Source organism: Seohaeicola sp. 4SK31, from assembly GCF_028802875.1.
Lineage (GTDB): Bacteria > Pseudomonadota > Alphaproteobacteria > Rhodobacterales > Rhodobacteraceae > Seohaeicola.
In genome coordinates, this window is sequence record NZ_JARAMP010000009.1 from 1 (window position 1) to 112964 (window position 112964).

At 64.7% G+C, this 112964-nt stretch carries 106 protein-coding genes, 4 tRNA genes and 1 pseudogene (1 of these 111 running past the window's edge); 67 read left to right on the plus strand and 44 right to left on the minus strand.

What is annotated here, in order from left to right:
* Positions 1 to 309: pseudogene (locus tag PVW27_RS09060) on the plus strand (fused MFS/spermidine synthase); the annotation flags it as partial.
* A 23-nt stretch (positions 310 to 332) separates the two neighbouring features.
* On the opposite strand, the gene PVW27_RS09065 reads toward PVW27_RS09060, so the two are convergent.
* On the minus strand, positions 333 to 1016 hold the full coding sequence (locus PVW27_RS09065; protein WP_274557035.1) for a FadR/GntR family transcriptional regulator: 684 nt from the start codon (positions 1014 to 1016) through the stop codon (positions 333 to 335).
* 79 nt (positions 1017 to 1095) lie between these two features.
* On the opposite strand from PVW27_RS09065, the gene PVW27_RS09070 reads away from it, so the two are divergent.
* A complete protein-coding gene (locus PVW27_RS09070) occupies positions 1096 to 1848 on the plus strand; it encodes a sulfite exporter TauE/SafE family protein (RefSeq protein ID WP_338019948.1) in 753 nt (250 codons plus the stop codon).
* 256 nt (positions 1849 to 2104) lie between these two features.
* Here PVW27_RS09070 and PVW27_RS09080 read toward each other — a convergent pair.
* From PVW27_RS09080 to PVW27_RS09095, 4 genes are all read right to left on the minus strand, one after another.
* Positions 2105 to 2179, minus strand: a tRNA-Glu gene (locus PVW27_RS09080).
* Between the two features lie 143 nt (positions 2180 to 2322).
* Complete coding sequence (gene recJ, locus PVW27_RS09085) at positions 2323 to 4068, minus strand: single-stranded-DNA-specific exonuclease RecJ (protein WP_274557285.1); 1746 nt, start codon at positions 4066 to 4068, stop codon at positions 2323 to 2325.
* Between the two features lie 103 nt (positions 4069 to 4171).
* Positions 4172 to 5458: a homoserine dehydrogenase gene (locus PVW27_RS09090; protein WP_274557036.1), complete on the minus strand. Its 1287-nt coding sequence runs from the start codon at positions 5456 to 5458 to the stop codon at positions 4172 to 4174.
* Between the two features lie 103 nt (positions 5459 to 5561).
* Positions 5562 to 5918 (minus strand): hypothetical protein, encoded by a 357-nt coding sequence (locus tag PVW27_RS09095; RefSeq protein WP_274557037.1) that lies wholly within the window; start codon positions 5916 to 5918, stop codon positions 5562 to 5564.
* Between the two features lie 126 nt (positions 5919 to 6044).
* Here PVW27_RS09095 and PVW27_RS09100 point away from each other — a divergent pair, with 126 nt between their 5' ends.
* The gene (locus PVW27_RS09100; protein WP_274557038.1) at positions 6045 to 6632 is read left to right on the plus strand and encodes a TetR/AcrR family transcriptional regulator; all 588 of its coding nucleotides are present in this window, start codon (positions 6045 to 6047) and stop codon (positions 6630 to 6632) included.
* A 92-nt stretch (positions 6633 to 6724) separates the two neighbouring features.
* The gene (locus PVW27_RS09105; protein ID WP_274557039.1) at positions 6725 to 7222 is read left to right on the plus strand and encodes a hypothetical protein; all 498 of its coding nucleotides are present in this window, start codon (positions 6725 to 6727) and stop codon (positions 7220 to 7222) included.
* Positions 7223 to 7246: 24 nt separating this feature from the next.
* On the opposite strand, the gene PVW27_RS09110 is transcribed toward PVW27_RS09105, so the two are convergent.
* From PVW27_RS09110 to PVW27_RS09120, 3 genes are read right to left on the minus strand one after another with little or no spacing between them, the layout of a single operon-like run.
* Positions 7247 to 7807, minus strand: a complete 561-nt coding sequence (locus PVW27_RS09110; RefSeq protein ID WP_274557040.1) for a TadE/TadG family type IV pilus assembly protein — start codon at positions 7805 to 7807, stop codon at positions 7247 to 7249.
* Complete coding sequence (locus PVW27_RS09115; protein ID WP_274557041.1) at positions 7804 to 8373, minus strand: TadE/TadG family type IV pilus assembly protein; 570 nt, start codon at positions 8371 to 8373, stop codon at positions 7804 to 7806. The genes PVW27_RS09110 and PVW27_RS09115 overlap by 4 nt, the downstream gene beginning before the upstream one ends.
* Complete coding sequence (locus PVW27_RS09120) at positions 8370 to 10022, minus strand: TadE/TadG family type IV pilus assembly protein (protein ID WP_274557042.1); 1653 nt, start codon at positions 10020 to 10022, stop codon at positions 8370 to 8372. The genes PVW27_RS09115 and PVW27_RS09120 overlap by 4 nt, the downstream gene beginning before the upstream one ends.
* Positions 10023 to 10484: 462 nt before the next feature.
* On the opposite strand from PVW27_RS09120, the gene PVW27_RS09125 reads away from it, so the two are divergent.
* The 12 genes from PVW27_RS09125 to ribD all read left to right on the plus strand — a co-directional run bounded on the left by PVW27_RS09125 (position 10485) and on the right by ribD (position 24556).
* Complete coding sequence (locus tag PVW27_RS09125) at positions 10485 to 11915, plus strand: Glu/Leu/Phe/Val family dehydrogenase (RefSeq protein ID WP_274557043.1); 1431 nt, start codon at positions 10485 to 10487, stop codon at positions 11913 to 11915.
* Positions 11916 to 12086: 171 nt separating this feature from the next.
* A complete protein-coding gene (locus tag PVW27_RS09130) occupies positions 12087 to 13340 on the plus strand; it encodes a sarcosine oxidase subunit beta family protein (RefSeq protein ID WP_274557044.1) in 1254 nt (417 codons plus the stop codon).
* Positions 13341 to 13398: 58 nt separating this feature from the next.
* The gene (locus tag PVW27_RS09135; protein ID WP_274557045.1) at positions 13399 to 13671 is read left to right on the plus strand and encodes a sarcosine oxidase subunit delta; all 273 of its coding nucleotides are present in this window, start codon (positions 13399 to 13401) and stop codon (positions 13669 to 13671) included.
* Positions 13668 to 16598 carry a sarcosine oxidase subunit alpha family protein gene (locus PVW27_RS09140; RefSeq protein WP_274557047.1) on the plus strand — a complete coding sequence of 977 codons (2931 nt, stop codon included), beginning with the start codon at positions 13668 to 13670 and terminating at the stop codon, positions 16596 to 16598. The genes PVW27_RS09135 and PVW27_RS09140 overlap by 4 nt, the downstream gene beginning before the upstream one ends.
* Before the next feature lie 40 nt (positions 16599 to 16638).
* Positions 16639 to 17142 (plus strand): sarcosine oxidase subunit gamma, encoded by a 504-nt coding sequence (locus PVW27_RS09145; RefSeq protein ID WP_432762070.1) that lies wholly within the window; start codon positions 16639 to 16641, stop codon positions 17140 to 17142.
* A gap of 39 nt (positions 17143 to 17181) precedes the next feature.
* Entirely contained in the window at positions 17182 to 17517 is a 336-nt protein-coding gene (locus PVW27_RS09150; protein ID WP_274557050.1) for a hypothetical protein, read from the plus strand.
* 88 nt (positions 17518 to 17605) lie between these two features.
* Positions 17606 to 19585, plus strand: coding sequence for a DNA primase (dnaG, locus tag PVW27_RS09155; RefSeq protein WP_274557052.1), 1980 nt, complete (start codon positions 17606 to 17608; stop codon positions 19583 to 19585).
* 158 nt (positions 19586 to 19743) lie between these two features.
* On the plus strand, positions 19744 to 21735 hold the full coding sequence (gene rpoD / locus PVW27_RS09160; RefSeq protein ID WP_274557053.1) for an RNA polymerase sigma factor RpoD: 1992 nt from the start codon (positions 19744 to 19746) through the stop codon (positions 21733 to 21735).
* A gap of 145 nt (positions 21736 to 21880) precedes the next feature.
* Complete coding sequence (locus tag PVW27_RS09165; RefSeq protein ID WP_274557054.1) at positions 21881 to 22303, plus strand: hypothetical protein; 423 nt, start codon at positions 21881 to 21883, stop codon at positions 22301 to 22303.
* A gap of 43 nt (positions 22304 to 22346) precedes the next feature.
* Positions 22347 to 22781, plus strand: a complete 435-nt coding sequence (locus PVW27_RS09170; RefSeq protein WP_274557055.1) for a hypothetical protein — start codon at positions 22347 to 22349, stop codon at positions 22779 to 22781.
* 201 nt (positions 22782 to 22982) lie between these two features.
* Positions 22983 to 23450 carry a transcriptional regulator NrdR gene (gene nrdR, locus PVW27_RS09175; protein WP_068286940.1) on the plus strand — a complete coding sequence of 156 codons (468 nt, stop codon included), beginning with the start codon at positions 22983 to 22985 and terminating at the stop codon, positions 23448 to 23450.
* Between the two features lie 8 nt (positions 23451 to 23458).
* The gene (gene ribD, locus PVW27_RS09180; RefSeq protein WP_338019949.1) at positions 23459 to 24556 is read left to right on the plus strand and encodes a bifunctional diaminohydroxyphosphoribosylaminopyrimidine deaminase/5-amino-6-(5-phosphoribosylamino)uracil reductase RibD; all 1098 of its coding nucleotides are present in this window, start codon (positions 23459 to 23461) and stop codon (positions 24554 to 24556) included.
* Between the two features lie 47 nt (positions 24557 to 24603).
* Here the strand turns inward: ribD and PVW27_RS09185 are convergent, their stop codons facing one another.
* The 3 genes from PVW27_RS09185 to PVW27_RS09195 all read right to left on the minus strand — a co-directional run bounded on the left by PVW27_RS09185 (position 24604) and on the right by PVW27_RS09195 (position 29267).
* Positions 24604 to 26655 carry a capsular polysaccharide biosynthesis protein gene (locus tag PVW27_RS09185; RefSeq protein ID WP_274557060.1) on the minus strand — a complete coding sequence of 684 codons (2052 nt, stop codon included), beginning with the start codon at positions 26653 to 26655 and terminating at the stop codon, positions 24604 to 24606.
* A 6-nt stretch (positions 26656 to 26661) separates the two neighbouring features.
* The gene (locus PVW27_RS09190; protein WP_274557062.1) at positions 26662 to 27798 is read right to left on the minus strand and encodes a polysaccharide biosynthesis/export family protein; all 1137 of its coding nucleotides are present in this window, start codon (positions 27796 to 27798) and stop codon (positions 26662 to 26664) included.
* A gap of 143 nt (positions 27799 to 27941) precedes the next feature.
* Complete coding sequence (locus PVW27_RS09195; RefSeq protein WP_274557063.1) at positions 27942 to 29267, minus strand: capsule biosynthesis protein; 1326 nt, start codon at positions 29265 to 29267, stop codon at positions 27942 to 27944.
* 200 nt (positions 29268 to 29467) lie between these two features.
* On the opposite strand from PVW27_RS09195, the gene PVW27_RS09200 reads away from it, so the two are divergent.
* The 6 genes from PVW27_RS09200 (at position 29468) to PVW27_RS09225 (ending at position 34656) form a co-directional block, all read left to right on the plus strand.
* Positions 29468 to 30067: a riboflavin synthase gene (locus PVW27_RS09200; protein WP_274557066.1), complete on the plus strand. Its 600-nt coding sequence runs from the start codon at positions 29468 to 29470 to the stop codon at positions 30065 to 30067.
* A 138-nt stretch (positions 30068 to 30205) separates the two neighbouring features.
* On the plus strand, positions 30206 to 31192 hold the full coding sequence (locus tag PVW27_RS09205) for an MBL fold metallo-hydrolase (RefSeq protein ID WP_274557068.1): 987 nt from the start codon (positions 30206 to 30208) through the stop codon (positions 31190 to 31192).
* 140 nt (positions 31193 to 31332) lie between these two features.
* Positions 31333 to 32469 (plus strand): 3,4-dihydroxy-2-butanone-4-phosphate synthase, encoded by a 1137-nt coding sequence (ribB, locus tag PVW27_RS09210; protein ID WP_274557070.1) that lies wholly within the window; start codon positions 31333 to 31335, stop codon positions 32467 to 32469.
* Between the two features lies 1 nt (position 32470).
* Complete coding sequence (locus PVW27_RS09215; RefSeq protein ID WP_274557072.1) at positions 32471 to 33022, plus strand: 6,7-dimethyl-8-ribityllumazine synthase; 552 nt, start codon at positions 32471 to 32473, stop codon at positions 33020 to 33022.
* Positions 33019 to 33510, plus strand: a complete 492-nt coding sequence (gene nusB / locus PVW27_RS09220) for a transcription antitermination factor NusB (RefSeq protein WP_274557073.1) — start codon at positions 33019 to 33021, stop codon at positions 33508 to 33510. The genes PVW27_RS09215 and nusB overlap by 4 nt, the downstream gene beginning before the upstream one ends.
* A gap of 78 nt (positions 33511 to 33588) precedes the next feature.
* The gene (locus PVW27_RS09225) at positions 33589 to 34656 is read left to right on the plus strand and encodes an NAD(P)H-dependent flavin oxidoreductase (RefSeq protein WP_274557075.1); all 1068 of its coding nucleotides are present in this window, start codon (positions 33589 to 33591) and stop codon (positions 34654 to 34656) included.
* Between the two features lie 10 nt (positions 34657 to 34666).
* Here PVW27_RS09225 and PVW27_RS09230 read toward each other — a convergent pair whose 3' ends face one another.
* The 3 genes from PVW27_RS09230 to PVW27_RS09240 form a co-directional block, all read right to left on the minus strand.
* Positions 34667 to 35062 carry a RidA family protein gene (locus PVW27_RS09230; protein ID WP_274557076.1) on the minus strand — a complete coding sequence of 132 codons (396 nt, stop codon included), beginning with the start codon at positions 35060 to 35062 and terminating at the stop codon, positions 34667 to 34669.
* Between the two features lie 122 nt (positions 35063 to 35184).
* A complete protein-coding gene (locus PVW27_RS09235; RefSeq protein WP_274557077.1) occupies positions 35185 to 35883 on the minus strand; it encodes an anti-sigma factor in 699 nt (232 codons plus the stop codon).
* Positions 35880 to 36422 carry a sigma-70 family RNA polymerase sigma factor gene (locus tag PVW27_RS09240; protein WP_274557078.1) on the minus strand — a complete coding sequence of 181 codons (543 nt, stop codon included), beginning with the start codon at positions 36420 to 36422 and terminating at the stop codon, positions 35880 to 35882. The genes PVW27_RS09235 and PVW27_RS09240 overlap by 4 nt, the downstream gene beginning before the upstream one ends.
* A gap of 234 nt (positions 36423 to 36656) precedes the next feature.
* On the opposite strand from PVW27_RS09240, the gene PVW27_RS09245 reads away from it, so the two are divergent.
* Both PVW27_RS09245 and PVW27_RS09250 read left to right on the plus strand, forming a co-directional pair.
* The gene (locus PVW27_RS09245) at positions 36657 to 36986 is read left to right on the plus strand and encodes a hypothetical protein (RefSeq protein WP_274557080.1); all 330 of its coding nucleotides are present in this window, start codon (positions 36657 to 36659) and stop codon (positions 36984 to 36986) included.
* A 337-nt stretch (positions 36987 to 37323) separates the two neighbouring features.
* Positions 37324 to 37779, plus strand: a complete 456-nt coding sequence (locus tag PVW27_RS09250) for an MmcB family DNA repair protein (protein WP_274557081.1) — start codon at positions 37324 to 37326, stop codon at positions 37777 to 37779.
* A gap of 12 nt (positions 37780 to 37791) precedes the next feature.
* On the opposite strand, the gene PVW27_RS09255 is transcribed toward PVW27_RS09250, so the two are convergent.
* Complete coding sequence (locus PVW27_RS09255) at positions 37792 to 37980, minus strand: DUF6324 family protein (protein ID WP_274557083.1); 189 nt, start codon at positions 37978 to 37980, stop codon at positions 37792 to 37794.
* A gap of 79 nt (positions 37981 to 38059) precedes the next feature.
* Here PVW27_RS09255 and PVW27_RS09260 point away from each other — a divergent pair, with 79 nt between their 5' ends.
* Positions 38060 to 38542 carry a GNAT family N-acetyltransferase gene (locus tag PVW27_RS09260; protein ID WP_274557085.1) on the plus strand — a complete coding sequence of 161 codons (483 nt, stop codon included), beginning with the start codon at positions 38060 to 38062 and terminating at the stop codon, positions 38540 to 38542.
* A gap of 43 nt (positions 38543 to 38585) precedes the next feature.
* Positions 38586 to 38662 (plus strand) — tRNA-His (locus PVW27_RS09265).
* A 23-nt stretch (positions 38663 to 38685) separates the two neighbouring features.
* Here PVW27_RS09265 and PVW27_RS09270 read toward each other — a convergent pair.
* Positions 38686 to 38985 carry a DUF6476 family protein gene (locus PVW27_RS09270; protein ID WP_274557087.1) on the minus strand — a complete coding sequence of 100 codons (300 nt, stop codon included), beginning with the start codon at positions 38983 to 38985 and terminating at the stop codon, positions 38686 to 38688.
* Here PVW27_RS09270 and PVW27_RS09275 point away from each other — a divergent pair.
* From PVW27_RS09275 to PVW27_RS09285, 3 genes are all read left to right on the plus strand, one after another.
* Positions 38984 to 40009 carry an RluA family pseudouridine synthase gene (locus PVW27_RS09275; protein WP_274557089.1) on the plus strand — a complete coding sequence of 342 codons (1026 nt, stop codon included), beginning with the start codon at positions 38984 to 38986 and terminating at the stop codon, positions 40007 to 40009. The genes PVW27_RS09270 and PVW27_RS09275 overlap by 2 nt on opposite strands.
* A 240-nt stretch (positions 40010 to 40249) precedes the next feature.
* Positions 40250 to 41146, plus strand: coding sequence for an RNA polymerase sigma factor RpoH (gene rpoH, locus PVW27_RS09280; RefSeq protein WP_274557091.1), 897 nt, complete (start codon positions 40250 to 40252; stop codon positions 41144 to 41146).
* Positions 41147 to 41224: 78 nt separating this feature from the next.
* Complete coding sequence (locus tag PVW27_RS09285) at positions 41225 to 41494, plus strand: DksA/TraR family C4-type zinc finger protein (protein WP_274557093.1); 270 nt, start codon at positions 41225 to 41227, stop codon at positions 41492 to 41494.
* Between the two features lie 44 nt (positions 41495 to 41538).
* Here PVW27_RS09285 and PVW27_RS09290 read toward each other — a convergent pair whose 3' ends face one another.
* The 4 genes from PVW27_RS09290 to PVW27_RS09305 form a co-directional block, all read right to left on the minus strand.
* Positions 41539 to 42015, minus strand: a complete 477-nt coding sequence (locus PVW27_RS09290) for a GNAT family N-acetyltransferase (protein WP_274557094.1) — start codon at positions 42013 to 42015, stop codon at positions 41539 to 41541.
* Entirely contained in the window at positions 42012 to 43832 is a 1821-nt protein-coding gene (locus tag PVW27_RS09295) for a M3 family oligoendopeptidase (protein ID WP_274557096.1), read from the minus strand. Before PVW27_RS09295 ends, PVW27_RS09290 begins: the two co-directional genes overlap by 4 nt.
* A 64-nt stretch (positions 43833 to 43896) precedes the next feature.
* Positions 43897 to 45486 carry an ATP-dependent DNA ligase gene (locus PVW27_RS09300; RefSeq protein ID WP_274557098.1) on the minus strand — a complete coding sequence of 530 codons (1590 nt, stop codon included), beginning with the start codon at positions 45484 to 45486 and terminating at the stop codon, positions 43897 to 43899.
* Positions 45483 to 46505, minus strand: a complete 1023-nt coding sequence (locus PVW27_RS09305) for a ligase-associated DNA damage response exonuclease (RefSeq protein WP_274557100.1) — start codon at positions 46503 to 46505, stop codon at positions 45483 to 45485. Before PVW27_RS09305 ends, PVW27_RS09300 begins: the two co-directional genes overlap by 4 nt.
* 123 nt (positions 46506 to 46628) lie before the next feature.
* On the opposite strand from PVW27_RS09305, the gene PVW27_RS09310 reads away from it, so the two are divergent.
* Positions 46629 to 47459, plus strand: a complete 831-nt coding sequence (locus PVW27_RS09310; protein WP_274557102.1) for a fumarylacetoacetate hydrolase family protein — start codon at positions 46629 to 46631, stop codon at positions 47457 to 47459.
* A 33-nt stretch (positions 47460 to 47492) separates the two neighbouring features.
* On the opposite strand, the gene PVW27_RS09315 is transcribed toward PVW27_RS09310, so the two are convergent.
* Entirely contained in the window at positions 47493 to 48464 is a 972-nt protein-coding gene (locus tag PVW27_RS09315) for an alpha/beta fold hydrolase (protein ID WP_274557104.1), read from the minus strand.
* A gap of 3 nt (positions 48465 to 48467) precedes the next feature.
* A complete protein-coding gene (locus PVW27_RS09320) occupies positions 48468 to 48758 on the minus strand; it encodes an SCP2 sterol-binding domain-containing protein (RefSeq protein ID WP_274557106.1) in 291 nt (96 codons plus the stop codon).
* A 125-nt stretch (positions 48759 to 48883) separates the two neighbouring features.
* Between PVW27_RS09320 and PVW27_RS09325 the strand changes: the two genes are divergently transcribed.
* From PVW27_RS09325 to PVW27_RS09345, 5 genes are all read left to right on the plus strand, one after another.
* The gene (locus PVW27_RS09325) at positions 48884 to 49402 is read left to right on the plus strand and encodes a tetratricopeptide repeat protein (protein WP_274557107.1); all 519 of its coding nucleotides are present in this window, start codon (positions 48884 to 48886) and stop codon (positions 49400 to 49402) included.
* Between the two features lie 15 nt (positions 49403 to 49417).
* The gene (locus PVW27_RS09330; RefSeq protein WP_274557109.1) at positions 49418 to 52351 is read left to right on the plus strand and encodes a helicase-related protein; all 2934 of its coding nucleotides are present in this window, start codon (positions 49418 to 49420) and stop codon (positions 52349 to 52351) included.
* Positions 52352 to 52363: 12 nt separating this feature from the next.
* Positions 52364 to 52747, plus strand: a complete 384-nt coding sequence (locus PVW27_RS09335; protein WP_274557111.1) for an RNA-binding S4 domain-containing protein — start codon at positions 52364 to 52366, stop codon at positions 52745 to 52747.
* Between the two features lie 65 nt (positions 52748 to 52812).
* Positions 52813 to 53151, plus strand: a complete 339-nt coding sequence (fdxA, locus tag PVW27_RS09340) for a ferredoxin FdxA (RefSeq protein WP_274557113.1) — start codon at positions 52813 to 52815, stop codon at positions 53149 to 53151.
* A 317-nt stretch (positions 53152 to 53468) separates the two neighbouring features.
* Positions 53469 to 53978, plus strand: coding sequence for a CarD family transcriptional regulator (locus tag PVW27_RS09345; RefSeq protein ID WP_274557115.1), 510 nt, complete (start codon positions 53469 to 53471; stop codon positions 53976 to 53978).
* Positions 53979 to 54181: 203 nt separating this feature from the next.
* Here the strand turns inward: PVW27_RS09345 and cobS are convergent, their stop codons facing one another.
* Positions 54182 to 54952, minus strand: a complete 771-nt coding sequence (gene cobS / locus PVW27_RS09350) for an adenosylcobinamide-GDP ribazoletransferase (protein WP_274557117.1) — start codon at positions 54950 to 54952, stop codon at positions 54182 to 54184.
* Between the two features lie 79 nt (positions 54953 to 55031).
* Between cobS and cobT the strand changes: the two genes are divergently transcribed.
* Positions 55032 to 56048, plus strand: coding sequence for a nicotinate-nucleotide--dimethylbenzimidazole phosphoribosyltransferase (cobT, locus tag PVW27_RS09355; RefSeq protein WP_274557119.1), 1017 nt, complete (start codon positions 55032 to 55034; stop codon positions 56046 to 56048).
* Positions 56049 to 56055: 7 nt separating this feature from the next.
* Here the strand turns inward: cobT and PVW27_RS09360 are convergent, their stop codons facing one another.
* Entirely contained in the window at positions 56056 to 57933 is a 1878-nt protein-coding gene (locus tag PVW27_RS09360) for a monovalent cation:proton antiporter-2 (CPA2) family protein (protein ID WP_274557121.1), read from the minus strand.
* Positions 57934 to 57966: 33 nt separating this feature from the next.
* Positions 57967 to 58422 carry an Lrp/AsnC family transcriptional regulator gene (locus PVW27_RS09365; protein ID WP_274557123.1) on the minus strand — a complete coding sequence of 152 codons (456 nt, stop codon included), beginning with the start codon at positions 58420 to 58422 and terminating at the stop codon, positions 57967 to 57969.
* Between the two features lie 145 nt (positions 58423 to 58567).
* Here PVW27_RS09365 and hppD point away from each other — a divergent pair, with 145 nt between their 5' ends.
* A complete protein-coding gene (gene hppD, locus PVW27_RS09370; RefSeq protein ID WP_274557125.1) occupies positions 58568 to 59662 on the plus strand; it encodes a 4-hydroxyphenylpyruvate dioxygenase in 1095 nt (364 codons plus the stop codon).
* A 294-nt stretch (positions 59663 to 59956) separates the two neighbouring features.
* On the opposite strand, the gene PVW27_RS09375 is transcribed toward hppD, so the two are convergent.
* On the minus strand, positions 59957 to 61342 hold the full coding sequence (locus PVW27_RS09375; protein ID WP_274557126.1) for an IS1182 family transposase: 1386 nt from the start codon (positions 61340 to 61342) through the stop codon (positions 59957 to 59959).
* 247 nt (positions 61343 to 61589) lie between these two features.
* Here PVW27_RS09375 and PVW27_RS09380 point away from each other — a divergent pair, with 247 nt between their 5' ends.
* On the plus strand, positions 61590 to 62213 hold the full coding sequence (locus PVW27_RS09380) for a YdeI/OmpD-associated family protein (protein ID WP_274557128.1): 624 nt from the start codon (positions 61590 to 61592) through the stop codon (positions 62211 to 62213).
* 175 nt (positions 62214 to 62388) lie between these two features.
* Positions 62389 to 62763: a hypothetical protein gene (locus PVW27_RS09385; protein ID WP_274557130.1), complete on the plus strand. Its 375-nt coding sequence runs from the start codon at positions 62389 to 62391 to the stop codon at positions 62761 to 62763.
* Between the two features lie 292 nt (positions 62764 to 63055).
* Here PVW27_RS09385 and PVW27_RS09390 read toward each other — a convergent pair whose 3' ends face one another.
* The gene (locus tag PVW27_RS09390) at positions 63056 to 65914 is read right to left on the minus strand and encodes a hypothetical protein (protein WP_274557132.1); all 2859 of its coding nucleotides are present in this window, start codon (positions 65912 to 65914) and stop codon (positions 63056 to 63058) included.
* 194 nt (positions 65915 to 66108) lie between these two features.
* Between PVW27_RS09390 and PVW27_RS09395 the strand changes: the two genes are divergently transcribed.
* The gene (locus tag PVW27_RS09395; RefSeq protein ID WP_274557134.1) at positions 66109 to 66861 is read left to right on the plus strand and encodes an SIMPL domain-containing protein; all 753 of its coding nucleotides are present in this window, start codon (positions 66109 to 66111) and stop codon (positions 66859 to 66861) included.
* A 102-nt stretch (positions 66862 to 66963) separates the two neighbouring features.
* On the opposite strand, the gene PVW27_RS09400 is transcribed toward PVW27_RS09395, so the two are convergent.
* Both PVW27_RS09400 and PVW27_RS09405 read right to left on the minus strand, forming a co-directional pair.
* A complete protein-coding gene (locus PVW27_RS09400; RefSeq protein WP_274557136.1) occupies positions 66964 to 67626 on the minus strand; it encodes an NYN domain-containing protein in 663 nt (220 codons plus the stop codon).
* Between the two features lie 219 nt (positions 67627 to 67845).
* A complete protein-coding gene (locus PVW27_RS09405; RefSeq protein WP_274557137.1) occupies positions 67846 to 69138 on the minus strand; it encodes an O-acetylhomoserine aminocarboxypropyltransferase/cysteine synthase family protein in 1293 nt (430 codons plus the stop codon).
* A gap of 112 nt (positions 69139 to 69250) precedes the next feature.
* Between PVW27_RS09405 and PVW27_RS09410 the strand changes: the two genes are divergently transcribed.
* Positions 69251 to 69664 carry a VOC family protein gene (locus PVW27_RS09410; protein ID WP_274557139.1) on the plus strand — a complete coding sequence of 138 codons (414 nt, stop codon included), beginning with the start codon at positions 69251 to 69253 and terminating at the stop codon, positions 69662 to 69664.
* 42 nt (positions 69665 to 69706) lie between these two features.
* On the opposite strand, the gene PVW27_RS09415 is transcribed toward PVW27_RS09410, so the two are convergent.
* Complete coding sequence (locus PVW27_RS09415) at positions 69707 to 70711, minus strand: hypothetical protein (RefSeq protein WP_274557141.1); 1005 nt, start codon at positions 70709 to 70711, stop codon at positions 69707 to 69709.
* Between the two features lie 280 nt (positions 70712 to 70991).
* Between PVW27_RS09415 and PVW27_RS09420 the strand changes: the two genes are divergently transcribed.
* On the plus strand, positions 70992 to 72791 hold the full coding sequence (locus PVW27_RS09420; RefSeq protein WP_274557143.1) for an ABC transporter ATP-binding protein: 1800 nt from the start codon (positions 70992 to 70994) through the stop codon (positions 72789 to 72791).
* A gap of 75 nt (positions 72792 to 72866) precedes the next feature.
* Here the strand turns inward: PVW27_RS09420 and PVW27_RS09425 are convergent.
* Positions 72867 to 72950 (minus strand) — tRNA-Tyr (locus tag PVW27_RS09425).
* A 144-nt stretch (positions 72951 to 73094) separates the two neighbouring features.
* Here PVW27_RS09425 and rlmB point away from each other — a divergent pair.
* From rlmB to PVW27_RS09440, 3 genes are all read left to right on the plus strand, one after another.
* Positions 73095 to 73874 carry a 23S rRNA (guanosine(2251)-2'-O)-methyltransferase RlmB gene (gene rlmB / locus PVW27_RS09430; protein WP_274557144.1) on the plus strand — a complete coding sequence of 260 codons (780 nt, stop codon included), beginning with the start codon at positions 73095 to 73097 and terminating at the stop codon, positions 73872 to 73874.
* Positions 73875 to 73884: 10 nt separating this feature from the next.
* Positions 73885 to 74187 (plus strand): hypothetical protein, encoded by a 303-nt coding sequence (locus PVW27_RS09435; RefSeq protein WP_274557146.1) that lies wholly within the window; start codon positions 73885 to 73887, stop codon positions 74185 to 74187.
* A 243-nt stretch (positions 74188 to 74430) separates the two neighbouring features.
* Complete coding sequence (locus PVW27_RS09440) at positions 74431 to 74904, plus strand: CoA-binding protein (RefSeq protein ID WP_274557147.1); 474 nt, start codon at positions 74431 to 74433, stop codon at positions 74902 to 74904.
* A gap of 57 nt (positions 74905 to 74961) precedes the next feature.
* On the opposite strand, the gene PVW27_RS09445 is transcribed toward PVW27_RS09440, so the two are convergent.
* From PVW27_RS09445 to hisA, 3 genes are read right to left on the minus strand one after another with little or no spacing between them, the layout of a single operon-like run.
* Entirely contained in the window at positions 74962 to 75273 is a 312-nt protein-coding gene (locus PVW27_RS09445; protein ID WP_274557149.1) for a phosphoribosyl-ATP diphosphatase, read from the minus strand.
* A complete protein-coding gene (gene hisF / locus PVW27_RS09450; RefSeq protein ID WP_274557151.1) occupies positions 75270 to 76034 on the minus strand; it encodes an imidazole glycerol phosphate synthase subunit HisF in 765 nt (254 codons plus the stop codon). Before hisF ends, PVW27_RS09445 begins: the two co-directional genes overlap by 4 nt.
* 39 nt (positions 76035 to 76073) lie before the next feature.
* Complete coding sequence (gene hisA / locus PVW27_RS09455; RefSeq protein ID WP_274557153.1) at positions 76074 to 76796, minus strand: 1-(5-phosphoribosyl)-5-[(5-phosphoribosylamino)methylideneamino]imidazole-4-carboxamide isomerase; 723 nt, start codon at positions 76794 to 76796, stop codon at positions 76074 to 76076.
* 161 nt (positions 76797 to 76957) lie between these two features.
* On the opposite strand from hisA, the gene PVW27_RS09460 reads away from it, so the two are divergent.
* Positions 76958 to 77347 (plus strand): DUF2147 domain-containing protein, encoded by a 390-nt coding sequence (locus PVW27_RS09460; RefSeq protein ID WP_274557155.1) that lies wholly within the window; start codon positions 76958 to 76960, stop codon positions 77345 to 77347.
* A 21-nt stretch (positions 77348 to 77368) separates the two neighbouring features.
* Here PVW27_RS09460 and hisH read toward each other — a convergent pair whose 3' ends face one another.
* The gene (gene hisH / locus PVW27_RS09465) at positions 77369 to 78007 is read right to left on the minus strand and encodes an imidazole glycerol phosphate synthase subunit HisH (protein WP_274557157.1); all 639 of its coding nucleotides are present in this window, start codon (positions 78005 to 78007) and stop codon (positions 77369 to 77371) included.
* Positions 78008 to 78012: 5 nt separating this feature from the next.
* Positions 78013 to 78600 carry an imidazoleglycerol-phosphate dehydratase HisB gene (gene hisB / locus PVW27_RS09470; RefSeq protein WP_274557159.1) on the minus strand — a complete coding sequence of 196 codons (588 nt, stop codon included), beginning with the start codon at positions 78598 to 78600 and terminating at the stop codon, positions 78013 to 78015.
* A 134-nt stretch (positions 78601 to 78734) separates the two neighbouring features.
* On the opposite strand from hisB, the gene PVW27_RS09475 reads away from it, so the two are divergent.
* On the plus strand, positions 78735 to 78974 hold the full coding sequence (locus tag PVW27_RS09475; protein ID WP_274557160.1) for an Lrp/AsnC ligand binding domain-containing protein: 240 nt from the start codon (positions 78735 to 78737) through the stop codon (positions 78972 to 78974).
* A gap of 168 nt (positions 78975 to 79142) precedes the next feature.
* Here the strand turns inward: PVW27_RS09475 and PVW27_RS09480 are convergent.
* The 4 genes from PVW27_RS09480 to PVW27_RS09495 all read right to left on the minus strand — a co-directional run bounded on the left by PVW27_RS09480 (position 79143) and on the right by PVW27_RS09495 (position 84464).
* Positions 79143 to 79217, minus strand: a tRNA-Gly gene (locus PVW27_RS09480).
* A gap of 113 nt (positions 79218 to 79330) precedes the next feature.
* Entirely contained in the window at positions 79331 to 79720 is a 390-nt protein-coding gene (locus PVW27_RS09485) for an MAPEG family protein (protein WP_274557161.1), read from the minus strand.
* Entirely contained in the window at positions 79717 to 83163 is a 3447-nt protein-coding gene (locus PVW27_RS09490; protein WP_274557162.1) for a pyruvate carboxylase, read from the minus strand. Before PVW27_RS09490 ends, PVW27_RS09485 begins: the two co-directional genes overlap by 4 nt.
* A 164-nt stretch (positions 83164 to 83327) precedes the next feature.
* The gene (locus tag PVW27_RS09495) at positions 83328 to 84464 is read right to left on the minus strand and encodes an alpha-hydroxy acid oxidase (protein WP_274557164.1); all 1137 of its coding nucleotides are present in this window, start codon (positions 84462 to 84464) and stop codon (positions 83328 to 83330) included.
* 135 nt (positions 84465 to 84599) lie between these two features.
* On the opposite strand from PVW27_RS09495, the gene PVW27_RS09500 reads away from it, so the two are divergent.
* Positions 84600 to 86969, plus strand: a complete 2370-nt coding sequence (locus PVW27_RS09500) for an ATP-dependent helicase (RefSeq protein WP_274557167.1) — start codon at positions 84600 to 84602, stop codon at positions 86967 to 86969.
* Positions 86970 to 87443: 474 nt separating this feature from the next.
* Here PVW27_RS09500 and PVW27_RS09505 read toward each other — a convergent pair whose 3' ends face one another.
* Complete coding sequence (locus PVW27_RS09505) at positions 87444 to 87680, minus strand: DUF1127 domain-containing protein (protein WP_274557168.1); 237 nt, start codon at positions 87678 to 87680, stop codon at positions 87444 to 87446.
* A gap of 239 nt (positions 87681 to 87919) precedes the next feature.
* Between PVW27_RS09505 and PVW27_RS09510 the strand changes: the two genes are divergently transcribed.
* The gene (locus PVW27_RS09510) at positions 87920 to 88990 is read left to right on the plus strand and encodes an Mrp/NBP35 family ATP-binding protein (RefSeq protein WP_274557170.1); all 1071 of its coding nucleotides are present in this window, start codon (positions 87920 to 87922) and stop codon (positions 88988 to 88990) included.
* A 74-nt stretch (positions 88991 to 89064) separates the two neighbouring features.
* Here PVW27_RS09510 and PVW27_RS09515 read toward each other — a convergent pair whose 3' ends face one another.
* Positions 89065 to 91455: a DEAD/DEAH box helicase gene (locus PVW27_RS09515; RefSeq protein WP_274557171.1), complete on the minus strand. Its 2391-nt coding sequence runs from the start codon at positions 91453 to 91455 to the stop codon at positions 89065 to 89067.
* Positions 91456 to 92354: 899 nt separating this feature from the next.
* On the opposite strand from PVW27_RS09515, the gene mraZ reads away from it, so the two are divergent.
* Genes mraZ through PVW27_RS09555 form a run of 8 tightly spaced genes read left to right on the plus strand, consistent with a single transcriptional unit; the run spans position 92355 to position 100457 of the window.
* Positions 92355 to 92858, plus strand: a complete 504-nt coding sequence (gene mraZ / locus PVW27_RS09520) for a division/cell wall cluster transcriptional repressor MraZ (protein WP_274557173.1) — start codon at positions 92355 to 92357, stop codon at positions 92856 to 92858.
* Between the two features lie 3 nt (positions 92859 to 92861).
* The gene (rsmH, locus tag PVW27_RS09525; protein ID WP_274557175.1) at positions 92862 to 93854 is read left to right on the plus strand and encodes a 16S rRNA (cytosine(1402)-N(4))-methyltransferase RsmH; all 993 of its coding nucleotides are present in this window, start codon (positions 92862 to 92864) and stop codon (positions 93852 to 93854) included.
* Between the two features lies 1 nt (position 93855).
* The gene (gene ftsL, locus PVW27_RS09530; protein ID WP_274557176.1) at positions 93856 to 94206 is read left to right on the plus strand and encodes a cell division protein FtsL; all 351 of its coding nucleotides are present in this window, start codon (positions 93856 to 93858) and stop codon (positions 94204 to 94206) included.
* On the plus strand, positions 94203 to 95987 hold the full coding sequence (locus PVW27_RS09535) for a peptidoglycan D,D-transpeptidase FtsI family protein (protein ID WP_274557178.1): 1785 nt from the start codon (positions 94203 to 94205) through the stop codon (positions 95985 to 95987). Before ftsL ends, PVW27_RS09535 begins: the two co-directional genes overlap by 4 nt.
* A gap of 23 nt (positions 95988 to 96010) precedes the next feature.
* Complete coding sequence (locus tag PVW27_RS09540) at positions 96011 to 97507, plus strand: UDP-N-acetylmuramoyl-L-alanyl-D-glutamate--2,6-diaminopimelate ligase (RefSeq protein ID WP_274557180.1); 1497 nt, start codon at positions 96011 to 96013, stop codon at positions 97505 to 97507.
* Positions 97504 to 98952: a UDP-N-acetylmuramoyl-tripeptide--D-alanyl-D-alanine ligase gene (locus PVW27_RS09545; protein WP_274557182.1), complete on the plus strand. Its 1449-nt coding sequence runs from the start codon at positions 97504 to 97506 to the stop codon at positions 98950 to 98952. Before PVW27_RS09540 ends, PVW27_RS09545 begins: the two co-directional genes overlap by 4 nt.
* Entirely contained in the window at positions 98953 to 100035 is a 1083-nt protein-coding gene (gene mraY / locus PVW27_RS09550) for a phospho-N-acetylmuramoyl-pentapeptide-transferase (protein WP_274557184.1), read from the plus strand. It begins immediately after the preceding gene.
* Positions 100035 to 100457 carry an ACT domain-containing protein gene (locus PVW27_RS09555; RefSeq protein ID WP_274557185.1) on the plus strand — a complete coding sequence of 141 codons (423 nt, stop codon included), beginning with the start codon at positions 100035 to 100037 and terminating at the stop codon, positions 100455 to 100457. The genes mraY and PVW27_RS09555 overlap by 1 nt, the downstream gene beginning before the upstream one ends.
* A 42-nt stretch (positions 100458 to 100499) precedes the next feature.
* Here the strand turns inward: PVW27_RS09555 and PVW27_RS09560 are convergent, their stop codons facing one another.
* The gene (locus tag PVW27_RS09560) at positions 100500 to 100886 is read right to left on the minus strand and encodes a hypothetical protein (RefSeq protein ID WP_274557187.1); all 387 of its coding nucleotides are present in this window, start codon (positions 100884 to 100886) and stop codon (positions 100500 to 100502) included.
* A gap of 138 nt (positions 100887 to 101024) precedes the next feature.
* Here PVW27_RS09560 and murD point away from each other — a divergent pair, with 138 nt between their 5' ends.
* Complete coding sequence (gene murD, locus PVW27_RS09565; protein WP_274557190.1) at positions 101025 to 102428, plus strand: UDP-N-acetylmuramoyl-L-alanine--D-glutamate ligase; 1404 nt, start codon at positions 101025 to 101027, stop codon at positions 102426 to 102428.
* A gap of 18 nt (positions 102429 to 102446) precedes the next feature.
* On the opposite strand, the gene PVW27_RS09570 is transcribed toward murD, so the two are convergent.
* Positions 102447 to 103628 (minus strand): NAD(P)/FAD-dependent oxidoreductase, encoded by a 1182-nt coding sequence (locus tag PVW27_RS09570; RefSeq protein WP_274557191.1) that lies wholly within the window; start codon positions 103626 to 103628, stop codon positions 102447 to 102449.
* Positions 103629 to 103759: 131 nt separating this feature from the next.
* On the opposite strand from PVW27_RS09570, the gene ftsW reads away from it, so the two are divergent.
* The 9 genes from ftsW to ftsA all read left to right on the plus strand — a co-directional run.
* On the plus strand, positions 103760 to 104926 hold the full coding sequence (ftsW, locus tag PVW27_RS09575; RefSeq protein WP_274557193.1) for a putative lipid II flippase FtsW: 1167 nt from the start codon (positions 103760 to 103762) through the stop codon (positions 104924 to 104926).
* Complete coding sequence (locus tag PVW27_RS09580) at positions 104923 to 106041, plus strand: UDP-N-acetylglucosamine--N-acetylmuramyl-(pentapeptide) pyrophosphoryl-undecaprenol N-acetylglucosamine transferase (protein ID WP_274557195.1); 1119 nt, start codon at positions 104923 to 104925, stop codon at positions 106039 to 106041. The genes ftsW and PVW27_RS09580 overlap by 4 nt, the downstream gene beginning before the upstream one ends.
* The gene (gene murC / locus PVW27_RS09585; RefSeq protein WP_274557197.1) at positions 106038 to 107435 is read left to right on the plus strand and encodes a UDP-N-acetylmuramate--L-alanine ligase; all 1398 of its coding nucleotides are present in this window, start codon (positions 106038 to 106040) and stop codon (positions 107433 to 107435) included. The genes PVW27_RS09580 and murC overlap by 4 nt, the downstream gene beginning before the upstream one ends.
* 101 nt (positions 107436 to 107536) lie before the next feature.
* Positions 107537 to 108727 carry an APC family permease gene (locus PVW27_RS09590; RefSeq protein ID WP_274557199.1) on the plus strand — a complete coding sequence of 397 codons (1191 nt, stop codon included), beginning with the start codon at positions 107537 to 107539 and terminating at the stop codon, positions 108725 to 108727.
* Positions 108724 to 108972: a DUF2484 family protein gene (locus tag PVW27_RS09595; RefSeq protein WP_274557201.1), complete on the plus strand. Its 249-nt coding sequence runs from the start codon at positions 108724 to 108726 to the stop codon at positions 108970 to 108972. The genes PVW27_RS09590 and PVW27_RS09595 overlap by 4 nt, the downstream gene beginning before the upstream one ends.
* Position 108973: 1 nt before the next feature.
* Entirely contained in the window at positions 108974 to 109915 is a 942-nt protein-coding gene (murB, locus tag PVW27_RS09600; protein WP_274557203.1) for a UDP-N-acetylmuramate dehydrogenase, read from the plus strand.
* A gap of 58 nt (positions 109916 to 109973) precedes the next feature.
* Entirely contained in the window at positions 109974 to 110885 is a 912-nt protein-coding gene (locus tag PVW27_RS09605; RefSeq protein ID WP_274557205.1) for a D-alanine--D-alanine ligase, read from the plus strand.
* A complete protein-coding gene (locus PVW27_RS09610; RefSeq protein ID WP_274557207.1) occupies positions 110873 to 111748 on the plus strand; it encodes a cell division protein FtsQ/DivIB in 876 nt (291 codons plus the stop codon). Before PVW27_RS09605 ends, PVW27_RS09610 begins: the two co-directional genes overlap by 13 nt.
* Positions 111745 to 112964 carry the 5' portion of a cell division protein FtsA gene (ftsA, locus tag PVW27_RS09615; protein WP_274557209.1) on the plus strand. 115 nt of this gene lie beyond the right edge of the window, so the window shows 1220 of its 1335 coding nt (coding positions 1-1220); its start codon is at positions 111745 to 111747; the stop codon falls past the right edge of the window. Before PVW27_RS09610 ends, ftsA begins: the two co-directional genes overlap by 4 nt.

Consider the following 112964-nt stretch of genomic DNA (forward strand, 5'->3'; position numbering starts at 1 on the left):
GCCCATCTGGCGACACGCGAAACCTATGCCCGGCTTGCCGCGATTGTGGATGGTCCGGTCTATGTCAACCTGATCGACCTGCCGGACGGTCGCCTTGTGCGCGGGGTCCATGCCATCTTGCGCGAGATCTATCCGCATGTAGAGGCTGTACAGGGCCCGGTCGAAGACGCAGGGCGCACCAATGTCGTGCTGGCCGCCTCCATGACACCGCTGGACAGGCTGGACCGTCTGCCCGACGACTACAAACCCGTCCGGATCGCGCAGGGCCGCGCCTTCACGGATGATCACGGCTGGGTCGGACATCGGTAGAAGGTGCAGGGAACAGTCCGTCCCTATGCCTCCGGGTCGGACATGTCGTTCCTGATTGTCTCAAGATGCTCTGTCATGCAGGCAGAAGCAGCCTCGGGATCACCGCGTGCGATCGCATCCACAATGCGTTGATGTTGATCACTGTGCAGCGTCTGAAACGCCAGAGTTCCGATGCGGCGATAGGTTCTTTCCCATTCCCGTTGCCATGCAGCTCGGCGGCGAACCCCCGAAAGATAGTTCAGAAACCCTGACAGTATTGGATTGCGCGAGATATGCGCCAACGCCCGGTGAAATGCGTCGTCAGCCTGTTCGCAGGCGGCGCGGTCGCGTGCCCTTCGACCGGCAGCAACTTTCTCACGCAGAAGAGCAACATCCTGGTCACAGGCCAGACGAGCGGCTTCGGCGGCGACCATTGGCTCCAGCAACATCCGCGCCTGCATGATGTCCGGCGGTGTTGCACCTTCGATGAGTAGTGTTTCACGGACAGGGAGATGGCGGGGCCGCACGCCTCGGAACGTACCTTGGCCGACATGCCGCCAAATCTTTCCATCCTTCTCCAGCGCGGCAAGACATGTCCTGAGGCCTTGCCGTGAACAACCCAGCCGCCCGGCAAGGATCCGTTCAGCTGGCAACCGCGCGCCGGGTGTCAGTTCGTCGAGTATCTCAACCAACTCGAGATAGATGTCTGCTGTGGATCGTCTTGGCATCACACCACCCTCAACAGACCAATTTGCAGACCAATCTATCAAAGTGCAAGGGGGGCGTAGACTGAAAGGATGATGGACCATGCTGACCGATCTGATTCTGCTCTGCCTTGCCGGCGCTGCGGCAGGGTTGCTCAACTCGGTTGCGGGCGGGGGCACGTTCCTCAGCCTGCCCGCCCTGATTTACGTGGGCGTGCCGCCGGTCGCTGCAAATGCGACGGCAACGCTCAGTGCGCTTCCCGGATACATGAGCAGCGCCTGGGGCTTCCGCGGCGACATGCGCGCAGAGGGTGCGCTGGGGTTCCGCATGATCTTTGGCCTTGCTGTCCTCGGCAGTATCATAGGAGCCCTTCTTCTGATCGTGACTCCGGGCGATACCTTCCTCTGGGTCGTGCCATGGCTTTTGATGTTTGCAACCGCACTCTTCGCGTTCGGCCCCGCCTTGCTCAGGATCCTGCGCGAACGCGGGATAGGTGTGGCTGGTCCGGTCACCTCTGGTGCTGCCATCCTCGCCGTGTCGGTCTATGGCGGCTATTTCAACGGCGGGCTTGGCATCATGCTGCTGGCAACCTTCGGCCTCTTGGGCCATCTCGACTTGCACGGCATGAACGGGCTCAAATGCGTGCTCTCGGCAGTTCTTTCGTTCATCTCCGCCGCTGCCTTTAGCTGGGCAGGATTGATCGCCTGGGAACAGGCGCTCGTCATGGCCGCAAGCGCAACCGCCGGCGGCTATGTCGGAGCACGCCTGACCCGAAGGATCGTACGCACCGACCTCTTGCGCGGTTTCATCACCCTGGTCGGAGCCGCGATGACGGTTGCCTTCTTTGTGATGTGACGCGTGGACCCAAAAATGTGCCACGTGGATCGGATCGCCACCCTTGCGGGAGGGGCGCGTCAGGCGGTTGTAACCCTGGTAGCCGTCGAGTTGCAGGATGCCGTCGAAGCCGCGCAGGATCCGCAAGCGTCACGAACCAATGAAGTGTCCCGCGCCACGGAAAGAAGGTAGTATAGACCCGATGTGGACCACGGCCCAGAAATCGTGGTCCAGATTATCGGGCAACACGATTTAAATAGTGGTTTTTTGGGAAAGTTGGCAGCCCGTAGGGGAGTCGAACCCCTCTTTTCAGGTTGAAAACCTGACGTCCTAACCGATAGACGAACGGGCCAAGCCTTGGCGTGAGGCGGCTTTTAGGCAAAGCGACTGGCGGGTGCAAGTAGAAATTTCCGCCACTTGTCAGATTCTTTGCAATCCCGTGATGGCGGTCTTTAAACCCGTGCCGGCCTTACGACGCGCGGGCGGTTCCGAGGGTCAGGGCCGGGCGGGCGCTGCATCCTCAAGGCGCAGTTGCACGCTTTGGCGTCCACCCCAGCGGTTGATCTCCAACCGCCCTGCCAAATGAAAGCGCGCGCCGCCATGCGCCTCCAGCGCGGGGCCGAGGGGGGTGTCATAGGCGCCGAACATGATCGCCTCCAGCCGGGCACCCAGACCGTCGCCAAAGCTCAGCTTCAGATGGCTCTCGCCCAGCCGCTTGGCGAAATGGATCACCACATCGGCAAAGGCAAAGCGCGGGGCAGGGGCACCGGCCCCGAAAGGTCCCGCCGCCTCGATCCGCTCGATCAACTCGACAGTGGCCGCACCCGGCATCAGCATGCCGTCCAGCCGCAGATCTGACGGCCCGCCTGACCCCGCCCCTTGCTTTGCCAACAACTCACCCAGCCGCGCCATCGCGGGTTCCAGCTGGTCACGCGCCACCGTCAGGCCTGCGGCCATCTTGTGCCCGCCGCCCTTGATCAGCAGACCCTCGGCCGCGACGCGCTGGATGGCCGCGCCCAGATCCACGCCCGACACCGATCGCCCCGATCCCTTGCCCTCGGCCCCGTCCAGTCCGATCACCACGGCGGGGCGACCCGTCGCCTCCTTCAGGCGCGCCGCCACGATGCCCACGACGCCGGGATGCCAGCCCTCACCCGCCGCCCAGACCAAAGGGCCGTCCAGCCCCCGTCCCTCGGCCTGTGCAAGGGCAGAGGCGCGCACCGCGGCCTCGATCTCGCGGCGCTCGGTGTTCAGTTGGTCCAGCTCGGCCGCCATCCGCTGCGCCTCGGCGGGGTTGTCACAGGCCAGCAATCGCGCCCCCAGATCGGCCTTGCCGATCCGCCCGCCGGCATTGACGCGCGGGCCCAGCAGGAACCCAAGGTGATAGGTCGAGGGTGGGCCATCCATCCGCGCCACATCGGCCAGCGCAACCAGACCGGGCCGCTCACGCCGCGCCATGACGCGCAGGCCCTGCCGCACCAGCGCGCGGTTCACGCCCACCAGCGGGGCCACATCCGCCACCGTGGCCAGTGCAACCAGATCCAGCAGCGCCATCAGGTCCGGCCCCTGCCGTCCGGCCACGCGCAGCTGCCGGTTCGCCTCGACCAGCATCAGGAACACCACTGCCGCCGCGCAAAGATGCGCGAGGTCCCCGCTCTCATCCTGCCGGTTCGGGTTCACCACAGCCAATGCGGGGGGAAGCGTCTCGCCGCCAAGGTGATGATCCAGCACCACCACATCCGCGCCCTGCGCCGCCGCGATGGGTCCATGAGACAGCGTGCCGCAATCGACGCAGAGGATCAGGTCATGATCACGGGCCAGCGCCGCCATGGCGGGCTCGTTCGGCCCATATCCCTCGTCGATGCGGTCAGGCACATAGAGCGTGGCGGGCAACCCCATCTGTCGTAGCCACAGGATCAGAAGTGCTGCCGAACTGCCGCCATCCACATCGTAATCGGCGAAAACCGCGATCCGCTGGCGCGCAGACACCGCTGCCACGAATCGCGCAGCCGCTTTTTCCATGTCGCGCAAGCTGCGTGGATCGGGCAGCAGGTCGCGCAACTGCGGCTCCAGAAACCCTGCCGCCTCGGCCGCCGTCACGCCGCGCCGCGCCAGCACCAGACAAAGCGCATCGGGCAGCCCTGTCTCCTGCGCGAGGGCCTCGGCCTGTCGCGCCACCTCGGTATCCGGCCCCACCCAGCGCCGCCCGGCCAGCGAATGATCCACGCCCAGAAAATGCATCACGGCGCGCCCATTTCATCTTGCCCGAAATACTCTCGGGGGAATCGTCGAACGCAGTTCGACGATGGGGGCGGACAGCCCCCCCTGATCAGGGCTTCAACCCTCACACCGTCTCGATCCTGAGGGCGACGGGCGCCTCGGTGACGACATCCGTCGTCGCGATCGCGGCCAAAGCCTCGTCCAGCGCGGTGCGGGTGGTCTTGTGCGTCACGATCAGCACGGGGGCCTTGTCGTCCACATGGTCATACTGGCGCATCCGGTGGATCGACACGCCCGCATTGCCAAGAATCGCCGCCACCTTGGCCAGAGCACCGGGTTTGTCGCGCAGGGTCATGCGCAGGTAATAAGGCGCAGGCAGAACCGATTGCGCGCGGGTGGCGCGGGTCAGGCTGGTGGCGGGCTGCCCAAAGACGGCCAAACGGAAGCCGCGCGCGATATCGCAGACATCCCCCATCACGGCGCTGGCCGTCGGGCCTTCACCCGCACCGGCACCCCGCAGCACGATCTGGCCCACGGCATCGCCCTCGATCACCACCATGTTGGTGCCGCCATCCAACTGCCCCAGCGGGCTGGCCGCAGGCACGAGGCAGGGCGACATGCGCTGTTCCAGTCCGCGCCCGGTCATCTGCGCCACACCCAGCAGCTTGATCTTGTAGCCCATGTCGGCGGCTTGCCGGATATCGTCCAGACTGACGCGCTGGATCCCTTCCAGCTCGATCCCGTCGAAATCCACCTGCGTGCCGAATGCGATCGAGGACAGGAGCGCCAGTTTGTGACCTGCGTCGATGCCGCCCACGTCCAGATTGGGATCGGCCTCAAGATAGCCCAGCTTGTGCGCCTCTTCGAACAGGGTGTTATAGCCTTGTCCGGTCGCCTCCATCCGGGTCAGGATATAGTTGCAGGTGCCGTTCATCACCCCCATCACGCGGGTGATGCGGTTGGCGGCCAGCCCCTCGGTCAGGGTCTTGATGACAGGGATGCCGCCTGCGACCGCCGCCTCGTAACGGATCACGCTGCCCGCGGCCTCTGCGGCCTCGGCCAGCGCCTGCCCGTGGATCGCCAGCATCGCCTTGTTGGCCGTAACCACGTCCTTGCCCGCCGCAATCGCCGCCTCTGTCGCGGCCTTGGCCGGGCCGTCCGATCCGCCCATCAACTCGACAAAAACATCCACATCACTGCGCGTCGCCAAGGCCACGGGATCGTCCTCCCAGGCGAAACCCTTGAGCGAGACGCCGCGATCCTTGTCGCGCGTCCGCGCCGAGATGGCCGAGATCTCGATCTTGCGCCCGGTCCGCGCGGCCAGAAGGTCGGCCTGCTGCTTGACGATCTTCACGACACCGATGCCGACGGTGCCCAGTCCGGCAATACCTAGGCGCAGGGGTTGGGTCATCGGGGCCTCCGTGGGTGGAATGAACTGCTGTGATCAGCCGCGATGTATCGGGTTCGGATCATCCTTGCAACGGCAGGGCGCGGCTTTTGCGACGCAGGCGCGTTCAGGGCTGCTCTGCGGTCACGCCGGTTTCCATCCGGTCGCGCGTCTCGGCATCGAACGTGGTGGCGCGCAGCGCCGTGGCCCGGCGCTCCAGCGCGGCCACCCGGTCCTCGAGGCTGGTCTGCGTGTCCGGCGCGATCACCTGTTCCTGCGTGCCGGCCAGCAGTTCCTCGGCCGGGACAAGCGCGGGATAGCCCTGTCCGGTATCCGCATCGGTCAGCCGGCCGGTCATGTCCGGAAAATCCGTGCAGCCCGCGAGTATCAGCATGCCCGCCAGTGCGACGCGCAGCAGCCCGCCCCCTTGGGCAAGGCGGGGTCCGCGCCGATGTGGCGGGCAGGGGATGGCGGGTGCAGACATGCGGGCAGGCCCTTCCAAAGGCTGTCCTGTCATGCAACAGCGCCGCAGGTTTCGCAAGGTGGGCGTTGCCGGGCGAGGCCGCACGGCAGGCTTTGATCTGAACGGATGTTCAGTTATGGGTATGTCATGGCACGCACCGCAGGGTCCCATTCCGACATCACCGGTCCGCGCGTCGCTCAGGCGGCGCTGCAACTTTTCGCACGGCATGGCTATGCGGCCGTGTCCATGCGCCAGATAGCGGCCGAGGTGGGCGTGCAGGCGGGCGCGCTTTACAACTACACGCCCGACAAACAAAGCCTTCTGTTCGATCTGATGCGCGGCCATATGGACGAACTGCTGGCGGCGCGCGCGGCCCTCCTGCAGCCGGATGGGCCATTGGCGCGGCTTGAGGATTTCACCCGCTTCCACATCCGTTTCCATCTGGAACGGCCCGACGCCGTCTTTGTGTCCTACATGGAGCTGCGCAATCTGACGCCCGCGAATTTCGCGGTGATCGAAGGGTTGCGCCGCCGCTATGAGGACGATCTGGAGGCCATCCTGCGTGCCGGGGTGGGGGCAGGTCTTTTCGATGTGACCGATACCAAGATCGCAACGCTGGCCGTGATCGCCATGCTGACGGGCGTCACCACATGGTATCGCGCCGAGGGACGGCTGAGCGTGGCACAGGTCGAGACGATCTATTGGGACATGGTGCGCAAGGCGGTCGCGGCCTGACTCTGGCCTGCCAAATGGCATTCCCCTCTCGCATCAGGGGCCGAACCGCGCTAGAGGATCGGCAGTCGGGCACCATCGGGATAGCAGCACAGATGCCACAGCAGAGCGAACCGGAAATTCTGGCCACAGTCTCGGCCTCGGCCCCACGGCGCATGATGGGAATCATCGTTCTGGCGGCCTTGGGCGGCCTGCTGATCTATGCCGGTCTTGCCCAGCCGCCCGCCTCTCTGGGCTGGCAGCTTTTTCTGCTGGCGGCAGGCGGGATCACCCTGTTTCTGACAGAACGGATGCGCCGGGCCAGCGTCATGACGCTGGAGCTGACGCGCGAGGGATTGCGCGACACCGAAGGCCGCGTGCTGGCGCGGCTGGACCAGATCGAGACCGTGAACCGGGGTGTCTTTGCCTTCAAGCCGTCAAACGGTTTTGTGCTGACCACCCGCGACGCGCAGGAGCGGCACTGGAACCCGGGCCTGTGGTGGCGTGTCGGCCGCCGCGTCGGGGTCGGCGGCGTGACGCCAGCCGCTCAAACCAAGTTCATGGCCGAGATGATCCAGACCCTTCTGGACGACCGCCGCAAGGATCAGGGCTGACGGATCAGCCCTGATCCAAAGCATTCAGACTGCGAATTTCACCTGCGGCGCGAAACGCGGACGGGTAAAGACGAAATTGTAAAGGTCCTGCCTCTCGATACCGACGTTGAACGGCGGCGAGTAATCCGACCATGTCTCGACCAGGATCAGCCGTTCGTTGTTGGGAACGGCGGGCAGCTTGTTCTGGATCGCCAGAATATCGGTATTTGTCAGGACAGGGACACCCCCGCGCTGATGGGACCAATCGCGATAGAAGCGTTTCTGCGCGGCATTGTAATAGACCACGGTCACACGCATCCGCGGGGGCGTGGCGGTCCGTGCCAGTTCGTCGAACAACAGCACCGCCCCGTCCAGATAGGCCGCGTTGATCGGATCCACCTCGCGCGAGATCATGTCACCGATGGTGAAGGCCGCTTTCACGTTCAGACTGTTCTGCCGATAGGCATCAAAGAACACCAGCATCGAGAGCATGGCCCAGAAGAGCATCGGGAACATGACGACCGCCTCGACGGTCAGGGAGCCCCGTATGTCGCGGGCAAAGTCGCGCAGGCAGGTCTGCAATCTGTGGATCAACAGGGGTGTCATATCGGCTCCTGCACGAAAGCGGTCGCGGTGACCATGGCGGTGTATCCCGTGTCGCTATTGGCCGCCAGGTCGCGGCCCAGTCCCGACAACGGAAAGATTGGCTCGAACATCGCGCAGATCCGCAGCAGCATCATCTCGTTTGCCATGCCGTTGGTGAAGGTGCGGACGGGCTGCACTTCCTCGGCATGGTTGACGCAGTCGTAATCGGCGGGTGGCGGCGTCCAGGCGCGCAGGTCCATGCGGATCATCTCGATCTTCACATTGTCCTCGCAATCGGGGATCACCGGCGCGCGTTCGCAGATCGCATCGCGGATCTCGGCATATTGCGGCGCATTGCCGGTGCCCAGACGGATGTCACGGACGGTCAGATCGACTGCGCGGTCCAGCATGGTGTGACGGATCGTGATGAAGCCCACTTCCACCGCCGACACCAGAAGAAAGATGAACATCGGGAACAGGATCACGAATTCGATCGTGGCGTTGCCATCCTCGCGGCCCATGCGGCGGCGCAGTTGCCGGAGGCGCCCGTGGCGGCGGGTGGCGTGATCAGAGAAAGACCGGATCATTGTGTCAGCCTCAATTTGCGGATCGAAGTGGCGATCGAGGAGAACGCGCTTCGGATCTCAAGACCGTCGACGTCGAAGGCATGGTTGGCCGAACTGGCGCAGCTGTTCAGCAGATTGCGGCCCGCCGTCGGCGCCTCGAAGGCCACGGTGTAGATGACGACGCCTTGCTCCTTGACCCGCGAACACAGGTTCAAAAGGCGGTTGTTCATCACCGACACCTCGTGCGGGCCGGAACCGATCACCGTACCTGTGCGGGTGCGCAGCAAGTCCATCCGGCTGGCCAACGTTCCGCCCAAGGGGCGCACGTATAGGTGATGCGCGACCCAGGCGACACGCGCCCGCTGCCAGACCTCTTCCCATGTCAGTTGCACCGCCGTGCCCATGTTGGTGGCGCTCGAAGCACCTTCGGGGCGGTTGTTCCAGCTGTTGTTGGACGGCCAATAGAACGGATTGCTGGCGCGGTCATGGCGGATCGACAGGCGGTTGTTGCTGGTGTTACGCCAGACCGGAGAGGGACCGGACCGGAACGGATCGTTTATGTATTCATTCGGCCAGTGTTCGCCGTCCGTCATCAGAACCAGAACCTTCAGAACCTCAGGGTCGTCATAGGCAAGGGGTCGTCCCGCGAAGGGGGCGATCACCACGCCTTCGTTCACCAGTTCGGTGACAACGCTGCGCGCACTCGGATCCAGCAGCGCCGATCCCCAACGCACGCCCGCGTCAATCGAGGTCGCGCCCACCGGCTGAAGGGCGGTGATGTGGTTCTTGAGGGCCGTCACGTTGTTGCTGTGAACACGGACGCGGTTCACCGGGTTAGGATCGCACCAGCGGTTCACAGTCGATGGCGTCATATTGGTCGTGCTGTAACTGCCGCTGGTATTCGAACTGTTATAGGTATCCGCGAACACGTGCTGCGGCATCGGCAGAATGGGCGACAGGGCCGCCGTGTTGTAGACGGACGACGGCAGGTCCACGCAATAGGTGTTCGTGTGCCTGTGCGTGATATTGTATTTGTCAATCAGGTCGGGGCCGATATTGACCTGTCCATTGTAGGGCACGATCGACAGGGATACCTTGTTGGCCGCGCTGTTGTCGAAGATCGCGTCGATGAACTCATGCCCGGCACTGCGCAGGTTGGTCATGCGGTTGTTGCTGCCCATCGAGCCCGAAATATCAAGGACCAGCGAGATTTCCACGTTGTCTACGCGTTCTTCCGCCGCACCAGAGGCGGGAGCGCTCATCGACTCGATGCCCAGCATGTGGACAAGCTGCGTGCTGACCGATTTGCGCGCGGTCGCACTGACCGAGCGGTAGCCCAACCCCTGGGTCACGGTCACACCGGTGACCGACCCCCCAAGCCCGGACTTGGTAAAGTAGTCGTTCACCACCATTGCGGGATCAAGGCTCTGGTCTATGTCCGCCGCGGCCAGAACGGCGCGGTCCAGAGTGCTTTGCAACTTGGCGCGTTCCATTTCGAAGCGCATCAGGTCCACGCCCAACGCGCCCAGAAAGAGTATGATCAGAAACATGAATACCGAAAAGACCACAAGGCTGCCATCCTCGGCCCGTTGAAAACGGCCAAGGCTCCAGCGCCCGCGAGGGGCGGCCGGACGAGAGGCTGGTGCCGCATGATGCACATAATGCATCATGGACGGCCGAATCTTCCAGGAAGTATCTGCCATCGGATGAACCACTAGACCTCGAATCAACCTGCCGAAGAATTAACGGGGCAGGGGTGCAGGAAATTCTGCTACTGGTAATAAATGCCCAAGGACTATGGCTGAAATTTGGCTGCTCTGCAAAAATTTCCGTTCATTTACATGATGTTGTGGAATTTATCCTTGGTTTTTCGGCGGATTGTTGCGCGCAGGGAAACAGGATGGCGGGGATCAGTCTTTCTTCTGTCCTTCATGTGCGGCCTGAAACTGGCCCCTCCGGCAGGCCCGCGTCCTGCTGGTCCCGGGCAGATCGGGCATCTGGCCTGTTCTGTTCGCCAAGGTTGATAAAAAGGTGCACAAAAACGAGGCAACTGGTAACCCTTGGTTCAGAGGTTGCAGCGATTGTGGCGCTGGCGGACCTCGGGGCCCCGCAGGACAGAGGGAGTGATGCGCATGACCGAACCCAAGGAAACCAGCTTCCGCGAAAGCGTCGATCTGATGTTCAACCGCGCCGTCGCGCTGATGGACCTGCCGCCGGGGTTGGAAGAAAAGATCCGCGTCTGCAACTCAACCTATACGGTCCGTTTCGGTGTTCGTCTGCGTGGACAAATTCACACATTTACCGGATATCGCTCGGTCCATTCCGAACATATGGAGCCGGTAAAAGGCGGCATCCGCTATGCGATGGGCGTCAATCAGGACGAGGTCGAGGCGCTGGCCGCCCTGATGACCTACAAATGCGCTCTGGTCGAGGCGCCTTTTGGCGGTTCCAAGGGCGGTCTCAGGATTGATCCGCGCGAATATGACGAGCATGAGCTGGAGCTGATCACCCGCCGCTTCGCCTATGAGTTGATCAAACGCGACCTGATCGACCCGGCCCAGAACGTGCCCGCCCCCGACATGGGCACCGGCGAGCGTGAGATGGCTTGGATTGCCGATCAATATGCCCGGATGAACACCACCGATATCAACGCCCGCGCCTGCGTGACCGGCAAGCCGCTGAACGCGGGCGGCATTGCCGGACGGGTCGAGGCGACGGGCAGGGGTGTGCAATACGCGCTGCGCGAATTCTTCCGCCACCCCGAGGATATGGCCGCCGCCGGCCTGACCGGCACGCTGGATGGCAAGCGGGTGATCGTGCAGGGCCTCGGCAATGTGGGCTATCACGCGGCCAGCTTCCTGCGGGACGAGGATGGGTGCAAGATCACTGGCATCATCGAGCGTGACGGTGCGCTGGTCGATGCGCGGGGTCTGGACGTGAACGCTGTCCGCGACTGGATCGCCAAGCATCAGGGCGTCAAGGGCTTTCCCGGTGCCGAATATGTCGAGAACGGCGCCCTCGTGCTGGAAGAGGATTGCGATATCCTGATCCCGGCCGCGCTGGAAGGCGTGATCCATCGCGGCAACGCGGACAGGATCAAGGCGCCTCTGATCATCGAAGCTGCCAATGGTCCGATCACGGCCGGGGCCGATGACATCCTGCGCGACAAGGGCACCGTCATCATCCCCGACATGTATGCCAATGCGGGCGGGGTCACGGTGTCATATTTCGAATGGGTCAAGAACCTCAGCCATATCCGCTTTGGCCGGATGCAGCGCCGCGCCGAGGAGGCGCGCACGCAGCTTCTGGTGGACGAATTGGAACGTCTGGACCGCTACCTTGGCGATGCCTGGGCCTTGCGTCCTGCGTTCAAGGAAAAATACCTGCGCGGCTCGGACGAGCTGGAACTGGTGCGCTCGGGCCTGGATGACACGATGCGGATTGCCTATCAGTCGATGCGCGAAGTCTGGCACGCGCGCGGCGACGTCAAGGACCTGCGCACGGCGGCCTATATCGTCTCCATCGGCAAGGTGGCCGCCAGCTACCGGGCCAAAGGCATCTGAAGCAGGTCGCCCCTTGTTGTCCGGACCGGACAAGGGGGCGACCACCCCGCAACCGCAACAGGCGCGCGATATGCGACGAACTCTGTCGCGAACGGGCAAGGCTTTTCCGATTGCCTGTTGAAAACTCCGCCCCGAACCGGTTCACTGACCGGAACAGAGGGGACAGGCAAGATGCGCTTTTCGGGCCTTCGGGTGCTGACAGAGGGTCTCACGGGCAACCGGGGCTGGGGGCCGCACTGGCGTGACCCCGCACCGAAATCCGACTATGACATCATCATCATCGGCGGGGGCGGGCACGGCCTGTCCACCGCCTATTATCTGGCGCGGGAACATGGGCTGACCAATATCGCCGTGCTGGAAAAGGGCTATATCGGCAGCGGCAATATCGGGCGCAACACCACCATCGTGCGCGCCAACTACTTCCTGCCTGGCAATTCCGAATTCTACAGCCATTCCCTGAAACTGTGGGAGGGGCTGGAGGCCGATCTGAACTACAACGTCATGCATTCGCAACGCGGCCTGATCAACCTGTTCCATTCCGACGGGCAGCGCGATGCCTTTGCCCGGCGCGGCAATGCGATGATCAATCAGGGCGATGATGCCGTGCTGCTGGATCGCGACGGCGTGCGCAAACACCTGCCCTATCTCGATTTCGACAATACCCGCTTTCCGATCTATGGCGGGTTGCTGCACCCGCGCGGCGGCACCGCGCGCCATGATGCGGTGGCCTGGGGCTATGCGCGCGGCGCCGACCAGCGCGGCGTCGACTTGATCCAGAATTGCGAAGTCACCGGCATCGACATCGAAAACGGCGTCGTCAAAGGTGTGCAGACAACGCGCGGTGCAATCCGCGCGAAGAAGGTTGGCATCGTCGTCGCAGGCCGCTCGGGTCAGGTCGCGGCCATGGCGGGCATGCGCCTGCCGATCGAAAGCCATGTCTTGCAGGCCTTCGTGACCGAAGGGCTGAAACCCGTGATCGACCATGTCATCAGCTTCGGGATGGGCCATTTCTACATCAGCCAGTCCGACAAGGGCGGCTTGGTCTTTGGTGGGGATCTGGACTTCTACGCCTCTTATGCCAGCCGGGGTAATCTGCCCATGGTTGAGCATGTGATGGAGGCGGGCATGACCCTGATGCCGATGATCGGCAAGGCAAAGGTGCTGCGTTCGTGGGGCGGGATCATGGACATGACGCCCGATGGCAGCCCGATCATCGACAAGACCCCTGTCGACGGCCTCTATCTCAACTGCGGCTGGTGCTATGGTGGGTTCAAGGCTGTTCCGGGGTCGGGCTTCTCCTTTGCCCATCTGATCGCGACCGACACGCATCACGCCCCCGCCGCACGCTTCCGGCTGGACCGCTTCCGCACAGGGCGCGGGCTTATGGACGAAGAAGGGACCGGGTCGCAGCACAATCTTCACTGAAGGTGCGCGCACCCACAACACCAGGACCGGGGCCAGACCCCGCAAGGACGGACGAAGAATGAGGATCACCTGCCCGATCTGCGGCGAAAGGGACCGGCGCGAATTCTATTACCAGGGCGACGCCATCGCCCTGCGCCGTCCCGACGCAGATGACACGCCCGAAGAATGGGACGCCTATCTGCATCTGCGCGACAACCCCGCCGGGGTGACCCGTGACCTGTGGTATCATGAAACCGGCTGCGGCGCGTGGCTGGTCGTGACCCGCAACACCGTCACCCATGAGGTGCTGGGCACAGCGCTCGCCTCCGATCATGGCACAGGTGCCGCATGAGGCTGGGCAAGGGCGGACAGATCGACCGGGGACAGCGGATCAGCTTTCGCTTTGACGGGCACCGTTACGAGGGCTGCGTGGGCGACACGCTCGCCTCGGCGCTGCTGGCCAATGACATCCGGCTGATGGGCCGGTCCTTCAAGTACCACCGTCCGCGCGGCGTGCTGACCGCCGGATCGGAAGAGCCGAACGCGCTGGTCACGCTGGGGCAGGGCGCCGCGCAAGAGCCGAACCTGCGCGCGACGACGCTGGAACTCCATTACGGGCTGGAGGCGCGGTCGCAGAACGCATGGCCCTCGCTCGACCTCGACCTTCTGGCGGTGAACGATCTTGCCGCACCCTTCCTGTCGGCAGGTTTCTATTACAAGACCTTCATGTGGCCGCGTGCCTTCTGGGAAAAGCTCTACGAGCCGCTGATCCGCCGCGCGGCTGGCCTTGGCGCGCTGTCGGGCCAGGCCAATACCGACCGCTACGCCCGCGCCTTTGCCCATTGCGATCTTCTGGTGATCGGGGCGGGGCCTGCGGGCCTGATGGCGGCGCTGACCGCCGCCCGTGCCGGGGCCGATGTGATCCTGTGTGATGAAGACACCCGCACCGGGGGCCGCCTGAACGCGGAAACGCTCTCGGTCGGCGACCAGCCCGGAGCCGACTGGGCCGCCGCCGTGACGGCGGACCTGGCCGCCATGCCCAATGTGCGGATCATGACCCGCACCACGGTGACAGGCGCATACGATCAGGGCACCTATGGTGCGCTGGAACGCGCAAGCCCCGCCGAGGCAGCGAGGCCGGGGGCTGCGAAGGAAACCTTCTGGAACATCGTGGCGCGTCGCGCCGTGCTGGCTGCAGGGGCGCTGGAACGCCCCATCGCCTTCCGCAACAATGACCGCCCCGGCGTGATGATGGCGGGGGCCGTGCGCGCCTATATCAACCGCTGGGCCGTCAGCCCCGGTCAGGCCGTGACGGTGTTCGGCAACAACGACAACGCCCACCGCACCGCCGCCGATCTCTTGGCCGCAGGCGTGCATGTCACCGCTCTGATCGACAACCGCCCGGAGGCCACCACGACGCTGGATATCCCCTTCTACAAAGGCGCGCAGGTCATTGAGGCGCATGGCCGCAAACGGCTGGAGGCGGTCAGCATCGCCACTACCTCGGGCATCGACAAGCTGCGCACCGATTGCCTTGCCATGTCGGGCGGCTGGAACCCGACGGTGCATCTGACCTGCCATATGAACGGTCGGCCCACCTGGAACGATACGCTTGCCAGCTTCACCCCTACACCCGGTGCCATTCCCGGTCTGGTCGCGGCGGGCGCTTGCAACGGCACCATGTCCACCCACGGCTGTCTGGCCGAGGGCGCGCGCGTCGCCGCCCAAACCCTTGCCGATCTGGGTTTGACAGCCGCCGAGGCCACGATCCCCGCGGCCGAGGATACGCCCTATCGCATCACGCCCCTCTGGACCGTGCCGGGCAAGGGGCGCGCTTGGCTGGATTTCCAGAACGACGTGACGGTCAAGGATGTGAAACAGGCGGCGCTGGAAAACTTCCGCTCGGTCGAGCACATGAAGCGCTATACCACCCAAGGCATGGCGACCGATCAGGGCAAGAATTCCAACGTCGCATCCTTGGCCGTGCTGGCCGACGCCACCGGGCGCGGCATCCCCGAGACAGGCACCACCACCTTCCGTCCACCTTACGCCCCCGTCACCATCGCCGCCATGGGCGCGGGCGGGCAGGGCGCGGGCTTCGCGCCGCAACGCTTCACCACCTCGCACCGCGCCAGCCTCGCCGCAGGTGCCCCGATGATCGAGGCAGGGCTCTGGTATCGCCCCAGCTATTTCCCCAAAGCGGGTGAGACGACATGGCGGCAAGCCTGCGACCGTGAAGTCATGATGGTGCGAAATGCCGTGGGCATCTGTGATGTCTCGACCCTTGGCAAGATCGACATCAAGGGGCCGGGCGCAGGCGCTTTGCTGGATTTCGTCTATACCAACATGTTCTCGACCCTGCCCGTGGGCCGCGTGCGTTACGGGTTGATGCTGCGCGAGGATGGGCATGTCATGGATGACGGCACCACCGCGCGGCTGGGCCCGGATCACTATGTGATGACCACCACCACCGCCGCCGCAGGGCAGGTGATGCGCCATCTGGATTTCGTGCACCAGGCCTTGCGCCCCGATCTGGATGTCAGCTTCTGTTCGGTCACCGAACATTGGGCCCAGTTCGCCGTGGCGGGGCCACAGTCGCGCGATCTGCTGAACAAGCTGCTCGACACGCCTATCGACAACGAGTCATTCCCCTTCATGGCCTGTGGCGACGTGGCGGTGCAGGGCGTCGCCGGGCGGTTGTTCCGCATCTCCTTCTCGGGCGAACATGCCTATGAGATCGCGGTGCCCGCCCGCTATGGCGAAAGCCTGTTCAAGCTTTTGGTCGGTCTGGCCGAAACCATGGGCGGCGGGGCCTACGGGCTTGAGGCGCTCAATGTGCTGCGGATTGAGAAGGGCTTCATCACCCATGCCGAAATCCACGGACGCACGACCGCCTTCGATATCGGACTGGAAAAGATGATGTCCCCGAAAAAGGATTTCATCGGCAAAGCCGCTGCCGCCCGGCCCGGTCTGGTCGATCCGGATCGCGAACAACTGGTGGGGCTGAAACCCGTGGGCGCGGTCAAGCAACTGACCGCAGGCGCGCATCTTTTTGACCGCGACGCCCCCGCCACGCGCGAGAATGATCAAGGTTATGTCACCTCGGTCGGCTTCTCGCCCACGCTGGAGTCCGTCCTCGGTCTGGCCTTCCTCAAGCAGGGCCGTTCCAGACAGGGCGAGGTGATCCGCATGGTCGATCACCTGCGCCAGATCGAAACACTGTGCGAGGTCTGCAATCCCGTATTCCTCGACCCCGAGGGAGGGCGCGCCCGTGGCTGATCCTGTCGTGACGCTTTCGGCAACCACCCCCTGTGCGGGGATGCTGCCCTTGACCATCGGCACCGTGACCGTGACCGAGGTTGATCCCGGCTACCTGACGGCGCTCGCCCCCGCAAAAGGGCTTGGCGCCGCACTCAAGACCGCGCATGGCCTTGACCTGCCCGGACCCGGACAGGCGACCGGCAGTGACACTGCCCGCGCGATCTGGTTCGGGCGCGCGCATGTGCTGCTGATGGGGCCAGCCCCCGATCCGGCATTGGCGGAACATGCGGCCCTGACCGATATCAGCGACGGCTGGGCGGTAGTGCGGCTGGACGGGGCCGGTGCCACGCAGGTTCTGGCGCGTCTCACCCCCATCGACCTGCGCGCCCATGTGTTCCAGCCCGGCCACACGGCGCGCACCGAACTGTTCCACATGCAGTCCTCGATCACGCGGCTGGGCGATGAGGCGTTTCTCATCATGGTGTTCCGCTCCATGGCGCAGACGCTGGTGCATGACCTCAAGACAGCGATGGAGGGGGTTGCGGCCCGCGCCGGGGACTGACATTTTAGAGCAGGTATTGTCACCCCAAGGTTGTCCAACATGATGCGCCCCGCCCTGATGCGTCCCTTTGCCCTGATCACCGCCAGCCTGCTGGTCGTGACCGGCACCGTCGCGATTGCCGAAACCGATGCCGAGCGTGCGGCCCGTTGTGCCGGTCAGGCGCAGATCGTGGCGCAGGCCGTGGACCTGCGCGCCGGTGGCACTGACGAGGCGGGGACAACGTCCCGGCTCGAAGCCAGCGACAGCGGGATCGACCCGAAATACGCGCCCTCCGTCTCGGTGCTTGTAGGCTGGATCTACACGCTGCCGCCCGAGCAGATGACGGCCGAGGTCGCGACCGCGTTCGAGACGCAGTGCCTCGGCTACAAGCCCTGATCCGCGTCCGGCGTTCCTTTCGGTTTTCCACAGTTCATCGCGCGTCCGGCCATAGCAAAGCCGGGATGCAGCCCCTATAGTCACGGGCATGAGTCTGCCACCCGGTTTCCTTGATGAATTGCGCACCCGCATCAGCCTGTCTCAGGTGGTGGGGCGCAAGGTCATGTGGGACATGCGCAAGTCCAATCAGGGCAAGGGCGACATGTGGGCACCTTGCCCCTTCCATCAGGAAAAAAGCGCGTCTTTCCATGTGGATGACCGCAAAGGCTATTACTATTGCTTCGGCTGCCACGCCAAGGGCGACGCGCTCTCCTTCGTGCGCGAGACGGAAAACGTGGGCTTCATGGAAGCGGTCGAGATTCTGGCCCGCGAAGCCGGGATGCAAATGCCCGCCCGCGACCCGCAGGCCCAGCAAAAGGCCGACCGCCGCACCCAGCTTGTCGAGGTGATGGAACAGGCGGCGCAGTTCTTCGCCCTGCAACTGCGGACAGGGGCCGCGGGACCGGCGCGCGATTACCTTGCCAAACGCGGTTTGAAAGCCGACGCGCTGGAACGGTTCGGGATCGGGTTTGCCCCCGATGGCTGGCAGGGTCTGTGGGATCACCTGACCGCCAAGAACGTGCCTGAGGATCTGATCCTTGCCGCGGGCCTTGCCAAACCCTCGAACACCGGCAAACGGCCCTATGACGTATTCCGCAACCGCATCATGTTCCCCATTCGCGACGCGCGCGGGCGCTGCATCGCTTTTGGCGGTCGCGCGATGGACCCCAATGACAATGCGAAATACCTGAACTCGCCGGATACGGAGCTTTTCGACAAGGGCCGCAACCTCTATAACTTCGCCGCCGCGCGCGAGGCGGCGGGCAAGGGCAAACCGCTGATCGTGGCCGAAGGCTATATGGACGTGATCGCCCTGTCCGAAGCCGGATTCACCGCCGCCGTGGCCCCTCTGGGTACCGCCGTCACCGATACCCAGCTTCAACTGATGTGGCGCATTGCGCCAGAACCGATCATTGCGCTGGACGGCGATTCCGCAGGCATCCGCGCCGCGCTGCGGGTGATCGACCTTGCCCTGCCGCTGCTTGAGGCGGGCCAATCCCTGCGCTTTGCCGTCATGCCCGAAGGCAAGGACCCCGACGATCTGATCCGCGCCAGCGGGGCAGGGGCGATGCAGGCGCTGCTGGATCAGGCGGTGCCAATGGTCGATCTGCTCTGGCGGCGTGAAACCGAAGGACAGGTCTTCGACAGCCCCGAACGCCGCGCCACGCTCGACAAGGCGCTGCGCGAAAAGATCAAGCTGATCAAGGACCCCTCGATCCGCGCCCATTATGGCGAGGCGCTCAAGGAAATGCGCTGGGAACTGTTCGGCACCCGCCGCCGCGCCAATACCGCAGCCCGCGCCGCCCGTCCCGCATGGACGCCCGGCAGCCCGCGCTGGCAACCCGCCCCCGTGCCGCAGAGCAGCACCAAATCCTCGCTGCTGGCGCAGGCCGGGGACGGGGTCGAGGATCATCTGCGCGAGGCGGTGATCTTCGCCACGCTCATCACCACCCCCGCCGTGATCGAGGAATTCGAGGGCCAGATCGAACAGATGGACTGTCAGGGCGCAGGCCATGCCGCCCTGCGCGATGCGCTCTTGCGCACGGCGATGTCCCATGGGCACGATCCCGATGCGCTGCGCGCTTCTCTGGAGCAGGAAGTTGGCGCGCAGCTTCTTGAAAGCCTCTTCGCGCTTCCCCATGTCCGTATCGTGCCCCCCGTGCGCCAGCCCGGCAATACCGAGATGGCCCGCATGACGGTGGCCGAGGAACTGGCCAAGCTGACCTGTCAGCGCGGCCTCATCTCGGAAATCGCCGAGGCGGAGGAAGATCTTGAGGGGCTTGCCGACGAGGCGGTGACATGGCGGCTCAGTCAGGCCGCCGAGGCCCGCAACCGCGCCCTGCGCAGCCAGCAGCAGGACCGCACCGAATACGATACCGGCCCCAACGGGGCACGAATCAACCGCGATGAACGCAGCGCACTTGATGCACTGATGGACAAGATTACCTTCACCAAACGGGGCAGATAGTGGTTTTAAGAGCGAATTGGTAAATAAATGAGGGTAAACGGTTTGCGAATCACTGCGAATCAAGGTTGATTCGGATAGCGAATCAGACGGCCGTCACGCACCACCCCATGTGCCGCAGATCGACCGCGACAGACCGCCCGCCAATGCAGGAGCATTTCATGGCCGCAAAAGACACCGACGACACGCCGCAGGACGATCAGGACACCGAAGTCTCCCTCGACATGAGCCAGGCCGCGGTCAAGAAGATGATCGCCGAAGCGCGCGACCGGGGTTACATCACCTATGATCAGCTGAATCAGGTTCTCCCGCCTGATCAGGTCTCGTCCGAGCAGATCGAGGATGTGATGTCGATGCTGTCCGAAATGGGCATCAACATCATCGAGGATGATGAGGTCGATGACGAGGAGGCCAAGTCCACCGCCGTCGTCGATATCTCCTCGAACCGCGATCTCGCGCTGGCCTCGGGCACGTCGGAAAAGCTGGACCGCACCGATGATCCGGTCCGCATGTATCTGCGCGAAATGGGCAGCGTCGAGTTGCTGTCCCGCGAGGGCGAGATTGCCATCGCCAAGCGGATCGAGGCTGGCCGCAACACGATGATCGCCGGGCTGTGCGAAAGCCCGCTGACCTTTCAGGCCATCACGATCTGGCGTGACGAACTTTTGTCCGAAGACATCCTGCTGCGCGATGTGATCGACCTTGAAGCCACCTTCGGCACGCAACTGGGCGAAGACGGCGATCTGGGCGACGGCCCCGTGGCCGCCCCCGCCAATGTCAGCCGCGCGCCCCGCCCCGCCATCGGCGAGGATGAGCAGGAACTGGACGCCGACGGCAATCCGATCAGCCGCGAGGATGACGAGGACGAGGATGAGCAGGCCAACATGAGCCTTGCCGCCATGGAAGCCGCGCTAAAGCCGCGCGTGCTGGAGACGCTGGACCGGATCGCGGATGACTACGCTCGCCTGTCGGAAATGCAGGACAGCCGCATCTCGGCCACGCTGAACGAGGATTCCAGCTTCTCGGCGGATGACGAGGGCACCTATCAGACGCTGCGCGCGGAAATCGTGCTTCTGGTGAACGAACTGCACCTGCACAACAACCGCATCGAGGCGCTGATCGACCAGCTTTACGGCATCAACCGCCGTGTGATGCAGATCGACTCGGCCTTGGTGAAACTGGCCGATCAGGCGCGGATCAACCGGCGCGAATTCGTCGATGAATATCGCGGCTACGAGCTGGACCCGAACTGGCTGGACCGCATGGCCCAGAAACCGGGCCGGGGTTGGCAGGCGCTAATCGAACGCTCCGCCGACAAGGTCGAGGAACTGCGCGCCGACATGGCGCAGGTCGGCCAGTATGTCGGCCTCGACATCAGCGAATTCCGCCGCATCGTGAACCAGGTCCAGAAGGGCGAGAAAGAAGCCCGTCAGGCCAAGAAGGAAATGGTCGAGGCAAACCTGCGCCTCGTAATCTCGATCGCCAAGAAATACACCAACCGAGGGCTGCAATTCCTTGATCTCATTCAGGAAGGCAATATCGGCCTGATGAAGGCGGTCGATAAGTTCGAATATCGTCGCGGCTACAAATTCTCGACCTATGCCACATGGTGGATCCGGCAGGCCATCACCCGCTCCATCGCGGATCAGGCGCGCACCATCCGTATCCCGGTGCACATGATCGAAACGATCAACAAACTGGTCCGCACGGGCCGGCAGATGCTGCACGAGATCGGCCGCGAACCCACGCCGGAAGAACTGGCCGAAAAGCTGCAGATGCCGCTGGAAAAGGTCCGCAAGGTGATGAAGATCGCCAAGGAACCGATCTCTCTCGAAACCCCCATCGGGGACGAGGAAGACAGCCAGCTTGGCGATTTCATCGAGGACAAGAATGCCGTGCTGCCGCTCGACAGCGCCATTCAGGAAAACCTCAAGGAAACCACGACCCGCGTGCTTGCCAGCCTCACCCCGCGCGAGGAACGCGTGCTGCGCATGCGCTTCGGCATCGGCATGAACACCGACCACACGCTTGAGGAAGTGGGCCAGCAGTTCAGCGTGACCCGCGAACGGATCCGCCAGATCGAGGCCAAGGCCCTGCGCAAGCTGAAGCACCCCAGCCGCTCGCGCAAACTGCGCAGCTTCCTCGACGGTTGAGACAGGCGTGATCGCAACGTGCAAGGGGCGGCGGATCATCTGCCGCCCTTTTTGCATGATCACGCATCTGTGTCGCTGCGGTGTTTTACTCACCACCCCCGATGCCCTACCATCGCCTTCAGGTTGATCACGCTGGAGACATCCGATGCCCCGTCTGTCCGCTCTGTCCCTTGCCCTCGTCGCGGCGCTCTCCGGCCCGGCAATGGCCTTCCAGCCGTTGATCCCGCTGGATGTCCGCCCCACCGGCACGCCCGGCACCTTCGAGGTGATCGAAAGCCGCGGCGCCGGCCCCTCGCATATCTGGTGCGTCGCCGCCGATCACGCGCGTCACAGCTTGAACGCGACCGGCACCCAGCGTCTGACCGTGGTCGCCCCGCTCGGTGCCAGCCAGACCAAACAGGGCAGCAAGGCCGTGACCTTCACCCTGACCCCGCCGGATGCGGCCACCACCAACAGCGTGACTCCCGGCATGCTGGGCGGTGCGCTGTTGTCGGTGCGCAGCGATGGCGCAACCATGAGCGTCATCCAGGCGCTGCAATATTGCTCTGATCACATCGAAATGCCCTGAAACCGCGATCGCTGCGGATCGCGCCCGGAAAGGACAGCATGACATGGCCCATCGCCCGATTGGAACAGCGCTCGCCATCCTGATCCTGATGGGGCTGCTCGCCCCGCAGCAGGCGCAGGCCTTTCGCCCGCAGTTTCCCCTGACCGTCATTCAGGCCCCCGACAGCCGCGAATTCGAAGTGCTCGAAGAACATGCCGCAGGTCCCCGCCAGATCTGGTGCGCCGCCGCCGAGCATGGACGCGACGTGCTGCGCCTGCCCACCGCCACCCGCCTTTACATCGCGCGCGGGCGCGGTCCCAGCCAACTGGCCCCCGGTCGCATCTCGGTCCGCTTCAGCCCGGACCCGGTCGAACCCATCGCGCCCAAGCAGGACAGCACCTATTCCGTGTCGCTGCGCGATGTCGGTTTCTCGCTCTCCATCGGCCACGCGCAATCCTATTGCGACGACCGGATCGAGGATCTTTTCGACCGGTTCTGACCGCTGGGCGCACTGGCATGAAAAGTCATTTCAATCAATATTTTATCCCGCCCTTTTGATGCTATGGCGAAAAGGCAACGCTTCATCTTGGGGCCAGATTTTCCCGCTACCCAAAACCTTGAGGCTGTCCTATAGTGCCTGTGGATAAGTGGGGGGCGAACCCCACAGTCAGAGGCAGAGACAAGATAAAGGGGGCCAGCCATGCGCTGTCCGTTTTGCGGAAATATCGACACCCAGGTGAAGGACTCGCGCCCGGCCGAAGATCACGTTTCGATCCGGCGGCGGCGGTTCTGCCCGGCCTGTGGCGGGCGCTTCACCACCTACGAGCGGGTGCAGCTGCGTGATCTGGTCGTCATCAAATCGAATGGACGGCGCGAGGAATTCGACCGCGACAAGCTGGAACGCTCGATCCGCATCTCGCTGCAAAAGCGGCCCGTCGAGCCCGAGCGGATGGACCAGATGGTCTCCGGCATCGTCCGGCGGCTGGAAAGCATGGGCGAGACGGATATCCCCTCCAAGGTGATCGGCGAGATCGTGATGGAGGCGCTAGCCCGTATCGACACCGTCGCCTATGTCCGTTTCGCCAGCGTCTACAAGAACTTCCAGGCTGCCGACGATTTCGACAAATTCGTCTCCGAGCTGCGTCCCGACACCGCCCCTGAAACGTGACGCGGGCCGTGCGCTGGTCCGACCAAACCTACATGGCGCTCGCCCTGTCACTGGGGCGGCGCGGCCAGGGTCAGACCTGGCCCAACCCCGCCGTGGGCTGCGTGATCGTCAGGGATGGCCGCATCATCGGGCGCGGTTGGACTGCCCCCGGTGGCCGGCCCCATGCCGAGCCGCAGGCGCTGGCCCGCGCCGGGGAGGCGGCGCGCGGGGCCACCGCCTATGTCAGCCTCGAGCCTTGTGCCCATCATGGCAAGACGCCCCCCTGCGCCGACACACTGATCAAGGCAGGCATCAGCCGCGTCGTCGCTCCCCTCCAGGACAGTGACCCGCGGGTGTCCGGGCGGGGCTTCGCCATGCTGCGCGCCGCCGGGGTCGAGGTCACCACAGGCGTGATGGCCGACCAGGCCGCCCGCGATCTGGCCGGGTTCTTCCTGCGCATCCGCGAGGGGCGGCCACGCGTGACGCTCAAGCTTGCCTCCAGTTTCGACGGGCGCATCGCGACCGCGACAGGCGACAGCCAGTGGATCACCGGGCCCGCGGCGCGCCGCGCGGTCCATGCGATGCGCGCGCGCCACGATGCGGTGATGGTGGGGGCGGGCACCGCGCGCGCCGATGATCCCACGCTGACCGTGCGCGGCCTTGGCATCACGCGCCAGCCGGTCCGCATCGTCGTGTCGCGCAGGCTCGATCTGCCGCTCAGCGGCAACCTTGCCCAATCCGCCGCCGATGTCCCGCTCTGGCTCTGCCACGGCCCCGACGCCGATCCCCGCCTGATCGAGGCGTGGTCTGGTCTTGGCGCGCGCCTCATCCCCTGCGCCACCACGGCCGGGCAGATCGACGCCTCCGCCCTTTTGCAGGAACTCGGACAGGCGGGTCTGACCTCGGTCTTCTGCGAAGGGGGCGGTGCGCTCGCGGCCTCGCTGCTCTCTGCCGGTTTTGTGGACGAGCTGATCGGCTTCACCGCAGGCGTGATGATCGGCGCCGAGGGTCAGCCCGCGCTGGGCGCGCTTGGCCTCTCGCATCTGGCAAGCGCCCCGCGCTTCGATCTGATCGAGAGCCGCGCCATCGGCCCCGACATCCTGCACCGCTGGGTGCCACAGGGCTGACGCGGCCTGCTTCTTCTTGCCTCAAATATCCAAGGACAACGCCCGCCTCAGCCGCGCCGCCACAAATGGGCGTGCCCCGCGAAAACTCCCTGCAGCTTCGCCAGCAGCCGGTTGGCCAGCCCACCGCGCGCCACCGCGCCTGCCGCCAATCGTTCCACCGCCACCTCGACCGGGCAGGGCAAGCCGCTCACCGGATCGCGATAGCGTGGATAGTCGATCAAGGCCGCATGAACCAATCCTTCAAGCGTCACATGCGCCTGCCGCCGGGGCAGGGCGGGACCACGATGATCGGTCAGCCCCCAACCGGCATAGAAGGGCGCGCCCAGAGTCACGACCTGCCGCCCCCGGATCAGTGCCTCGAACCCCAGAAGCGAGGTCATGGTCCACACTGCATCCACCTGTGACATCAACGCGGCAGGATCGGCGCCCGTCACCACCAGATCGGCGATCCCCTCGGCCTCCGGCAAGGCACCGGGCCGCAAGCCTGCCTCGACATCCGGGTGGGGTTTGTAGACCACAAACGCGTCCGGATTGCCCGCCCGCGCCGCCGCCAGAAGGGCTGCATTGGTCCGCACATCGCCTGCACCCAGACGGATCGAGGCGTCATCCTCCACCTGCCCCGGCACCAGCAGGACGCGCCGCCCTGCGGCCAGTGCCCGAAGGTCGGGCGCGTCCTGCCCCAGATTGTACTTGCTCAACCCGCGCGCCACCAGCGCCGCCATCAGCGCGCGCGCCCGCGCCGCCTGATCGGGCCGCAACGCGGCGCGCGCGGCGATCATCCGCTCCAATCGGCTATCCCGTGAAGGATCGTAATAGATGCCCAGATCGTCACAGACCAAGGACAGCGGCGGCACCAGATCCGCCCCAAGCCCGCGCGAGCGCAGAAAGCCATCCTCGACCCGCACCGCGCCATCAGGGGCCGTATCCGCCTTGGCCGCCCAGACCATCGCGCGCCGCCCGTCCCGCGCCGGGCCGTCGCGGAACCGCACCGGCGTCACCCCGCCGAAAAACCCGTTGATCGCTCCGCGCTTCCACAGCCGCATGCCGTTGGCCTGCCAGCCGTGGCGATCCTCGCGCCAGGCCCGCACCTGTGCCTCCAGCGCCGAGATCGCCTCATCCAGCGGACACAGACGGTCGCGGCAAGGGTCATACCAGACCGGATAGAGGATCATGGCGGCAGCGAACAATTGCGCCCGCGTCAGGCGGCGCTGGCGGCGGGTGACGGGGGTGAAATCTTCGCTCAACCCCCATCCGGCATAGAAGGGCTGGCCAAAGACATGCGGGCGATGCCCCGCCAGAATGGCCTCGAACCCCATTTGCGAGGAAACGGTATAGACCGCCACAGCGCCCTCCAACAGTGCGCGCGGGCTGACGGGGGCCGACAGCAGCGTGATATCCGCACCCGGTGCCAGCGCCAGCGTGTCGGCATCGAAATAGCCCGCACGGTGGCCTGCAACGGTTTCGGGATGTGTCTTGATCACGATCCGCGCGCCCGGATTATCCTGCGTGGCATGGAACAGCATTTCGCGGAAGGTGTTGCTATCCGCCCGTCCCTGCGTGACGGCGGCATCGCCCCGCGTCTGGTCGATGATCAGCACATAGCCCGGCGCGGGCAGGGGGGCCTGCGGATCATGGGCGTTGTACTTGCTCAGATCAGCCTCGGCCAGCCGCGCCATGGCCCCGCGCGCCGCATCCAGCAGGGCGGTGTCATCCAGCGGATGGGTGGCCAGCAGCACCTCAAGGTCCGAAGGCTGGGCGGGGTCGTAATGCATGCCCCGGCTGTCGATCACCAGTCCCAATGGCGGCTCTCCGTCCCGCCCCGGATGGACCGAGCGCAGAAAGGCATCCTCGATCCGCACCAGCGTCGCCCCGGTCTGCCGCGCCATCGCCTCGCCCCGCGCGGCATAGGGTGAATGGCCCCAGACCGCGATGCGATCCTGCGGACCCGGCACACCCAGGCGCAGCTCATGCCCCGCCAGGTCCAGAATGCGCCGGATGCGCGGCTGGGTCAGAAAACCGGCGTTGTAATAGAAAAGCCGCCGGGAGGTAGGTCCCCCGGCGGCGTCATGTCTGGCCGTTTCAGGCAGGCGGTCGGGCACGGTGGATCAAAGGCCCGCCGGTGCCGTCGTCAGCGTGTCCACGGCGGTCAGCGATCCTGTCAGCGCGGAAATCGCGCGGCTCCACTGGGTGAACGGTGCCTCGGTCACATAAAGCGTGTCGCCATCGCGCACCGAGAAATCCCGTGCCATGAACAGCGCATTGGGCTGCGTCAGGTCCAGCACATAGACCATGCGCTGCTCGCCCTGCAGATCGTTGCGCCCCAGCACCGCATTGGCGATGTCGGCCGGCTCATTGCGCAGGATGAACACACCCGTCGGGTCTGCTGTGCTGCTCATCAGACCACCGACCTGCGCCAGCGCCTCGACCCCGGACAGGGTCTGGCTTTCAAAGGGCACGCGCGACTGCGATCCGGTCGCACCAAGGGCGGTGAAGGAACGTGTATCGCCTTCCACAAGGATACGGTCGCCACCGCGCAGGGCGATGTCATAGCGCGGATGGCGGAACAGGTCCTGGAACCAGACCTTGCCGGTATGGCCGCCCCGGATCACCGTGACCTGCGCGATCTCGGGCTCGATGGTGACACCTCCTGCCTGAGCCAGCATGGCCGACAGGGTGCGGGTCGGACGCTCGATCGGATAGACGCCCTGACCGCCGATGGCCCCCACCAGGGACACGGTCGCCCCGTCACCGGCCAGACGGCGCACCTGCACCTGCGGGTCCGGGGTCTGGTCTTTCAGACGTTCGGTGATGATCCGGCGCAGCGCCTCGGGCGTGTTTCCAGATGCCTTCACCCGGCCGGCATAGGGCACGAAGATGAACCCCGCACCATCAACCTGGACCTCTTCCAGGACGGTCGAATTCGCCCCCGAACTGGCCAGCAGACCATCATCCACGTTTTCCCAGATCGTCAGGCCAAGCGTGTCACCGGACGAGATCGTATCCGACCCGACCACGCCCGCATTGATGAAAGCGTCGGAAAAGCCAAGCGCGGGGACCACGGCGGTGGCGCGGGTCACCCGGTCATTGACCGTCACGATGAAGGCGTCGCCTTCCTTCTGGACCGAGCCCGCGAAGATCTCGCGCTTGTTGGGCCCCACACGGGGCAGACCGCAGGACGCCACAAGCGACACAACGACAACAAGGGCGACACACTTCGCCCAGGGATTTGCTAGGGGTTTCACTGCCCGGTCTCCTCGACCTGTTTTTTTACTGCCTCAGGAACACATTTTTTGTTGTCCAACGGCGGTTTGTCCGCCGAAGTTTGTGCATTATGTCGAGGTTAGCGCGAAGTGCCCCGTAAATCCAGCGTTTCGACGCAAGCCTGTCAGGTCACCACCCGCAACTGTTGCCGTGGTGCCGCGGTGCCCGAGCGCAGCGCATCATAGGGATCCTCATGCGCCAACAGCATATCGACCACCTGCCGCAGCAATTGCCGCCGTCCGCGGCTGGCATAGAAACCGCCCGGAACCTGGCTGGTTTCCAGCAGATAGCGGCGATAATCCTGATAGGCGCGGCGGTCAGGGCGGGTTGCCCCGGCAAAGAACTCGGGCAGCGGCTGCGATGACACGAACTCGGGTTTGGCGTAAACCGCCTGCCCGAAAACCTTGAGCGGAATTCCGCGCCAGAGCACCTGCTGCGCCGCCGTCGAATTGACCGTAACGGCGGTGCGGGCGGCATGCAGCAGTTGCGCCAGCTTGCCGCCACTGACGAAATGCACCCGCTTTGCGACACCTGCCTCACCGGCGATGCGCCGGACCTCCCGCGCCAGCGGCACGCGCCCATCTTCCAGAGGATGGGCCTTGATGACCAGCCGGTGATGGGCGGGCGCGCCCTGGGCAAAGCCACGGATCACCACTTCCAGAAACTCGGTCATGCTGGAGAAGGGCGAGTGTTTGCGGAAGCTGGCGTCATGTTCCAGTTGCAGCAGCACCAAATGATAGGGAAAGCCGCCATGCCGGATGCGCCACTGTGCCACGCGCCGCTCGACCGTGCGCCAGGGCAGGGCGATCAGGCGGCGCAGATACAACATGAATTCCTGCCGCACCCCCAGATCCCGATGCGGCCGGAAGTTGCGATACTGTCCATTCAGGAACATCACGAACCAATGATAGAGCGCGCCATAAAAGACATGCTGGCGCATCTCGCCCCAGCGGGCAGGCGGCTCGGGTGCGTCCATGTCCGACGTGGCCAGCGCCGCGCGCATCTCGGCCACAGAGGTCTGCATCAGCCGCGAATGACCATTCGACCCGCCGCGCTCATAGGTGACCCAATAGGGGCGGATATAGCCTTCCTCGAACACATGCACCCGCAGTCCCGCAGCGCGGGCGGCGTCAATCGCCTCGGCGTGGATCTGGCGCGTATCGCCATAGAGCACCAGATCAGTGGCGCCTTTCTCGGCGATCAACGCCCTGACGCGGGCGGGCCAGTCCTCGGGGCGGTCACGGAAGGGGATATAGCTGCGGCTGTCGAACCAGAAGGCCCGGTCGCCTGCGTTGAAGCCCACACGCCAGACGGTGGAGCCCGCCTCGCGCAACATGCGCGCCAAGGCATGAAAGAACGGCCCGTGGGGCCCTTGAAGAAACAGGAAAACACGATCACCAGGCGGGGGCGAAGGGTTTGCACTCATATCCGTTACAACCAGTTTTACCATTACAGCGTCCCTCTACCTATCCTGCCGTCGCGGCAAAATTATGGCTGTCTCGCGGGGCATCTTGTCTCCGGGGCGGGCAGGGGCTAGGTCTGCTGTCACGCAACAGGAACACTGCGGGACGGCCAAAGGTCAAGCCTGCCGTGATCCGGCGCAAGTCAGGCAGAATGCGCCACAGCGCGGCGCAACGAAGGGAAACCGCCATGTTCACAGGCATCATCACCGATATCGGCACCCTGCGGATGGTCGAACAGCGCGGCGACCTGCGCGCGCGCATCGGCACCGGTTACCGGGTTGACGGGATTGATCTGGGCGCCTCCATCGCCTGCGACGGCGTCTGCCTGACGGTGGTGGCCAAGGGGACGGATGATCAGGGCGGCTGGTTCGACGTGGATATCTCGGCCGAAACCGTCTCCAAGACCAACCTGTCCGGCTGGACCCCCGGCAAACGCGTCAATCTGGAACGCGCGCTGAAAGTGGGCGACGAGTTGGGCGGGCATATCGTGTCAGGCCATGTGGACGGGCTGGCCGAAGTGGTGGCGATCCGTGACGACGGGGACAGCACCCGCGTCACCCTGCGCGCGCCCAGGGCGCTGGCGCGCTTCATCGCGCCCAAGGGATCTGTCGCGCTCAACGGCACCTCGCTGACGGTGAACGAGGTCGAGGATTGCGATTTCGGCATCAATTTCATCCCCCACACCAAGCAGATGACCACATGGGGCGATGTGGCGCTGGGCGATAGCGTCAACCTCGAGATCGACACGCTGGCCCGCTATGTGGCGCGGCTGGCCGAGATGTCCTGACCCGGCGCGCCCGGTCGCGGCGGCGATGCCTCCGGCGGGGATATTTGCGGCAAGAAGAAGCCACAGATCATATTCACAAAACCGGTTGCGTTGACCGGACGCGTCACTATCCTGCCCGGCAACATGGGAGGACCCGACATGACCGTTTTCAAACCAAGCCGCCGTGAGATGATGAAACTGGCCGCGATGGCCCCGGCCTTCGCGCTGCCCGCCTTGGGCGCGGCCACAGGGGCGCGCGCGCAACTGGGCGCGCCCGCTGGCGCCAATGCCACGCATTTCCGCTTCACTTTGGGCGAGGCGCGGCTGACCATCCTGTCGGACGGCTATTTCTCGATCCCGCCCACCGGGCTGGGGGTGAACGCCGATCCCGCCGAGGTGAGCGCCTTTCTGGAACGTCACTACCTGCCTACGGATGAAAGCTATTCCCACACCAACCACCTGCTGATCGAGACAGGCGAGGCCGTTGTGCTGGTCGATGTGGGATCGGGCAGCCGCTTCATGCCCACGACAGGCCGCCTGATCGCCAACATGCAAGCCGCCGGGATCGACCCCGCCAGCGTAACCCATGTGGTGATCACCCATGCCCATCCGGATCACATCTGGGGCATCCGCGACGATTTCGACGAACCGCTGTTCCCCGATGCCGAATACATCATCGGTGCAGCGGAACATGCCCATTGGCTGCAGGACGATCTGGTCAACAAGGTGGCGCCCGAGGATCAGCAATTCGTGCTGGGCGCGGTGAACTCCCTGACGCTGGACGGGGTGGAGTGGCGCCTGCTGGAGGATGGTGACGAGGTCACGCCGGGTGTGCGGATGATCGCCACGCCGGGCCACACGCCGGGGCATATGAGCGTGATGCTGGACAGTGGCGGCAAGCAGGTGATCGCGCTGGGCGATGCGATGAGCCATGCCTATACCAACTTCACCCATCCCGAATGGTTCAACGGCTTTGACGCCGATGGCGAACAGACCGTCGCCACAAGGATGCGCCTGCTGGATATGGCCGCGACCGACCGGATCGCCATTCTGGGCTATCATTTCCCCTTTCCGGGCGTGGGCCACGTCCTGCGCGAAGGCGACAGCTGGCGCTTCCTGCCCGCGCTCTGGCAGTTTGAGGGCTGAACGACCCGGACGGATTGACCACGCGGGGCGCGCGGGCTGTGCGCCCCTGCACGGCCCCCGCGCCCTTGTGTCGCCGCGTTGCCTCTGGCCAAGACGGGCGCGCTGCGCTATCTGGCGGGGCAACAGGAAAAGGACATCCCATGGCTGACAGCGCCCCTTTCGAGACACCCGGCCCGGTCGAGGAAAACTGGCGCGACGCGATCAGTTCCATCGAGGATATCATCGAGGATGCCCGCAACGGGCGCATGTTCATCCTTGTCGATCACGAGGACCGCGAGAACGAGGGCGATCTGGTCATCCCCGCGCAGATGGCCACGCCCGAAGCCGTGAACTTCATGGCCACCCATGGGCGCGGGCTGATCTGCCTGACCCTGACCGGTGCCCGCGTCGATGCGCTGGGCCTGCCGCTGATGGCCTCCTACAACTCGTCGCGCCACGAGACCGCCTTTACCGTGTCGATCGAGGCGCGCGAGGGCGTCAGCACCGGCATCTCCGCCCATGACCGCGCGCGCACCATCGCCGTGGCCATCGACGCAGGGAAAACCGCCGCCGATATCGCCACGCCGGGGCATGTCTTTCCGCTGCGCGCCCGCGATGGCGGCGTGCTGGTCCGCGCGGGCCATACCGAAGCCGCCGTGGATGTGGCGCGTCTGGCGGGGCTCAACCCCTCGGGCGTGATCTGCGAGATCATGAACGAGGACGGCTCGATGGCGCGCCTGCCTGATCTGGTGGGTTTCGCGCAGAAACACGGGCTGAAGATCGGCACGATCAGCGATCTGATCGCCTATCGCCGCCGCCATGACAATCTGGTCAAGGTCCGGTCGGAAGAGGTGATCCAGTCCGAATTCGGCGGCGACTGGACGCTGCGGATCTATACGGATGAAACCCAGGGTGCCGAGCATATCGTGCTGATCAAGGGCGACATTACTGGCGAGGCGCCGGTTCTGGTGCGGATGCATGCGCTGGACCCGCTCAAGGACATGGTCGGCATGGGCCCCAAGGGGCGCGCCTTCGAGTTCACCAATTCCATGCAGACCATCGCCGCCGAGGGGCGCGGTGTTCTGGTCCTTCTGCGCGACACCCATATGAAGCTGGCGACCGGGGCCGAGGTCAGCCCCCAGACCCTGCGTCAATACGGGCTTGGTGCGCAGATCCTCTCCTCCTTGGGCCTGTCCAGACTGGAACTTCTGACCAACTCTCCCACGCCCCGGATCGTCGGGCTTGAGGCTTACGGTCTGGAAATCACCGGCACCCGCAAGATCACGGAAGGGCACTGATATGGCCGGACATGAGACGCATTACACCCTGCCGCGCGCCGCATTCGACAAGCCGGTCAAGATCCTGATCGTCGTCGCCCCCTATTACAAGGACATCGCCGACAACCTCGTGGCCGGTGCCAAGGCCGAGATCGAGGCCGCAGGCGGCACATGGGATCTGGTCGAGGTGCCCGGCGCGCTGGAACTGCCCACCGCCATCGGCATCGCGGAACGCCTGAGCAATTTCGACGGCTATGTGGCCTTGGGCTGCGTGATCCGGGGGGAAACCACCCATTACGACACGGTCTGCAATGACAGCAGCCGCGCGATCAGCCTGTTGGGGCTTCAGGGCCTGTGCATCGGCAACGGCATCCTGACGGTCGAGAACCGCCCGCAGGCCGAAGTGCGCGCCGATCCCGCCGGTCAGAACAAGGGCGGCGGCGCCGCCGCTGCGGCCTTGCATCTGGTGGCGCTCGCCCGTAAGTGGGGCACGGCCAGCAAAGGGGTCGGGTTCAAACCCGCCTCGGATGATTACCGTCTGGCCGGTTCCACCAAAGGCACACCCTCCGCATGATCGACGACACCGCCAAACCCCGGACCCTTTCGGGCAACGAGAAACGCAAGATGCGCTCGGCCTCGCGGCTCTATGCCGTGCAGGCGCTGTTCCAGATGGAACATTCCGCCCAGACGGTCGAGGTGGTGCGGCGCGAATTCCTCGACCACCGTTTCGGCGCCACCTATGAAGGCGAGGAAATGGTCGATGGCGATATCGACCTGTTCCGCAAGATCCTTGAGGATGCGGTGAACTGGCAGGCCAAGATCGACCAGATGACCGACCGCGCGCTGGTGGCGAAATGGCCAATCGCCCGCATCGACCCGGTCCTGCGCGCCCTGTTCCGCGCGGCCGGGGCCGAAATGGTGCAAAGCGACACGCCCCCCCGCGTGATCATCACCGAATATGTGGACGTGGCCCGCGCCTTCTTTCCGGAAACGAAAGAACCCAGCTTCGTCAATGCCGTGCTGGACCACATGGCCCGCGAGGCGCGCCCCGAGGCGTTCTGACCCGATCCCTGCGGGTCTTTCCCTTGTCCATGTAATCCGTCAGGATGCAGCAAGAGCGGCAACGGGAAGGGCGCGCGGATGTGGGCGGATGACAAACTCCTGACCAGGCTGGGCATCGCCCTGCCGATCCTGCAAGCGCCGATGGCCGGGGCCGGGGATCACCGTCTGGCCGTGGCCGTGGCGCAGGCCGGTGGGCTGGGGGCCTTGCCCTGCGCCATGCTGACGCCCGACCGCATCCGCGAAGAGGTCGCCGCCTTCCGCGCCCGGATCGACGCGCCCTTGAACCTGAATTTCTTCTGCCACACGGCACCCGTGCCCGATCCCGCCGGTCTGGCCGCATGGCAGGCACGGCTTGCGCCCTATTACCGCGAGATGGGGCTTGATCCCGCCCTCCCTGTGCCGCCCACCAGCCGCGCCCCCTTTGACGCCACGCTCTGCGGGCTGGTCGAAGAGCTGCGCCCCGAAGTGGTCAGCTTCCATTTCGGCCTGCCCATGCCTGACCTGCTGGAGAGGGTCAAGGCGACAGGCGCCTGTGTCCTCTCCTCCGCCACCACCGTGTCCGAGGCGCGCTGGCTTGCGGCGCGCGGCGTTGACGCCATCATCGCGCAGGGGCTTGAGGCGGGTGGCCATCGCGGCATGTTCCTGACCGACGATACGGCCACCCAGATCGGCACGCTGTCGCTTGTGCCACAGATAGTGGATGCGGTGCGCTGCCCGATCATTGCGGCGGGCGGCATAGGCGACTGGCGCGGCATTGCGGCGGCAGCCATGCTGGGGGCCTCCGCCGTGCAGATCGGCACTGCCTATCTCTTCTGCCCCGAGGCGACGATCAGCCCGCCTCACCGCAAGGCGCTGTCCGAGGATGCGGCGCAGGACACCGCGCTTACCAATATCTTCACCGGTCGCCCGGCGCGCAGCGTGGTCAACCGCGTGATGCGCGATCTGGCCTATCTCTCGCCCACAGCCCCCGCCTTTCCCTTGGCCGGTGGCGCGCTGGCCCCGCTGCGCGCCGCGACGGAACCGCAGGGATCGGGCGACTTCATGCCGCTCTGGTCGGGGCAATCCGCCGGGTTGTGCCAGCCGATGGCGGCGGCTGAACTGACCCGACACCTTGCAGAAGGGGCAGCGGCACTTCTGGCGCGCTGAACCGCCCCGTTCAGGGGCGCCGCGCCACCAGATCGATCTCGACCAAGGCCCCCACCGCCAGCGCGGTCACCCCTATACAGGTGCGCGCGGGCAGCTTGCCCTCCGCGAAATAGGATCTGTAGACCGCATTCATCGGCGCATAGTCGCGCTCGAATTGTGTCAGATAGACCCGCGCCTGCACCACATGGGCCAGCCCAAGCCCCAGGCCCTCCAGCACCAGCACCAGATTGTCCATCACGCGGGCCGTCTGCGCCTCGACCCCGTCGGGCAGGGGGCGGTCCGGCTCGCCCGGCCATGTGGGCATCTGCCCGGTCAGAAAGACCCAGCCGTCGATCTCGGTGGCATGGGAAAAGGTCGCCACGGGCTGCGGCGCGGCGTCGATCATATGGAACATGGGCAAAGGCATGGCGGATCCTCCTGTCAGGGCAACCCTGCCACAAGGACCGCGCGGGGCCTTGGCGTCAATGGGGCAGGTGGCTGCTCTACCCCGCCACCCCGCACCATGCCGCAAAAAGCGGCAACACGCCCTTACAGCGCGTTCACCTGTCCGACCGCCAGCACCGCTCCGGTCGGCAAGCCGGTGGGCGACCCGCCCGGCGGCTCGTCCGATACCGCCAGCACCAGATCAGCCACCCCGGCGCGCAGCGCATCGGGCAGGATCACGGCCGTCGTCGCGTCCGACGGCAGCACGCCCAGCGACACGGGGGGCGCATCCCCGGCAATCGCCCAGAGTTGCAACACCCGACCCTCCGCCGCATCTCCCGCCGTGCGGGTCACGCGCAACTCGGCCGCCGCGCTGTCATAGACCGCCAGCAGACGCAGGCTCTGATCCTCGGCCGCGATCTCACTGACAAAGAGCGGCGCGCGGGCGGGGCCTTCGGGCAGTTGCAGCGATTGCACCGCAAGGAAACCCGCCACCGCCAACGAGGCGAGGCTCACCGCCTGCCACAGCCCCGCCCGCTGCCAGAATGGCGCGCGCTGCGGCAGACCGAACAACCTGCGTTCCAGATCGACCTTCACGGCGGCTCGGGGCGTCGCCTCGACCACCTCCGCATCCAGACCGGACAGCCGTGCGGTCCATGCCGCCACCGCCGCGGCCAAAGCGGGCTCGCGCGCCAGACGCGCGGCCACGCGCGCCTCTTCTGCCGGGTCAAGCAGACGCAGCACATATTCCGCCGCCAGCAGGCTGTCATCCTCGCGCGGGGTGTCGGGGGTCACTTCGCTCATCGCGCCATGCACTCCTGCAAGGATTGCAGACTGCGCCGCAGCCATGTCCGCATCGTGTTCAGCGGCACGTTGAACCGCGCGGCCAGATCGGCATAGCTCTGCCCCTCCAGATAGGCCCCGCGCACGGCGGCCCCGCGATCCTGTTCCAGCTCGTCCAGACAGGCGGCGATGCGCCGCGCCTCGCCGGCCGCAACCGCGCTTTGCTCGGGGTTGGGGCCGGGGGCGGTCAGATGTTCGGCCACATGGTCCAGATCGACTGTGGCGCGGGTCTGGCGCAGCCGGTCGATGGCGGTGTTGCGGGCGATCGTGATCATCCAGGTCATGGGACTCATTCCATTCGCGCTATACCGTCCGGCATGGCGCCATATCTTCATATAGGCATCCTGCACGGCATCCTCCGCGCTGGCCCTGTCATTCAAGACACGCAGGACCACACCAAAGAGTTTCGCGCTCGTATTGTCATAAAGCTTTGAAAAGGCCGCTCTGTCGCCCAAGGCCACGCGGGCGATCAGGTCCTCGATATCATGTGCCGTGGCCATCTCGCGCGCTTTCACCCGTTGGATCTGTCGTGAACGATTCTATCGCAGACGGGTCGGATCACAAGGCGGAAGGGCGATTATTTCGCGCCGATGCCCCATGACACGCCCGTGAAGGTGCAGAAGATCTGGCAAAGAGGGTGATTTTCAGGCGGTGAACGGCCTGCTATCCAGATGCCCCCTTGTGAGAGCGACAATTCGGGTTACATTCAAGAACAGCGGAACAGCGAGGTCATCATGCCCAAACTCATACGCCTTTACATCACCCAGGCCGCCATCGGCTTCGGCCTTGCAGGCGTCTTCGTCGGCATGCTGCTGTGGTTCAACATCGCGAATCTGTGGCATCTGGTCACCCATTCCGACATGGGCTTTCTGGCGGTTCTCGTGCTTTGGGTCTCGAATGGCGTGGTCTTCGGCGGTGTCCAATTCGCGATCTCGGTGATGCGGATCAAGGACGATGACGACGATGAACCGCGCGGCGGTCCCCGTCGTCCGATCCATGTGGATACGTCCCGCATGATCCCCGTGCGTGTCGCCGCCAAGGCTGGGCGCGGCCCGCGCCGCTGATCCTGTCGGATATCCTGCGATGAAGGGGCCTTCCGGCCCCTTTTTTCATCTCCCGCAGAGGGTCCGAAAAAAAACGGTAACAGTCTGTATCAGTGCAGGAAAGTGGCGGGCCCGCAGCGGCCGTGTGGTTGACGCATTCCCGAGAGCCTGTGTGTACAGGTGGGCGTCAGGTAATCAGACCAGGGTCAGATCAGAGCCAACTCCCTCGGAAGTGTTTAAGGCCACTGGAATGTAACCGTTCACGTGAAGAGCAGCACCCGCCACAGCAACAGTTAGGCACTCTGCCCCCCTTCGGCAAGGGGTTGCAAATGTTCCTGTTCTGTTCAAATCTGGCGGCATGAGCGATCCGATCCCCTCACTGACCCAGCACGGCCGCCTTCTGGCCCGTGGTGTCGCCCGTCATCTGCTGGGCCATGGCATCGTCACGCTCGAGGAATTCGTGCCCGCACGCGGTCTGCGCGTCGATCTGATCGGCCTGACCCCGACGGGCGAGATCTGGGTGGTCGAATGCAAATCCTGCCGCGCCGACTTCATGGGGGATGCGAAATGGCGGGGCTATCTGGAGTGGTGTGACCGTTTTTTCTGGGCGGTGGATGCGGATTTCCCCGTGGACCTGCTGCCCGATGATAGCGGGTTGATCCTGTCCGATCCCTATGACGCCGAAATCATCCGCATGGCCCCTGACACTCCGCTGGCCCCGGCGCGGCGGCGCAAGCTGACGCAGATGTTCGCGCGCCACGCGGCGCAACGCCTGCACCTGCTGCGCGATCCCGATGCCCGAGGGGCGTTCTAGGCCGGATACGGCCTACTTCTTGACCAGACGCGCGGCGGCAGCGGCGGCCATGATCTCTTCCGCGATCTCTTCGGCCTCTTCGGGATCGAAATCCATCGGCACCTCGATGCCCTGCGATTCCACGAAGATCCGCACCATGCCCAATTCGGTCGGGCCGATCTGAAGGTTCGCCTCGATATCGCGTTCGCTGTTGATGCCCATGATCCGGTCTCCGCTGATTGGCCAATCTGCTATCGGTTTCACCCTTGATTGGCAAGCGCGGGCAGGCTCATATCGCCCCATGCGTGATGCCGTCTTCCGCCTCTTCACACCCTCTGACGCGCCATGGCTGGCCGCGCGCCACGGCGCGCTCTATGCCGAATATGACGGGTTTGACGAAACCTTCGGCCCGCTGGTCGCCGGAATCCTTGCCGATTTCATCGCGGATCACGATCCCACGCGCGAGGCGGGCTGGATCGCCGAGGTTGAGGGCCGCCCCATGGGCAGCATCTTCTGCGTGCAACTGGACGACCAAACCGCCAAGCTGCGCCTCTTTTTGCTGGAACCGCAGATGCGCGGGCAGGGGCTGGGCCAGCGGATGCTGACCCATTGCATGGATTTCGCCCGCGCCGCCGGATATCGGCGCATGGAACTGTGGACCCATGAAAGCCACAAGGCCGCCTGCGCGCTCTATGCCGCCAATGGCTGGCGGCTGACCGCATCGAAACCGGTGCATTCCTTCGGCCGCGATCTGGTCGAGCAAAGCTGGAAAATTGATCTCTGACGGGCTTGCAATCATCGGGGCTTGGGGGTAAATCCCCCGCAGTGCCGCCTTAGCTCAGTTGGTTAGAGCGCTTGATTGTGGATCAAGAGGTCCCCCGTTCGAGCCGGGGAGGTGGTACCATCCTTCCCCTGACAACAGATAACCTATTCCGCCTGAACGGTAATCTCCTGCCGCAATGCGCCATCCGCACGATCATAGATCAGGATGCGGTCATCGGTCGTCACAACCGCATACCAGTTCGGCGTCGCCGTGAACGCCTGTGCCCGCGTTCCATCGGGCAGCGTGATCACTTCGGGCAAAGGGGCAGGGGCGGTCGGGAAGCGGGTGACAAACAGCACGATCAGCACTAGAAGCCCCGCAACCATCGTGGCGGTCAGTCCCGTCACCAACAGCCGCAGAAACCGCAGATTGCCCGGCTCGGGCAGATTGGATTGATCATTCATGGCTCAGGATCGCCTTTCTGTCCGGATCAGTGACGACCCGCCGCCCCGCCTTGATAAGGCGCTTTCACGTGATGTGCCAGATGATGCAAGCCTCTCGCGCACCCGTCTGACACGGCTGATCGCCGATGGTCATGTCATGCTCAATGGGCAGGTCGCAACCGACCCCAAAGCCCGCGTGGCAGCCGGAGATCTGGTCGAAATCACCGTGCCTCTGGCCGAGGACAGCCATATCGGCCCCGAATCCATCCCCCTGTCCGTGGTGTTCGAAGATGACGACCTGATCGTGATCGACAAACCCGCCGGGATGGTGGTGCATCCCGCGCCCGGCTCGCCCTCGGGCACGCTGGTCAATGCGCTTCTGGCCCATTGCGGCGATGATCTGTCGGGCGTGGGCGGCATGAAACGCCCCGGCATCGTGCACCGGATCGACAAGGACACGTCGGGCCTGCTGGTGGTGGCCAAGACCGACCGCGCCCATCACGGCCTCGCCGCCCAATTCGAGAAACATACAGTCGAGCGTTATTACAAGGCCGTGGTCTATGGCGTGCCCGATGCCAATGATCCGCGCCTGCGTGGCGTGCGCGGCGTCAGTTTCGAGCCGGGCAATATCCTCAAGGTCACCACCCAACTGGCCCGCCACAAAACCGACCGGCAGCGGCAGGCGGTGCTCTTTCAGGGTGGTCGCCACGCCGTCACACGGGCCCGCATCGTTGACAGTTTCGGGACCCCGCCCGTGGTCTCGCTGGTGGAATGCTGGCTGGAAACCGGACGCACCCATCAGATCCGCGTCCATATGGCCCATGCCGGTCACGCGCTGGTGGGCGACCCGACCTATGGCGGGCGGCGCAAACTGGCGCGCGGGGCGATCAGCGACATGGCCGACGCGGCCGTGCGTGATTTTCCGCGACAGGCGCTACACGCACAAGTTCTGGGCTTCATTCACCCTGTCAGCGGTGAATCATTGCGCTTTGAGGCCGATGTTCCGCAAGATATGACGGCCTTGATTGCGCTGCTTCAGGGCTGAACCCACCCGCAACAGAACCGTTCAGGGCCAGATCCTGCGAAAAACCTGCTCAAGCACGGAACACAGGCGTGCACATCGACGTTACATTTCATGACACAGGCTGTCCGTAGCGACGGATAATCGGATATGGTTCGTTAAACATTTCGCTTCACAAGGCTTGAAAGCCCCCGGAGCGCAGCATAAATGCGATGTTAATCCCCTTAACTTAACGGGGACCCCAAGTGGAAAGGGACGGAGTCAATGAGCAACTATGCAAATCTTCCGGCACCGACGCCCGAAGGCGGTCTGAACCGCTATATGCAGGAGATCCGGAAGTTCCCGCTTCTGGAGCCGGAAGAGGAATATATGCTGGCCAAGCGCTGGGTCGAAGAGCAGGACACAGAGGCCGCGCACCGGATGGTGACAAGCCACCTGCGTCTGGCCGCCAAGATCGCGATGGGCTATCGCGGCTATGGCCTGCCGCAGGCCGAGGTGATCTCCGAGGCGAATGTCGGCCTGATGCAGGCGGTCAAGCGGTTCGACCCTGAAAAGGGCTTCCGCCTTGCGACCTATGCAATGTGGTGGATCCGCGCCTCGATCCAGGAATATATCCTGCGCTCGTGGTCTCTTGTGAAGCTGGGCACGACCTCGGCGCAGAAGAAACTGTTCTTTAACCTGCGCAAGGCCAAGGCCAAGATCGGCGCATTGGAAGAAGGCGACCTGCGTCCCGAGAACGTCAAGCAGATCGCGACGGATCTGGGCGTCACCGAGGATGAGGTGATCAGCATGAACCGCCGCCTCTCAGGTGGCGATGCCTCGCTGAATGCCACCATCGGCTCCGAGGGCGAAGGGTCCATGCAATGGCAGGACTGGCTTGAGGATGAAGATGCGGATCAGGCCACCGATTATGCCGAACGGGACGAGATGGAAGCCCGCCGCGCCCTTCTGGTGCAGGCGATGGATGTGCTGAACGAACGCGAACGGGACATCCTGACCCAGCGCCGTCTGGCCGAAGAGACTGTCACGCTCGAGGATCTGAGCGCGCAATACGACGTCAGCCGCGAACGAATCCGCCAGATCGAGGTGCGGGCGTTCGAGAAGCTGCAAAAGCGGATGCGCGAACTGGCCATGGCCAAGGGTATGCTGGAAACAGCCTGATCAATTCAAGGCTTGAAACCGGCGGCACCGGCCTTCTAGGCTGGTGCCGTTTTGCGTGATGCAGGAAAGGACCGGATCATGGCAGGCGGATGGGCGCGCGACGGCGCGGTAAACGAACAGATCGAAGCCTCGATTCAGGACGAACTCGCATGCCTGAAAGCCCGCCGCGCGCCGGTGGGCGAAAGCCTCACCCATTGCGCCGATTGCGAGGAACCCATCCCCGAGGCACGGCGCGCCGCGATTCCGGGCGTCAAACTCTGCATCGACTGCCAGCAGGAACGCCAAAGTGCCCAAGCGCAGCGCGGCGGCATCAACCGGCGTGGGTCAAAAGACAGCCAGTTGAAGTAGGGGGCGAGCGCCCCTGAGTATTTGCGGAACGATCAAGGGCGCGGTCAGCTTTCCAGCGACAACCGCATGATATGCTGCGGCCCCGCGCCGCCGTGGGGCCAGATCGCACCCGTATCCTGAAACCCGCCCTTTCGGTAACTGGCGATAGCCGCAGGGTTTTGCAGGTTCACGGTCAGCCAAAGGCGGCGCGCCTGTGGATATAGACCGCGCAGATAGGCGGGCAGGGCACGCATTGCCGCCGTGCCGATCCCCTGTCCCTGCCGCGCCGCATCCACGATCACCGCGCGCAATCCCAGATCGCCCGCTTCGGCAAAGCCATGGAGTGCGGGATAGGTCCGGTCGATCTTGAAAAAACCGACCGGCTGACCTTCGACCAGCATCGCATGGAAATCGACGCCCTCCTGCGGGGCATCGAAAGCCTCGGCTACCGTCCCGGCAAAGCGCCGCTGGTCCGGATGCACCGTCAGATGCGCCACACGGTCACGGTCGGCAAGGCTGAGGGGGCCGAGCGTGACGCTCACCCCTCCATCGCCTCCAGCTCATCAATCATGCCCTCGATCATCGACAGACCCTTGTCCCAGAAGGCCGGGTCCGACGCATCAAGGCCGAAGGGGGCCAGCAACTCCTTGTGATGCTTGGACCCGCCCGCCTTGAGCATGTCGAAATACTTGTCCTGAAAGCCATCCGGGTTCTCCTCATAAACCGCATAAAGCGCGTTCACGAGGCCGTCGCCAAAGGCATAGGCATAGACATAGAAGGGCGAATGGACGAAATGCGGGATATAGGCCCAGAAGGTTTCATAGCCATCCATGAAGTCAAACGCCGGCCCAAGGCTTTCGGCTTGCACGCTCATCCACAGATCGTTGATGTCATCGGGCGTCAACTCCCCGCCACGCCGCGCCGCGTGCAGCTTGCATTCGAAATCATAAAACGCGATCTGCCGCACGACCGTGTTGATCATGTCCTCGACCTTGCCCGCCAGCAGGGTCTTGCGCTCGTTCTGCGTCTTGGCCCCCTCCAGCATCTTGCGGAAGGTCAGCATCTCGCCGAACACGCTTGCCGTTTCGGCCAGCGTCAGCGGGGTCGATGATAGCATCTCGCCCTGACCCGCCGCCAGCACCTGATGCACGCCATGGCCCAGTTCATGCGCCAACGTCATCACATCGCGTGGTTTGCCCAGGTAGTTCAGCATCACGTAAGGATGCACCTCGGTCACGGTCGGATGGGCAAAGGCCCCCGGCGCCTTGCCCGGCTTCACACCCGCATCGATCCAGCCCTTGTCAAAGAACGGCGCGGCCAGATCGGCCATGCGCGGATCAAAGCCCGCATAGGCGTCCATCACCATGCCGCGCGCCGTGGGCCAGTCCACGGTCTTGGGCGGGTCCAGCGGCAAAGGCGCGTTGCGATCCCAGACCTGCATCCGGTCCAGCCCCAGCCATTTGCGCTTCAATTCATAATACCGATGGCTCAGGCGTGGATAGGCGGCCACCACCGCATTGCGCAGCGCCTCGACCACTTCGGGTTCAACATCGTTGCTCAGATGCCGTCCGGTCTGCGGCGTAGGCATGCCGCGCCAGCGATCCAGCACTTCCTTTTCCTTGGCCTGCGTATTGTGCACGCGGGCGAAGGTCTTGATATTCATGCCAAAGACACGCGCCAATTCCTGCGCCGCAGCCTCGCGCCTTGCGCGGTCATGATCGGTCAGCAGGTTCAGCGTGCCTTCGATGTTCAGCGGCTCGCCATCCACCTCGAAGCCAAGCCCCGCGATGGTCTCGTCAAACAGCCGCTCCCATGCGTCGCCCACAACGCCCAGATCGTGCAGGAACTTCTCCAGCTCATCCGACAGCTGATAGGGTTTCATGGCGCGGATGCGGTCGAACACCGGCTTGTAGCGCGCCAATTCCGCATTGGCCGCGAACAGCGCCGCCACATGGTCATCCTCCAGCCGGTTCAGTTCCAGCGTGAAGAACACCAAAGGCGTGGTGAAATTGGTGATCTTTTCCTGACAATCCGACATGAACTTGGCGCGGGTGGCGTCAATCGTCATCTGGTAATAGCGCAGGCCCGCAAAGGACATGATCCGCCCCGCCACGCTTGAGATCCGCTCGTTGCGCAGCACGCAATCCAGCATCCCCTTGGCATCCAGCGTGGCCAGTTTGCCCTCGTAATCCGCCGCGAAACTGGCGCAGGCCTGCTCCAGCCAGTCCAGATCACGCTTCAATTCCGGCGCGTCCTCGGAGGTGTAAAGATCCGACAGATCCCATTCCGGCAGATCACCCAGATCCTTGGCTCCACGGCCGGCATTGGCGTCACGAACGGGGAATTTCAGCTGGAACATGGGATCACCTTGGCTATTGCGTTGCCCCAGACATAGGGGCTTGCCCCCGGTGCCTCAAGCGCGATCAGCCATATTGCGCCAGAAGGGCCTTGAGGTGATCCAAGGTATCGGCCTGATCCACCGTCTTGTCCTGCCGCCAGCGCAGCATGCGCGGAAAGCGCAGCGCAATACCCGATTTGTGGCGCGGACTCTCCTGTATCCCTTCAAAGGCGATCTCGAACACATGATGCGGCGTCACCTGCCGCACCGGGCCGAAGCGTTGCAGGGTATTGCGCCGCACCCATTGCGTGATCTGGCCGAATTCCGCATCGGTCAGCCCGGAATAGGCCTTGGTGAAGGGCACCAGTTCGTTGCCCTGCCAGACGGCAAAGGTGAAATCGGTGAACAGGTTCGCGCGCCGCCCGTGGCCGGCTTGGGCATAGATCATCACCGCATCGATGGTCAGCGGGTCCAGCTTCCATTTCCACCAATCCCCGCGCTTGCGCCCCACGTGATAGGGGCTGGAAAGACGCTTGATCATCAGCCCTTCGGCCTTCATCTGCCGCGCTTTCCCTCGTGCGGCACCCAAGTCCTCCCAGTCGAGCGCCAAGATAAGGGGCGAGGCCTGCACGGGTGCATCCTGCGGCACAGCGGCCAAAATCCGGTCCAGCAGCGCCCGCCGCTCGGATAGCGGCGTGGCCCGCAGGTCCGCACCCCCCGCTTCCAGCAGGTCATAGGCCAGCAGGATCACCGGCGCCTCGGCCAGCAGCTTTTTCGGCACCACCTTGCGCGTAATGCGTTTTTGCAAGGCGGCAAAGGGCAGGGGGGCCGCACCATCCCAAGCCACCAATTCCCCGTCCAGCACGGTCCCATCCGGCAGATCGGCGGCCAGTCGCGCAAGTTCGGGGAAACGGTCGGTCATCAACTCCTCCCCGCGCGACCAGACATGAAGCGCACCGCCCCGCACGATCACCTGTGCGCGGATCCCGTCCCATTTCCATTCCGCCAGCCAGTCGGCGGCAGGGCCAAGGGCTGCCAGATCCTCGACCCCATACGCCAGACAAAACGGATAGGGGCGCGACAGATCCGCCGCCGCATTCTCCGCCTCGATCAGGGCGGTGAAACTGGTGGTATCAGGCGACCACTCCCCCATGAGGCGATGCGCCAGTTCCGCCTCGTCCCGCCCCGTGGCCTGCGCCAGGGCACGGGTCATCAGCTTCTGGCTGACCCCCATGCGAAAGCCACCCGTCAAAAGCTTGTTGAAGACCAGCCTCTCAGTCGTGTCCAGCCGGTCCCATGCCGCAAGAACCGCGACGCGGCGGGCCTCATCGTCTGAGTCAATCAATCCCCGCAAGAGGTTGATCCAATGAGACAAATCATCATCCGATGCGCTCTGCGCGGGCGGCAGGACAAGGGCAATCGTCTCGGCCAGATCGCCCACCACGGCATAGGACTCCTCGAACAGCCAGAGCGGTATTCCCGCCGCTTCGGCCGCCCAATCGCGCAGCCGCGTGGTGGTGACCGCCCGTTTCGGGCGACGGCCCGAAAAGATCGCGATGGTCCAAAGCTTGTCGGGGTCAGGCGCGCTGCTGAAATAGTCCGCCAGCGCCGCCACCTTTTCGCTGGTCCGTGTCGTTTGGTCGATCACCGTGAACAGCGCCGCGAAACGTTTCATGCCGCGTCCCCTGTCTCCTCGGCCTCCGCCCCATCCTCGCCACCATATTCCGTGGCCAGAACATGCGCGTCATGGCCCTGATCCCGCAGATATCGCGTGAAGATATCCGTGTAACCATGAGTCAGATACAGCTTTTCCGCCCCCGTCGCCTTGATCGCACCCAGCAGCCCATCCCAATCCGCATGGTCCGAGATGACGAACCCCCGGTCCGCCGCCCGCCTGCGCCGCACGCCGCGCATCTGCATCCAACCGCTGGCATAGCCGGTGGACAGCGCCCCAAAGCGCCGCGCCCAAGGGCTGCCCAGAACCGCAGGCGGGGCCACGATCAACGCGCCGGGATGCGCCTTGCGGTCAAGGTCCGGCGTGATCCTGATCGTGTCGGGCAGCGGCACGCCCTGCGCCCGCAGCACCGCATTCGTGTTCTCCACCGCCGCATGGGTCAGGATCGGGCCGATCGCGGGATCAAGCAGATGCAGCAACCTCTGCGCCTTGCCCAAGGAATAGGCCGCAAGCAAACTGACCCGCCCCTCGGCCATATTCCTCGCCCACCAGCGGTTGATCTGATCCGCCACAACCGCCTGTCTTTGCCAATGAAAAACCGGTAATCCAAAGGTGCATTCCGAAATGAACGTGTGGCACCGCAGGGGCTCAAACGCCTCGGACAGCCCGTCATCCTCGACCTTGTAATCGCCCGACACGACCCAGATCTCGCCGCCCACCGCGACCCGGATCTGCGCCGATCCCGGCACATGGCCTGCGGGATGAAAACTCACCTCCGCATCGCCAATCCGCCGCATCTCGCCATAGCGAACCGTCTCACACACAATATCCCCCAGACGGTGCCGCATCACCGGCATGCAGCCATCCGTGCAAAGATAGTGCCGATGCCCAGGCCTTGCATGATCCGCATGCCCATGGGTGATCAGCGCCCGATCGACAGGCCGCCAGGGATCAATGAAGAAATCCCCCGCCGCGCAGTAAAGCCCGCGATCCGTCATTGTCAGCACCGCTTGCGCCATCACTCACCCCTTTGCGTCACCCCAAGGGTAGGGCGCAGCCCCCGCCCAGACCAGCCCAAACCCGGCTTGCACATCGCGCCGTGCTGGCTAAGGTTCCCGCCAAACCCAAGGGAGGACATGAAGATGCGTTTCGTCAGATACGGAGAGATGGGGGCCGAGAAGCCCGGTGTGCTGGATGCCCAAGGCCGCATCCGCGATTTGTCGGGCGTGATCCCCGATCTGACCGGCCCCGTCATCGCCGATCTGCCCCGCGTCGATCCCGAATCCCTGCCCCTCGTGCCCGGCAATCCCCGCCTCGGAGCACCCGTGGGGCAGGTGGGCAAGTTCATCGGCATCGGCCTGAACTATGCCGACCACGCCGCCGAGGCCGGGATGGAACCCCCCGCCATGCCCATCGTCTTCATGAAGGCCACATCCTCGATCTGCGGGCCGAACGATCCGGTCTATCTGCCGCGCGGATCGCAAAAAGGCGATTGGGAGGTAGAACTGGGCGTCATCATCGGCAAACGCGCCAAATACGTGACCGAGGCCGAGGCCCTGAACCATGTCGCAGGCTACTGCATCGTCAATGACGTGTCCGAGCGTGCCTTTCAAATGGAGCGTGTGGGCCAATGGACCAAGGGCAAAAGCGCCGACACCTTCGGCCCCATCGGCCCCTGGCTGGTGACGCCGGACGAGGCGGGCGACCCCCAGACCCTCGACCTGACGCTGGATCTCAACGGCAAGCGCGTGCAGACCGGCAATACCGCCACCATGATCTTCACCGTCGCCCAGATCATCGCGCATCTGAGCGAGATGATGACCCTGCATCCCGGCGACGTCATCGCCACAGGCACACCGCCGGGCGTGGGCATGGGCATGAAACCCCAGCGTTTCCTGCGCGCTGGCGATGTGATGGAGCTTGGCATCGCCGGGCTTGGCCAGCAGCGTCAGGATGTCCGGCAGGACGCCTGACCTCCCCTGACAGCCCGCCTGATCCCGCAGGGGTCAGGCGCTTTGCAGATCCCCGACGCAGGCGGGATGCGCCGCGAAATGCGCCGCAACCCCGTTGAACACCATCGCGCGGGTGGCGGGTGTGTCCATCATGACCTCATGCTCGCCGCCCTGCACCAGACGCAGCTCACCGCCCGGCCAACTGGCCATCCGCGTCTCGATCCGCTCGGGGCAGACAATCCGCTCATGGGTGCCCATATAGGTCAGGCAGGGATGCGAGGGCGCAGGACGCCGCGCAAGGCCCGCCATCTCGACCAGCGCCTCGTTCAGCCAGCGCAGACTGGGGCCTCCCAGCGCCAGATCGGGATGCGCGGTCATCTGCCTTTGCATATAGGTATACATGTCCCGGTCGCGGGTCAGCGTGTTGTCGTCGAACGGCTCGGCCATGACATAGGTTTCGGGCTTGGTGCCGGGGGCCAGATGATGCCCGAACCCAAGGCGTGGCGCGCTCCATGACAGCGCCCAGGCGGCGGGGCGGGTGGCCGCGGCCATCTGGATCCCCCACATCGGCCCGGTAAAGGCGCAGGCCGCAACCGGCAGCCCCTCCATCAGCGCGCGCAGGCCGATGCAGCCGCCCATCGAATGGGCCAGCAGATAGAAGGGACGCGGCAGGTTCAGCGCCCGCGCCGCCTCCATCATCGCAGCCACGTCTTTTTGATAATCCGTGAAGCGGCCGATATGGCCGGTGCGCCGGTCGGACAGCAGGCGATCGGCCAAGCCCTGACCGCGCCAGTCGATCGTCAGCGTATCATAGCCGCGCCCAGCCAGATCGGCGGCGGCGCGGCCATATTTCTCGACATATTCGGTGCGCCCCGGAAACAGCAGCACCGTGCCGCGCGCCTCTTCACCCGCCGCACAGGGCCAGTGCCCCACGCGGATGCGCGGCCCGTCGGAGGTGCGCAGCCAAAAGGCTTGCCCACCCACGGGACCATCTGCAACATCATGAAAAAGCGGCGCAGATTCCATAGCTTAGCTCAGAACGGAACCAAGCTGCATGGCCATGCCCATATCGCCATCCACCGACAATTTGCCGCTCATGAAGGCCGAGGTCGGGTTCATGTCGCCCGACATCATCGCCTCGAAGGTTTCGGCGCTGGCGGTCAGGGTCACGTCCGCATCCTCGTCGCCTGCGCGTGCGCCAGTGGAATCCACCATGACCGCGCCTTCGCCTTCGATGACGAATTTGGCCGAACCGTCAAAGCCGGAACCGCCCATCTTCTCGTTCAGTGCGGCCACGGCCGCGTCGATTACTTCGCTCATTCGCATGGTCCTTTTTTTCATGCGCGAGGGGCTAACAATTCCCGATCCGCGCGTTACACTCCTGTGTTATGAGCGCGATCCGTTTCAATCTCAAACCTATCGTCGCGGCAATGTTCGCGATAGTCATGTATTCCCTACCTCTGGTTGGGCAAGTGGCAGAGCCTGCACCCTCCGGGCTGGAGCGGTTGTATGACAGTCTGGCCACGGCCAGCCCGGCCGAGGCCAAGGGGTTGGAGCGGGAGATTCGCCTTGAATGGCGCAAGACCGGCTCGCCCGCGATGGACCTGCTGCTCAAGCGCGGGCGCGAGGCGCTGGAGCGGGGGGACTATGCCGTGGCGGTTGAACATCTGACCGCGCTTACCGATCATGCGCCAGATGTCGCCGAAGGCTTCCACATGCGGGCGCGCGCCTATTTCCGCACCGAACAGATCGGCCCGGCGCTGGCCGATCTTGAACAGGCCCTGACCCTCGATCCGCGCCATTACGAGGCGGCGCATGGGCTTGCCGTGGTGCTGGAAGAACTGGGCCGCCAGCAGCAAGCCTATCAGGCCTACCGGCTTGTGCTTTCCATCCATCCCCATTACGACCCGGCCGCCGAGGCGGTGACGCGGCTCAAGGCCCAGGTCGAGGGTCTCAAACTCTGATCGGGGAACAGGCCCATGGGGCAGCCTTCACGGATCACGGCGGTCCTCGGGCCGACGAATACCGGCAAGACGCATTACGCCATCGAACGGATGCTGGGGCACCGGACCGGGATCATCGGCCTGCCGCTGCGCCTGCTGGCGCGCGAGGTCTATGACAAGATCGTCCGCGCACGCGGCCCCTCGGTCGTGGCGCTGGTCACGGGCGAAGAACGCATCGTGCCGCCGCGCACCCAATATTGGGTCTGCACCGTTGAAGCGATGCCCGAAGGCATGGGCGTCGATTTTCTGGCCGTGGACGAGATCCAGCTTTGCGCCGATCCTGAACGCGGCCATGTCTTCACCGACCGGCTGTTGCGTGCGCGGGGCCTGCATGAAACCCTGTTTCTCGGCTCCGACACGATGCGCGGCACCATCGCGGCCCTTGTGCCGCAAGCGCAGTTCATGCGCCGCGACAGGATGTCCAAGCTGACCTATGCGGGCTCGAAGAAAATCAGCCGGATGCCCGCCCGCAGCGCGATTGTCGGGTTCTCGGTTGATAATGTCTATGCGATTGCCGAACTGATCCGCCGCCAGAAAGGCGGCGCGGCCGTGGTCATGGGCGCGCTCTCTCCCCGCACCCGCAACGCGCAGGTCGAACTCTATCAGAACGGCGATGTGGATTATCTGGTCGCCACCGATGCCATCGGCATGGGGCTGAACCTCGACATCAACCACGTCGCCTTCTCGGCGCTGACCAAATTCGACGGGCGGCGGATGCGCCAGCTTGCGCCCAACGAACTGGCCCAGATCGCAGGCCGCGCCGGGCGCGGCATGTCGGATGGCACCTTCGGCGTGACAGGCGAGGCCGAGCCTCTGGACGATGAGGTGGCCGAAGCGATCATGGAGCATCGCTTCACCCCCATCCGCAAACTGCAATGGCGCAACCACGCCCTGCAATTCGGCCAGCTCGATGCCCTCATCGCCTCGCTGGAAGACACGCCCAAGGATGATCTGCTTGTCCGCGCCCGCGAGGCCGACGACCTTCTGGCCCTCAAATCCCTGTCCCAAGTCGCCGAGGTGCGCGCCCGCGCCTCGGACGCGGCTTCCGTCCGCCTGCTCTGGGACGTCTGCCGCATCCCCGATTTCCGTGGCATCAGCGGGGCCGAACACGCCACGCTTCTGGAAGCGATCTTCAACTTCCTGCACCAGTCCGGCCGCGTCCCCGATGACTGGCTGGCGACGCAGATCAAACGCATCGACCGCACCGAGGGCGAGATTGACACACTCTCGAAACGTCTGGCCTTTATCCGCACATGGACCTATGTCGCGCAGCGCAGCGGATGGGTGCGTGACGAAAGCCATTGGCGCGAGGCCACGCGCGCTGTAGAAGACAGATTGTCGGATGCGCTCCACGCGCGGCTGACCCAGAGATTTGTGGACCGCCGCACCTCCGTGCTGTTGCGGCGGCTCAAGCAGAAGGAGGCCCTTTTGGCCGAAGTGAACGACAAGGGTGAAGTGACCGTCGAAGGTGAATTCGTCGGCCGCCTCGAAGGGTTCCGGTTCCGTCAGGACCGCGACGCCACCGCGCAAGAGGCCAAGACGATCCGTCAGGCCAGCATTTCTGCGCTTGTGCCGCATTTCAATCTCAGGGCGGACCGTTTCTACAACGCCCCCGATACCGAGATCGATTTCACCGAACAAGGTGGCCTCATGTGGGGCGATCAGGCGGTGGGCAAACTCGTGGCCGGGGCCGATCCCCTGAAGCCGCAGGTTGCCGCCTTCGTCGATGACGAGGCTGGCCCCGATGTGGCGCAAAAGGTCCAGCGGCGCCTGCAACATTTCATCGACCGCAAGATCGCGGCCCTGTTCGAACCCCTGCTGGCCCTCAGCCGCGACGAGGCGTTGAACGGCCTTGCCCGCGGCTTCGCCTTCCGCATGGTCGAGAACATGGGCATCCTGCCCCGCGCCAGCGTCATCGAAGAGGTCAAGGCGCTGGATCAGGAGGCGCGCGGTGCCCTGCGCAAGCATGGCATCCGCTTCGGTCAGTTCACCGTTTTCATGCCGCTTCTGCTGAAACCCGCGCCCACCCGCCTGCGCCTTGTGCTCTGGTCTCTGGCGCGCGGTCTGGACGAATTCCCCGAAGCCCCGCCGCCGGGTCTGGTCACCGTGCCCACGATCAAGGACGCGCATCCCGAATTCCACATCATGTCGGGCTACCGCGCCGCGGGCGAGCGGGCGATTCGCATCGACATGCTGGAACGTCTGGCCGACATGCTGCGCGCCGAGGACAGCCGGACCGGGTTCGAGGCCAAGGCCGACATGCTCTCGATCACCGGCATGACGCTGGAGCAGTTCGCCGATCTGATGCAGGGTCTGGGTTACAAGGCCGAGCGCGGCGAGCGCGCCAAGCTCAAGCCCGCCGAGGCTCCCAAGGCTGAAACGCCCGCCGAGGCACCGACCGAAGCAGCCGAACGTCCCGAGGAAGCCGCCCCCGCGCCCGCCGAGGCCGCACCTGACGCCCCGACCGAAGAGAGCGCGACAGCGCCGACCGAGGCCACCGCAGAGGTCGCAGCAGAGACTCCGGCCGAAATGGAGGTGTTCTTCACCTTCACATGGGGCCGCAAACCGCCGTCGCATCAAGGCCGCCCCAACCGTGGCCGCGGTGCAGCACCGCAAGGGCAGGGCGCGCAAGCCGCCCAGCCGCAAGCCGAGGGCGAGGCGCGTGCCGAACGTGGCGAGCGCAGCGGCAAGCCGCGCGGCAAGGGCAAGCCTCAGGGTGGTGATCGTGGTGGTGACCGCAACAAGTCCCAAGGCGGCGACCGCAACAAGGGCCGCGACCGCAACCGCGAGGGTGACAAGCCCCAGCAGGGGGCCAAGACCTATGAGGCCCGCCCGCCCCGCGCCAAGGACCGGATCGACCCGGACAACCCCTTCGCCGCCGCCCTCATGGGCCTGCGCGACAAGACCTGACGCGGACGCCCCTTGGACGCGCCTGCGGCACGGATGCGGATCGACAAATGGCTCTGGCATGCGCGTTTCTTCAAGACGCGCACGCTCGCGGCCAATGTCGTCAGCGCGGGACATGTCCGTATCAACAGCGTCAAGGCCGCCAAACCCGCACAGGGCGTGATCCCCGGCGATGTTCTGACCTTCGCGCAGGGTGATGCCGTCCGCGTGGTGCGAGTCGTCGCCCACGGCATCCGCCGTGGCCCCGCCCCCGAGGCGCAGACGCTCTACGAGGATCTGACCCCGCCGCCCCCCGCGCAGGAGGATGTTCCATCCGCCCCGCAACCGCAGGACGGCGGTCGTCCGACCAAGAAGGATCGCCGGATATTTGACCTTGATCGTCGTCGCATGCTTGAATGACGGCGACGGCTGTTCTAGCTAGGCCCGAAAGGTTCCGAAACGGGCCGCTGAGTTGAGAGAATGAAATGACTTATGTCGTCATCGATAATTGCATCGCCTGCAAATACACCGACTGCGTCGAAGTCTGTCCCGTGGATTGCTTCTACGAAGGCGAGAACATGCTGGTGATCCACCCGGACGAGTGCATCGATTGCGGCGTCTGCGAACCGGAATGCCCGGCCGATGCGATCCGGCCCGACACGGAACCGGACATGGAAAAATGGGTGGCCTTCAACCGGACCTACTCGGAAAAATGGCCCGTGATCATCTCCAAGAAAGACCCGCTCCCCGAGGCCGAGGCGCGCGATGGCGAGACCGGGAAGCTTGAGAAATACTTCTCCGAAGCGCCGGGCGAGGGCGGCTGATCCGCCCGATTCGGGGCATGTGACAGGCCTGTTCGCAGGGCAGGTGGTATCGACAGTCACACTCAAAGGCTGAACCCCCTGCCATATCAAGGGCTTGATCGGGCAATATGACGTGTCGCATGCGTATTGCTTCCGTATGTGTAATTTTTGTGATATGGTCTGCACACACATGATGTAGACCCCATGGCCCCCGTCCCGCCAAGCCAGTGCCTGCGGACGGAAATTCTGCGAGACATGACCCGGTCAACGAGATTAGTGATAATCTCGCCCGTCTTTTTGTCGCGCAGGGCCTTGGCGTCAATGCGAGGAAAGATTGCATGAGCAAGACCAAGAAGTCCGAGTTTCGTCCCAATGATTATGTGGTCTATCCGGCCCATGGTGTGGGTCAGATCATCTCGATCGAAGAGCAGGAAATCGCGGGGATCGCGCTTGAACTGTTCGTGATCTCGTTCGAGAAGGACAAGATGACCCTGCGGGTGCCGACCAACAAGGCCACCGAGATCGGGATGCGCTCGCTCTCCAGCCCGGATGTTGTCTCCAAGGCAATGTCCACGCTGAAAGGCAAAGCCAAGGTCAAGCGGGCCATGTGGTCGCGCCGCGCGCAGGAATATGAACAGAAGATCAATTCGGGCGACCTGATCGCGATTGCCGAAGTGGTGCGCGACCTGCACCGTAACGACGATCAGCGCGAGCAGAGCTATTCCGAGCGTCAGCTTTATGAGGCCGCGCTCGAGCGTCTGACACGCGAAGTGGCCGCCGTCAGCGGTGGCGACGAAGTGTCGGCTGCCAAGCAGGTTGACGAGGTTCTGGTATCGCGCGCCGCGTGATTGCCCGACCCTGATCGTATGAAAACCGCGTCCCTCCGGGCGCGGTTTTTTTTATGGCCGTTCATATTTGTGCCCCTGTCGCGCTGTTCAGGCCGCAGGCCGCACCTGTTGCCTCGCCCCGCCAGCAGCGCGCGCCGCAGCCCGGTCCGGCGCAACACCGTGTTGATCTTGCAGGATAATCTTTCCTGTCCCACGATGGGACATCAGGCCCCGACCAGCGTCACCAGCACCAATAGGGCAGCAACCTCGGCCACCTGCTGCGCCGCCCCCAGCACATCCCCGGTCTGCCCCCCGATCTTGCCCCGCGCCAGCGCCGCCACGCCCCAGCCCGACAGGGCGACGGTCATGATCAGCAGCAGCGCCGCCAGACCCAGCGCCATCAGGGCCAGAATGGCCCCCAGCGCCGCCCCCAGCACCGCCGTGTCAAAACTGACCCGCCCCACCGACCGCGACAGCCCGCCCTCGCGCGCAAAGGGCAGGGCATGCAGCAGCCCCGGCATCACCGCCCGCGACAGCGCTCCCACCGCGATCAGGGCAGGCAGCGCCAGCCCCGCTTCGAACAGCAGGGTCAGGGCCATCCACCGCAGCCCCAGCGACAGGATCAGCGCGATCACGCCATAGCTGCCGATATGGCTGTCCTTCATGATCTCCAGCCGCCGCGCGACCGTCCAGCCGCCCCAGAACCCGTCTGCCGTGTCGGCCAGCCCGTCCTCGTGCATGGCCCCGGTCATCATGGTCAGCAGGCCCAGACACAGCCCCGCCGCCAGCAGCGCGGGCAGGCCCAGCCCCAGCAGGATCACCCCCGCCAGCCCCGCAAGCAAACCCAGCACGGCCCCCACCACCGGCCAGGACCACGCCGCCGCCGCCCCCCGCGCCAGAGCCGCGTCCGAGGCCCGCAGCGGCAGGCGGGTCAGCAAGGCGAAACCTGCCGACAGGTCGCCGCCCCGCATCCAAGCCCTGTCGTCCTGTGTCATCGAAATGCCTCTTGCCGCCTTGCCCATACCGGTCCTTCGGTTAAACACGGGATCGGACCCCCGATCAATGAGCGAGCATATGGCCAGACAATTCCCCACCCTCGATACGCTCCGCGCCGCCCTGCGTGACCTGCCCGCGCCTGAGGCCGGGGCGGTGGCCGCAGCGCAGGCCCGCAACGGCCAGTTGACCAAGCCGCCGGGCGCCCTGGGCCGGCTGGAGGATCTGGCGATCTGGATGGCGGGCTGGCAGGGCACGGACCGGCCCCATGTCAACGCCCCGCAGGTGATCATCTTCGCGGGCAATCACGGCGTCACGGCGCGCGGCGTCTCGGCCTTTCCGGCGGCGGTCACCGAACAGATGGTCCTGAACTTTCAGGCCGGCGGCGCCGCGATCAACCAGTTGGCCAAGACCTTCGGCGCGCGGATGGACGTGCATGCGCTGATGCTGGACAGACCCACCGCCGATTTCACGGCAGACGCGGCGATGACCGAGGATGCCTTTCTGGACGCCGTATCGACCGGCTGGCATGCGGTCGATCCGCAGGCCGATCTGCTGGTGACGGGCGAGATGGGGATCGGCAACACAACCTCGGCGGCGGCACTGGCCCATGCGATCTGTGGCGGGCAGCCTGCCGATTGGGTCGGGCGGGGCACGGGCGTCGATGATGCGGGGCTGACGCTCAAGGCGCAGGTCGTGGCCGAAGGTGTGGCGCGGCACCCGCATTGCCGCCGCGACGGGATCGAGGCGCTGCGATGCCTTGGCGGGCGGGAACTGGCCGCGATGGCGGGCGCGATCCTGCGGGCACGGCATCTGCGGATCCCCGTCCTTCTGGACGGCTTCATCTGCACCGCCGCCGCCGCCTGCCTTGAGGCCGCGCAACCCGGCGCGCTGGATCATTGCCTTGCCGCCCATGTCAGCGCGGAATCAGGTCATGCGCCGCTTCTGGCCTATCTGGGCAAGGCACCGATCCTGTCGCTGAACCTGCGGCTGGGCGAAGGCTCGGGCGCGGCGCTGGCCATCGGCATCCTGCAAGGGGCCGTCGCCTGCCATTCCGGCATGGCCACCTTCGCCGAGGCGGGGGTGTCCGGGGCCTGAGGCGGGGTCAGCCCGCCTCGGCCGGGCGATTCTCGTCCAGCCGGGCCAGCAGCATGACCTCAAGCTCCTTGTTCAACTCACGCGCACGGGTCACATAGGCCGTATTCTGTTCGGTCGGCACATCGGGGTTCCACAGATCAGCCAGTTCGCGCAACGCGTCGCGGTCGTGGTGGTAGAACACGGTTTCGGCCTGCGACGCCTCGTATTCGCTCAGTCCCATATTCTCCAGAACATAGCGGCCCGCGCGCAGCGAGCTGTCGAACATCTCGCGCACCACGTCATTCGCACCGGCCTTGACCAGTTGGAACACATGCACCCGGTCGCGGGCGCGGGCGATGATGTGCAGGTCCGGGCGCTCTTGCCGGGCATAGGTCACCAGCCGGTTGGTCGCGGCGGGATCGTCCAGTGCCACGACCAGCACGCGCGCCTTGTGCAGCCCTGCGGCATGTAACAATTCGGGCCTCGTGGGATCGCCGAAAAAGCCCTTGAAGCCGAACTGGCGCATCAGCTGGATCGTGGGCATGTCGTGATCCAGCACCACTGTCTTGAACCCGCTGGACTGCACCAGCCGGTTGACGATCTGCCCGAAGCGGCCGATTCCGGCAATGATCACGGTGCCTTGCTCGGTCACCTCGTCATGGGGTGTTGCCTCGCCCGTTTCGATCAGGCGGCGTGACAACTGATCGAACAGGATGAACAGAAGCGGTGTGATCAGCATCGACAAGGCGACCACAAGCAGCAGTTGGTCCGCCAATCCGCGCGGCAAGACATTCTGCTGGACCGAGAAGGACAGCAACACGAAGCCGAATTCCCCCGCCTGTGCCAGAGACAGGGTGAACAGCCACTGGTCGCGCCCCTTGAGCTTGAAGGCAAGGCCCAGCCCGTAAAGGATCATGCCCTTCAGCACCATCAGCCCCAGCGTCATGCCGATCAGCAGGAGAGGGTCCGCAAAAAGCATCCCGAAATTGATGCCCGCGCCCACGGTGATGAAGAACAGGCCCAACAGAAGCCCCTTGAAGGGTTCGATATCGCTTTCCAGCTCGTGCCGGAACTCGCTATTGGCCAGCACCACACCCGCAAGGAAGGTGCCAAGGGCGGGTGAGAGGCCCACCAGCATCATCAGAAAGCCGATCCCCAGCACGATCAGCAGGGCGAGCGCGGTATACATCTCGCGCAGATGCGTGTGATGGATGAACCGGAACAGGGGCCGGATCAGGTAAATGCCCGCCAGAATCACGATCGCCACGGCCCCCAGCGTCACCAGCGTGACGCCCCAGCCCGGCAAACCCTCGACCAGCGACATGCTGTGGCCGTGATCCTCGATCTGCGAGGGTCGCAGCACCTCGCCATTCGGGCCGACCTGCGCCAGCATGGGAAAGGCCAGAAGCGGCATCAGCGCCAGCATCGGGATCACCGCGATATCCTGCGTCAGCAGCACCGAAAAGGCGGACCTTCCGCCGCCGGTCTGCATCAGCCCCTTTTCCGACAGGGTTTGCAGGACGATGGCGGTGGAGGACAGCGCGAGGACGAGGCCAACCGCCAGCGCCGTGCTCCATGCCAGACCGAAGGCCATGCCTGCGGCCATCACCGCCGCCATGGTCAGCACGATCTGCGCGCCGCCCAGTCCCAGCAATTTGTGGCGCATGTCCCAAAGTGCGCGGGGTTCCAGTTCCAGTCCGATCAGGAACAGCATCATCACCACGCCGAATTCCGCGAAATGTTGCAGGTCCTGCGTTTCAGACCCTACCAGCCCCAGCACCGGGCCGATGACGATCCCTGCCGCCAGATAGCCCAGCACCGACCCCAGCCCCAAACGTGCGGCGATGGGCACGGCGATCACGGCTGCGGCCAGATAGATCGAGGCTTGATAGAGGAAGGTTTCCATGGGTCGTCCTCGCGGTTGTTCGGGCGGTTGCACTCAGGTGGGCAGGGGGGCGTCCTGCTTGAACTGGTCCATGACGATCTGGCTTTGCACGCGGGCCACGGCGGGATGCGGCAGCAGCACCTCATGGATCAGCCGGTTCAGCGCGGGCAGGTCGTCACAATAGACCCTGAGCAGGTAATCCGCATCGCCTGTCAGGGTCCATGCCGAAATGATCGCCGGTTGCGTGTCGACGAGCCTTGCAAAGCTGCGCGACTGTTCGGGGCCGTGGGTGGCCAGCTGGACCTGCACGAAGGCCTGCACATGCAGGCCCAGCTTCATCGGATCCAGCCGCGCGGCATAGGCGGTGATGAACCCCTCGGCCTCCAGCCGCTGCCGACGGCGCCCGGCCTGGCTGGGCGACAGGTTCAGCACCTCGCTCAGGTCCTGCGCGGTCAGATGGGCGTTCTTTTGCAGCGCTGCCAGCAGGCGTTTGTCGGTGTCATCCAGCATATGCGCGATCTCCGCATGGGGTGCGTCTTTTCTGTGAGATTTCCGCATATATGGCCGGAAACCATCCCGAGAATGCGCAGATTTCCGGCGATGATGGCGGTATTCTTGGCGCAACGCAACAGGACAACCAACAGGAGACAGCGCAATGGGACCCTTTCCGCATGACGCCCCCAAGGCCCGTATCACCCCCCAGAACCCCGCCGGCACGGACGGGTTCGAATTCGTGGAGTTCGCCCATCCCGAGCCCGAGGCGCTGCGCGATCTGTTCTCCAAGATGGGCTATACGCTGACCGGACGGCACAAGACCAAGGATATCGAGCTTTGGCAGCAGGGCGATATCACCTATATCGTGAACGCCGAACCGGGTTCGATGGCGACGCGTTTTGTCGAGGAGCACGGGCCCTGTGCGCCGTCAATGGGCTGGCGGGTCGTGGATGCGGGCAAGGCACTGGCCCATGCGGTGGCGCAGGGGGCCGAGGAATATACCGGTGACGACAAGACGCTGGATGTGCCCGCGATTGTCGGGATCGGCGGATCGCTGATCTATTTCATCGACGAGTATTATGAAACCAGCCCATATAACCGCGAATTCGACTGGCTGACCCAGTCCAAGCCGGAAGGTGTGGGGTTCTTCTACCTCGATCACCTGACCCACAATGTCTACAAGGGGAATATGGACAAGTGGTTCGCCTTCTATGCGAAGATCTTCAATTTCCGCGAGATCCGCTTCTTCGATATCGAGGGCAAGTATACCGGCCTGTTCAGCCGCGCGTTGACCTCGCCTTGCGAACGGATCCGCATCCCGATCAATGAGGATCGCGGCGAAACCGGGCAGATCGTGTCATACCTCAAGAAATACAATGGCGAAGGTATCCAGCATATCGCCGTTGGGACCGACAGGCTCTATGACGCGACGGATGAGATCCATGACCGAGGCATCCGCTTCATGCCCGCACCGCCTGCGGCCTATTACGAGCTGAGCAAGACCCGCGTGCAGGGGCATGAGGAGCCGATCGACCGGATGGCCAAGCATGGCATCCTGATCGACGGGGAAGGTGTGGTGGATGGGGGCGAGACCAAGATCCTGCTCCAGATCTTCTCGAAGACCGTGATCGGGCCGATCTTCTTCGAGTTCATCCAGCGCAAGGGCGATGACGGCTTCGGCGAGGGCAACTTCAAGGCGCTGTTCGAATCGATCGAACAGGAACAGATCAACGCCGGTGAATTCGCGGCCGAGTGATCGTGCCGCATGAGAGACAAGAAACGCCTCCGGTCTGCCGGGGGCGTTTTTGTTTTCGGGGCCTGTCCCATCGTGGGACATTTTTTGGCATGAATGATATCAATGGGTTACGCGGACGCGTTTACCATATATTAAGGGTTTGGCGCTGTGTTGCGTGCGGAACGCGAAGGGCGGATTTTGTTGAAAAAGTCGGCATTAGAACGCGTTGAGGGCTGCCCTCATGCTCGGGTGTCGCCGTTTGGTTCGGGCAATCGCCCGTCGCGCCGCCTTGAGGCGTCTATCTGGCCGCTCAGATCATGCCGTGGCCTCCGAGTTGGCGCACTGAGGCCGCAGCTTCGCGAGTTTTCGGAGGTTCTGGGCGATGGCGGCGAGGAGGAATTCGTCTTTGGCACCATTGGGACCGCGCAGGCGTAGCCGGTTCAGGCCGAGGATGCGCTTCAAGTGGGCGAAGAGCATCTCCACCTTCTTCCGCTTGTCTCGGGATACCTTGTAGGCCTTGGTCTTGCGGCATTCGCGGGCGAACTCGCGTGCTTCCTCATGGGGTTCACGGGTGACGTATCGGGCCTCCGCTTTCGGGCAGCAGATTTCCTTGGATGGACAGGCCTGACATGTCGCCTTCAAGGCACGATATTTCTTCCGCCCGCCGGTGTCCTGACCCCTGTTCGGATCGGAGTAGTTCCGGCGATATTGCTTGAGAGCGTGTCCCTCGGGGCAGATGTATTGATCATTCGCCTCGTCCCATTCGAAGTCGGATCTGGACCAGGTGCCATCGGTCCGCTCTGATTTATCGATGACAGGGATGAAGGGGATGATGCTGCGCTTTTCGACCAGCCATCCAAGGTTCTCAGCGTTGCCATATGCCGTGTCGGCCGCCAGCCAATCCGGTCGAATGCCGAACCGCTTCTCCGTCCTGTCCAGCATGATCCGCGAGGCTCCGACCTCAGCCTGACGGATCGCTCTCGTGGCTTCGACATCCATGATCACCGAACTCTTGGTGTCGATCAGGTAGTTGGTGGCATAGGCAAAATACGGGCGGCTTTCCTCGGCGCGGGTCCATTGCGCAGCCGGATCGGACTTCGCCACGAACTTCGGCTGGACCGGCGACGCGGCCCCGAAGGCGGCATCGTCGAGTGTCTCCAGGTATTCCCGCGCCGCCCGGGTCCCGGCCTCACGCGCGACCTCCGGGCTCCAGTCCTCAGCTGCGATTGACCGGGCCTTGTTGGCGTCAGCGGAGATCAGGCTGGCATCCACGGCAAAACCCTCGCCGGACACCAGGCCCTCCCTCAGGCACCGCTCGACCGTGGCCTCGAAGATCTGTCGCAGCAGATTGCTGTCGCGAAACTTGCCATGGCGATACCGCGAGAACGTCGAGTGATCCGGGACCTTGCCCTCCAGGCCCAGCCGACAGAACCACCGATAAGCGAGGTTCAGATGGACCTCGTCGCAGAGGCGACGTTCCGACCGGATGCCCATGACGTAACCAATGACCAGCATCCGGATGATCAGCTCTGGATCAATCGAGGGACGCCCGAGGTGACTGTAGAAGGGGCGCACGGCCTCCCGCATCCCATCCACGTCGAGGAAACGGTCGATCTCGCGAAGCATATGACCGGAAGGAACATGACGCTCCAGATCGAAGTCATAGAACAACTGTGCCGGTGCCGTTTGGGTGCCCATCATGACGAAATCCTCCAATCCCCTCATAATCAAGTGAATCAAAGGACTTGCCGCGCTGCAACAAAGACTTTTTCAACAGCATCGGCGGATAGCGGACCTTCTCTGCAAGCGCGAACCATCCATGCCGTGACGTCTGGGTCCGACATTCGCGCGGCCCTGAAATGGAGTAATTCGCGGCACCGTTGCGTAGTGGCAGTGAGCCCAAAGCAACATCTATGTGAGTACGTTGGGGCGTGGTATCCTTGGTCGCATGATGATTTCCGATATCCAAGATTACTTCACCAGAGGGTGCGGGCGCTGCGACCGCTTTGATACGAAAGATTGCTCCACCAAACTCTGGGAGAGCGGCCTCGCGAGGCTGCGTGAGATTTGTCTCGCAGCTGATCTGAAGGAAACTGTCAAATGGGGGCACCCCTGCTACATGCACGCGGGTCGCAATATTGCGATCATCGGCGCGCTTCGTGGGGACTTTCGCTTAAGCTTCTTTGAAGCGGGTTTGATGAAAGACCCTGACCGTGTGTTGGAGAAACAGGGGCCAAACACGCGGCATCCTGACATGATCCGGTTCACTTCGACCAGTCAGGTATCGAACATGGAAGGCACGATTTCCGCCTATCTGGATGAAGCCAAATGCTATGCTGAAAAGGGCATAACGGCCCCGAAAGATAACAGCGCGCCAGTCCTGCCAGACGAGTTGGCGGAAGCACTTGACGCAGATGCCGAGCTGGCCGATGCCTTTCACGCGCTAACGCGCGGTCGTCAGCGAAGTTATGTCATCAATCTGAATGGCGCAAAGAAGTCTGAGACGCGCGTAGCGCGGATCGCGCAGTTCCGCGACAAAATCATCGCTGGCAAGGGTGCGCTGGAGCGCTGAAGGGTATTCACGGTGAACGGCAGCAAAGTCCGCTCTACCGACCTTCACCCTCCAGAAATGCTGCAAGATGCATGAATGGCAGCTTCGTTGAAGTCGCAGCGCAGCGGTAGAACCCCCGGTCTATGGCAGGTCTGGGCCTGATGCGACGCTATCCATTTCTGAAGGTGCTATAGGGATGATGCTGCGCCACAGCGTGACGGCGGGCAAAACATGTGCAAATGTCCGAATGCAAATCCGCTTTGGATTGCAGAAAAAGGAATATGCTATGTCTTATTCTACAATATCACTCTGGGATGTGACGGAATGGACCGATGCCCATGAGGCGCTTGCACGGGATAAGTTTGTGCCCATGGTCATGTCTGTCGGGGCAGACCGCGTTCAGATGGTTCGCACGGGCGACAAAAGCTTTTGCGTCATAACTGAATATGCCGACGCGCAGAAAGCAGAAAAAGCACAAAAACGCATCGCGGAAATTCGTAGCCAAGCTGCGGAAGAATTACCGATGACGATGGCCAGTGCGTCCGCTGGATCAGTTTTCGCGCACGGTTGATCGACTCTGAATGTCATAACATACCTGCGGCGCGATTGACTGATCGCGCCGCATCTTTTTGCAATACCCAATGCGTGAGTCTTGCCCGATTACTGACGCTCTGGCCAATTGTGCTTGGACGCGGGGCTGTGTCACAGCTCGAAGGATTGCCAAGCCAGAAACACCGCGAAAAGGATGGATGTCTGTCTTGGGGACGCTGCGCCCCGCGCGTGAATGATGTTAACCGACGGATTGGGGCCGGGCTTACCTTCGATCTGGTGCTGCTGACGCCCGTTTTCGTCGCCTTCCCCCATCACCCCCTTGGCATGGTCAGGACGATGGAGCGGTTGCCTTTGACGTAGCTGAGTTCGTTCTCGCCGATCGCGCGGACCTGGCCGCCGTCGAGGCGGTCGCCGACCTGCACTTTCTGGTAGCGGCCATTGGACAGGCGCACCAGCGCGCGGCGGTTCGAGGGTTGGCCGTAGACGCCGATCAGGTTGACCTGACGCAGGTTGATCGCGCCGCGCACCGTGGCCTGTTGGGCGACGGATGCGGAGGACGGGATCTGCGGCGCGGCGCTGCGCGGGGCCGAGAGGGCTGCGGCGGAGGCCACCTGTTGCGGCGCTTGCCGCAGGGTCTCGCGGGTGGTTTCGACCGTGCTGCTGAAATCGCGCGGTCGGGCGAGGGGTTTGAGCGAACTGGCAATGGCCAGTTCCGTGGCGTTGGCGCGGGCTTCGGCCTCGTCCTCATCGGCCTCGTCATCGGTGTCGACGATGGGCACATCGGGCTCGCGCAGGGCGAGGGCTACGGCGGCCAGTGTCGCGGGCCGGGGGCGGGGGCGCACTTCGGCCAGTTCGCTGCGGCTTAGCCCGCCCAGTTGCGCGCGCTCGTTGCTTTCGATCAGCGTGTCCGGGCGCAGGCGAGGGCGCAAGCGCGCCACGCCGGCCTCTGCCTCTGCGTCGGCCTCGGTGTCGGTGCCGGGCGTGCGTTCGAACCGGGTCGGCATGCCGGGCGGGGTCACGGCAGGGCGGCCCGTATAAACAACGGCCCCTTCGGGTGTCACCGCCCCTTCGGGCGTGGCGACAACCAAGCCGCGCGGGTCCAGATCATAGGTCGTGCCGGGTGCCGCAGGGTTGGACTGTGCGGCGGGGCGCTGGTCTGTGGGGGCGCGCCCCTCGGGCAGGGCGACGGCATCGAAATTCTGCAACCGCGTGTCGATCGAGGCGAGGTAGAGATCATCCAGCGTCGCCGCAGGGGGCACATCCGGCTGATCGGGGGCGACCTGCCATATCCCTGTCGCAGCATAGGAGGACAGGGCCGCCGCCGCGATCTGCTCGGGGCTGAGGTCCGGCCCGGACGCGGCGTCGCGCAGCGGGTCGAGCGGTGCCAGATCTTCTGCCGCGGCATCGGGCGGCAACAGATCGTCATCCAGATCCGAGAGGGTCTGATCTTCCTCCAGCCTGACAAGATCGACGGTGGGCGCGTCCGGATCGGCTGCGGGCATGTCTGCGGGCAGGGTTGCGTCCTGCGCACGGGATGTGTCCGGGCTATCGGATTGTGCGGTGTCGCGCGGGCTGAACAGCCCATTGACCCCGCCATCGGTGAAGAGCGATGCCCATGCGGCGACCACGGCCATGAAAATCAGAAGGGCGCCGGTCAGGACCACCCCCATATAGCGTGGCTTGCCACGCGCGGGCGCGGCCTCTCCCTCGGGGCGGCGGGCCCCGAAGATGGTGAGGCGCTGCTTCTCGCTCAGGTCGGGGCGGGTCGCTCTGGGCTGCGCCGGGCGCAGGGGGGCGGCGTCGCCTGCTGCCTTTGTCCGCTTGCCCGCCAGACGTGCCACCAAGAGAGACAGGCCGTTTCCGGCATGTTCGTCATCCGTCGCAGGGGCGGCCGGGGCAGAGCGGAAGGCCGCCGGGCGCAAGGTCGGGTCGGGTGTGGGGGGAGCCTTGCGCGGTGTGTCGCCATCCGTCGCCGTAGCGGTCGCCGTCAGGGGCGGTGCGCTGCGCTGGTCTGCGGCCGCATCGGACCCTTTGCGCCGGGACGGGGCTGCGGGTTTGGGCAGCGGGGGCAGTTCCGCGACGACAGGTTTGTGGGCAGCAGGGGCGGCGTCAGGCAGCGGCGCGGCATCCTGTGGTGCGGTGTCTGCCTGCGCGGCGGGAGGGATGTCGGGCGCGGCGGGCTGAATGCGGCGGCTGGAGAAAGCAGGCAGCGGGTCCGCATCCTCTGCCTGGCTGTCGGTCTCGCTCGTGTCGGTCCGGGTCGGGTCGCTGTCATCGCTGGCCGTGGGAAGATCGGTCTGCACGGCCGGTATCGCGGACGTATCCGGGGCGGGCGTTTCTTGCGCCAGCGCAGTGTCCGGGTCGGCATCTGTCAGGGTCTCGGCCTCGGGCGCGTCCGCTTCGGCGGTGACAGGCGGGCCGTCGGGCAGGGCGGATGTCCGGGCCTCGACCGCGATGACGATGTCGGACACGGCCTCATCCGCGGTAACCGTCGCGGGGAGAGGCTCATCCGCCTCCAGCGGTGCGGCGGTCGCAGCTTCGGCCGTGTCGGGCAGTTCGGGCAGTTCGGGCAGAGGGTCTTGCCCGGCCTCGTCCAGATCGAGATCCACCGGCGCAGGGGCCTCGGTCCGGCCCAGAACACGGATCGCATGGGTGTCGCGCATCAGCCGGTCGCCGGGTTCGATCAGCCTTGCGGCGGCATCGGTCGGGCCGAAAAAGGGCTCTCCCGGAAAACTGTCAGTGCCAGGAATGGCCACGAAGCTGACAGGGCAGAAATCATGCTCCTCGGCAAAGCCCTCGGCCTCGTCCAGCGTTTCGCGGGCGACGGCGGCCACATGCAGATCGTCGCCGACCACGATCCAGTCAAAGCGCAGGTCGGCCACGTCATAGGGCGTGGCCCCGTCCAGCGCGCGCGCCACATGCGCGGCCATGTCCGCGCCCTTCGCCGGGGCGGGCAGCTTGAGGTAGCGGATCTGTTCGTTGGGAATCACCAGCTTGCTGCGCAGACCGGCGCTGTCGAGCTGAATGGCCGTGCGCCGCAGGACTGCCATTTCCCCGCCCAGATCGGGCGCATCCAGCGCCACATCACCCACCATATGCCAACCGCCCGGGACGCGATGAAGCAGCCCGATGCCATCAAAGGACAGGGTGAGAGCAAAGTTGGGTTTCATTTACCTCTGACTATCATTCCTGGGCGCGCGACGGGAGTCCGCGCCGATCACGTATTGGTTTTACAGCAGCTTCTTGCCGAGGGGAAGGAAAACACCCCAGAGCAGATCAAGCAGCCCTTGGCCGGGACCGGGCCGTGGTGCAGTCTGCGCAACAGAACGCCCGATATGCGGGCCAAAGATGGAAGGACAAGCCGATGCGACAGATGTTCAAACCCCTCATGGTGACAGCCTGGGCCGGGGCGGCGCTGCTGCTTGTGCCGCTGGCCGGTGCGGGCCTGCCGCAGGGCGCGGGACCATATGCAGCGCAGGCCCAAAGCGCCGAAGCCCCGCGCCAGATCAGCGTCAGCGGCACGGGACGCGTCGATCTGGCCCCCGATATGGCGACGGTGCGGATTGGCGTGACCCATCAGGACGAGGATGCCGCGGCAGCCTTGCAGCAGACCTCGGATGCGGTGGCCGCGATGCTGGCGCGTCTGACCGAATTGGGGATCGCGGCACGCGATGTGCAGACAGCCGGTCTGTCGCTGAACCCGGTCTGGCGGGATCGCCCGGAACAGCAGGGCCAGCCGATGCCATGGGGATTCGAGGCCAGCAATGTGGTGAGCCTGCGCCTGCGCGACATCGCGGCGCTGGGCGAAGTGCTGGACTCGCTGGTGGCGGATGGGGCGAACCGTCTGGACGGCGTCAGTTTCGGCCTGCAGGACCCCGAGGCCAGCATGGACGAGGCACGCCGTCTGGCGGTCGCGGATGCAAGGCGCAAGGCGACGCTGTTTGCCGAAGCGGCCGGGGTCGCTCTGGGGCAAGTGATCGACCTGACCGAGACGGGCATGGCCACCCCGCGCCCGCAGATGATGGAAATGGCCGCGATGCGGGCTGATTCCGTGCCAGTGGCGGCGGGCGAGGTGGGGATCACAGCCTCGGTCCAGATGACCTTCGCGCTGGAGTGATGGGAGAGGGCGAGGGGGGCGCTGCCCCCCACGTCGAACTCTGTTCGACGCCCCCCCCGGAGTATTTGGGGCAAGATGAAAGGGGGGCGAACGACGTGGCGTTCACGCGGCAAAGCCGTCCGGCTTGAACCTGACCATGGCCTCGGGGCCTTTTGGATCAAGCTCGAAGAGATGCGGGCGGGCGGCCAGATAACCGCGCCAGTTTCGCTCGGGTTCCGTGCTGATCCTGATCTTGTGTTCCGCATGCATCCATGGCGCAAGTAGGTTGAGGCGGATGCCGCGTGCCTTCTGGCTGTGTTTGGCGATCATGTCACGGATCTTGCGGTCCAGATCGGATACGTCGCCCTGTCTCGTGGGGACAGCGCAGACGGCGCCCAGTTGGTAAAAGCGGGTGCAGGCCTCGCGCAGAGCATGAGGCGCCTTCTGATCCCCGAGGCCGATCACCTCGAGCCCGTATTCCCGCAAGCGCTGAGCGAGATGGGTGAAATCCCCGTCAGAGCTGGCAATGACAAAGCTTTCCAGTTTGCCAGAAAGCGCAAGTTCCATCGCGTCTATCGACATCAGCAGATCCGTGGCGTTCTTGCCACTGCCGGAATGGATCAACCTGAACCCGGATACCTCATGCCAAAGAGAGGGGCGTTTCGCGTCCATATAGACGCGCCTGATACGGGGCAGGCCGTTTTCCTGCGTGATCCGGCTGATTTCAAGCGCATGCGATGCGCTGATATTGTCCCCATCGACCAGAACGGCAATGTGCTTGCTCATGGCTTGCTTCACTTGTTTTTCATGCGGACTCGCGCGTCGCGCATGTCCAGAAAGTCCGTTTTTCAAATACTTGTGTGAAAGCTTGCATGTCTGAAGGCTGCGATCAACCTTTCGCTGATCTCGCTGCGCGTACCTGTGAGGATAAATGAAAACCCGCCGCCCGGTTTATGGGGCGACGGGTGAGGATGATGATCGTCCGGGCCGTCTCCGGCAAAGGCGTCAGGCGGAGGCTTTGTTCAGGGCCTGATCCAGATCGGCGATCAGGTCATTCGCGTCCTCGATCCCGATGGAGATACGGACCACGTTGGGGCCGGCGCCTGCCGCGACCTGCTGTGCCTCGGACAATTGGCGGTGGGTGGTCGAGGCCGAGTGGATCACGAGGCTGCGCGTATCGCCCAAGTTGGCGACATGGCTGAAGAGTTCCAGACTGTCGACGAACTTGACGCAGGCGTTGTAGCCGCCCTTGAGCGCCACGGTGAAGAGGCCGCCCGCGCCCTTGGGGCAAATGGACGCGACGCGGTGGTTATAGGGCGAGGAGGGCAGGCCCGCATAGGTGACGTAATCGACAGCCGGATGCGTTTCCAGCCAGCTGGCCACGGTCACGGCGTTTTCCACATGGCGCTGCATGCGCAGGCTGAGGGTTTCGATCCCCATCAGCGTGTAATGGGCCGCTTGCGGGTTCATGGTCATGCCCAGATCGCGCAGGCCGATGGCGATGCCGTGGAAGGTGAAGGCGAGGGGCCCGAACGTCTCGTGGAATTTGAGGCCGTGATAGGCGGGCTCCGGGGCCGAGAGCGAGGGGAACTTGTCGGAGGCCGACCAGTCGAACTTGCCCGAATCGACGATGGCGCCGCCTGTGACGGTGCCGTTGCCGGTCAGGTATTTCGTGGTCGAATGCACCACCAGCGTGGCCCCGTGTTCGATGGGGCGGCAGAGGTAGGGGGTGGCCGAGGTGTTGTCCACGATCAGCGGCAGGCCGGCGGCATCCGAGATCGCGCTGATCGCGTCCAGATCGGTGATATAGCCGCCCGGATTGGCGATCGATTCGCAGAAGATCGCGCGCGTGTCGTCGTTGATGGCGGCCTTGACCGCGTCCAGATCGTCGAAATCGACAAAGGTCGCGGACCAGCCGAAGCGTTTGATCGTCTGGCTGAACTGCGTGACCGTGCCGCCATAGAGACGGGTCGAGGCCACGATGTTGCGGCCCGGAGCCATCAGCGGGAAAAGCGCCATGATCTGCGCCGCGTGCCCCGACGAGCAGCAGACAGCCCCGACGCCGCCTTCCAGCGTGGCGATGCGTTCCTGCAGCACGGCCACGGTCGGGTTGGTCAGGCGCGAGTAGATATAGCCCACTTCCTGCAGGTTGAACAAAGCGGCGGCGTGATCGGCGTCGCGGAAGACATAGGCCGTGGTCTGGTAGATCGGCGTCTGGCGCGCGCCGGTGGCGGGATCCGGCCGGCTGCCGGCGTGAATCTGCAGGGTATCAAAGCCGTAGCTGGGTGCATCTGTCATTGAAGTCTCCTCCCGTTTATACTGAATTGCCATATCAGTAGGACAACCCGCAGCGCATCACAACGGGGCAGCGCGGGACAACAGGCGGGCCGAGGCCCGGAAAGGACAGACCATGCGTTCGGTATTCCATCTTGCGATTCATGTTCACGATCTCGATGCGGCGCGGGAATTCTATTCCGGCGTCATGGGAGCCGAGGAAGGACGCAGCACCGATACATGGGTGGATTTCGATTTCTTCGGTCATCAGCTGAGCCTGCATCTGGGCACGCCCTTCGTGACCGCGAATACAGGCCGGGTGGGCGAACATATGGTGCCGATGCCGCATTTCGGAATCGTGCTGGGGCTGGCGGACTGGAAGGTGCTGGCGTCGCGGTTGCAGGAGGCGGGCGTCGCATTCGTCATTCCGCCGTCGGTGCGGTTCGAAGGGCAGCCGGGAGAACAATGGACGATGTTCTTCCGCGACCTGTCGGGCAACCCGATCGAGGTCAAGGGCTTTGCCGACACGACGGGTATCTTTGCATCCTGACATCATTGCAGGGCGTCCCGCCGGGGGCGCCCCTTGCGCCGGTCAGCGCATCCAGAAGCCGGCTTTCTTGATCTGGTTGCGGATCATCTGTTCGCGCCGGGGCAGCGCGTCTCGGTCGAACAGCGCGCGCAGTTTGGCCCCGCGGGCCTGATAGATCAGGCGCTTGGCGGGATCATAGGATTTCAGCGCGCGTTTGATCCGGTTCGGGGCGGTGATTGTTTCAAGCAGATCGACCACGGCATCGCTTTCGCGGGCATAGAGCATGGGCAGCATCCGGTAATGGCAGCTGACCGACCCGTCCAGCAGCCCGGGGGGCAGCGTGTCGCGCCCGCCACCGAAACTGTGGATCACGAGGGGCAGCGCCACCTGATCCAGCCAGGGGTCCAGCGATTGGCAGGCCAGTTCCGGCGGCGGCGTGTCGCGGATGGCCAGCGCCATGTCCAGAAAGCGTTGCCCGAACAGATGCGGGCAGCGGTAGAAGAAGAAGCCTGCGTTGAAATACAGGTATTTCTGCCAGTATTCATCGGGTTGCGTGGGATCGAGCGAGCTGTCGAAATCCAGTCCGAAACGGTCGTAGAGCGATTTCCAGATGGCGGTATAGCCGGGGCCATACAATTCGATCTGCGGCCATGTCCCCTCGCGCCGCAATGAGGCTGTGGGGCGGTCAAAGTCGAACGGAACCGTGGTCAGGTCGCCGGTGATCAGCGTATCGGTGTCGAAAAAGACGAAGGGTTCGCCCTTTGGCAGGGCGAAAAGTGCCTCGATCTTGTTGCCGTAGGGGTATTCCGCGCCGAAATGGCGGCTTTCGAAGGGGATCACCTCGGCGCCCAGTTCGTCCAGCAGCGCCAGGATTTCGGGGTCCTGAACGCGCGGATCGCCGGGCCAGAGCGGCCCCGGTTGCGGCATGGCGACGAACAGGCGGCCGGGGAAATCGGGCGTGCTGTGACGCAGGCTTGCCGCGAAAAGCAGCGCCTCGTATTGCAGACGGCCGTGCTGGGCCACGACCAGAACGTTGAAGGTTTTGGGTGTTTTCGCCCGTTTTGCCATACTCGAACCCGTCACTGCCTGTTTGGTGCCGACTATATGCGGCTTCGTGTCCGGGCAGAAGAGGGCATGGCACAGGAGTTCCATGCCGGCTCAAACGACGCGCCAACCCCTTGTAATTCCGTCTCATGAGGAACAGTTTGGCGGGGCGGGCGTTTTTGTGGTCCGCAGGATTGCCCCGGCTACTCTGCGGATGGACCGTCATGTTTCGTGTCGACCCATCCTGCCCAAGCTGCTAGGTGAGGCGGCAACACAGGACCCGAAAACCATCGACCACGTAGACATGACACAGAAGAAGCCCTGGAACGAGCGCTGGCTTGAACGTCTGCCCGCAGACAGCCTGCTGATGCGGTTGCTGCTGGAGAGTTTCCAGGAACATCGCTGGAAATACCTTGCCGCGTCCGGAGCGATGGTGCTGGTGGCGGCTTCGACCGCGCTGTCGGCCTGGATGATGGGCGAGATCATCGACACGCTCTCCACCCCCGAGGACCGCCGCCGTGTGCTGCTGGTCGGGGTGGGCGTGGCTGCGATCTTTGCGTTCAAGGGGGTGGCTTTCTATATCCAGGCCGTGCTGATGGCGCGGGCGGGCAACCGGATCGTGGCGCAAAAGCAGATGCAGCTCTACAGCCGTTTGTTGCAGCAGGGTGTGGCCTTCTTCAACACCAACGAATCCTCGGACCTGCTGCTGAAGATCACCCAAAGCGCGCAAGCCGCGCGGCGGGCGATCGACACCATCGTGACGGGGTTCATTCGCGACTCGCTGACGCTGGTCGGGCTGGTGGCCGTGATGTTCTATCAGCAGCCCTTCCTGTCCCTGATCAGCCTGATCGTGGGGCCGGCTGCACTCTATGGGTTGCAGAAGATCCTCAAGAAAGTGCGTCAGATCATGGCGCAGGAAATGGCGGGACTGGGCGAGATCATCAAGGTCGTGCAGGAAACATCGACCGGGGCGCGGGTGGTCAAGGCTTTCGGGCTGGAGCCGCGGATGGCGGACCGGATGGATGTGGCCGTGCGGCAGGTCGAGAATCGCGCCAACCGGATGGTGCAGCTTGAGGCCGCGACGATGCCGTTGCTGGACGTGATCACGGGGCTTGCGATTGCCTCGATCGTGATCCTGAGCGCGGTCAACATCTTTGGTCAGGCGCCCGGCACGCCCGGACAGTTGATGTCCTTCGTCACGGCTTTCCTGATGGCCTATGAGCCCGCCAAGCGGTTGTCCCGGATGCGGGTGATCATCGAAAGCTCGATGGTCGGGGTCAAGATGATGTATGACCTGCTGGATGCGCCGCAGACCTTGGTCGAGGCTGATGACGCGGTGCCGTTGACCGATGGCCCCGGCGCGGTGCATCTGGATGACGTCCACTTTGCCTATGGTGAGAACAAATCCGTCGTCAACGGCGTGACCGTGGATTTTCCGGCAGGCAAGACAACGGCGCTGGTCGGCCCGTCGGGCGGGGGCAAGTCCACCCTGCTGAACCTGATTCTGCGGCTTTACGATCCCAATCAGGGCCGCGTCCTGATCGACGGGCAGGATATCGGCAAGGCGACCTTCGAGTCGCTGCGCAGCAAGATCGCCTTTGTCGGGCAGGATACCTTCCTGTTCTCGGCCACGGTGATGGACAACCTGCGCCTGGCGCGCCCCGATGCCAGCGACGATGAGGTGGTCGAGGCGGCCAGAATCGCGCATGCCCATGAATTCATCGAGAAACTGCCCAAGGGCTATGAGACGCAGATCGGCGAGAACGGTTCCTTCCTGTCTGGGGGGCAGCGCCAGCGTCTGTCCATCGCCCGCGCGGTGCTGCGCCGTGCGCCGATCCTGCTGCTGGACGAGGCGACCAGCGCGCTGGACAGCCATTCCGAGGTTCTGGTGCGCGACGCGCTGGCCCGGATCACCGAGGGCGTGACGACCATCGTGATCGCGCACCGTCTGTCCACCGTGATGAACGCGGATTGCATCTGCTATCTGGAAGGCGGGCAGGTCATGGAACAGGGCAGTGTCGCCGAGTTGCTGGCGCTGGACGGCAAGTTCAAGGCGCTGCATGACGTGCAGTTCGGCGGCGGCACGAGGTCGGTGGCAGAGTAGGGATTGCAGCTTTCATCAGCGCGGATCCGCGCTGATCCCGTTGCGGGAAAACATCATCCTGATCAGATGGGAAAGTGGTGGGCGACCCTGGAATCGAACCAGGCGTGCGTCTCCGCGAGGGAGTTACAGTCCCCTGCCACACCTTGCGGCCTGTCGCCCACTTGCGCCGGTTGCCCGCCGCGTGAGGGGCTGATTAATGCCCCACCAAGGGGACGTCAACAGGAAAAACCTTGCAGCCGACCGGCGCGCGGCGCATGAACGGGACCAATGTTGCACAGTCGGACCGGATGGGGGCGCGAGACCATGAAAAAACCCAAATGGGTCGTTGAAAAGGAACAGGCGCGCAAAGCCGAAGCCAATGAAACGATTTGGCTTTTCGGCCTGCATGCGGTGCGCGACGCGCTGATGAACCCCGCGCGCGAGAAGCTGCGGCTGGTCGTGACGCTGAACGCGCGCGACAAGCTGGCCGATGCGATTGCGGCCAGCGGGATCGAAGCTGAGGTGGTGGACCCGCGCAAATTCTCGGTCCCCATTGATCCGCAATCGGTGCATCAGGGCGCGGCCCTTGAGGCGCGGCCGCTGGACTGGGGCCGCGTGGCCGATATCTGCGTCGGTGTGCCGGGGCGGGTGCCGCGCGTGATCCTGCTGGACCGGGTGACCGATCCGCATAACGTGGGCGCGATCCTGCGCTCGGCCGAAGTGTTCGGGGCGGTGGCCGTGATCGGGCCGCGTCATCATTCCGCGCCCGAAACGGGGGCCCTGGCCAAGACCGCGAGCGGCGCGCTGGAGCGGCAGCCCTATCTGCGGGTCAAGAACCTGGCCGAGACGATGGAGGAGTTGCGCGCCATGGGGTATATCCTGCTGGGGCTGGATGGCACGGCCACGCAGACCATCGAACAGGCGCTGGAGGGGCGGCGCGACCGGCCCGTCGCGCTGGTGCTGGGGGCCGAGGGGCCGGGATTGCGCGAAAAGACGCAGCAAACCTGCGATCAACTGGTCAAGATTTCGTTTGCGGGTGAATTCGGCTCGCTCAACGTCTCAAATGCGGCGGCGGTTGCCCTATATGCGTCCATGGAGCATTGAAGGACGCGGTATGACCTATGGGACGAAAGTGGCCACCTGCTGCTATTGCGGCACGCGCGCCGCACTGGTGCTGCGGGGCAAGGAACGGCATGAGCTGTCCTGTGCATCCTGCGGCGCACCGTTGCACAACATGAAATCCCTGCGCCCCGAAGCGGTGCAGAACCATCCTGTCGTGACGCCCCAGCCCGAACGCGGCGGGCCGCGCAACCGCCCCGGCCCCACAAAGCATATCGGCAAACCCAAGAAGCGCAAAAGCACCGCGCGCTGGCTGGCGGGAGAGATCTGGGATCTGGTCGAGGATGTCTTTGACTGACCGAAGGGCAAGGCGGACCCACGCGCGGGCCTGATCGCGCGACTATCACAGGTTTATTACCGCATCTTCATATTCTCTTCACGGTTCCTATTTGAAGGTAGGAGGCGCGCTATCGGAACATACGCGCTTTCTTCACTGTCCCTCGTTCCGTGACTGGCGCCCAAGGCTTCCTTGGGCGCTTTTTTCTGTGCAGTGTCGCTGTCAGGCTTATAAGGGCGGCGGCGCGGGGCTATGCTGGAAGGCATGAGCGAGACTTATTCCGACGCCTTCCTGCGCGATATCCTGAAACGCACCCGCCGTATCGCGGTGGTGGGCGTGTCGATGAACCCTGTGCGGCCCAGCTATTACGTGGCGCGCTATCTGTCGTTGAAAGGGTTCACGGTGATTCCCGTCAATCCCGGCCATGCGGGCGAGGTGCTGTTCGGGCAAACCGTTCTGGGGCATCTGTCCGACATTGCGGGCGGGGTGGACATGATCGACATTTTCCGCCGCTCCGAGCATGTGAAGCCGATTGTCGAGGAGGCTTTGGAGCTGTTTCCGAAGTTGCAGACCGTCTGGATGCAGATCGGGGTCGAGAATGACGAGGCCGCCGCCATGGCGCGGGCGCGCGGTGTCGATGTGGTGATGAACCGCTGCCCCAAGATCGAATACCAGCGCCTGTTCGGCGAGTTGCGGATGGGTGGGTTTGCGACCGGGGTGATCTCGTCGAAGTTGTGAGTGCGGCGGCGCGGGCGGATTTTGAGTATTTTTGGCAAGATGAAGATGCGGCGCGCGTCAGGGTGTGCGGGCGGCTTTTTCGTCGATGCCAGAGGTGCCTTGGCGGCGCGCGAGTTCGGCCAAGACGTCCGATAGGGGCACATGGCGCGATTGCAGCATCACCAGCAGGTGGAAGAGGACATCGGCGGCCTCGGAGGTGAGGGCGGCTTTGTCGCCCTTCACGGCTTCGATGATGGCTTCCACCGCTTCCTCGCCGAATTTCTCGGCGCATTTCTCGGGGCCCTTGGACAGCAGCTTCGCGGTCCAGCTTGTCTCAGGATCGGCATCCGCGCGGGCGGCGATCAGGGCGGCGAGGTCGTCGAGCGTCATTGGTCCAGCCTCATCGGGATGCCTGCGGCGGCCATGTGATCCTTGGCCTGACGGATCGTGTAATCGCCGAAATGGAAGATCGAGGCGGCCAGCACGGCAGACGCGCCGCCCAATGTGACGCCCTCAACCAGATGATCAAGGTTGCCCACCCCGCCCGAGGCGATGACGGGGATATCGACCGCGTCCGAAATCGCGCGGGTGAGGGGCAGGTTGAAGCCTGCCCGCGTGCCGTCGCGGTCCATCGAGGTCAGCAGGATCTCGCCCGCGCCCTTGGATGCGACAAGGCGGGCAAATTCCACCGCGTCGATGCCGGTGGGTTTGCGGCCGCCATGGGTGAAGATTTCCCATTTGCCGGGGGATACCGTCTTGGCGTCGATGGCGACCACGATGCATTGGCTGCCGAATTGATCGGCAGCTTGCGCCACCACATCGGGATTGGCCACGGCGGCGGAGTTGAAACTGACCTTGTCAGCCCCGGCCAGCAGCAGGGCGCGCACATCGGCCGGGGTGCGGACACCGCCGCCCACGGTCAGCGGGATATAGCATTGCTCGGCCGTGCGGCGCACCACGTCGAACATGGTGCCCCGGTTTTCATGGGTGGCGTGGATGTCCAGAAAGCACAGCTCATCCGCGCCGGCGGCGTCATAGGCGCGGGCCGCATCGACGGGGTCACCCGCATCGCGCAGGTCCACGAAATTCACGCCCTTGACCACCCGGCCATCGGCGACATCGAGACAAGGAATGATCCGGACTTTCAGCATGGCACCAGCTTTAACGGGAGGGGCGGGAAAGGGAAAGCCTCAGCCTTTGAGGGCGGCCAGCGCCGCGCGCAGGTCCAGCGCGCCGTCGTAGAGCGCGCGGCCCGAGATGGCACCGTTGAGCGATGCCCCGCAGTCGCGCAGGGCGATGAGGTCGGCCAGGGACGAGACGCCACCCGAGGCGATGACCGGGATGCTGACCGCATGGGCGAGCGCCGCTGTCGCCTCGATATTCGGGCCTTGCATCGCGCCGTCACGGTTGATGTCAGTGTAGATGATGGCGGCGACGCCTGCATCTTCGAAGCTGCGGGCCAGATCGGTGACCATCACATCCGTTTCATGCGCCCAGCCTTTGGTGGCGACGCGGCCATTGCGCGCGTCGATGCCCACGGCGACCTGCCCCGGAAAGGCGCGCGCGGCCTCGCGCACCAAGGCGGGGTTGTCCACCGCCACGGTGCCAAGGATCACGCGGGCGAGGCCCTTTGACAGCCAGCGTTCGATCGTGGCCATGTCGCGGATCCCGCCGCCCAGTTGCGCGGGCACTTTCGTGCGCTCAAGGATCGCCTCGACCGGGGCGGCATTCACAGGCTCGCCCGCGAAGGCGCCGTTCAGGTCCACCAGATGCAGCCATTCGCAGCCTGCGGTCACGAATTCCATCGCCTGCGCGGCGGGATCGTCGTTGAAGACGGTGGCTTGGTCCATCTCGCCTTTGTAAAGCCGCACGGCCTTGCCGTCTTTCAGGTCGATGGCGGGATAAAGGATCATGGGGGCACCTGTGTTGGTCTGGGATTGGCGGCCTTTGACCATGCGTCGCAGGAAAATGCAACGCGCGGGCTGCGGCTGACCTCATGTCACGCTTGATTGGTGCAGGGCGGCACGGCAGGATTCGCGCCACGGAGCAAGCACGCATCAGGGAGGATGATGGCATGCGCAAGACGATCATGATGGCGGCGGTGATGATGCTGGGGGCAGGGAGCGTCGGCGCAGAGCCGCTGCTGGGCACCTGGCGCACGGCGCCCGATGACAATGGCAATACCGGGCTGATCCAGGTGGCGCCTTGCGGGCAGCAGATCTGCGGCACGCTGGTCAAGTCCTTCGACAGCAGCGGCAAGGAGATGGCCAGTCCCAACAACGGCAAGCTGATCATCTCGGAGACGGTCGCGTCGGGTGGCGGGTCCTACAAGGGCAAGGTCTGGGCGCCGGATCGCGACAAGACCTATAACTCGCGGCTGGAACTGTCGGGCGACAGCCTCAAGGTCAGCGGTTGCGTGCTGGGCATCTGCCGCGAGGGGGGCAACTGGACCCGCGTGAAGTGATGCGGGCAGGGGCGGCCCGGATCAGGGCCGCCACGCCAGAAAATTGGCGATCATGCGCAGGCCGACGCGCTGGCTTTTTTCCGGGTGGAACTGCATCCCCAGAATATTGTCACGCCCCACGATGGCGGTGATGGGGCCTGCGTAATCCACATGGGCCAGCAGATGCGCGGGGTTGGCCACGCGCATGTGGTAGCTGTGCACGAAATAGGCGTGATCGCCTGTCTTGATGCCGTCGAATATCGCATGCGGCTGGTCGATCACCAGATCGTTCCAGCCCATATGCGGCACTTTCAGCGCGGGGTCGGCGGGGTCGATCCTGACCACCTCGCCGGGGATCCAGTCGAAACCGGGGGTCGGGGTATATTCCAGCCCGCGTGTGGCCAGCATCTGCATCCCGATGCAGATGCCAAGGAAGGGGCGGGCGTGGTGGATCACCGCCTCCTCCATCGCCTCGAACAGGCCGCGGTGATCGAAAAGTTCCTTGCGGCAGGCGGGGAAGGCCCCGTCACCGGGCAGCACGATCCGGTCGGCGGCGCGGACGGTGTCGGGGTCGGAGGTGACGATCACCTCACCCGCGCCGGTCTCATCCGCCATGCGCTGAAACGCCTTCTGCGCGGAATGCAGGTTTCCGCTTTCATAATCGACGATGACGGTCCGCATGGGGCTTACAAGCTTCCCTTGGTCGAGGGGATGGCGTCGGCGCGGCGGGGGTCAGCCTCTACCGCCTCGCGCAGGGCGCGGGCGACGGCCTTGAAGGTGGCTTCGGCGATGTGGTGGCTGTTGAAGCCGTGGAGTTTGTCCACATGCAGGGTGATGCCGCCATGGGTGGCGAGGGCCTGGAAGAATTCGCGCACCAGTTCGGTGTCGAAGGTGCCGATCTTCGCCGTGGGCATGTCCACATTCCAGACAAGGAAGGGCCGCCCCGACAGATCAAGGGCCGCGCGCACCTGCGCGTCATCCATGGGCAGGTGGCAGGCGCCATAGCGGCGGATACCGCGCTTGTCGCCCAAAGCCTGCGTCAGGGCCTGGCCCAGAGCGATTCCCACATCCTCGACCGTGTGGTGATCGTCGATATGCAGATCGCCCGTGGCGCGGATGGTCATGTCGATCAGCGCGTGGCGCGACAGCTGATCCAGCATGTGATCGAAGAAGCCGACGCCGGTCTGGTTGTCATACCGGCCCGTGCCGTCCAGATCGATCTGCACGGTGATATCGGTCTCGGCCGTCTTGCGCGTGATGGTGGCGGTCCGCATGGGTCTGGCTCCTGCTTGGTCGGGCTGCTTATAGGCGCATGGGCGGGTTTGGGAAAGGGGCGAGGGGCAAGAGGGGATTGCCCCTGTGGCAATGCTGTGCCAGCGTTGCTGCGCATATCAGAGCGAGGCATTCCATGAGCACCTGCGTCTTCATCCAGCTGCGTTGCAAACCCGGCACCACCTATCAGGTCGCCGAGGAGGTCGCCCTGCGCGAGATCCATTCGGAATTGCATTCGACCAGCGGTGAGTATGACCTGCTGATGAAGGTCTATATCCCCGATGGGGCGGATGTGGGCAAATACATCAATGACAGCCTGCTGGATATTCCGGGGATCGAACGGTCGCTGACCACGCTGACCTTCAAGGCGTTTTGAGGGGAGTGGAACAAGCCGTAAAGTCGCCGCCCCGTGGGGCGGGTCGGCGATCGCGCGGCGACCCGCGACCTTGAGTCCGCGTGGGGGAAGTTTGCGCGGTCAGTGTCAACCATCCCGCCATCCCAGAAACAAAAAAGCCGGCCACGAGAGACCGGCTTTTTTGATATTTGGAGCGGGCGAGGCGATTCGAACGCCCGACCCTAACCTTGGCAAGGTTATGCTCTACCCCTGAGCTACGCCCGCTTCCTTGGGTGAGGCGTGAGATATTAATTCTGCGCGGGACCCGCAAGAGGAAAATTGCGGCTTTGCGGAAAAACTTTCAACCAGACCCCTCAACCCCTGCAAAACAAGGGGGATCAGAAGAGGGCATGGCCCAGGTTGGCCGCCCCGCCAAAGAGCAGCACCAGAAAGGTCAGCAGCGCGCCACCGCCGCGCAGGGGCGATTTGTGGGGCAGGCTGGCCATCCCCAGCGCATGCATGATCCGCCCCAGCAGCAGCATGGCCCCCAGCGCGTGCAGCGCCAGCGCGGGGGCGCCTTGCAGTTCCGCCAGCAGGATCAGAATCAAGCCGAACGGCACATATTCGGCGAAATTGGCGTGGACCCGCATGGCGTTGGCCATGACGGGATCGCCCTTGTCCCCGGCATAGACCTTCTGCTGCACCCTGACCCGGACGACCCAGCCACTGATCGCCAGATAAAGGAGCGCCAGACACCCGGCATAAAGTGACGTGACGACGGGGATCATGCGTCGAACTCGATCAGCAAGTCCTTGGCGTCGATAGAGGCGCCGGGGGTGACATGCACCGCCTTGATCGTGGCGTCATGATCGGCATGGATGCCGGTTTCCATCTTCATCGCCTCGATCGTCAGCAGCAGATCGCCCGCCTTGACCTTTGCCCCCACGGTGGCCGCGACACTGGCCACCACGCCGGGCATCGGCGCGCCGATATGGGCGGGGTTGCCGGATTCGGCCTTGGGGCGCGCGGCGGTCTGGGATTTGACCAGACGGTTCGGCACGCGGATCACGCGGGGCTGGCCGTTCAGTTCGAAAAACACCTTCACCTCGCCGTCATCGGTCGTCTCGCCCACGGCTTGCAGGCGGATTTCCAGCGTCTTGCCGGGGTCGATCTCGGCGGTGATCTCTTCGCCCGGTTCCATCCCGTAAAGATAGGTGCGGGTCGGCAGGGTGCGGACGGGGCCATAGATGCGGTGGCGGCCCATGTAATCCAGAAACACGCGTGGATACATGAGGTAGCCGTTCAGATCCTCGTCGTCGATCTTCTTGCCTTCCAGCTGTTTTTCCAGATCGGCGCGGGTGACTTCCAGATCGACGGGCGGCAGATGCGCGCCGGGGCGGGCGGTATTGGGTGTCTCGCCCTTCAGCACCTTGGCGACCAGCGCCGGGGGAAAGCCGCCCGGCGGCTGGCCCAGATTGCCGCGCATCATGTCGATGACCGAATCCGGGAAGGCCACATCGGTGGCCGGGTCCTCGACCTGCGCGCGGGTCAGGCCCTGGCTGACCATCATCAGGGCCATGTCGCCCACGACTTTGGACGATGGCGTGACCTTCACGATATCGCCGAACATCTGGTTCACATCCGCATAGGTGCGGGCGACCTCGGGCCATTTCTCCTCAAGCCCGAGGCTGCGCGCCTGCGCCTTGAGGTTGGTGAACTGCCCGCCCGGCATCTCGTGCAGGTAGACTTCCGATGCGGGGGCTTGCAGCCCCGCCTCAAACGCCACGTATTGCGCGCGGACCTGCTCCCAGTAGTCGCTGATCTCGCGCACCCGCTCCATGTTCAGGCCGGTGTCGCGGGGCGTGTGGCGCAGGGCTTCCACGATGGAGCCAAGGCAGGCCTGCGACGTGCCGCCCGAAAACGCATCCATCGCCGCATCCACCGCATCCACGCCCGCATCGGCGGCGGCAAGGATCGAGGCCCCTGCGATCCCGCTGGTGTCATGGGTGTGGAAATGCACGGGGATGGTCAGCTCGTCTTTCAGCGCCTTGACCAGAACGCGCGCGGCGGCGGGTTTCAACAGCCCCGCCATGTCCTTGAGGCCAAGGACATGGGCGCCCGCCGCTTCAAGCTCTTTGGCCATGGCGACATAGTATTTCAGGTCATATTTGGCGCGGTCGGGGTCAAGGATATCGCCGGTATAGCAGATCGTGCCTTCGCAGATCCGCTCATTCTCCAGCACGGCATCCATGGCGACGCGCATGTTTTCCGTCCAGTTCAGGCTGTCGAAGACGCGGAAGATATCCACGCCGGTTTCCGCCGCCTGGCGCACGAATTCACGCACCACATTGTCGGGGTAATTGGTATAGCCCACGCCGTTCGAGGCGCGCAGCAGCATCTGGGTCAGCAGGTTCGGCATGGCGCGGCGCAGATCGCGCAGGCGTTGCCACGGACATTCCTGCAGGAAGCGGTAGGCCACATCGAAGGTCGCGCCACCCCAGCATTCCACGCTGAACAGCTCCGGCAGATTGGCCGCATAGGTGGGCGCGACGCGGATCATGTCGATCGAGCGCATGCGGGTGGCGAGCAAGGATTGGTGCCCGTCGCGCATCGTGGTGTCGGTCAAGAGAAGGCGTTGCTGCGCCAGCATCCAGTCGGCCACGGCCTTGGGTCCGTCGCGTTCCAGCAGGGTCTTGGTGCCCTCGCGCAGCCCGCCCGGTTCGGATTTCGGCGGGCGCGGCTGGCGCGCCTCGGCGGGGGGCTTCGGGCGGCCTGCGGTTTCGGGATGCCCGTTGACGGTGATATCCGCGATATAGGTCAGGATCTTGGTCGCCCGGTCGCGCCGCTTGTGGAACTGGAACAGATCCGGCGTCTCGTCGATGAACTTGGTGTGGTATTCATTGTTCAGAAAGGTCGGGTGTTTCAGCAGGTTTTCGACAAAGGCGATGTTCGTGCTGACGCCGCGGATACGGAATTCGCGCAGGGCGCGGTCCATCCGGGCAATCGCCGCCTCGGGCGTCTGCGCCCATGCGGTGACCTTTTCCAGCAGGCTGTCGTAGAACCGCGTGATGACCGCGCCGGAATAGGCGGTGCCGCCGTCCAGACGGATGCCCATGCCCGTGGCCCCGCGATAGGCGGTGATGCGGCCATAGTCGGGGATGAAGTTGTTCTGCGGGTCTTCGGTCGTGATCCGGGTTTGCAGCGCGTGGCCGTTCAGGCGGATATCGGCCTGCGCGGCCATGCCGGTGGCCTCGGCCAGTGTCTTGCCCTCGGCGATCTTGATCTGGGCCTGAACGATGTCGATACCCGTCACCGCCTCGGTCACGGTATGTTCGACCTGCACGCGGGGGTTCACCTCGATGAAGTAGAATTTGTCATCGGCCATATCCATCAGGAATTCGACCGTGCCCGCACATTCGTAATTCACATGGGCGCAGATGCGGCGACCGAGTTCGCACAACTCCTCGCGCTGGGCTTGCGTCAGATAGGGGGCAGGGGCGCGTTCCACGACCTTCTGGTTGCGACGCTGGACGGAACAGTCGCGTTCCCACAGGTGGTAGATCTCGCCGTGCTTGTCGCCAAGGATCTGCACCTCGACGTGCCGCGCCTTGAGGATCATCTTTTCCAGATAGCCCTCGCCATTGCCGAAGGCGGCCTCGGCCTCGCGCCGGCCTTCCATGACCTTCTCGGCCAGTTCCTTTTCACTGTAGACGGGCCGCATCCCGCGCCCGCCGCCGCCCCAGCTGGCCTTGAGCATCAGGGGATAACCGACCTGCGCCGCCTCGGCGCGGATCGCCTCCATATCGTCGCCCAGCACTTCCGTCGCGGGGATGACGGGAACACCTGCCTCCATCGCCACGCGCCGCGCGCTGGCCTTGTCACCCAGGGCGCGCATGGTTTCCGCCTTGGGGCCGATGAAGGTGATGCCGTTGGCGACACAGGCATCCACGAAATCGGGGTTTTCGGACAACAGGCCATAGCCCGGATGGATCGCATCCGCGCCAGACAGCTTGGCCACGCGGATGATCTCTTCAATGCTCAGATAGGCGGCGACTGGCCCCAACCCCTCGCCGATGCGATAGGCCTCGTCGGCCTTGAAGCGGTGCAGGCTGAGCTTGTCCTCTTCGGCAAAGACGGCGACGGTCCGTTTGCCCAATTCGTTGGCGGCGCGCATCACGCGGATCGCGATTTCGCCCCGGTTTGCGATGAGGATCTTCTTGAACTCGGCCATGGCCTGCTCCTTGCTAGGGTCGCGGTCCGGGACGCCGGTCCGCTATCGGATAGCTATGCGTAGCGTCACGCCGCACTGCAGCGCAAGTGCGGGCGTCATGTGTTTGTAACATTCTGCAAGAATTGCAGGGCGGGCAAGCGTGACAAGGTTTGCCACAAGCAGGATCACCCCGGCATCACCCGTGCGGGCAGGTCGCGCAGGCTGTGGGTGCCAAGCTGTCCCATGTTGGAGGCGATGTCCTTTTTCAGCATCTCGATCAGATGGGCGGGACCGGCTTCACCCAATGCCCCCAGCGCATAGTGCCACGGCCGCCCCATCATCACGAAATCCGCGCCCAAGGCGATGGCGCGCAGGATGTCCAGACCGCCCTCGATCCCGCTGTCGAAGATCACCGGCAGGCGCGTGGCCGCCCGGATCGCGGGCAGCATGGAAATGGTCGAGGGCGCGCCGTCGAATTGCCGTCCCGCATGGTTGCTGACCCAGATCGCATCCGCGCCTGCGGCCTCAAGCCCCGGCACATCGCGCGCATCCAGCACGCCCTTGACGATCAAGGGGCCGTCCCAGCCGTCCCGCAGCGCCTTGAGATACTCCATATCCGGCGAGGTGCGCAGCATGTAGCCCGCGTGTTCCGTCGAACTCAGCCCCGTCAATTGCCCGGCATAGCCGTCGATCAGACGCATCCGGGGCATGCCCAGCCGCGCCGTGCCCATGGCCCATGCCGGGCAGCGCGCCACCTGCGCCAAGAGGCGCGGCGTCAGGCGGGGCGGCGAGGTGAGGCCGGACCGTGTCTGCCGTTCACGACGGCTGGCCACCGGCACGTCCACGGTCAGGACCAGCGCCGAAAACCCCGCATCGCGGGCGCGTTTGAGCATATCAGCGCGGATATCGGGGTCACGCGGCGGGTAGATCTGGAACCAGCCATTGCCATCCAGATGGGGTCCCACCTCCTCGGGCGTGCGGCTGGCGACGGTGGACAGACCGTAGGGCAACCCCGCCTTGGTCGCGTTCCGCGCCAGGATCCGCTCGGCATCCGGCCAGAACAGGCCCGACATGCCCACGGGGCTGACGCCGAAGGGCAGGGCGTGGGTCTTGCCGAACAGATTGACCGACATATCCGGCTGGAATTCGCCATGCAGGATCGAGGGCATCAAGAGCACCCGGTCCAGATCCTCGCGGTTGCGGTGCAAGACGGATTCGCTGCCCGTCGCGCTGTCGAGATATTCAAAGACGAACCACGGCATCCGGCGGCGTGCCTGTGCCTTGAGGTCGGAAAGGGCGGGGTAGCGTTGAAACAGATCCATGGCGCGCATTTGCGTGACCCGCCCGTGATTTGTCCAGAACCCTGCGCGGCAAAAGCGGGGGGTTGCGAAAATATCGATGGAACAGATCAAGAACTTCTCTTTCACATGACGCGCGGGCGCGCTAGGATCAGGGGCATGGACCAGTTTGATGACATGCCCGCCAGCCCGACGATCCCGCTTTCTGCCCGCGCCATGGCTGCGCGGCCCGTGGCCCCCTATCTGGACGGCCTGAACCCGGCGCAGCGTGCGGCGGTCGAGGCGCTGGATGGCCCCGTCCTGATGCTGGCGGGGGCCGGCACCGGCAAGACCAAGGCCCTGACCGCGCGGATCGTGCATCTGATGACCCAAGGGCGCGCGCGTCCCGATCAAATCCTGGCCGTGACCTTCACCAACAAGGCCGCGCGCGAGATGAAGAACCGCGTGGGCAGCATGCTGGGCCAGCAGGTCGAGGGGATGCCGTGGCTGGGCACCTTCCATTCGGTCTGCGTCAAGCTGCTGCGCCGTCACGCCGAACTGGTGGGGCTGAAATCCAACTTCACGATTCTGGACACGGACGATCAGATCCGCCTTCTGAAGCAGTTGATCGCGGCGACGAACATTGACGACAAGCGCTGGCCTGCGCGGATGCTGGCGGGGATCATCGACAACTGGAAGAACCGCGCCTGGACGCCCGAAAAGGTGCCCGCGGGCGAGGCGGGGGCCTATAACAACCGCGGGATGGAGCTTTATGCGGCCTATCAGACCCGGCTGCGCGAGCTGAACGCCGTCGATTTCGGCGATCTGCTGCTGCATATGGTCCATATCTTCCAGACGCATGAGGATGTGCTGGAACAATACCGCACCCGCTTTCGCTATATTCTTGTGGACGAGTATCAGGATACCAACGTCGCCCAATACATGTGGCTGCGGCTCTTGGCGGGGGGGCATCGCAACATCTGCTGCGTGGGGGATGACGATCAGTCCATCTATGGCTGGCGCGGGGCGGAAGTGGGCAACATCCTGCGGTTCGAGACGGATTTTCCCGGTGCCAAGGTGGTGCGGCTGGAACAGAATTACCGCTCGACCCCGCATATCCTTGCTGCCGCGTCCGGCGTGATCGCGGGCAATCAGGGACGGCTGGGCAAGTCGCTGTGGACCGAGGAAGAACATGGCGAGAAAGTCCGCCTGATCGGCCATTGGGACGGCGAGGAAGAGGCCCGCTGGATTGGCGAGGAGATCGAGGCGCTGCAACGCGGCACACGCGGGATGCGGCAATATTCGTTGGATGAAATGGCGATATTGGTGCGCGCCAGCCACCAGATGCGGGCGTTCGAGGATCGTTTCCTGACTATCGGCCTGCCCTATCGCGTGATCGGCGGCCCCCGTTTTTATGAGCGGTTGGAGATCCGCGATGCGATGGCCTATTTCCGCGTCGTGACCTCGCCCGCCGATGATCTGGCCTTCGAGCGGATCATGAACACGCCCAAGCGGGGCTTGGGTGACAAGGCGATGCAGACCGTGCAGCGCATCGCGCGCGAGAATGGTGTGCCTCTTGTTCAGGGCGCGCAGATTGCCGTGGGTGACAAGGCCATCACGGGCAAGGGGGCGGCGGCGCTGGGCCAGTTGGTGACGGATATCGCGCGCTGGGGCCGGATGGCGGGGGATGCGGATATCTCTCATGTCGAACTGGCCGAGATGATTTTGGACGAGAGCGGCTATACCGGCATGTGGCAGGCCGACAAGACGCCCGAGGGACCGGGGCGGCTGGAAAACCTCAAGGAACTGGTCAAGGCGCTGGAGCAATTCGAAAACCTGCAAGGGTTTCTGGAGCATGTCAGCCTGATCATGGACAACGAATCCTCGGAAGAAGGGGCCAAGGTCAGCATCATGACGCTGCACGCGGCCAAGGGTCTGGAATTTCCGGCCGTGTTCCTGCCGGGATGGGAGGATGGGCTTTTCCCCTCGCAACGCTCGATGGATGAGAGCGGCACCAAGGGGCTGGAGGAGGAACGGCGGCTGGCTTACGTGGGGATCACGCGGGCCGAGGAACTCTGCACGATATCCTTTGCAGGCAACCGGCGGGTGTTCGGGCAATGGCAATCCGCGCTGCCCTCGCGCTTTATCGACGAATTGCCCGCCGAGCATGTGGATGTTCTGACGCCGCCCGGCCTATATGGCGGCGGATATGGCGCGGCGGGGATGGGCGGTTTCGGGGCTGGCGCGCCCTCTTCAGGGATCGAGGCGCGGGTGGCCGAGGCGAATGTCTACAATTCGCCCGGCTGGAAACGCCTGCAAAGCCGCGCGGCGCAGCGCCCTGTCAGCCAACCCAGCGAGGCGCGCGATACCGTGATCGACATGCAGGCGGTCAGCGCCCATACGATGGGCGAGCGGGTGTTCCACCAGAAATTCGGCTATGGCACCATCATCGGCATCGAAGGCGACAAACTGGAGATCGACTTCGAGAAGGCCGGCGCGAAAAAGGTTGTCGCGCGCTTCATCACCGGGGCGGATGATATCCCGTTCTGACGGGTTCCATTAACGCAGCCACCCAGACCCCCGCGCGTCCCGCGCCGGGGTGATGACGCTTTGCGCCCGTCTTGTCCTGATCTGAAGCACACCCCACTGAAACGCAAAACGGCGACACCCAGGGAGGAGGAGGGGGTGTCGCCGCTCTTGCAACGTGGCCCTCAGGGAGGAGGAGGAGAGCCAGCGTATGGGCCAAGGCGCGACGGTATCCAGGGAGGAGGAGAAGATACCGTCGCTCTTGCATACGAAGACCTCAGGGAGGAGGAGAGAAGCCTTCGCAATCTTTTCAAGAGGCGGCGACACCCAGGGAGGAGGAGAAGGTGCCGCCGCTCTTGCCAACGAAAGACCTCAGGGAGGAGGAGGAAGTCTTCCGTATTCTGTTTAAGGTGCGGCGACATCCAGGGAGGAGGAGCGGATGCCGCCGCAAGTTCACAGATGACCCAGGGAGGAGGAGAGGGCCATCTGATCCCGATGTTACTTTTGCGCGCCGTAGGCGTGCTGGTAGGCGACCGAGCGGATCTGCGACCGGTTCAGGCCCATATCGGCCAGAACGCTGTCAGGCAGGATCGCCAGATCATTCACGGTGTCACGGAACACCCGATATTGGGCATAGCGCGCGGACAGGTCGGCCTTGATCGCCAGCAGCTTGCCGACAAACCCGGCCTGAGCGGCGCGGGGCTGTGCAAGGCGAAGATCCGATGTATAAGCCATGTTCGGTCACTTTCGGTTTGCTTGTGAGCGGGATCGTTTCCGCTCTGTTGTGACTAAGATACGTCGATGCTGCGCATGCACAATACCTATCTCGCGCAATGCTGCTATGCAGCAAATGCATATGAAGGACTGACCTATAATTTAGGCGATTGGCCGCAATAACAGGCGTTTTTCGTGCGGGACTTGTGTCTGCCCGCAAACCTGCCACCTATTGCGGCACTGATGACGGAGGAATTGGCATGTCACTCACGCGAGACAGAATCGAACAGGCGCTGCGGCAGCTTGCTTTGCCGGATGGCGGGGACCTTGTCAGCCGCGACATGATCCGGGCCCTGACCATTTCCGGCGGGACGGTGCGATTCGTGATCGAGGCGCCAAGCCCCGAGGTCGCCCGTCAGATGGAGCCGCTGCGCGCCGCCGCCGAAGCCATCGTGGCGCGCCTGCCGGGGGTCGAGAGCGTGAGCGTCGCCCTGACCGCGCATGGCCCGGCGGAGAAGCCGGCGGCACCCAGCCTCAAGATCGGCGGACATCCGACACCGCAGGCGGGACCGACCAAACCCTCGGGCGTGGACCGGATTCTGGCCATCGGGTCAGGCAAGGGGGGGGTGGGCAAATCCACCGTGTCGTCGAATCTGGCCGTGGCGCTGGCCCGGCAGGGGCGGCGCGTGGGATTGCTGGATGCCGACATCTATGGCCCCAGCCAGCCGCGCATGATGGGCGTGAGCCAGCGCCCCGCCAGCCCGGATGGCAAGACGATCATCCCGCTGCACGCGCATGGCGTCACGCTGATGTCCATCGGCCTGATGCTGGACCCGGCCAAGGCGGTGGTCTGGCGCGGCCCGATGCTGATGGGCGCGCTGCAACAGATGCTGGGGCAGGTGGAATGGGGCGAGCTGGATGTGCTGCTGGTCGATCTGCCACCGGGCACGGGTGATGTGCAACTGACGCTGTGCCAGCGCACGCAGCTGACCGGGGCCATCGTGGTGTCCACCCCGCAGGATGTGGCGCTGCTGGATGCGCGCAAGGCGATCGACATGTTCAACACGCTGAAAACGCCGGTGCTGGGGCTGATCGAGAATATGTCGGTCTTTTGCTGCCCCAATTGCGGGCATGAGACGGCGATCTTCGGCCATGGCGGGGTAAGGGCCGAGGCCGACAAGATGGGCGTGCCGCTGCTGGCGGAACTGCCCATTGATCTGGACACGCGGCTGGGCGGGGATGCGGGCACGCCGATTGCAAGCGGTGACAGCGCGGCGGCGCGGGCCTATGCGGCGCTGGCGACACGCCTGATCGAGGGTGGCATGGCCTGAACCGCCCGATTTTTGAGTATTTTTGGCAAGATGAAAGGGGGGCGCGCGGGGTTGTCACCGCGCGCCTCTTCCTGTCAGGGCTTGCGGCGCGGCACGGCATTGGGGCCGCGGGCGGGGCCGCCTGCGCGGGGCTTGGCCCCCTTGCCCGCAGGCAGCGGCTTGCCGCCCGGTCCAAGACGCGCCGAGGTGTTGGCGGCGGCATTGCGCACAGGCGCATCACCTGCGGGCTTGTCGCCGGATTTCTCCCACGGTTTCCCACCCGGTTTGCCGAAGGGCTTGGCCCCCGGCTTGCCGCCGGGTTTTCCGTAGGGCTTGTCGCCTGCCTTGCCCGCGGGCTTGCCATAAGGTTTGTCACCCGGTTTGCCTGTCGGTTTCGCATAGGGCTTGCTGCCGTAGGGCTTGTCGCCGGGTTTCGCGCCGGGTTTGCCGTAGGGCTTGTCGCCGCGCGGTTTGGGGCTGTCGAAGCCGCGATGCACGGCGGGGTCCATCTCGCGCGGCTTGTCGCTGCGCGGTTTGGCGGTATGGGATTTCATCCCCTCAGAGCGGGCCGGTTTCGCGCCGTCGCGCGGGGCACCGCCATGGGATTTGAAGCCGCTTGATTTGAAGCCTGCGGGTTTCGCAGGGGGGCTGCGATCGTCGGCGGGTTTGGGGCGGTGGGATTTCATGCCTGCGGCTTTTGGCGCGGCCTCGACAGGCGCCACGCGGTCGGGCACATCGGCCCAGGCGGCCGCTTCCGCCGGGGGCGGGGCGCGGTGGACGGGACGCTCGCTGCGCTCGGGACGATCCGCGCCACGATGGGGCTTGCGTTCGCCACGCTCTTCGCGCGGGGGCGGGGCCACACGGGGCATCGCGGCCAGATCGGGCGCGTTGTCCATCACCACGACCTTGGCGCCCCCATCCAGAACCGCATCGGGACCCAGCGCCTTGAGGAAATTCGGCAGGGCTGCGGACAGCAACTCGACATAGGTTTCATCCGCCTGCACGCGGATCGCGCCGATGTCGTCGCGGGTGATGTCACCGGCCTTGCAGAGCGTGGGCAAGAGCCAGCGCGCCTCGGCCCGTTCATTGGCACCGACCGACAGCTTCAGCCAGCTTGAAGGGCCGAAGGTCTTGCGCGGGGAGGTGTCGCGCTTGCGCTCGGGGCGCTGTTCGGGATCGGGCAGTTCCTCGGGCGCGGAATGGCGGCTGTAGAACAGGCGCAGATAAGCGCCTGCGATCTGCTCGGCGGTATAGGTCGATGCGATGCGGGCGACGAAATCCTCCTCGCCCTCGTTCAGGGGTTCCGACCAGACAGGATCGTTGATCAGCCGCTCCTCATCCTTGGCGCGGACCTCATCAGCCGAGGGCGGCAGCGCCCATTCCGCCGTGATCTTGGCAAATTTCAAGAGCCGTTCCGCCTTGGCACGGGTCTTGGGGGTGACGACCAGCGCCGAGACACCCTTGCGCCCCGCGCGGCCCGTCCGGCCCGAGCGGTGCATCAGGGTTTCCGAATTGGTCGGCAGTTCGGCGTGGATCACCAGTTCCAGATTGGGCAGGTCGATGCCCCGCGCGGCCACGTCGGTCGCCACACAGACGCGGGCGCGCCCATCGCGCATTGCTTGCAGCGCATGGGTGCGTTCGGCCTGTGACAGCTCGCCCGACAGGGCCACGACCGAAAAGCCGCGATTGGCGAAGCGCGCGACCAGCCGCGATACGGTGGCGCGGGTATTGCAGAAGACGATGGCATTCTGCGCCTCGTAATAGCGCAGCAGGTTGATGATCGCGCCCTCGGTCCCGTCATAGGCGGCGGTCAGCGCGCGGTATTCGATATCGGCATGCTGCGTGGCCCCCGTGGTGGTGGCGACGCGCACGGCATTGTCCTTGAGATATGTCTTGGACAGTTCCGCGATCCCGCGCGGCACGGTGGCCGAGAACATCAGCGTGCGCCGCGTTTCAGGTGCTTCCGACAGGATGAATTCCAGATCGTCCTTGAAGCCCAGATCCAGCATCTCGTCGGCCTCGTCCAGCACGACGGCGCGGATCTGGCCCAGGTCGATGGAGCCGCGCATGATATGGTCACGCAGGCGGCCCGGCGTGGCGACCACGATATGCGCGCCGCGATCCAGCGCCCGACGCTCGTCGCGCATGTCCATGCCGCCCACGCAGGAGGCCATGACGACCCCCGCATCCTGATAGAGCCACTGGAACTCGCGTTTCACCTGCAAGGCCAGTTCGCGCGTGGGGGCGATGATCAAGGCTAGGGGTGCCGCGGCGGGGGGCAGGATGTCGCTGGCCCCCAGCAGGGTGGGGGCGATGGCCAGGCCAAAGCCCACGGTCTTGCCGGACCCGGTCTGGGCTGACACCAGCAGATCGGCCTCGATCAGGTCGGGGCGCATCATCTCAAGCTGGACAGGTGTCAGCACCTCATAGCCGCGCCGCTCCAGCGCATCAGCCAGAGGTTTCGTCGTCGGGTAGGGCAGGTTCATGCAATCACTCGGGTCATTGGGCGCGGGGCTGCGGGACGGAAGGTCACGCGACCAGGGGCGCCCGTGTCATTTGTTTGGGAAGGGTTGGTCAAGCGCTGGGCCTTACTGCCTTCGGTGCCCGATGTATAGCGCAAACCGCGTGCAGGGGACAGGGCAAAGGCTGTGGCACAGGCGCGCGACCTGAAATTGGGCCGGACTGGGTCGTCATGGGACGCGTCGCGCTCTGGGGGCGGCGCCATGGGAAACGATGGGACGGGTTCGGGAAAGGGCTGGTGCCCGTTCCCTCAACGCGAATCACTTTGGCGAGATTTGGCGTGTTTTCCGTGTGAGTCTGTGGATAAAGGATGCCTGCATCTGGGGTGAGGCGGCTGCGGCGGGACGTTTCGGAAGAACGGCTGTCGCTTGGGTGAAATTTCTTGGGAAATCGTGGGATGTTTTCGGGCGGCGCTGAAAGCACTATATTTTGTGTTGTTTTGTTGATCTTCCGCAACAAGAGGTATTCTACGCTCCAAATCGTCGTCTAAATCTTGTTTTTCAGGGGTTCGGGCGACAAGATCCAGTGGCGATGTGGTCGATATTTTTGTTGCGTCCCATGATTTCCCACGGTATCCAGAATTCACGATGAGGACGGGACATAACAAGGGGCACCCAAGACCCCGACATAAAAATCCCAAGTCAGGTTTCATACAGGCACCCCGCTTTCATCGAACCAAGAGATCCGGCGCGCGAGCGAGCAGACATCCCCCCAGGTGGCGCGCGCAGTCGGACACCCCGCAGAGCGGGACGAGGGCGGCGGATTGGGCAGTGGCAGCAGCTCAATCCGCCGTTTTCCGTTCAGAACCCCGGTTTGTGGACGGAGCGGAATTTTCGGGGGGACAGGGTAGAGGGATCACGGGACAGTGGTTCGCAGGTTCAGAGGCGAGAGCCACCACAAGGTGGACGGTAAGGGGCGGGTGTCGATTCCGGCCCTGTTTCGCCGTGTGCTCGAAGCGGGCGACCCGAACTGGACCGAAGGTCTGAACCCCGAACTGGTCATCGTCTACGCCGACCACCGCCGCAAATTCCTGGAATGCTACACGATGGAGGCCATTGCCGAAGTCGATACAAAGATCGCCAAGCTGCCGCGCGGCTCGATGGAGCGCAAGATGCTGGAGCGGATGTTCCACGGGCAATCCTATCCCACATCCGTCGACGAGACAGGCCGCATCGTGCTGCCCGCCAAGCTGCGCGCCAAGATCGGGCTGGAGGATGAGGCCTTCTTCATCGCCGCCGGTGATACCTTCCAGATCTGGAAGCCCGAGACCTATGAGACCGAGGAACTGTCCCGCACCGAGGCGTGGCTGGACGAGTTGCCCGAGGATTTCGATCCGCTCATCTATCTGGACAATGCAAAGGGGGATTGAGCCATGGCCGCCGCCGCGCCGACCCCTGACACTGCCCCCCATATCCCGGTTCTGCTGCGTCCGCTTCTGAAGGCGGTGGCGCCTGTCACGGGTGTCTGGCTGGATGGCACCTTTGGTGCGGGCGGCTATACGCGCGGATTGCTTGAGGCGGGGGCGGACAAGGTCATCGCGGTGGATCGCGACCCCTTGGCCTTCCAGATGGCCGCAAGCTGGGCGGATGCCTACGGCGACCGGATCCAGATGGTCGAAGGCGTGTTTTCCCGCATGGATGAATACGGGCAGGATCTGGACGGGGTCGTGCTGGATCTGGGCGTGTCGTCGATGCAGCTGGACATGGCCGAGCGGGGCTTTTCCTTCATGAAGGACGGTCCCCTGGACATGCGGATGAGCCAGTCCGGCCCCTCTGCCGCCGATATCGTGAATACCGCCGATGAAGGCGTGATTGCCGATATCCTGTTCAATTACGGCGAGGAACGCGCCAGCCGCCGCATCGCGCGCACCATCGTCAAAGCGCGCACCACCGCGCCCATCACCACCACGCTGGAACTGGCGCGGCTGATCGAGGGCTGCCTGCCCCGCTCCAAGCCCGGCCAGTCCCACCCCGCCACACGCAGTTTCCAGGCGCTGCGCATCGCCGTGAACGACGAATACCGCGAACTGGCCGAGGGTCTGGCTGCTGCCGAGCGCGCGTTGAAACCGGGCGGGAAACTGGCCGTGGTGACCTTCCATTCCATCGAGGACCGGATGGTCAAACGGTTCCTGCAAGCGCGCTCTGGCACCGCAGGCCGCGCCAACCGCTATGCGCCCCTCGAGGCCGAGACGGTGGCGCAATTCAGCCAGACCACCCGCAAGGCCATCGGCCCGGACGATCAGGAACTGGCCGAAAACCCACGTTCGCGCAGCGCCAAGCTGCGTGTTGCGATCCGCACCGATGCCCCGGCAGGGGAAACCGACCCGGCCTCCCTCGGGATGCCGATGATCAAGGGAGAGTTCTGAGATGCGTTCCGTCCTGTTCGTGCTGACCGCCTGTGCTGTCATCGGGCTGGCCTTCTGGGCCTACCGCGAGAATTACCGCACCCAGCAGGCTCTGGACGTGACCGATCAGTTGCAGCGCGACATCGGCGCCTCACGCGCGCGGCTGGCCGTGCTGCGGGCGGAATGGGCCTATCTCAATCGCCCCGACCGGCTGCGCGATCTGGCCGATCTGAACTTTGACAGCCTTGGCCTGATGCCGATGGCCCCCGCGCAGTTCGGCCGCATCGATCAGGTCGCCTTCCCGCTGGAAGAAGAGGGGCTGTTGCCGATCACCGATCCGATTGAAGTCTCGAACATGGAGGCACGGCCATGATCCGCACGCCGCTGCGCCCGCTGGCCCGCGTTCTGGAAGCCCGCGCCAAGGGCGAGAACCCCGATGCGATCGAGCGCGAGAACCTGCGCCTGCGCCACGAAGAGATGCGCGACCGCGCCCGCCAGCGCGCCGAAGGGCGTCTGCTGATGCTGGGCGTGTTCTTCGTCTGCGCCTTTGCGATGGTGGGCGGGCGGATGGCGCTGCTGGCCGCGTCCGAGCCGAGCGAGCCGCGCGCCAGCGCGGCGGGGGCCGAGATTCAGGCGCTGCGGGCCGATATCGTGGACCGTCAGGGACGGATTCTGGCCACCAATCTGGAAACCTTTTCGCTTTATGCCCAGCCGCCGCTGATGGTCGATCCCGAACACGCGGCCACGGAACTGGCGCGCATCTTCCCCGATCTGGACCGCGACCGGCTGATCCGCGATTTCACCGGCACGCGCAAATTCCTCTGGGTCAAACGCCGCCTCAGCCCGGAACAGCAGCAGGCTGTGCATGACATCGGCGATCCGGGCCTGTTGTTCGGGCCGCGCGACATGCGCCTTTATCCCAATGGCACGCTGGCCGCCCATGTTCTGGGGGGCGCGGGTTTTGGTCGCGAGGGCGTGCATGCCGCCGAGGTGATCGGTGTGGCCGGGGTCGAACGGCAATTCGACGAACAGCTGCGCGATCCCGCGCGCGCCGGTCAGCCGCTGGAACTGTCGCTGGACCTGACGATTCAGGCCGCCACCGAAGAGGTGCTGGCCGGAGGCATGCGTCTGCTGAACGCAAAGGGCGCCGCGGCCGTTCTGATGGATGTGCATACGGGCGAGGTGATTTCGATCGCGTCGCTGCCCGATTTCGATCCGAACGACCGCCCCGTCGCGCCCACCCAAGGCCGTCCCGATGACAGCCCGCTGTTCAACCGCGTGGTGCAGGGGGTCTATGAACTGGGCTCCACCTTCAAGATATTCACCGTGGCGCAGGCGCTGGAAATGGGGATGGTGACGCCCGACACGATCATCAACACCAAATCCCCCATGACATGGGGCCGCCACCGGATCAGCGACTTCCGCAATTATGGGCCCGAACTGACCGTGTCCAAGGTGATCGAGAAATCCTCGAACGTGGGCACCGCGCGGATCGCCATCGATATCGGCGCCGAGCGGCAGCGTGCGTTTCTGGGTCAGTTGGGTCTGCTGGAGACCACGAAATTCGAGATGGTCGAAGCCCGTGGCGGCAAACCGCTTCTGCCGCCGCGCTGGTCGGAACTGTCGACCATGACGATCTCCTATGGTCACGGCATCTCGGCCACGCCGCTGCATCTGGCGGCGGCCTATGCGACGATGGTCAATGGTGGCACCAAGGTCGAGCCGACCCTTCTCAAGCAGAACGGCCCGCAGTTCGGCCCGCGCGTCATCTCGGAGAAGACATCGGAACAGTTGCGGCGCATGCTGCGCCTGACCGTCAGCCAAGGCACCGCCAGCTTCGGCGATGTGCCGGGCTATGCGGTGGGCGGCAAGACCGGCAGCGCCGACAAGCCCCGCATCGACGGGCGCGGCTACGAGACGGACAAGGTTCTGGCCACTTTTGCCGCGACCTTCCCGGCACATGATCCCAAATACGTGCTGATCGTCACGCTGGACGAGGCGGTCGAGACCTCGGGGTCCGAGCCGCGCCGGACAGCGGGCTGGACCGCCGTGCCGGTCGCCGCCGAGGTGATCCGCCGCGTCGCACCGCTGCTGGGGCTGCGACCCGAGATTGAACCGGCGGAATTGACTGGTATAACGCTGACATCGAACTGAGACGGCAAGGGCAGGGGCGCGCGGTGGGGCAGGCAAAATCTTTGGCGCAGCTTGGCCTGACCGCCAAATCGGGGCGCGAGGCGCAGATCACCGGCCTTGCCGTGGACAGCCGTCAGGTCAAGGATGGCTTCCTGTTCGCGGCGCTTCCGGGCACAAGGATGCACGGGGGGGAATTCATCCAATATGCCCTGCGGATGGGGGCGGGCGCGATCCTGACCGACGCGGAAGGCGCGCGTATCGCCGCCGCCGAACTGGCCGCATCACAGGCCGCGCTGATCGTGGCAGAAGACCCGCGTCAGGCATTGGCCTATGCCGCCGCCCTCTGGTTCGGGGCGCAGCCTGCCACGATGGTCGCCGTGACCGGGACCAATGGCAAGACATCGGTGTCCACCTTCACCCGTCAGATCTGGGAGGCGTTGGATCTGCCGGCTGTCAATCTTGGCACGACCGGGGTCGAGGGCGCGTATGAGGCCCCGCTTCAGCACACCACCCCCGAACCCATCACCCTGCACCGCGTGCTGGCCGAGGCCGCCGCCGCAGGCGTCACCCATGCCGCGATGGAGGCGTCAAGCCACGGTCTGGCGCAGCGGCGTCTGGACGGGGTGCAGCTGATGGCGGCAGGCTTCACCAACCTGACGCAGGATCATCTGGATTATCACCCTGATTTTGCGGATTATTTCAACGCCAAGGCCGGGCTGTTCGGTCGCGTCTTGCCGGTGGATGGCACCGCGGTGATCAATATCGACGACGGCTATGGCCATCAGATGGCAGGTGTTGCGCGCACCCGCGGGCAGGAGGTCATCACAGTCGGCCGCCGCGACGGGGCCGATCTGCATCTGGTCTCGCAGCGGTTCGATGCGACGGGGCAGACCATCCTGATCCGGTTCAGAGGCAAGACCTACAGCGCCGATCTGGCGCTTCTGGGCGGGTTTCAGGCCGAAAACGTGCTGCTGGCCGCCGGGTTGGTCATCGCCTGCGGGGCCGATCCCGACCGCGTGTTCGAGACTTTGCCGCATCTGACAACCGTGCGGGGCCGGATGCAGCTGGCCGCGACACGTCAGAACGGGGCGGCGGTCTTTGTGGATTATGCCCACACCCCCGATGCAGTGGCGACCGCACTCAAGGCGATGCGTCCGCATGTCATGGGCCGCCTCGTGGCCATCGTGGGCGCAGGCGGCGACCGCGACACGACCAAGCGGCCCCTGATGGGGGCGGCGGCGGCGGAACATGCCGATGAGGTGATCGTGACCGATGACAACCCCCGCTCGGAAGATCCGGCCCTGATCCGTGCCGCCGTCATGGCGGGCATTCCGGCCGAGGCGCGCGTGCATGTGCGCGAGGTGGGCGACCGCGCCGAAGCGATCCTGCGCGGCGTCGATGCGCTGGGTCCGGGCGACGCGCTGCTGATTGCGGGCAAGGGACATGAGACCGGCCAGACCGTCGGCGATATGGTCCTGCCTTTCGACGATGTGGAACAGGCCAGCGTGGCCGTGGCCGCCTTGGACGGGAGGCTGGCATGACCCCTCTCTGGACAGCCGCCGACGCCGTGGCCGCGACAGGTGGGCAGTCAACCGTTGACTGGCAGGCGATGGGTGTGTCCATCGACACGCGCACGATCCAGCCCGGTGATCTGTTTGTGGCGCTGAAGGCGGCGCGGGATGGGCACGAATTCGTGGCCCAGGCCCTGGCCAAGGGCGCGGCAGCAGCCTTGGTCACGCATCGCCCCGACGGCGTGGCCGCCGATGCCCCCTTGCTGATCGTGCCGGATGTGCTGCGCGGGCTTGAGGATATGGGCCGCGCGGCCCGTGCCCGCACGACAGCCCGCGTCGTGGCCGTGACCGGATCGGTGGGCAAGACCTCGACCAAGGAAATGCTGCGCTGCGTCCTGTCAGGGCAGGGGCGCACCCATGCGGCGGAAGCCAGCTACAACAACCACTGGGGCGTGCCGCTGACGCTGGCGCGGATGCCCGCCGACACCGAATTCGCGGTGATCGAGATCGGCATGAACCACCCCGGCGAGATCGCGCCTCTGGCACAGATGGCACGGCCCCATGTGGCCATGGTCACGATCGTCGCCGCAGCGCATCTTGAGGCCTTCGAGAATCTGGACGGCATCGCCCATGAGAAAGCCTCGATCCTGACGGGGCTGGAACCGGGCGGCGTGGCGGTGCTGAACGGGGATCTGGCCACCTCGCCCATCCTGCTGGACTGGGCCACGCGCCATGCTGCGCGCACGATCACATTCGGCGAAACACCCGGCGTGCATCACCGCGTGACCGAGATCACGCTCTGCGACCAGACCACGGTCGTGCATGGGCGCGCGTGGCGGCGACCTGTGCTGTTCAAGGTCCACGCGCCGGGGCGGCATTTCGCGGTCAACGCCATGGGCGTGATGGCGGTCGCCCATGCGCTGCATCTGAACCCGGTTCTGGCGGCCAATGATCTGGGATCGTGGCAGCCGCCCGCCGGGCGCGGCACGCGGGAACGCTATCTTCTCGATCCGCTGACGGATGATCTCTATTTCGACCTGATCGACGACGCGTTCAACGCGAACCCCACCTCGATGGAAGCCTCGCTCGAAGTGCTGGCCGCCGCCGCGCCGCGTGACGGTCTGGGCCGCGTCAAGCAGGGACGCCGCATCGCCGTGCTGGGGGACATGCTCGAACTCGGCCCCGACGAAATCGCGCTGCATGAAGGGCTTGCCGCCTCGCCGCATATGGCCAAGCTCAGCCTTGTGCATTGTGTCGGCCACCGGATGCGCGCCCTGTGGGAGGCGCTGCCACAGGCCAAGCGCGGCGACTGGGCCGAAAGCGCGGATGCGCTGGCGGCACGGGCGCATCGGCTGGTGGACGCAGGGGATATCCTGCTGGTGAAGGGATCGAAGGGCAGCAAGGTCAGTCTGGTGGTTGACGCGCTGCGCAAACTGGGCCATGCCGCGCCGCAATCGGACAAAGGGACAGATTAGATGCTTTACTGGTTGACCGCGCTTTCGGACGGCGGCGATTTCTTCAACCTGTTCCGCTATATCACCTTCCGGGCGGGCGGGTCCTTCATGACCGCGCTGATCTTCGGCTTCCTGTTCGGCCGTCCCCTGATCAACGTGCTGCGCAAGCGGCAGGGCAAGGGCCAGCCGATCCGCAACGATGGCCCCGAAGGGCATTTCGTCAAGGCGGGCACACCCACGATGGGGGGCCTGCTGATCGTGGGCGCGCTGCTGACCTCGACCCTGATGTGGGCGCGGCTGGACAACCCGTTCATCTGGATCGTGCTTTTCGTCACCATGTCCTTCGCCGCCATCGGCTTTGCCGATGACTATGCCAAGGTCTCCAAGCAGAACACCAAGGGTGTCTCAGGCAAGGTGCGCATGGCGCTGGGTCTACTGGTCGCGGCCATTGCTGGCTATTGGGCCGCGCAATACCACCCCGATGCGCTGACCAACAAGCTGGCCTTCCCGGTGTTCAAGGAAACCCTGCTGAACCTTGGCTTTCTGTTCGTGCCCTTCGCGATGATCGTGATCGTGGGGGCGGCCAATGCGGTGAACCTGACCGATGGTCTGGACGGGCTGGCCATCATGCCCGTGATGATCGCGTCCGGAACGCTGGGCATCATCGCCTATGCGGTGGGGCGCGTGGACTTTACCGAGTATCTGGACGTCCATTACGTCCCCGGCACGGGCGAGATTCTGGTCTTTGTCGCCGGTCTGATCGGCGGGGGGTTGGGCTTTTTGTGGTATAACGCTCCGCCCGCGGCGGTGTTCATGGGCGATACCGGGTCGCTGGCTCTGGGCGGCGCGCTGGGGGCCATCGCCGTCTCCACCAAGCACGAGATCGTGCTGGCCATCGTCGGCGGCCTTTTCGTGGTCGAGGCGCTGAGCGTGATCATCCAGGTGCTTTACTTCAAACGCACCGGGAAACGCGTCTTCCTGATGGCCCCGATCCATCACCATTACGAGAAGAAGGGCTGGGCGGAATCCACCATCGTGATCCGCTTCTGGATCATCTCGCTGATCCTTGCCATGATCGGTCTGGCCACGCTCAAGGTGCGCTGATGGCAGGGCCCGGCGGCCCGGTCCGGGACCGCGCCGCGATGATCGCGGGGATGAACCCGGTGCCGGACCCGCAGGTCTATGAATTCTGCACCTTTCGCGATGGGCAGGCGGACGCGGAGACCCGCGCCGCTGCCTTGGCCAGTTTCGTCGAGGATGAGGGGCTGTCGCTGATCCTGCGGCAGCCGGACGCGCGGCGCGCCGGGATCGCGCCGGGTCTTGCGATGCGGCGGATCACCTTGTCGGTCCATTCTGCGCTGGACGGGGTCGGGCTGACCGCCGCCGTAGCCTCGGTGATGGCCGATCACGGCATCGCCTGCAACATGGTTGCGGCCTATCACCATGACCATGTCTTCGTGCCGCTGGATGATGCCGCGCGGGCGCTGGATCTGCTGCGCGGGCTGGCGCGCCGCACGGCAGGCTGAGGCGGCAACCTCTCTTGCCCCTTGCGGGGCCTGTTCGGTGGATCAATCGTTGATCGAGGCGTCGAATTGCACCGTTGTGCTGGTGCTGTCAGCGCCATGCATGAAGCTGATCTGCCCGTTCTGCACACGCCCGCCCGAAAACTCGATCAGGCGGCGGTCCATGCCCTCGGCAGCCGGTTTCACCTGATAGGGCCCCTTTTCCAGCGCCGCGCGCCATGTATCGGCCAGCGAGTCGGGATCTTCGTCCGTGGTGAAGGACAGCATCCGGTTGGCCGACCCGATGCTGCGGTCGATCACGATCTCCATGTCCTGCGGCAACGCGATCTCCTCGGGGATCCAGGTATGTGTCGTCTGGTCGGCAAAGGCCGGTGCCAGCGTCAGGCAAAGGGCTGCAAGGGCAAGGCGGGCAGTGCGTTCAACGTTTTTCATGCTGCAAAGATAGGTCAACAGGCCCGCGATGCCAACCTTATGGCCGGATAGACAGAGCATCGGCGATCTTCTGCCCGCCCTTGCGGTCCATCAGGGCGCGTCGCATTGTCTGAACCGATCAGACAGCAGGAGCGACAGATGATTCCGGTGCGCGGACATGAGGGGCAGACACTGGCGGTATTGGGGCTGGGCCGATCCGGTTTGGCCACGGCGCGCAGCCTTGCGGCGGGTGGGGCAACCCCTGTCTGCTGGGATGACAACGCCGCCGCGCGCGACCGCGCCGAGGCCGAGGGTTTCACCATCCGCGACCTGACCCGCGCCGGTGCCTTCGATGACATCGCGAGCCTCATCGTCAGCCCCGGCATCCCGCATCTCTACCCCGAACCCAACCGGGTGATCCGCGCCGCCTATGAGGCGGGGGTGCCGGTCGATAACGATATCGGGCTGTTCTTCCGCTCTCTCGCCGTCAGCGAGTGGGAGGATTTCGACACATCCCCCCGCGTCATCGCCATCACCGGGTCCAACGGAAAATCCACCACATCGGCCCTGATCCATCACATTCTGGAACAGGCCGGGCGGTCTGCGCAACTGGCGGGCAATATCGGACGCGGCGTGCTGGATATCGACCCGCCCGAGGATGGCGGCGTCGTGGTGCTGGAACTGTCCAGCTACCAGACGGATCTGGCCCGCGCCTTGACGCCGGATGTGGCGGTCTTCACCAATCTCAGCCCCGACCATCTGGACCGTCACGCCGGCATGGGCGGCTATTTCGCGGCCAAGCGGCGTCTCTTTGCCGAAGGCGGGCCGGACCGTGCCGTGATCGGTGTGGATGAGGTCGAGGGGCTTTATCTGGCCAACCAACTCTCGGAAGGTCCCGCCGATGACCGGGTGATCCGTGTATCCGCCGCGCAGAAACTGACCGGGCCGGGCTGGCATGTCTTTGCGCGCAAGGGGTTTCTGGCGGAATGGCGCAAGGGCAAGCAGGTGGCCGCCATCGACCTGCGCCCCATGCAGGGCCTGCCCGGAGCGCATAACCACCAGAACGCCTGCGCCGCCTATGCCGCAGCCCGCACGCTGGGACTGGCGCCGCGCGTGATCGAGGCGGGGCTGGCCAGCTATCCGGGCCTGCCGCATCGCAGCCAGACCATCGCCGAGGCGGGTGGGGTGCGCTATGTGAACGACAGCAAGGCCACCAATGTGGACAGCGCCGCCAAGGCGCTGGCGGCTTTCGACAAGGTCCGCTGGATCTGCGGCGGGCTGGAGAAGGAGGGCGGGCTGGACGGTCTGCGCGCCTCATTGGGTTCGGTGGTGAAGGCCTATGTCATCGGGCGCGAGGCGGCGGGGTTCGCCCTGCAATTGCCCGAGGTGGAGACGGAAATCTGCACCACGATGGAGATGGCGGTGGCTCGCGCCATGGCCGAAGCACAACCCGGAGAGGTGGTCTTGCTGGCCCCTGCGGCAGCGAGTTTCGACCAATACGACAACTTCGAGAAACGCGGCGAGGATTTCGCGGCACGCGTGAAGGCGGCGCTGAAGGGGTAGGGGGTTTCCCCGCGCGGCTTACCCCCTTGCCGCGATATCCCTTCCCGCCGCCACGCCACTCGACCAGGCCCATTGGAAGTTGTAGCCGCCCAGCCAGCCGGTCACGTCTACGGCCTCGCCGATGAAATAGAGGTCGGGCACGGTCTTGGACATCATGGATTGCGAGGACAGCCCGTCGGTATCGACCCCGCCAAGGGTCACTTCGGCGGTGCGGTAGCCCTCGGACCCGGTCGGCGTCAGCTCCCACCCGGTCAGGCGATCCGCCAGCGCGCGCAGTTTCACATCGTTCTGATCGGCCAGATTGCCCGTCAGCGCCCAATCCGTGGCCAGATGATCGGCCAGCCGCCCCGGCAGCATCTGCGCCAGCACCGTCTGCATCTGCCGCCGCCCGCTCTCCTGCCGCTGGGCGCGCAGCAGCGCATAGGGATCGGCGCCGGGCATCAGGTTGACGCGGATACTTTCGCCCTCGACCCAATAGCTTGAGATTTGCAGGATGGCAGGACCCGACAGCCCGCGATGGGTGAAGAGCATCGCTTCGGCAAAGCTGGTCGCGTGGCAGGCGGCGGTGACGGGCAAGGCCACGCCTGCCAAGGGCGCGAAACGATCCGGCTGGAAGGTAAGGGGCACAAGGGCAGGGCGGATATCTGTCAGCGCATGGCCGAACTGGCGCGCGATGTCATAGGCCAGACCCGTCGCGCCCATCTTGGGGATCGACTTGCCGCCCGTCGCCACGATCAGGTGCGCGGCCCGCACCACGACCTGCCGCCCCTCCCGCTCCAGCGTCACGGCAAAACCTGCGTCATCCCGCGCCACGGACAATACAGCCGTGGACAGCCACAGATCCGCACCTGCCGCCTTCATCTCGGCCAGCAGCATCGCCACGATCTCTTTCGCTGACCCGTCGCAGAACAACTGCCCCAAGGTCTTTTCATGCCATGCGATACCGTGGCGCGCCACAAGGTCCAGAAAATCCCACTGGGTATAGCGTTTCAACGCCGATTTGCAGAAATGCGGGTTGCGGCTGAGGAAATTGGCTGGGGACGCGTGAAGGTTGGTGAAATTGCACCGCCCGCCGCCGGAAATGCGGATCTTCTCGCCCGGTGCCTTTGCGTGATCCACGACCAGAACCCGGCCCCCCGCATGGGCGGCCGCCATCAGCCCTGCGGCCCCGGCACCAAGGATCAGCGTGTCAACCTGCATGGACGGGCAGGTGGCGCGATTTGCCCGCCAAGGCAAGGGGATAAGGCTTTCATTGCGGTTATTTTCGCGCTACACTTGCACCCAGACCCCGCAAAGGGGCGATATTCGAGGCAGTGTACGGCGGTTAACCCATGACAGAGATGGTCTATGGCTCGGTTCCGGTCAGGAACGTAGAGCCTGTTCTTCCCAAATGGTGGCGCACCATCGACCGCTGGTCGATGTCCTGCATCCTGATCCTGTTCGGAATCGGGTTGCTGCTGGGCTTTGCCGCCTCGCCGCCTCTGGCCTCCAAGAACGGGCTGGCGCCATTCCACTATGTCGAACGGCAGGCCATGTTCGGCAGCGTCGCGCTGATCGTGATGTTCCTCACCTCGATGATGAGCCCGCTTCTGGTGCGGCGTCTGGCGGTGGTGGGCTTCACCCTTGCTTTCATTTCGCTGATCGGGCTGCCCTTCTTCGGCACCGATTTCGGCAAGGGCGCGATGCGCTGGTATTCGCTGGGCTTTGCCAGCGTGCAGCCGTCCGAATTCCTCAAGCCCGGTTTCATCGTCGTGGCCGCATGGATGCTGGCCGCGGGGCAAGAGATCAACGGCCCGCCCGGTCGCCTCTGGTCGCTGATGCTGGCCGCCGCCATCGTGCTTTTGCTGGCCTTTCAACCCGATTTCGGGCAGGCGGCGCTGGTGCTGTTCGGCTGGGGTGTGATGTATTTCGTGGCAGGTGCGCCGATGGTCCTTCTGGTGGCGATGGCCGGGCTGGTCGTGCTGGGCGGCACCTTCGCCTATGAGAATTCCGAACATTTCGCCCGCCGCATCGACGGCTTCCTGACCCCCGACGTGGACCCGCGCACGCAGCTGGGCTATGCCACCAACGCCATTCAGGAGGGCGGCTTTTTCGGCGTCGGCGTCGGCGGGGGCGAGGTGAAGTGGTCGCTGCCTGACGCGCATACCGACTTCATCATCGCCGTCGCGGCCGAGGAATATGGCCTTGTCCTCGTCCTGTGCATCATCCTGCTCTATGCCAGTGTGGTCGTGCGCTCGCTGCTGCGTCTGATGCGCGAGCGTGATCCCTTCATCCGGCTGGCCGGCACGGGGCTGGCCTGCATGTTCGGCGTGCAGGCGATGATCAACATGGGCGTGGCCGTGCGCCTGCTGCCCGCCAAGGGCATGACCTTGCCCTTCGTCAGCTATGGTGGCTCGTCCCTGATCGCGGGCGGCATCGCCGTCGGCATGCTGCTGGCCTTCACCCGCACCCGTCCGCAGGGCGAGATCGGAGACATCCTGAGAGGGCGCATCCGATGAACCGCGACGCGCCTTTGCTGGTCATCGCCGCCGGTGGCACCGGCGGGCACATGTTTCCGGCCCAATCGCTGGCCGAGGTGATGCTGCGTCGGGGCTGGCGCGTGAAGCTCAGCACCGATGCGCGCGGCGCGCGCTATACGGGCGGCTTTCCCCATTCGGTCGAGATCGAGCAGATCGCCAGCGCCACCTTCGCGCGCGGTGGCGTGCTGGCCCGCGCGATGGTGCCCTTCCGCGTGCTGGGCGGCATTCTGGGCGCGCTCTGGCGGATGCGGGGGGATCGGCCCGTCGCGGTGGTGGGCTTTGGCGGATACCCCGCGATCCCGGCCATGGCCGCGGCGACGCTCTTGCGCCTGCCGCGCATGATCCATGAACAGAACGGCGTGCTGGGCCGGGTGAACCGGCTGTTTGCGCGGCGGGTGGACCGGGTCGCCTGTGGCACATGGCCCACCGACCTGCCCGCCGGAATCGAGGGCGCGGATGTGGGCAACCCCGTGCGCGCCGCTGTGCTGGAACGCGCGGGCGCGGGCTATATCGCGCCGGGGGATTACCCGATGTCGCTGCTGGTGATCGGCGGAAGCCAGGGGGCGCGCGTCCTGTCGGATGTGGTGCCCGCCGCCGTTGCCGCTTTGCCGGATGCCCTGCGCCGCAATATCCGCGTCAGCCATCAGGCCCGCGCAGAGGATGTCGAGCGGGTCGAGGCCGCCTATGCCAGCGCCGGGATCGGCGCTGAGGTGCAACCCTTCTTTCAGGACGTGCCCCGCCGCATGAGCGAGGCGCAATTGGTCATCAGCCGGGCAGGCGCCTCCAGCGTGGCCGATCTCAGCGTGATCGGCCGCCCCTCGATCCTGATCCCCTTCGCGGCAGCGACCGCTGACCACCAAAGCGCCAATGCGCGCGGGCTGGTCGCGGCGGGCGCCGCGATCCTGATCCCCGAAAGCCGGCTGGACGCGCAGGTTCTGGCCGAACAGATGACGCTGGTGCTGGACAATCCCCAAGGGGCCGAGGATATGGCCCGTGCGGCGCTGTCCTGCGGCCGCCCCGATGCGGCGCAGACGCTGGCCGATATGGTCGAGGCGCTGGCCCAGACAAGCAAGACCCGGAAAGGCAAGGCATGAACGCGGCAACGAAACTTCCCGGCGATGTCGGCCCCATCCATTTCGTCGGCATCGGTGGCATCGGCATGTCCGGCATCGCCGAGGTGCTGCTGAACCACGGCTATACGGTGCAGGGCTCGGACCAGAAAACCACCAAGATCACCGACCGTCTGGCGGGTCTGGGGGCCACGATCTTTGAAGGACAGGCCGCCGCGAACCTGACAGGCGCGCAGGTCGTCGTGATCTCCAGCGCGATCAAGCCGGGCAATCCCGAACTGGACGAGGCCCGCCGCATGGGCCTGCCGATCGTGCGCCGGGCCGAGATGCTGGCCGAGTTGATGCGGCTGAAATCCAACATCGCCATCGCGGGCACCCATGGCAAGACCACGACCACGACGATGGTGGCCGAGGTGCTGGTGGCGGGCGGGATCGACCCCACGGTCGTCAATGGCGGGATCATCCATGCCTATGGCTCCAATGCGCGGATGGGGCAGGGCGAATGGATGGTGGTCGAGGCGGACGAGAGTGACGGCACTTTCAACCGCCTGCCTGCGACCATTGCCATCGTCACCAATATCGACCCCGAACATATGGAACATTGGGGCGATTTCGAGCGGCTGAAACAGGGCTTTGTCGATTTCGTCTCGAATATCCCCTTCTACGGCGTGGCCGTCTGCTGCACGGATCATCCCGAAGTGCGCAGCCTTGTGGGCAAGATCACCGACCGCCGCGTCATCACCTATGGCTTCAACGCGCAGGCGGATGTGCGCGCGCTGAACCTGCGCTACGACGCCGGCGTGGCCCATTTCGACATCGCCCTTCAGACCGAGGATATTCTGATCGAGGGCTGCACCCTGCCGATGCCGGGGGATCACAACGTCTCGAACGCGCTGGCGGCTGTGGCCGTGGCGCGGCATCTGGGCATGAAGGGTGACGAGATCCGGGGCGCGCTGGCGGCCTTTGGCGGCGTGAACCGGCGCTTCACCAAGGTGGGCGAGGTGAACGGCGTCACCATCATCGACGATTATGGCCACCATCCGGTCGAGATCGCCGCCGTCTTGCGCGCCGCACGGCAGGCAACACAGGGCCGCGTGATTGCGGTGCATCAGCCGCATCGCTACACCCGCCTGTCGGCGCTGTTCGAGGATTTCTGCGGCTGTTTCAACGAGGCCGATGTCGTGGCCATTGCCGAGGTCTATGCTGCGGGCGAGGCACCTATTGCAGGTGCCAGCCGCGACGATCTGGTGGCGGGGCTGATCCGGCACGGGCATCGCCATGCGCGGGCGGTCACGGATGAGGATGATCTGCTGCGATTGGTGCGCGAACAGGCGCGTCCGGGGGATATGGTGGTCTGTCTTGGGGCAGGCACGATCAGCGCATGGGCAAACAACCTGCCCGCGCGGCTGCAAGGCTGAGCGCGTGCGCCCGGTCCGCGCCCGTTGCATGACGCGGCACGGATGCGCGATGAGTATTTTTGGCAAGATGAAGCAGGGCGCGCGCAGGCAGGAGGCGGGCCATGGCTGAGGCGTTGAAACGTCGGATCGGACCGGGCCTGCTGACAGCCTACGGCGTGGGTATCATGGTCGGCGCGGGCATCTATGTGCTGACCGGGGCCGCAGCAGGGGCGGCGGGTGTCTGGGCGCCGTTGTCCTTTCTGCTGGCGGCCATCGTCGCGGTGCCCACGGCGCTCAGCTTTTCCGAACTGGCGGCGCGCATCCCCGAAGCGGCGGGGGATTCCTCTTATGTGGAGGTCGGTCTGCGGCGGCACGGGCTGGCCGTGGCGGTGGGGGCGGTCAATGTGGTCGCGGGCACGGTGGCGGCGGCGGCGGTGCTGCGCGGCGGTGTGGGATATCTGACCTCGATCCTGGATATTCCCTTTGTCTGGGGTGTGCTGGGTCTTGGGGCGGCGATGACCCTGATCGCGCTGGTCGGGGTGTTGGAAAGCCTGGCCTTTGCCGCGCTCATGACCGTGATCGAGGTGATCGGCCTGACCTTGGTGATCGCGGCGGGTTTCGCGGCCGCGCCCGTGGCGGACTGGACTGCACCGCCCGCGCCCGAATGGTCCGGCGTGGCGGCGGCGACGATCTTCGCCTTCTTCGCCTTCATCGGCTTTGACGACATGGTCAACATGGCCGAGGAGGCGCGCGAACCCGAACGCAACATGCCGCGCGCGATCCTTTGGGCGCTGGCGATCACGGGTCTTCTTTATATGCTGGTCTCGCTTGCCGCCGTGCGCGCCGTCCCTCGCGAGGTGCTGGGGGCCTCCGAACGCCCGCTGGCGCTGGTCTGGGAGGCGGGGATGGGCACCTCCGCCGCCTTTCTGGCGGCCATAGCGGTGGCGGCGGCGCTGAACGGGGTGCTGGCGCAGATCGTCATGGCGGCGCGGGTGCTGTTTGGCCTTGGCAAACGCTCGCCGGGTCTGTCGGTGTTCCGCCACGCGCATAAACGCTTCGGCACGCCGGTGCTGGGCACGCTGGTCATCGGGGCGGCGGTCACGCTGTCAGCCCTGACCCTGCCCGTTGCAGTGCTGGCCGAGATCACGACGCAGGCCCTGCTGATCGTCTTCATCATCGTCAATGCCGCCCTGATCGGGTTGAAGCGGCAGGTGCCGGAGGGGCCTTTCGTGGTGCCCATGGCCGTGCCGGTGCTGGGCATCGTCACCTGTGTGGCCACATTCATGGCCTCGCTGATCGGAGGTGCATCATGAGCCTGTCGCTGATCCTCGCCTGTCTCTGGGCTGTGGCCGCCAACCTTGCCGCGATGATCCCCTCGCGCGACAATCACTGGCGACGCGCCTATGTGCTGATCGTCTGCGGTATTCCCCTTCTGGGCTATGTGACCTATGAGAACGGTCCGGTCGCCGGGCTGATCGCCATGGCGGCCGGGATGAGCCTATTGCGCTGGCCGGTGGTCTATCTGGGCCGCTGGATGCGCCGCCGGATGGAGAAATGAGATGGCCCGACCCGATGCGATTGCGGGGCTGCGCGGCAGCCTGACGGCAGGCAAGCCCCTGTCCGAATTGACATGGTTGCGCGTGGGCGGACCTGCCGACTGGATCTACCAGCCCGCCGATGCCGATGATCTGGCGCTTTTCCTGCGGGAACTGGATGCGGATGTGCCGGTTTTTCCCATGGGTGTGGGCAGCAACCTGATCGTGCGCGACGGCGGCCTGCGCGCCGTGGTGATCCGGCTGGGGCGCGGCTTCAACGGGATCGAGGTGGCAGGCGACTGCGTCACCGCAGGGGCAGCGGCGCTGGATGCCCATGTGGCGCGCCGCGCGGCCGAGGCCGGGCTGGACCTGACCTTCCTGCGCACCATTCCGGGCAGCATCGGCGGGGCGGTGCGGATGAATGCGGGCTGCTATGGCAGCTATGTGGCTGATGTTCTGATCGATGCCACGGTCGTCACCCGCGACGGCCGGATCGTGACCCTGACGCCGGATGCGCTGCAATTCGCCTATCGCCAAAGCCATCTGCCCGAGGGTTGGGTGCTGATCGGCGCCACGTTCAGGGCCCCCGCAGGCGACCCCGCCCGACTGGCCGCCCGGATGGACGAGCAGATCGCAAAACGCGACGCCAGCCAGCCCACGCGCGACCGCAGCGCCGGCAGCACCTTCCGCAACCCTGCCGGGTTTTCCAGCACCGGACGGGCCGATGATGTGCACGATCTGAAGGCGTGGAAGGTCATCGAGGATGCCGGGATGCGCGGCGCGCGTCTGGGCGGCGCGCAGATGAGCGAGATGCACGCCAATTTTCTGATCAATGCCGGGGGGGCGACAGCCGCCGATCTGGAAATGCTTGGTGAAATGGTGCGAAAAAAGGTTTACGATTCAACCGGTATCACGCTAGAGTGGGAAATCATGAGGGTCGGCGAAACGATCCCGGAACGCGGTTGACAGGCACTAGCAAAAAACGGGGTCACAAAAGACCCGGGAACTGAGGCACGAATTGGGTATGTCGGGCAGGACAACCCCCAAGGTTGCAGTATTGATGGGCGGCGCTTCGGCTGAACGCGAGGTCTCCCTGTCATCAGGGCGCGAATGCGCCGCAGCATTGAGGGGCGAAGGATATGAGGTCGTTGCGCTGGACGCAGGGCCCGACCTTGCTGCGCGCCTGACCGAGATTGCTCCCGATGTCGTCTTCAACGCCCTGCATGGCCGCTGGGGCGAGGATGGCTGCGTGCAGGGGATGCTGGAATGGCTGCGGCTGCCCTATACCCATTCGGGCGTGCTGGCCTCGGCCCTGGCGATGGACAAGCAGCGCACCAAGGATCTCTACCGCACTGAGGGCCTGCCCGTGGTGCCCAGCCTGCTGGCACATCAGGCCGAGATTGCGGCCAGCCACCTGATGGACCCACCCTATGTGGTCAAACCCTATGACGAAGGGTCTTCGGTCGGCGTCGTGATCGTGCGTGAAGGCATGAACGCGCCCCGCCTGCCGGATGGTCTGCCGGATGTGCTGATGGTCGAGGCTTATGCGCCGGGTCGCGAATTGACCGTGACCGTCATGGGCGACCGCGCATTGGGCGTGACCGAGATCATCACCGATGGCTGGTATGACTATGACGCCAAGTACAAGCCCGGCGGGTCGCGCCATGTCTGCCCGGCCGAACTGCCTGCCCAGATCACGGATGCCTGCCTTGACTATGCGCTGCGCGCGCATCGCGTTCTGGGGTGTCGTGGCGTGACCCGCACCGACCTGCGGTGGGACGAGGCGCGCGGGCTGGACGGTCTGGTGCTGCTGGAAACCAATACGCAACCGGGCATGACGCCCACTTCGCTCTCGCCCGAACATGCCGGACTGGCGGGCCTCAGCTTCGGGCAGTTCTGTGCCTGGATGGTGGAGGATGCGTCATGCAACAGATAGGCCCGCGACTCGATCCTGCCCCCTCGCGCTGGTCCTACCGGATGCAGCGCCTGATGCTGACGCCGCTCTATCGCAACCTGTTGCGCGTCGGTCTGCCCTTCGTCATCGCCTTCGGGTCGGTCACGATCTACATGTCTGACGACATGCGGCGCGAGGCCGTGGTCACCGGGATCACCGATCTGCGCGACCAGTTCCAGAGCAGACCGGAGTTCATGGTCAGCCTCATGGCCATCGACGGGGCCTCGACCTCTGTCGCCGAAGACATCCGCGAGATCCTGCAACTGGATTTTCCCGTCAGCAGCTTCGATCTGGACCTTGAGGCGATCCTGACCGCGATCCGCGAATTGCCCGCCGTGGCGGATGCGCGCGTGCGCGTGCGCTCGGGCGGCATCCTTCAGGTCGATGTGACCGAGCGGGTGCCGGCGGTGCTCTGGCGGACGGCTCAGGGTCTTGAGGTGCTGGACGCGGACGGCATGATCACCGGCCCCGCCACCTCGCGCGAGGAATATGCCACCCTGCCGCTGATTGCGGGCGAGGGGGCGGACAAACATGTGACCGAAGCGCTGGATCTGGTCCGCGCCGCCGGGCCGCTGGGCGCGCGGATGCGTGGGCTCGTGCGCATGGGCGAACGGCGCTGGGATGTGGTGCTTGACCGTGATCAGCGCATTCTTCTGCCCGAGGATGCGCCGGTGCAGGCGTTGGAGCGTGTCATCGCGCTGGGGCAGGTCCACGAGATGCTGGAACGGGATCTGGCCGTGGTCGACATGCGACTGGCGGCACGCCCGACGATCCGGATGAATGCCGCCGCTGTTGAACAGTGGCACGAATTGCAGGCAACAAACGCAGGGATAGCAGGACGATGATCGAGCTTTACCACAGCCAGCGCGCCATGCGGAACATGCGCCGCGCCGCCATGCAACGCGGTGTCGTGGCCATTCTGGATGTGGGCAGCTCCAAGATTGCCTGTCTGGTCCTGCGCTTCGACGGGGCCGATCGCGGCACCGAAACGGAAGGAATCGGCCCGATGGCAGGGCAGGCGGGGTTCCGCGTCATCGGGGCCGCCACCACCCGCTCGCGCGGGGTGCGCTTCGGCGAGATCCACGCCATGCAGGAAACCGAACGCGCGATCCGCACCGCGGTGCAGGCCGCGCAGAAGATGGCCAACATCCGCGTCGATCATGTCATCGCCTGTTTCTCGGGCGGTGATCCGCGCAGCTATGGTCTGGCCGGGGCCATCGACTTGGAAGGGCATGTGGTCACCGAACAGGATGTCAGCCGCGTGCTCAGCGCCTGCGACGTGCCGGATTACGGCGACGGGCGCGAGGTGCTCCACGCCCAGCCCGTCAACTTTGCGCTGGACCACCGCTCGGGTCTGGGCGATCCGCGCGGCCAGATGGGGATGCGACTGGCCACGGACATGCACATGCTGACCGTGGACGGCATCGCGATCCAGAACCTGGCCCATTGCGTCAAGCGGTGCGATCTGGAACTGGCCGGCGTCGCCTCATCCTCTTACGTGTCGGGCATTTCGGCGCTGGTCGAGGACGAGCAGGAACTGGGGGCGGCCTGCATCGACATGGGCGGCGGCACCACCGGCATCTCGATCTTCATGAAAAAGCACATGATCTTTGCCGACTCGGTGCGGATGGGGGGCGATCATGTCACGGGCGACATTTCGATGGGGCTTGGTGTGCCCGCCTCGACCGCCGAACGGATCAAGACCTTTTATGGTGGCGTCGTGGCCACAGGCATGGACGACCGCGAGATGATCGAGATCGGCGGCGACACGGGCGATTGGGAACATGACCGGCGCACCGTCAGCCGGGCCGAACTGATCGGCATCATGCGCCCGCGGGTCGAGGAAATTCTGGAAGAGGTCCGCGCAAGGCTGGATGCGGCCGGGTTCGATCATCTGCCCAGCCAGCAAATTGTTCTGACCGGCGGCGGCAGCCAGATTCCCGGATTGGATGGATTGGCCAGTCGAATACTGGGGCATCAGGTCCGGCTTGGTCGCCCTCTGCGTGTGCACGGGCTGCCACAATCTGTCACGGGCCCCGGTTTTGCCAGCGCGGTCGGCCT

Coding starts and splice junctions, on each gene's coding strand:
- PVW27_RS09240 (WP_274557078.1), bottom strand. CDS start 36,422: ATGGCCACGGCACATGATATCGAGGACCTGATCGCCCGCGTGGCCTTG.
- PVW27_RS09460 (WP_274557155.1), top strand. CDS start 76,958: ATGCGCAAGACGATCATGATGGCGGCGGTGATGATGCTGGGGGCAGGG.
- PVW27_RS09105 (WP_274557039.1), top strand. CDS start 6,725: ATGCCACAGCAGAGCGAACCGGAAATTCTGGCCACAGTCTCGGCCTCG.
- recJ (WP_274557285.1), bottom strand. CDS start 4,068: ATGCATTTTCTGGGCGTGGATCATTCGCTGGCCGGGCGGCGCTGGGTG.
- PVW27_RS09535 (WP_274557178.1), top strand. CDS start 94,203: ATGATCCGCACGCCGCTGCGCCCGCTGGCCCGCGTTCTGGAAGCCCGC.
- PVW27_RS09485 (WP_274557161.1), bottom strand. CDS start 79,720: ATGATCCCCGTCGTCACGTCACTTTATGCCGGGTGTCTGGCGCTCCTT.
- PVW27_RS09495 (WP_274557164.1), bottom strand. CDS start 84,464: ATGGATCTGTTTCAACGCTACCCCGCCCTTTCCGACCTCAAGGCACAG.
- PVW27_RS09300 (WP_274557098.1), bottom strand. CDS start 45,486: ATGAAACGTTTCGCGGCGCTGTTCACGGTGATCGACCAAACGACACGG.
- PVW27_RS09295 (WP_274557096.1), bottom strand. CDS start 43,832: ATGTTCCAGCTGAAATTCCCCGTTCGTGACGCCAATGCCGGCCGTGGA.
- ftsL (WP_274557176.1), top strand. CDS start 93,856: ATGCGTTCCGTCCTGTTCGTGCTGACCGCCTGTGCTGTCATCGGGCTG.
- PVW27_RS09130 (WP_274557044.1), top strand. CDS start 12,087: ATGCGCTTTTCGGGCCTTCGGGTGCTGACAGAGGGTCTCACGGGCAAC.
- PVW27_RS09275 (WP_274557089.1), top strand. CDS start 38,984: ATGGCTCAGGATCGCCTTTCTGTCCGGATCAGTGACGACCCGCCGCCC.
- PVW27_RS09170 (WP_274557055.1), top strand. CDS start 22,347: ATGGCCCATCGCCCGATTGGAACAGCGCTCGCCATCCTGATCCTGATG.
- PVW27_RS09570 (WP_274557191.1), bottom strand. CDS start 103,628: ATGCAGGTTGACACGCTGATCCTTGGTGCCGGGGCCGCAGGGCTGATG.
- PVW27_RS09250 (WP_274557081.1), top strand. CDS start 37,324: ATGAGCGATCCGATCCCCTCACTGACCCAGCACGGCCGCCTTCTGGCC.
- mraY (WP_274557184.1), top strand. CDS start 98,953: ATGCTTTACTGGTTGACCGCGCTTTCGGACGGCGGCGATTTCTTCAAC.
- hisF (WP_274557151.1), bottom strand. CDS start 76,034: ATGCTGAAAGTCCGGATCATTCCTTGTCTCGATGTCGCCGATGGCCGG.
- PVW27_RS09135 (WP_274557045.1), top strand. CDS start 13,399: ATGAGGATCACCTGCCCGATCTGCGGCGAAAGGGACCGGCGCGAATTC.
- rpoD (WP_274557053.1), top strand. CDS start 19,744: ATGGCCGCAAAAGACACCGACGACACGCCGCAGGACGATCAGGACACC.
- PVW27_RS09090 (WP_274557036.1), bottom strand. CDS start 5,458: ATGACCCAACCCCTGCGCCTAGGTATTGCCGGACTGGGCACCGTCGGC.
- fdxA (WP_274557113.1), top strand. CDS start 52,813: ATGACTTATGTCGTCATCGATAATTGCATCGCCTGCAAATACACCGAC.
- PVW27_RS09225 (WP_274557075.1), top strand. CDS start 33,589: ATGTGGGCGGATGACAAACTCCTGACCAGGCTGGGCATCGCCCTGCCG.
- PVW27_RS09100 (WP_274557038.1), top strand. CDS start 6,045: ATGGCACGCACCGCAGGGTCCCATTCCGACATCACCGGTCCGCGCGTC.
- PVW27_RS09195 (WP_274557063.1), bottom strand. CDS start 29,267: ATGGTAAAACTGGTTGTAACGGATATGAGTGCAAACCCTTCGCCCCCG.
- ftsW (WP_274557193.1), top strand. CDS start 103,760: ATGACAGAGATGGTCTATGGCTCGGTTCCGGTCAGGAACGTAGAGCCT.
- PVW27_RS09405 (WP_274557137.1), bottom strand. CDS start 69,138: ATGACAGATGCACCCAGCTACGGCTTTGATACCCTGCAGATTCACGCC.
- PVW27_RS09375 (WP_274557126.1), bottom strand. CDS start 61,342: ATGATGGGCACCCAAACGGCACCGGCACAGTTGTTCTATGACTTCGAT.
- PVW27_RS09270 (WP_274557087.1), bottom strand. CDS start 38,985: ATGAATGATCAATCCAATCTGCCCGAGCCGGGCAATCTGCGGTTTCTG.
- hisH (WP_274557157.1), bottom strand. CDS start 78,007: ATGCGGACCGTCATCGTCGATTATGAAAGCGGAAACCTGCATTCCGCG.
- murB (WP_274557203.1), top strand. CDS start 108,974: ATGGCCCGACCCGATGCGATTGCGGGGCTGCGCGGCAGCCTGACGGCA.
- cobT (WP_274557119.1), top strand. CDS start 55,032: ATGGCCAGACAATTCCCCACCCTCGATACGCTCCGCGCCGCCCTGCGT.
- PVW27_RS09395 (WP_274557134.1), top strand. CDS start 66,109: ATGCGACAGATGTTCAAACCCCTCATGGTGACAGCCTGGGCCGGGGCG.
- PVW27_RS09095 (WP_274557037.1), bottom strand. CDS start 5,918: ATGTCTGCACCCGCCATCCCCTGCCCGCCACATCGGCGCGGACCCCGC.
- PVW27_RS09125 (WP_274557043.1), top strand. CDS start 10,485: ATGACCGAACCCAAGGAAACCAGCTTCCGCGAAAGCGTCGATCTGATG.
- PVW27_RS09595 (WP_274557201.1), top strand. CDS start 108,724: ATGAGCCTGTCGCTGATCCTCGCCTGTCTCTGGGCTGTGGCCGCCAAC.
- PVW27_RS09345 (WP_274557115.1), top strand. CDS start 53,469: ATGAGCAAGACCAAGAAGTCCGAGTTTCGTCCCAATGATTATGTGGTC.
- nrdR (WP_068286940.1), top strand. CDS start 22,983: ATGCGCTGTCCGTTTTGCGGAAATATCGACACCCAGGTGAAGGACTCG.
- hisB (WP_274557159.1), bottom strand. CDS start 78,600: ATGCGGACCGCCACCATCACGCGCAAGACGGCCGAGACCGATATCACC.
- murD (WP_274557190.1), top strand. CDS start 101,025: ATGATTCCGGTGCGCGGACATGAGGGGCAGACACTGGCGGTATTGGGG.
- PVW27_RS09415 (WP_274557141.1), bottom strand. CDS start 70,711: ATGGCAAAACGGGCGAAAACACCCAAAACCTTCAACGTTCTGGTCGTG.
- dnaG (WP_274557052.1), top strand. CDS start 17,606: ATGAGTCTGCCACCCGGTTTCCTTGATGAATTGCGCACCCGCATCAGC.
- PVW27_RS09065 (WP_274557035.1), bottom strand. CDS start 1,016: ATGCCAAGACGATCCACAGCAGACATCTATCTCGAGTTGGTTGAGATA.
- murC (WP_274557197.1), top strand. CDS start 106,038: ATGAACGCGGCAACGAAACTTCCCGGCGATGTCGGCCCCATCCATTTC.
- PVW27_RS09165 (WP_274557054.1), top strand. CDS start 21,881: ATGCCCCGTCTGTCCGCTCTGTCCCTTGCCCTCGTCGCGGCGCTCTCC.
- nusB (WP_274557073.1), top strand. CDS start 33,019: ATGATCGACGACACCGCCAAACCCCGGACCCTTTCGGGCAACGAGAAA.
- PVW27_RS09110 (WP_274557040.1), bottom strand. CDS start 7,807: ATGACACCCCTGTTGATCCACAGATTGCAGACCTGCCTGCGCGACTTT.
- PVW27_RS09420 (WP_274557143.1), top strand. CDS start 70,992: ATGACACAGAAGAAGCCCTGGAACGAGCGCTGGCTTGAACGTCTGCCC.
- PVW27_RS09445 (WP_274557149.1), bottom strand. CDS start 75,273: ATGACGCTCGACGACCTCGCCGCCCTGATCGCCGCCCGCGCGGATGCC.
- PVW27_RS09235 (WP_274557077.1), bottom strand. CDS start 35,883: ATGAGCGAAGTGACCCCCGACACCCCGCGCGAGGATGACAGCCTGCTG.
- PVW27_RS09475 (WP_274557160.1), top strand. CDS start 78,735: ATGAGCACCTGCGTCTTCATCCAGCTGCGTTGCAAACCCGGCACCACC.
- PVW27_RS09260 (WP_274557085.1), top strand. CDS start 38,060: ATGCGTGATGCCGTCTTCCGCCTCTTCACACCCTCTGACGCGCCATGG.
- PVW27_RS09150 (WP_274557050.1), top strand. CDS start 17,182: ATGATGCGCCCCGCCCTGATGCGTCCCTTTGCCCTGATCACCGCCAGC.
- rsmH (WP_274557175.1), top strand. CDS start 92,862: ATGGCCGCCGCCGCGCCGACCCCTGACACTGCCCCCCATATCCCGGTT.
- PVW27_RS09230 (WP_274557076.1), bottom strand. CDS start 35,062: ATGCCTTTGCCCATGTTCCATATGATCGACGCCGCGCCGCAGCCCGTG.
- PVW27_RS09245 (WP_274557080.1), top strand. CDS start 36,657: ATGCCCAAACTCATACGCCTTTACATCACCCAGGCCGCCATCGGCTTC.
- PVW27_RS09610 (WP_274557207.1), top strand. CDS start 110,873: ATGCAACAGATAGGCCCGCGACTCGATCCTGCCCCCTCGCGCTGGTCC.
- hisA (WP_274557153.1), bottom strand. CDS start 76,796: ATGATCCTTTATCCCGCCATCGACCTGAAAGACGGCAAGGCCGTGCGG.
- PVW27_RS09200 (WP_274557066.1), top strand. CDS start 29,468: ATGTTCACAGGCATCATCACCGATATCGGCACCCTGCGGATGGTCGAA.
- PVW27_RS09385 (WP_274557130.1), top strand. CDS start 62,389: ATGATGCTGCGCCACAGCGTGACGGCGGGCAAAACATGTGCAAATGTC.
- PVW27_RS09380 (WP_274557128.1), top strand. CDS start 61,590: ATGATGATTTCCGATATCCAAGATTACTTCACCAGAGGGTGCGGGCGC.
- hppD (WP_274557125.1), top strand. CDS start 58,568: ATGGGACCCTTTCCGCATGACGCCCCCAAGGCCCGTATCACCCCCCAG.
- PVW27_RS09070 (WP_338019948.1), top strand. CDS start 1,096: ATGCTGACCGATCTGATTCTGCTCTGCCTTGCCGGCGCTGCGGCAGGG.
- PVW27_RS09410 (WP_274557139.1), top strand. CDS start 69,251: ATGCGTTCGGTATTCCATCTTGCGATTCATGTTCACGATCTCGATGCG.
- PVW27_RS09400 (WP_274557136.1), bottom strand. CDS start 67,626: ATGAGCAAGCACATTGCCGTTCTGGTCGATGGGGACAATATCAGCGCA.
- PVW27_RS09500 (WP_274557167.1), top strand. CDS start 84,600: ATGGACCAGTTTGATGACATGCCCGCCAGCCCGACGATCCCGCTTTCT.
- PVW27_RS09285 (WP_274557093.1), top strand. CDS start 41,225: ATGGCAGGCGGATGGGCGCGCGACGGCGCGGTAAACGAACAGATCGAA.
- PVW27_RS09215 (WP_274557072.1), top strand. CDS start 32,471: ATGGCCGGACATGAGACGCATTACACCCTGCCGCGCGCCGCATTCGAC.
- PVW27_RS09580 (WP_274557195.1), top strand. CDS start 104,923: ATGAACCGCGACGCGCCTTTGCTGGTCATCGCCGCCGGTGGCACCGGC.
- PVW27_RS09315 (WP_274557104.1), bottom strand. CDS start 48,464: ATGGAATCTGCGCCGCTTTTTCATGATGTTGCAGATGGTCCCGTGGGT.
- PVW27_RS09320 (WP_274557106.1), bottom strand. CDS start 48,758: ATGAGCGAAGTAATCGACGCGGCCGTGGCCGCACTGAACGAGAAGATG.
- PVW27_RS09605 (WP_274557205.1), top strand. CDS start 109,974: ATGTCGGGCAGGACAACCCCCAAGGTTGCAGTATTGATGGGCGGCGCT.
- cobS (WP_274557117.1), bottom strand. CDS start 54,952: ATGACACAGGACGACAGGGCTTGGATGCGGGGCGGCGACCTGTCGGCA.
- PVW27_RS09545 (WP_274557182.1), top strand. CDS start 97,504: ATGACCCCTCTCTGGACAGCCGCCGACGCCGTGGCCGCGACAGGTGGG.
- PVW27_RS09325 (WP_274557107.1), top strand. CDS start 48,884: ATGTATTCCCTACCTCTGGTTGGGCAAGTGGCAGAGCCTGCACCCTCC.
- PVW27_RS09360 (WP_274557121.1), bottom strand. CDS start 57,933: ATGGAAACCTTCCTCTATCAAGCCTCGATCTATCTGGCCGCAGCCGTG.
- PVW27_RS09515 (WP_274557171.1), bottom strand. CDS start 91,455: ATGAACCTGCCCTACCCGACGACGAAACCTCTGGCTGATGCGCTGGAG.
- rlmB (WP_274557144.1), top strand. CDS start 73,095: ATGAAAAAACCCAAATGGGTCGTTGAAAAGGAACAGGCGCGCAAAGCC.
- PVW27_RS09330 (WP_274557109.1), top strand. CDS start 49,418: ATGGGGCAGCCTTCACGGATCACGGCGGTCCTCGGGCCGACGAATACC.
- PVW27_RS09120 (WP_274557042.1), bottom strand. CDS start 10,022: ATGATGCATTATGTGCATCATGCGGCACCAGCCTCTCGTCCGGCCGCC.
- PVW27_RS09555 (WP_274557185.1), top strand. CDS start 100,035: ATGGCAGGGCCCGGCGGCCCGGTCCGGGACCGCGCCGCGATGATCGCG.
- PVW27_RS09365 (WP_274557123.1), bottom strand. CDS start 58,422: ATGCTGGATGACACCGACAAACGCCTGCTGGCAGCGCTGCAAAAGAAC.
- PVW27_RS09140 (WP_274557047.1), top strand. CDS start 13,668: ATGAGGCTGGGCAAGGGCGGACAGATCGACCGGGGACAGCGGATCAGC.
- PVW27_RS09205 (WP_274557068.1), top strand. CDS start 30,206: ATGACCGTTTTCAAACCAAGCCGCCGTGAGATGATGAAACTGGCCGCG.
- PVW27_RS09510 (WP_274557170.1), top strand. CDS start 87,920: ATGTCACTCACGCGAGACAGAATCGAACAGGCGCTGCGGCAGCTTGCT.
- PVW27_RS09115 (WP_274557041.1), bottom strand. CDS start 8,373: ATGATCCGGTCTTTCTCTGATCACGCCACCCGCCGCCACGGGCGCCTC.
- PVW27_RS09310 (WP_274557102.1), top strand. CDS start 46,629: ATGCGTTTCGTCAGATACGGAGAGATGGGGGCCGAGAAGCCCGGTGTG.
- PVW27_RS09590 (WP_274557199.1), top strand. CDS start 107,537: ATGGCTGAGGCGTTGAAACGTCGGATCGGACCGGGCCTGCTGACAGCC.
- PVW27_RS09305 (WP_274557100.1), bottom strand. CDS start 46,505: ATGGCGCAAGCGGTGCTGACAATGACGGATCGCGGGCTTTACTGCGCG.
- PVW27_RS09490 (WP_274557162.1), bottom strand. CDS start 83,163: ATGGCCGAGTTCAAGAAGATCCTCATCGCAAACCGGGGCGAAATCGCG.
- PVW27_RS09560 (WP_274557187.1), bottom strand. CDS start 100,886: ATGAAAAACGTTGAACGCACTGCCCGCCTTGCCCTTGCAGCCCTTTGC.
- PVW27_RS09255 (WP_274557083.1), bottom strand. CDS start 37,980: ATGGGCATCAACAGCGAACGCGATATCGAGGCGAACCTTCAGATCGGC.
- ribB (WP_274557070.1), top strand. CDS start 31,333: ATGGCTGACAGCGCCCCTTTCGAGACACCCGGCCCGGTCGAGGAAAAC.
- PVW27_RS09505 (WP_274557168.1), bottom strand. CDS start 87,680: ATGGCTTATACATCGGATCTTCGCCTTGCACAGCCCCGCGCCGCTCAG.
- PVW27_RS09145 (WP_432762070.1), top strand. CDS start 16,639: ATGCTGCCCTTGACCATCGGCACCGTGACCGTGACCGAGGTTGATCCC.
- rpoH (WP_274557091.1), top strand. CDS start 40,250: ATGAGCAACTATGCAAATCTTCCGGCACCGACGCCCGAAGGCGGTCTG.
- PVW27_RS09435 (WP_274557146.1), top strand. CDS start 73,885: ATGACCTATGGGACGAAAGTGGCCACCTGCTGCTATTGCGGCACGCGC.
- PVW27_RS09390 (WP_274557132.1), bottom strand. CDS start 65,914: ATGAAACCCAACTTTGCTCTCACCCTGTCCTTTGATGGCATCGGGCTG.
- PVW27_RS09440 (WP_274557147.1), top strand. CDS start 74,431: ATGAGCGAGACTTATTCCGACGCCTTCCTGCGCGATATCCTGAAACGC.